The organism is Achromobacter sp. NPDC058515, assembly GCF_042721735.1.
Taxonomy (GTDB): domain Bacteria; phylum Pseudomonadota; class Gammaproteobacteria; order Burkholderiales; family Burkholderiaceae_B; genus Achromobacter.
The window spans coordinates 57,672-156,163 of record NZ_JBHXNI010000012.1; the positions used below are offsets into that span (position 1 = coordinate 57,672).

A 98,492-nucleotide genomic window follows, 5' to 3' on the forward strand; every position below is an offset into this window, starting at 1 on the left:
ATATCGCTGGCCGATCTGGCGCTGCCCTCCGCGCTGCATGTCGATACCCAGGTGGCAGGCGCCCTGCAGCGCCTGCGGCCCGCTTTCGCCTCGATGGCCCTGTCGCCGCCCGCGCCCATGCAGCCGCGCACGCAGGCCCCTGCGCAAGCGAACGCCGCGCGAACCGGCGCCGCGCCGGCGGACCTGCCCATCGTCAGGCGGCGGGCCCTGACCATGCACGGGCCCTTGCGGTCCATGGCGCTCCTGCCGGGCCCCATCCCGGCGGCCCGCTGGTCCCGTCTTGTGGTGGACGTCCAGCCGCAGCTGCGGCCCAGCCTGGCCGCCAGCACGCTCGTTGCCGAATTGCAGGGAGATCTCTATGAACAGGAATAGGCTGAACAGGAACAGGCATGGCGCAAGGCGTCGCTCGATCATCGGACGACTTTGCCTTGGTCTCGCGCTGGCTGCCGGCGCGGCCCCGGCATCCCAAGCCCAGGCCGACGCGCCGCAAGCGCAGGAGCCCCAGCCGTGGCCCGAAGCCGAGACCGTGCTCACCTTGCTGCGGGCGGATGCAGCGGCCGCCTTGGCGGATTGCAGGGTGCCGGGCATTTGCGCGCCCGGCGCCGGACCCACCGCGCCGATCGTGCCGTCTTCGCGCGGGCGCGACGATATCCGGGTAGCTGCGATATTCGGCACGGCCAGGAGGCTGAGCGTCGACGTCGTCGTCAATGGTTCGCTGCTGCGCTATCAGGCGGGCCGCGCCGATCCGGTCGCGGGTACGGCCGTGATGGACGCCTACCGCTTGCTGACCATCGACGGGGCCTGCGTGCGGCTGCACCGAGACGGCCACGACCATACCGCCTGCCTGGACGCGGAGGGCGCCCGGCCATGAACTCGCAACCGCTGCCCGCGGCCGTGGCCGCGGCTCCGCCGGAACTCCTGTCCCCTGAAGACATCGCGCGCCTGGACCCGGCATTTGTCCGTGCGCTGGGCCGCGAGTTCGACCTGGCGGCCCTGGCCGGCCGCCTGTGTCCGGTGCTGCTGGAAGGCGGCGAGGCCGCCGTCTTTGCCGTGAAGGAGTACACGGTGGGAGACCAGATCGACGAGGTCGAGCGCATGGTGCGGGCAGCGGGCTACCGGCAGGCGCAACCCTCGCGCTATGTGCTGCCCGCGCCGCTGCTGCTCATGGTCGCCCGAGACCAACTCGTGGCTCCGGGCCTGGGGCGATGGGGCAGGGTGCGGCAGGCGGAACGCGCTTCGGCGCTGGCCGCGCTCTTCCTGGATATCGTGCGTTGGGGGGTGGCCCAAAGCGCAAGCGACGTCCACATCAACGTGGACCAGCGGCGCGACGCCGCCGATATCCGCTACACCATCCATGGCGAGTACGTCGGCACCGGCCGGTTCTCGGGCTTGTCCAGCGCCACGCTGCTGGAGGTCCTGGCGGTGGCATGGATGGATGTGCGCGGGGGCAACGGCGCGGTGTTCGACCCCGCGCTCGAACAGCAGGGGCGCATCGCGCTCGAGGTGGACGCCGTTCCCATCGTGCTGCGCTGGGCGTCGCTGGCCACCGATGCGGGGCCCTCCGTCTGCCTGCGCATCCTGCGCCTGGACGCGACCGTCGACGGCGACCTGCTTGCGTTGGGCTATCTGCCGCAGCAGGCCGCAACCCTGCTGCGGGCCCGCGAGCGCGAAGGCGGCGCCATCGTGCTCGCGGGCGTCGTGGGCTCGGGAAAATCCACCACCATCGCGGCCCTGATGCGCGGTATCGCGCCCACCCGCAAGGTCATCACGCTGGAAGACCCGGTGGAATACCACATCGGCAATGCGCTGCAGAACACGCTGGGCGGGGCGCTGGCCGCCTCCGCCTGGCCGGCGTTCGACGCCAAGCTCAAGACCATCAAGCGGTCTGCGATGAACGACTTGCTGATCGGCGAGATCCGCGATACCGATACCGGGCGCGCCTTCATGGATCTGGCCAGCTCGGGGGTCAGCCTGTACTCCACCACGCACGCGGGATCGGCCGCGATGATTCCCGAGCGCCTGGCCTCTGATGCGATCGGCGTGTCGCGAGAATTCCTGGCCTCGCCCGGCATCCTGAAGCTGCTTGTCTACCAGACCTTGCTACCCCGCCTGTGCAATGCGTGCTCGCTGCCGGTGGACAGCCTGTGGGGAGGCGGCCAACGGCATCAGGCGTCCGGCGCCGGGCACGATTGGCGGTCATGGGTGCGCGAAATACAAAGCGTGTTCCTGCTGGACGCCGGCGCGCTCAAGGTCAGGAACGCGGCGGGATGCCCGGAGTGCCGGCGCGCGCAATTGCCCGAACTCAACGGCACGGCGGGCCGCAGCGTCGTCGCCGAGATGCTGGAGCCCGAACGCATGGACGGATTCCTGGAGCGGGTGCTCAGGCGCGACAACCTGGGGCTGAAGGAGCAGGCCCAGGCGGGCGGCCCGGCTGCGTGGCGCGACGCGGCCACCCGTGGCGCAAGCGCACTGGACTGCGCGCTGTACAAGGTCAGCCAGGGCGAGGTCGACCCCCGCTCCCTGCTGCGCAGATTCGACCTGCCCATGACGCCGCATGCCGCGGGTGTCGATCCGGCCCGAGGCGAACATGGCTGATCCTGCGCTGCGCACATCCCCATGGTTGCGGATCGCGGGCGGCGCCTGCCAGTTGCGGCTGGACGCATTGCGCTTTCGCTCCCAGCGCGCGGATTACTACGAGTACCTGGCCGACCTCGTCGAAGGCACGCAAGGGCGCAAGAGCCTGCGCGACATCTTCGAAGACGATGCGCGTCGCTACGGACTGGCCACCGAGCGCGGCCGCCTGTGCCGGCACTGGGCAACTGCCTACCTGGAGGCTGGGGGCGACCTGGGCGTTGCATGGGCGGACACGCTGCCGTCCAGCGAATGCCAATTGCTCAGTTGCGTGCAGGATGAGGGCGGCGACCTGCCGGCGGCGTTGCGCGACCTGGCGCGCGCAGTCAGGCTGGCATCCGACGCATGGCTGGCGCTGGTCTCGGCCGCCGCGACCGGCGTGGTGGCGGCAATCGTGGCTTTCGCCCTGCTGTGCGCCATCCCTTTCTTCACCGTGCCGCGGCTGCAGCAGGTGTTCCAGGCCGTGCCGCCCGAGGACTACGCGCCTTTGACGCGCGCGCTGTTCGCGCTGGCCCGCGGCTTGAGGCAATGGCTCGCGCTTTGGGTGGTCCTGATTTTCGGGCTTGCCTTGCTCAGCTTGTGGTCGCTGGCGAACTTCACCGCAGGCGTCAGGGCCACGCTTGACCGCTGGCTTATCTGGCGGCTGTACCGGGATTTTCAGGCGATCCGCTTTCTTTCGTTGCTGGCCGTGCTCATCAGGCAGCACGGAGCGGCCGACACCCGGTTGCGGCACGCATTGTCCGTGCAGGCCCGCGATGCGCAACCCTGGCTGCACGGGCATCTGCAAGCCATGCTGAACCGCATCGACGCGGGCGCAAGCGGCCCCGAGATATTCAGCACAGGGCTGCTGGAGCCGGAAACGTGGTGGTACCTGGCCGACATGATGGACGCCTTGGGCGTGGAGGCCGGGCTGGCGCGCGTACGCCAGCGGATCGAACTCCGCTTGCTGTCGCGGGTGCGGCGCCAGGCGCTGGTGTTGCGCTGGTCGCTCCTGATCTCGTCCCTGGCGACCGTGCTGGGCATCACGCTGTGGCATTACGGGGTCATCGACGAGCTGCGCCGGGCCCTGACCAACTTCTACGCCAGCCAATAGAAAGCGGGCGACAACGGCGCAGCCGCGCTGCGCGCTTCATTCAGAGAGGATAGCGATGCAAGGTTTTCAGACGTTCCGATCCGGCGCGGTGCGCCAACAGGGGTTTTCATTGATGGAGGTGTCCATCGTCACCGCCATTGTCTTGCTGATCGCCATCGTCGGCATCCCGGCAATCGGCGGCTATGTGATCGAAAACAAGGTGCCCAAGGTGGGCGAAGAGCTGCAGCGCTTCATCGCCAGCATGAAAATCAACGCGCAAGGCGGCGGCGTCATGCCCTACACGGGCCTGGATACCGGCGCCCTGGCCAATGCGCTGCGCGACTCCACCGTGCTGGCCGTGCAAGGCTCGGGCGCGGCGGCGAGCGTCGCGCACGGATTGGGAGGCAGCGGGACGGGCGGCAGCGGCGTGGTCGAGGTCGAGGCCGCCGCCGTTGATGGCGCGGGCATGGGCTCCGCGTTCACCCTCACGCTGACCAGCGTCAGCCACGCGGCCTGTCCCGCGCTGGCATCCGTCCTGCAGCGGGTGTCGGAGATCATTTCCATCACGGGAAGCAGCGGAGCCAAGGTCGTCAAGGACACGATCGCCAGACCCGGCGTGCCCTACCGGGCCGCGCAGGCCCAGGCCCAATGCAGCCAGGGCGACGTCAACACCTTTGTGTTTACCGCAAGATGAGCCGGCCTTCCCGCGCTTTGAACCCTCCGCGCCGCGCGCCCGGTTCCCGGCGGCGCCAGGCGGGCTTCTCGCTGGCGGCAATGGCGCTGGCGCTCGCCATCACCACCGCGGTCGCCATCTGGGCGTCCAACGAAGTCGTGCATGGCATAGAAGCCGCCGCGGCGCGGTCCACGGGGGTATGGATGACCCAGGTCCGCCTCGCGGTGTCGGGGGTGCTGGCCCGCCATTTCGACGCCTTGGCCAAGGGCGAGAGACCCGTGAACAGCCAAGGCCTCCCCTTGTTTGCGGACGCATTCCGGCCCACCTTGGCCGAACTGCGCGGCCACGGGCACCTGCCCGCCGACTTTCCCGACCAGTCGGTCATGGGCTTCGGCGCGGAAATAAGGATTTCGCGGGTGCCGGCGTGTCCGGGCGAGGCTTGCCGGATCGACGGCGTGGTCTATGCCGACAAGCCGTTGCTAAAAAAGGGGACGCAATTTCCCGATCAAATTGCCATGGCCTCCATCATCGAGGCTGCGGGCGGTTACGGCGGGGCGGTGTGGCCAGAGGCGCCAGCCCAATTGCGCGGGGCCGCGTACAGCTTTCCCAATCCATTGGCCCCGGGCGCGCCGACCTATGCGCCGGGTACCCTGGCGCTGTGGGCAGGGGCAGGGGCCGGCAGCGGGCAACCGGATCTGAGCGCCTACGTCAAAATGCGCGATACGCGAGACCCTGGCCTCCAGGGGCCGCTCTCGGTGGCGGGCAGCGTCCATGCAGGAGCTTACGTGACCGTGGGCGCACGAGAGACTCCGGGCTATTTCTGCGGTGTGGCATCGGGCGCCCTGGCCAGTTCCGATCAGGGGGAGCTGCTCGCTTGCCAGTCCGGTGTCTGGAAGCAGGCAAGCGGCGGTTTTGGCGGCGCGTACAGCATGAATTACCCGCTAGGATGCGTCCATTACACGGGTGTTTCCACGGCGAACCCCCGCACGGGCGAGTGTTCCTGCCCTGAAGGATACGCGGAGGTCATCGTCTCCGCGGGCGGGAAATGGACCGAAACCGAAGGGTGGACCACCGGCTACGTCTGCGTCCGGTAAACCCCGGTGGGCCCCGGGCGCCCCCCAGGGCCCACCCCGTTCCCGCGCATTTCCGCCAACCCTCTATAATCAACGATTCGCCTAAATCCTGCTTCATCCACGATGAAATCCTCCGAGATTCGCCAGCAGTTTCTGCAATTCTTCAAGTCCAAGGGACACACCATTGTTCCCTCGTCGTCGCTCGTCCCCGGCAACGACCCGACCTTGCTCTTCACCAATTCGGGCATGGTCCAGTTCAAGGACGTCTTCACGGGCAAGGAATCGCGGTCGTACACGCGTGCCACCTCGTCGCAGCGCAGCGTGCGCGCCGGGGGCAAGCACAATGACCTGGAGAACGTGGGCTACACCGCCCGCCACCATACGTTCTTCGAAATGCTGGGCAACTTCAGCTTTGGCGACTACTTCAAGCGCGACGCCATCCAGTACGCCTGGGAACTGCTGACGCAGGTCTACAAGCTGCCCGCCGAGAAGCTCTGGGTCACCGTCTACCAGGAAGACGACGAGGCCTACGACATCTGGGCCAAGGAAGTCGGCGTGCCGGCCGAGCGCATCATCCGCATCGGCGACAACAAGGGCGCGCGCTACGCTTCCGACAACTTCTGGCAGATGGCCGACACCGGCCCGTGCGGTCCGTGCTCGGAAATCTTCTTCGACCACGGCCCCGAGATCTGGGGCGGCCCCCCGGGATCGCCCGAAGAAGACGGCGACCGCTACATCGAGATCTGGAACCTGGTGTTCATGCAGTTCGAACGCGATGCCGCCGGCAACATGCCGCGCCTGCCGCGTCCCTGTGTCGATACCGGCATGGGCCTGGAGCGCATCGCCGCTGTCTTGCAAGGCGTGCATTCCAACTACGAGATCGATCTCTTCCAGCACCTGATCGCCGCCGCCGCGCGCGAAACCGGCATCAAGGACCTCGAAGACAACTCGCTCAAGGTCATCGCGGACCACATCCGCGCCTGCTCGTTCCTGATCGTCGACGGCGTGATTCCCAGCAACGAAGGCCGCGGCTACGTGCTGCGCCGCATTGTCCGCCGCGCGCTGCGCCACGGCTACAAGCTGGGCCAGACCAAGCCGTTCTTCCATCGCCTGGTGCCGGATCTCGTCGCCGAAATGGGCGAGGCCTACCCGGAACTGGCGGCCACGGCCGACCGCGTCGCCCAGGTGCTCAAGCAGGAAGAAGAGCGCTTCGGCGAAACCCTGGAACACGGCATGCGCATCCTGGACACGGCCTTGGCCAATGTGCCCAAGGGCGGCGTGCTGGACGGCACCACGCTGTTCACGCTGTATGACACCTACGGCTTCCCCGTGGACCTGACCGCCGACATCTGCCGCGAACGCGAAGTCGAAGTCGACATGGCCGGTTTCGAGGTCGCCATGGAGCGCCAGCGCGACCAGGCCCGCGCCGCCGGCAAGTTCAAGATGGCCGAAGGCTTGAGCTACGAAGGCGCCGAAACGCGCTTCGAAGGCTATGAAAAGCTGGAGCTGGACAACGTCAAGGTCACGGCGCTGTACGTGGATGGCACCCAGGTCCAGGAAGTGAAGACCGGCCAAAGCGCCGTCGTCGTGCTGGACGCCACCCCGTTCTACGCGGAATCGGGCGGCCAGGTGGGCGACACCGGGCTGCTGGAAGCCGACGGCTTGCGTTTCGCCGTCGCAGACACCCTGAAGATCCAGGCCGGCGTGTTCGGCCACCACGGCGTGCTGGAATCCGGCTCGCTGTCGGTCGGCGCCACGCTGCTGGCCCGCGTGGACGCGGTCCGCCGCGCCCGCACGGTCCGCAACCACTCGGCCACCCACCTCATGCACAAGGCCTTGCGCCAGGTGCTGGGCGCGCACGTGCAGCAGCGCGGCTCGCTGGTGGACCCCGACAAGACCCGTTTCGACTTCGCGCAGGATGCGCCGCTGACCGCTGAGCAGATCGCCCGGGTCGAAGCCATCGTCAACGCGGAAGTCCTGGCCAACCAGCCCACCGTGGCCCAGGTCATGGCCTACGACGACGCCGTCAAAGGCGGCGCGATGGCGCTGTTCGGCGAAAAGTACGGCGACACGGTCCGGGTGCTGGATATCGGCTTCTCGCGCGAACTCTGCGGCGGCACTCATGTCAGCCGCACGGGCGACATCGGCCTGTTCAAGATCGTTTCCGAAGGCGGGGTGGCCGCGGGCGTGCGCCGCATCGAAGCCATCACCGGCGACAACGCGCTTGCCTGGGTGCAGAACCAGAACGCCTTGCTGACCCAGGTCGCAGGCATGCTGCGCAGCACGCCGGCCGATTTGCCGGTGCGCATCGCGCAGGTGCAGGACCAGGTCAAGGCGCTCGAGAAGGAACTGGAGCAATCGCGCAACAAGCTGGCCGCCAGCGCGGGCAACGATCTGGCTTCCAGCGCCGCGGTCGACGTCAAGGGCATCAAGGTCCTCGCCGCCAGCATCGGCGACGTGGATCCCAAGGCGCTGCGCGGCATGGTCGACAACCTGAAGGACCGCCTGAAGCCGGCTGTCGTGCTGCTTGCCACCGGCTCGGCCGACGGCAAGATCAGCGTGGTGGGCGGCGTGACCGCCGACCTGACCGACCGCATCAAGGCCGGCGACCTGGTGGGCTTCGTCGCCAGCCAGGTGGGCGGCAAGGGCGGCGGCCGTCCCGACATGGCAATGGGCGGCGGCACAGACATCGCGGCCTTGCCGGCGGCGATCGCCGGCGTGCGCAAGTGGGTGGACGAGCGCCTCTGATGAACGACGTTGATCCCAGCCTCGATGCCGGCGCCGAGGCGCCGGCCTTCGAGCAAGAGGTCGACGCAAGCGGCCTGACCTGCCCCTTGCCCATCCTGCGCGCCAAGAAGGCATTGGCGCAGATGGAAAGCGGGCAGGTGTTGCGCGTCATCACCACGGACCGCAACGCGATCCGCGACTTCCAGGCCTTCGCGCGCCAGACCGGCAATGTGCTGGTCGCACAGCGGGAAACCGACGGGCGTGGCGTGCATTTCCTGCGCCGGCGCTAGCCACCTGCGTCCGGTAAAAGCCAGTAAAAAACCGGCAAAAGCAAAAGGCCCGCATCTAGCGGGCCTTTTTTCATGCGTGCGGTTCCGCCTACCTGCGGATAGCCGCGGCAACCGCCTGCGTAATGGTGAAGTCCACCAGATCGCCTTCCTTCAGTTGTTGAAGCTTCTCTCGCAGGGCGGGGTCCTGCACCTGGATGGTGCGCCTGCCGCCTTGCGGTCCCTTCAGGATCACCAGGTTCGCGCTTCTGTTGATGTGCCAGATCTCGGCGGTGATCGTGGTCTGGCGGCCGATGGCGCCGCCTGGCTGGGCGCCCTTCGCGCTGCGCGTCGCCGCGGTTTCGGTGACCACTTCGGGCGCGCCCGAGCCGGCGGGGCGCACATCGACCGCGACGGACTCGTAATAATCAAGCGTCAGCGTATCGCCGGGCTTGATCTGCTGGAAGTTGCGGACGTCCGGTCCCGCTACGACGTCGACGGTGTTGCCGTTGGCGCCCTGCAATGTGATGGTCCGGGTGGCCGGATCCACGGCGGTGACCTGCCCCGAGGCGGTCGTCAACGCGGCCCCAAGCACTCGGGCGGAGGCGGCGATAGGCATCGCCAGCGTGCCCGCCAGCAAGCCCGCCAAAGCCAGGCGCGCGACAGGAGCGAGGACTGATTTTTGGTTCTTCATGGTGTTGCACCCTCCAGTTAGAGGAAGTTTTTGGGGGAAAACGCAGGAAAAAGCGGGGACGCGGTCGCGAGCGGCGAGGGATCCGCGCTCAGGACGGGGAGGCTTGAGGAAGTGTGGTGACGGCGCCGTTGCGGTGCGGTCTGGCGGAGCAAGACGCAGGGTATTGCGTAGAACGACATAAAACCGATCTCTCCAATCGGGTTATTCTTCAAACGCACCGGTTGCTCAAACGCATTAAAAATAGGCACTGGGCAGGCGCAAGTGCGGCTGGGCGGCTACACTTCACGCTGCGGCGGGCCAAGGCCCGTGTTTGTAGAATACCCGGATGTGGTGTTTTAGGATACAAATCGCGCCGCATTGCAGATTTCAGCACTCCCATTTGCCAGCAGGCTTCTTTAAGTGCTAGAATTTCCCGTTTTTCACAACTAATTCAAGGGATTACCTATGGTGGTGATTCGCCTGGCCCGCGGTGGGTCCAAGAAGCGTCCGTTTTACAACCTGGTGGCCACCGATTCGCGTAACCGTCGCGACGGCCGCTTCATCGAGCGCGTGGGTTTCTACAACCCCGTAGCTAGCGAAGGCACGGAAAACCTGCGCATTGCGCTGGATCGCGTGCAATACTGGACCGGCACCGGCGCCCAACTGTCGCCCGCTGTCGAACGTCTGGTCAAAGACTACTCGGCCAAGGTTTCCGCCGCGGCTTGATTGCCCGTGTCGCAAAACCTGAGCTGCTAGTTTTACTACGCTTAAAAGCTACCATTCATAGCTGCTTCATAGCTAACGAGAGCACGATACATGTCTGATGCCGCAACCTCCAACGCGGCGCCTACGGATTTGATCGAGCTGGGCCGCATCACTGCAGCCTACGGTGTGAAAGGCTGGGTTAAGGTGCAGCCACATTCGGCCAATGCCGAAGTGCTGCTCTCAGCATCTCAATGGTGGTTGACTCGCCCTGTGCCTGAATTGGCGCGGGGCGCTGTCGCGTCTGCGCCTGTCGCATTCAAGATCGTGCAAGTCCGTTCGCAGGGCGCCACCGTGGTGGCGCAGCTAAAGGGCATTGCGGATCGCGATCAGGCCGAAGCGCTGCGCGGTTATTCCGTGCAGGCGCCGCGCGGTTCCTTTCCCGCGCCTGAGGAAGACGAATACTACTGGGTCGATCTTATCGGTTGCGCGCTGTATACCAGCGCCAACGGAGAACCCGCGCTGATAGGCGTGGTTGGCGAGGTCCTCGATAACGGCGCTCATGCCGTCTTGAAGGTCTTGTGCCAGAAAGCAGGGGCCGAAGGTCCCGAGCCTCTTCTGGACGCCAAAGGCCGACCCGCCGAAATGCTCGTTCCGTTCGTGCGCGCGCACATCCACGCCGTCGATCTGGCTGCTCGCCGCATCGACAGCGACTGGCCCGCGGATCTTTGATGCGATTTGACGTCGTTACGCTCTTTCCCGAAATGTTCGGGGTGGTGCGCGACCTGGGCGTCACCGGCCGGGCTCACGCCCAGGGCCGGTGGTCCCTGCATGCCTGGAATCCCCGCGATTTCACGCAGGACGTGCATCGCACGGTGGACGACCGCCCCTACGGCGGCGGTCCCGGAATGGTGATGATGGCGGCTCCCCTGGAAGCCGCCGTCGCTGCCGCGCAGGAAGCGCGCGCCGTGCAAGGCCTGGGCCGCGCGCCCGTGGCGCTGCTGGCGCCCGTGGGCCGGCGCTACGATCAGGCCGGCGCCGAAGCGCTGGCCGCAAGCGAAGGCCTCATCCTCATTTGCGGCCGCTACGAAGGCGTGGACCAGCGCTTCATCGAACGCTGCGTCACGCATGAAATCTCGCTGGGCGACTTTGTGTTGTCCGGCGGTGAAATCGCCGCGCTGGCGGTGATAGACGCCGCCGTGCGCCTCTTGCCCGGCGTGCTCAACGACGGCGATTCCGCCCTGCAGGATTCGTTCAACGACACCTTGTCCGGCTTGCTGGACAGCCCGCACTACACGCGCCCCGAGGTGTACGAAGGCGAAGCGGTGCCGGCTCCCTTGCTCAGCGGGCATCACGCGAATATCGCCCGCTGGCGGCGTGAGCGCTCGCTGGCGCTGACCGCGGCGCGGCGGCCCGAACTGCTCGAAACCGCCCGCGCCAAGGGGTGGCTGAGCAAACTGGACGAGCGCTACCTGGCGGAACTGTCCGGAACCCCCATGCCGGCCGGCAATGCCTCCCGCAAGCGCCGTCCCTCCGGGAAAGTCCCCTCGGACGCAGCGCCTTCGGCCGCGCCCGACGCTCCCAAGACGCCCGACGCGTCCTGACGCTTCCCAACGATTCATCCGTCCGCAGACGCTAGGGATCTTCCTAGGTTGTGGGCGTTTCGGCGGCTTCTTAGTATTGAAAATTACATGCAAATGAAATTTTCATATGAGCCGAGCTGCCTCCGAACGTCGTGCCCATGCATTGCCGCCATCGCCCCTTGCGCTGGCCGGCCGTCCCGAGTCTGCCGTCGATCTCTGGCTGGGTCAGCAATTGCGTCAGCTGCGCAAGCAGCAGGGGAGATCGCTTGCCGACGTGGCCCGCTCCTGCGGCATGTCGCTCGGCCTGCTCAGCCAGATCGAGCGGGGCCTGAGTTCCGCCTCCGTGAAGGTCCTGCACCTGTTGGCGCGCGAATTCCGCGTGTCGGTCAATTCGCTGCTGCGCAACGCGGAACATACCGAGGGCGAGGATGACGGGCGCGTGGCCCGCGCGGGCACGCACCGGTACATCGACCTGAAGGAAAAAGGCATCAGCAAAGAGATGTACACGCCGCCGGCGTGCCGCAGCATGGATCTGTGCAGGGCCTCCATCGAGCCTGGCGGTTCAACCGGCAATGAGCTTTTCGTCACCGGGCAGGGCGAGCAGATCGGCGTCGTGCTCAAGGGCTCGCTAGAGCTATGGGTAGGCGATCGCGTCATCCTTCTCAACGAAGGCGACAGTTTTTGCTATGCCAGCAGCACGCCGCGCCGCTGGCGCAATCCCGGGTCTCAGACGACGGAGGTCATCTGGGCCATATCCAACATCAATCAAGCCTCGGGGGACGACACGCAACAAGCGCCATGAGCGCGCAGCACCCAATGCGGCGGGATGACACTGGGGATCATTTCGCCACCGGGCGCGCAAGGCGCCGCCCGGATTTCTTTGCCACGATGAGGATATGTCATGAAATTCAAGACTCTTGTTGTCTCTGTATTCGCAGCATTGTCCATGGCCGCGGGCGCGCAGGCCCAAACGGTGCTGAAAGTAGGGTCCACGCCCACAGGCAGTCCGTTCACGTTTCTCGACACCAAGACCAACAGCATTGAAGGCGTGATGGTCGACATCGTGAAGGCGGTTGGCAAAGAAGCCGGATTCGAGGTGCAGATCGAGCCCATGGCGTTTTCGGCGCTGATCGGCTCGTTGACCTCCAAGCGCATCGATATCGTGTCGGCGGCCATGTTCATCACCCCGCAACGCCAGCAGGTGGTGAGCTTTTCCGACCCGGTCTACCGCTACGGCGAGGGCTTGATGGTGCTCAAGACCGACAACAAGGAATACAAGTCGTTCGCGGACATGAAAGGCATGACGGTAGGGGTGCAGGTTGGCACCGCATTCGTCGAGCCCATCCAGAAGAGCGGCGTCTTCAAGGAAGTGAAGCTCTACGACAATCCGCCGGACATGATGCGCGACGCCAATGCCGGCCGCATCCAGGGCGGCTTCATGGACTTTCCCATTGCGGCCTACATCCTGACGCAGGGGAACTATCCCAACCTGAAGATGGCGCAGTCCTATCAGCCGACCATCATGGGCAGCCTGGGCCTGGCCACGCGCAAGGAAGACACGGAACTGCTGGGGCGCATCAACAAGGCGCTGGCCAAGCTGAAGGCCGACGGCGCCATCGACGCCATCCTGAAGAAGTGGGGCTTGGGCGGCGGCGCATGACGCAGCCTTGACCGCGCGTTAACCACGCAATTGCACAAACTCCGCCGGCGCGCTTGCGCGCTGGCGGACGGGGCGCATCCGGCGTTCCCGCGGGCTGTCTTGTCGGGGTGGGTTGAGTCATGATGGAATTTTTCAAAGACGCGGCAGAGTTCATGCCGATATTGCTGGAAGGCGCAAAGCTCACGATCCTCGTGACGCTGGGCTCGCTTGCGCTGTCGACGGTGCTGGGGCTGGTGTGGGCGCTGATGCGGGTTTCGGGCAACAAGTACCTGTCCGGCTTCAGCGGCGGCGTGATCAACCTGCTGCGCGGCATACCCATCATCGTGCTGCTGTTCTACATCTACTTCGTGATGCCCGACATCGGGGTGTCGCTGAGCGCGGTGCAGGCCGCGATCATCGGCCTGGGCGTGGCGTATTCCGCCTATCAGGCGGAGAACTTCCGCGCGGGCATACAGGCCATCGACCGCGGGCAGATCGAGGCGGCCATGGCCATGGGCATGAGCTGGAGCCTGACCATGCGGCGCGTGGTGCTGCCGCAGGCAGTGAAGATCGTGCTGCCGCCATACGGCAACATCATGATCATGATGCTCAAGGACTCCTCGCAGGCGTCCACGATCACCGTGGCCGAGCTGGCTCTGCAGGGCAAGCTGATTGCCGTCTCCACGTTCAAGAACGCCACGGTGTTCTCGCTGGTGGCGCTGATGTACCTGGTGATGTGCGTGCCGCTGATTCTGCTGGTCCGGCATCTGGAAAAAAGGAGCGCCACCAAATGATCGAACTCCAGGGAGTCCGCAAGAGCTTCGGCTCGCTCGAGGTGCTCAAGGGCATCGACGCCAAGGTCACCCAGGGCGAAGTGGTGTGCGTGGTCGGTCCGTCCGGTTCGGGCAAGTCCACCATCCTGCGGTGCATCAACGGGCTGGAGCGCTACAACGCCGGCCGCATCACCGTGGATGGAGAACTCGTGGATTGCGACGCGCCCTCCATCGTGTCGATCCGCACGCAGGTCGCGATGGTGTTCCAGCGCTTCAATCTGTTCCCGCATCGCACCGCGCTGGAGAACGTGATCGAAGGGCCGATCTTCGTGAAGAAGGAGCCGCGGGCTCAGGCGCTGGAGCGTGGCCGCGAACTCCTGGCCAGCGTGGGCCTGGCGGACAAGGAAGATGCGCACCCGAACCAGCTTTCCGGCGGCCAGCAGCAGCGCGTGGCCATTGCGCGCGCGCTGGCGATGCGGCCCAAGGCCATTCTGTTTGACGAACCGACCTCCGCGCTGGATCCGGAGCTGGTCGGCGACGTGCTGGGCGTCATGCGCAAGCTGGCCGAGGCAGGCATGACGATGGTCGTCGTGACGCACGAAATGAGCTTCGCGCGCGAGGTCGCCGACCGCGTCATGTTCTTTGACGGCGGCGTCATGGTGGAGCAGGGCGCCGCCCGTGAAGTGCTGAATCATCCGCAGCATCCCCGTACGCAGGATTTCCTGCGCCGCGTGCTGCATCCCATGTAAGGAACCATCATGCAGCAAGCGCCGTTTCCTCTTTCCCCTTCATTGTGGGCAGCGACCGCGGCGGCGCCTCCGCCCACCGAGCCGCTGGCCGCATCCACGCAGGCGGACGTCCTGGTGATCGGCGGCGGCTACGCCGGGCTGAGCACCGCGCTGCATCTCGCGGAGCGCGGCGTCAAGGCCGTGCTGCTGGAGGCGCGGGAGATCGGCTTTGGCGGGTCGGGCCGCAACGGCGGCCAGGTCATTCCGGGCCTGAAGTATGACCCCGATGCCTTGCTCTCCATGTTCGGCCCCGAGCGCGGCGAGAGGCTGCTGCGGTTCGCCGGCGCCACCGCGGATTCCGTGTTCGACCTGATCGAGCGCCACGCCATGGACGTGCCGCATGTGCGCAATGGCTGGATCCAGGGCGCGCATAACGCCGAGGCCTTGCGCGTGGCGTACGACCGCGCCGCGCAGTGGACGCGCCATGGCGTGGATGCCCAACCGCTGGACCGCGCGCAGGTGGCCCGCCTGATCGGCGCGGACAAGTACCTGGGAGGCTGGATCGACAAGCGGGCGGGCGCCGTGCAGCCCCTGAGCTACGCGCGCGGCCTGGCGCGCGCCGCATTGAATGCGGGCGCCGTTCTGCATACGGACACGCCCGTTACCGGGCTGAAGCGCGAGGGCGGCAAATGGACGGCTTCCACTGCCGGCGGCCCCACGGTCACGGCCGACCGCGTCGTGATGTGCACGAACGCCTACGGCGGCGACCTGTGGCCGGGGCTGAAGCCGTCGATCATTGACGCCAATACGTTCCAGGTCGCGACCACGCCCCTGCCGGAGAGCATCCGGGCAGGAATATTCCCGGAAGGTCACGTCTCGTCCGACACCCGCAATCTGCTGCTGTATTTCCGCCTGGACCACCAGGGCCGGCTGCTGATGGGCGGCCGCGGTCCGTTTCGCGAGCCCAAGGGGCCAGAGGACTGGGCGCATCTGGAGCGCGTGATGGTGAAGATGTTCCCGCAGGTCGCCGGGACGCCTTTCGAATTCCGCTGGTGCGGCCGCGTCGCCATCACGCGCGATTATCTGCCTCATCTGCACGAGCCGGAGCCGGGGCTGCTGGTGGACATCGGCTGCCAGGGGCGCGGCGTCGGCCTGCAGACCAGCATGGGGCGCGCCATGGCGCAATATGTGGCGACGGGCGATGCCAATGCGCTGCCCGTGCCCTTGTCGCCCGTGGTGCCGTTCCCGCTGTATGGCCTGCGGCGGCTCTACGTCAATGCCGTTGTGACCTGGTATCGGATGACCGACGGCGGCGTCTGAGCGGCGCGGCTGCGTCCAAGAAAAAACCCCGAACCATGTCCGGGGTTTTTTCTTTCAGCGGATTGACGCCGCGGTTCAGTCGCCCAGCTTGGCGCGCTGTTCCCGCACCTTTTGCAGGGTTTCGCCGAACTGCGCCATGCGCGCCTTCTCTTGCTCGACCACGGCCGCCGGAGCGCGTTCGACGAAGCTGGCGTTCGCCAGCTTGCCGTTGGCCTTGGCGATTTCACCCGCCAGCCGCGCGATTTCCTTGTCCAGGCGCACGCGTTCCGCGGCCACGTCGATCTCGACGTGCAGCATCAGGCGGCTGGCGCCCACGACCTGGACCGGCGCGCCGGCGTCGGGCAGGGCGTCCAGCACCTCGACCTGGCTCAGCTTGGCCAGCGCGGCCAGGTAGGGGGCATTGCGGGTCAGCGTAGGCGCGTCGCCCTGGGCGCACAGCGGCACCTTCTGGGCGGGCGACAGGCTCATTTCCCCGCGCAGCGCGCGCACGGCTTCGATCTGCGCCTTCAGTTCGGCCACGTCGGCTTCGGCCGCGGTATCCACGGCCGCCGGGTTGGCTTGCGGGAAGGGCTGGACGCTGACGCTGTCCGCAACCCCTTCCTTGCGCTTGCCGGCCACCACCGAGACCTTCTGCCAGAGTTCTTCCGTGATGAACGGAATGATCGGATGCGCCAGGCGCAGCACGCATTCCAGGACGCGGATCAGCGTGCGGCGGGTGCCGAGTTGCTGGGCCGGCGTGCCGGTCTGGATCTGCACCTTGGCCAGTTCCAGGTACCAGTCGCAGTATTCGTCCCACACATAGCGGTAGAGGGCATTGGCGATGTTGTCGAAGCGGTAGTCGGCAAAGCCGCGCGCGACGTCGGCTTCCAGCGCCTGCATCTGGCTGACGATCCAGCGGTCCACGAAGGACAGCTCGCCGGCATCCGGGCCGGTCAGGTCGTGGCCTTCGGTGTTCATCAGCACGAAGCGCGTGGCGTTCCATAGCTTGTTGCAGAAATTGCGATAGCCCTCGCAACGCTTCAGGTCGAAGTTGATGTTGCGGCCCAGGGTCGCGTAGGCGGCCATCGTGAAGCGCAGCGCGTCGGTGCCGAACGCGGGGATGCCGTCCGGATACTGGCGGCGGGTCGCCTTTTCGATGGCGCCGGCTTGCTTCGGGTTCATCAGGCCATAGGTGCGCTTGACGACCAGGCCGTCCAGGTCGATGCCGTCGATCAGGTCGACCGGGTCCAGGGTGTTGCCCTTGGATTTGCTCATCTTCTGGCCGTCCGCGTCGCGGATGAGACCGTGCACGTAGACGTGCTTGAACGGGATCTGGCCGGTCAGGTGCGTGGTCAGCATGACCATGCGCGCCACCCAGAAGAAAATGATGTCAAAGCCCGTGACCAGCACGCTGGAGGGCAGGTAGCGCTGCAGGTCCGGCGTGTTTTCCGGCCAGCCCAGCGTCGTAAAGGGCACCAGGCCCGACGAGAACCAGGTATCCAGCACGTCCGGATCGCGCTTGAGCTCGCCCGTCACGCCGGCGGCGCGCGCCTGCTCGATCGCGCCTGCTTCGTCGTGCGCCACGAAGACCTGGCCGTCTTCCGAGTACCAGGCCGGGATCTGGTGGCCCCACCAGAGCTGGCGCGAGATGCACCAGTCCTGGATGTTGTTCAGCCACTGGTTGTAGATGGTGGTCCAGTTGTCGGGGTAGAACTGGATGCGGCCGTCGGCCACGACTTCCAGCGCCACCTCGGTGATGCTCTTGCCCGGGTTCAGCGTGCCTTCCGGGGCGGGCTTGCTCATGGCCACGAACCACTGGTCGGTCAGCATGGGCTCGAGGACGACGCCGGTGCGGTCGCCCTTGGGCTGCATCATCTTGTGCGGCTCGACCTTGACCAGATAGCCTTCGGCTTCCAGCTGGGCGACGACCGCCTTGCGGGCCTCGTAGCGTTCCATGCCCTGGAATTGCTTGGGGCCGTTCTCGTTGATGTGCGCATCCAGCGTGAAGATCACGATCAGGGGCAGATCGTGGCGCATCGCGCAGGCGTAGTCGTTGAAGTCGTGGGCGCCCGTGATCTTCACGCAGCCCGTGCCGAATTCAGGATCGACGAAATCGTCCGCGATGATGGGGATGTTGCGGTCGCACAGCGGCAGCTCCACCTCCTTGCCGACCAGGTGCTTGTAGCGGGGATCGTCGGGGTGCACGCACAGCGCGCCGTCGGCCAGCATGGTTTCCGGGCGGGTCGTGGCGATGGTCAGGCCGCGCAGGGTGACCGTCTGGCCATCCTTGTCGACGATGGTCTGCGGTCCGTCGACGAAGGGGTAGAGGATGTGCCACATGTGGCCATCGGTCTCTTCGGACTGGACTTCCAGGTCGGACACGGCCGTGAGCAGCTTGGGATCCCAGTTGACCAGGCGCTTGCCGCGGTAGATCAGTTCCTGTTTGTGCAGGCGCACGAAGGTCTCCACCACGCCGCGCGACATGCGGTCGTCCATGGTGAAGTACTCGCGCGGCCAGTCGGCCGAAGCGCCCAGGCGGCGCACCTGCCCGGTGATGGCGCTGCCGGACTTTTCCTTCCATTCCCACACCTTTTCCACGAATTTCTCGCGGCCCAGGTCGTGGCGGGAAACCTTCTGGGCGTCCAGCTGTCTTTCAACGACGATCTGCGTGGCGATGCCGGCGTGGTCGGTGCCGGGAATGAACACGGTGTCGTCGCCCGACATCCGGTGGTAGCGGATCAGGCCGTCCATGATGGTCTGGTTGAACGCGTGGCCCATGTGCAGCGTGCCGGTCACGTTGGGCGGCGGGAACTGGATGACATAGGGCTGGCTTTCCGTCCCCGTTTTTACGTGCTGGCCGGCCGTGAAATACCCGCGCTTGTCCCACTCGGCATACCAGCGGGACTCCAGTTCGGAGGGTTCGAAGCTCTTGGAGAGTTCCGGGATGTCGCTCGCGGGGTTCGCGGCGTTCGGGGGAGCAGCTTGAGTCATTACAGGGTTCCGGCAGACAGGGCGCCCGGGATAGGGATACGGGCAGCAAACCGCTCATTTTAAGATGTAATGCGGTCTTCTCAGCGTGTTAGAATACCGGGTTACTGTAAACCTTTTAGAAGTCCCTGAATTCATTGAGGATTCCTCCTGAAATGCGCATGCAAAAGCGCGCATTCGGAATCCCGCGGAAAATCGGGGGCGCGTCCGACAGGTGGGCAGTGTCGAATCCCTGCCTTGGCCATGTGGTTCAGGACGGCCCGAAACATTCATCCGTTTCGGACCGCCTGTGCGCCAACAGCGCGATGACGCTTCAAGGGTGACACCGACAAGCGCAGAGCCACGCCAGGCAATTAACTAGAAACCAGTCAGAAATCAGTTTTTGGAGTCCTTATGTCCATTCAACGCACCCTCTCGATCATCAAGCCCGACGCCGTCGCCAAGAACGTGATCGGCCAGATCGTCGGCCGTTTCGAGCAAGCCGGCCTGAAGGTCATCGCCGCCCGCCTGGCCCAGCTGTCGCGCGCCGACGCCGAGCGCTTCTACGCCGTGCACAAGGAACGCCCCTTCTTCAAGGACCTGGTCGATTTCATGATCTCGGGCCCGGTCTTCGTGCAAGTGCTGGAAGGTGAAGACGCCATCCTGAAGAACCGCGACCTGATGGGCGCCACGGACCCGAAGAAGGCCGCTCCCGGCACCATTCGCGCCGACTTCGCCGACAGCATCGACGCCAACGCCGTCCACGGCTCCGACGCTCCGGAAACGGCTGCTGTCGAAGTCGCTTTCTTCTTCCCCGAAATCAACATCCACAGCCGTTGATTTTCGCGGAACAATTGTTCAAAGCTTTTTAGTTTTACCCAGGTCATGGAATCCGTCGAACGAATCAATCTGCTGGGGCTGGATGGCTCCGCTCTGTCCGAACTTGTCGGACAGTGGGGCGGCAAGCCTTTTCGCGCCCGTCAGCTGCAGCGCTGGATGCACCAGCGCGGCGCTGATTCGTTCGACGCCATGACCGACCTGGCCCGCGAATTCCGCGGCCAGCTTGCGACGCACTGCCGCATCGAGGCATTGCCCGTCAACATCGAGCAGCGCTCGACCGACGGCACGCGCAAGTGGCTGTTCGACGTGGGGCAGGGCAATGCCATCGAGACCGTCTTCATTCCCGAAGACGACCGCGGCACGCTGTGCATTTCCAGCCAGGCCGGATGCGTGGTGAACTGCCGCTTCTGCTCGACCGGGCACCAGGGCTTCAACCGCAACCTGAAGACCAGCGAAATCATCGGCCAGCTGTGGTGGGCCAAGCGCGTGCTGGAGGCCGATATCGGCACCGCCCGCCTGGAAAGCGCCCGCGCCACCGAAGACACGCGCGTCATCAGCAACGTCGTCATGATGGGCATGGGCGAACCCCTGCTCAACTACGACCAGGTCCTGCCGGCCTTGCGCCTGATGCTGGACGACAACGCCTATGGCCTGTCGCGCCGCCGCGTCACGGTGTCCACGTCCGGCGTGGTTCCCATGATGGACCGCCTGTCGCAGGACTGTCCCGTGGCGCTGGCCGTTTCGCTGCACGCGCCGAACGACGCGCTGCGCGACGAGCTGGTGCCGCTGAACAAGAAGTACCCGCTGAAGGAGTTGCTGGCTGCTTGCGAACGCTATCTGGCGTTCGCCCCGCGCGACTTCATCACGTTTGAATACTGCATGCTGGACGGCATCAACGATACCGACCAGCACGCCAAGGAACTGATCCAAATTGCACGCCAGTTGCGCTGCAAGCTCAATCTGATCCCGTTCAATCCCTTCCCCGAGTCCGGCCTGAAGCGCTCGAATTCGGCGCGCGTGAAAGTGTTTGCCCAGCGTCTGATGGACGCCGGCATCATCACGACCGTCCGCAAGACCCGGGGTGACGATATCGATGCGGCTTGTGGTCAACTGGCCGGAGAGGTGCGGGACCGTACTCGGATCACCGAGCGCAATGCCGCACAGCGCCAGACCATACCAATTAAACAGGTGCATGCATGACGCAGGATTTCGCTTCTGCAGTTTCTGACACGTCCGCCGGCGCTGCGGCCAGCGTGGGCTCGGCATTGCGCGCGTTGCGCCAGTCCAAGGGCTGGTCGCTCGACGAGGTGTCCAGCCGCATCAAGTTTTCCACGAAGCAGATCGAAGCCCTTGAAGACGAACGATGGGCCGATCTGCCCACGGGCGTTTCGCTGCGCGGGCTGGTTCGCAACTATGCGCGCCTGCTGGGCGCGGACTCGCAATCCATCGTCGATTCGCTGGACCCCAAGGCTCGCGTCACCGGTCCGGTGAAGCTCAGCCCGGGCGCCCTGCATTCGGCGCATTCCATCCCGCAGTCCAGTGCGGACGACGAGCGTTCGTCCTCGACGTCTTGGGGATGGCTCATCGCCATCGTGCTGGTGCTGGCCGCCGGCGTGGCGTATGCCTTCTGGCAAGGCTGGTTGCCGCAGCAATGGCTGCCGTCTGACTGGCTGCCGAAGCCGACCAAGTAACCCGGTTCCACCCGATGGAAGATTCTTCTCTGCCTTGCCAGGATGCGCCGCCTCCCTCCGTGGGGGCCGCAGCACGCCGCGCCACGCGTTCGGTGGCGGTGAAGTGGGGCGACCGTGTCGTGACGGTGGGCGGAGACGCCCCGGTCGTGGTCCAGTCCATGACCAACACCGACACCGCCGACGCCATCGCCACGGCGATTCAGGTCAAGGAGCTGGCGCAGGCCGGCTCCGAGCTTGTGCGGATCACGGTGAACACGCCCGAGGCGGCCCGCGAGGTCGTCGCCATCCGCGAACAGCTCGACCGCATGGGCGTCAACGTGCCGCTGGTGGGCGACTTCCACTACAACGGCCACAAGCTGCTGACGCAGTTCCCCGAGTGCGCCCAGGCGCTGTCCAAGTACCGGATCAATCCGGGCAACATGGGCGGCGGCAAGCGCCGCGACGATAATTTCGCGCAGATGATCGAAGTGGCCTGCCGCTACGACAAGCCGGTGCGCATAGGCGTGAACTGGGGCAGCCTGGACCACGAACTGATGGCGCGCAAAATGGACGAAAACAGCCGCCGCGCGCAGCCTTGGGAAGCCCAGGCCGTGATGCGCGACGCGCTCGTCGTTTCCGCCATCACCAACGCGCAGCGCGCCGAAGAGCTCGGCCTGCGGCGCGACGCCATCATCCTGTCGTGCAAGGTCAGCCATGTGCAGGACCTGATCGCCGTCTACCGCGACCTGTCCACCCGTTGCGACTATCCCTTGCACCTCGGGCTTACCGAAGCCGGCATGGGCAGCAAGGGCATCGTGGCGTCCACCGCCGCGCTGGCCGTGCTGCTGCAGCAGGGCATCGGCGACACCATCCGCATCTCGCTCACCCCGGAACCCGGCGGCGACCGCAGCCGCGAAGCCATCGTCGCGCAGGAAATCCTGCAGACGATGGGCCTGCGCGCATTCACGCCCATGGTCGTCGCCTGCCCCGGCTGCGGCCGCACCAGCAGCACGTTCTTCCAGGAACTGGCCGATAGCATCCAGTCCTACCTGCGGCGGCAGATGCCGGTCTGGCGGGCGCAGTATCCCGGCGTGGAAAGCATGAACGTCGCTGTCATGGGCTGTGTGGTCAATGGGCCGGGCGAAAGCCGTCATGCCGACATCGGCATCAGCCTGCCGGGCACCGGCGAGGTGCCGGCCGCTCCGGTGTTTGTCGACGGCGAGCGTACGGTGACGCTCAAGGGCGACCATATTGCCGAAGAGTTCCAGGCCATCGTTGAAGACTACGTTGCGCGCCGCTATGGCGCGCTCGCCTCTCATTAAAGTAAGGGTGTAGCCGCTAGCGCGCTTGCCGGCGCGCGACGCGGCATGATCAAGATGACTCAAGCTTTCCAGAAAGTCGCCGCCATACGCGGCATGAATGACCTGTTGCCGGGGGCAAGCGCCCGCTGGGAGCAATTCGAGGAAATCGTGCGCGGCTGGCTGCGCGGCTACGGCTATCGCAATATGCGTACGCCCGTGCTTGAGCATACGCGCCTGTTCGCGCGCGGCATCGGGGAAGTGACCGACATCGTCGAGAAGGAGATGTACACCTTCACCGATGCGCTCAACGGCGAATCGCTGACGATGCGGCCTGAAATGACCGCCGGCATCGTGCGCGCCTCCATCGAGCACAACCTGCTCTATGACCGTCCGCAACGCGTCTATTCGATCGGTCCGGTGTTCCGCCACGAGCGCCCGCAACGCGGCCGCTACCGCCAGTTCCACCAGATCGACGTCGAGGCCCTGGGCTTTGCCGGCCCCGACGTGGATGCGGAACTGATCGTCATGCTGGCCCGCCTCTGGAAGCTACTGGGCCTGAAGGATGTGCGCCTGGAGCTGAACTCGCTGGGCCAGCCCGCCGAGCGCGCGGCGCACCGCGCCGCCCTGATCGAGCACCTGGAAAAGCATCGCGACATTCTCGACGAAGACGGTCAGCGCCGCCTGTACAGCAACCCCTTGCGCGTGCTGGACACCAAGAATCCCGCCATGCAGGAAATGGCCGACAGCGCCCCGCGCCTGTTCGATTTCCTGGGCGACGAGTCCCGCGCGCACTTTGACGGCGTATGTCAGCGCCTGGCCGACGCCGGCATCGAATACCGCCTGAACCCGCGCCTGGTGCGCGGGCTGGACTACTACAACCTGACCGTGTTCGAGTGGGTAACGGACCGCCTCGGTTCCCAGGGCACCGTCTGCGGCGGCGGCCGCTACGACGGACTGGTCGAGCTGCTGGGCGGCAAGCCCGCGCCCGCCGTGGGCTTTGCCATCGGCATGGAGCGCCTGCTGGACTTGTGGGAGCAGAGCGTTGAAGTCGAGGCTCCGGCGGAATGCGACGTCTATGTCGTGCACCAGGGCGAAGACGCGCAGCGCCTTGCCGCCCGGGTCGGCGAAGACCTGCGCGACGCGGGCCTGTCGGTCATCGTGCATGCGGGTTCGGCCGGATTCAAATCTCAGTTCAAGCGCGCGGATGCCAGCGGCGCTCGGGTTGCGGTTATTCTTGGCGCCGATGAAGTGGCCTCGCAGACCGCCAGCGTCAAATTCCTGCGTGCGGCAGAGCAGGGCGAAGCCGCGCAGCAGCAGGTTCCGTTGGCGGAATTGGCCGACGCATTGAATATCAAGGGTTAAGGCATGGCATACGATCTGGAAGAACAGGAAAAACTCGACGCGATCAAGGCGTGGTGGGCCCGTTACGGCACCCTGGTGTTCACGCTGGTGGCGGTCGTCGCCCTGGCTTGGGGCGGCTGGTGGGGCTGGAAGGCCTACGAGTCGCACCGCGCCAACCAGGCCATGGGCTACTTCGAAGCGCTGGAAGACGCGGCTCGTCTGGGCGGCGCCGATTCGGCGGTGCGCATCAAGACCGCCGCGGCGACGCTGCGCGAGCAGTATCCGGCCACGGGCTACGCCACGCGCGGCGCGCTGGTGGCCGCCCAGGCGCTGCAAGCCCAGAAGGATGAGGCCGGCGCCCGCGAACAGCTGGAATGGCTGGCCGCGCAGGGCAAGAATCCCGCCATGCAGGCCGTGGCGCGACTGCGCCTGGCGGGCATGCTGCTGGACCAGAAGCAATACGATGCCGCCTTGGCGCAGCTGAACAATCCGCCGGCCGCCTTTGCCGCCTTGTTCGCGGACCGCCGCGGCGATATCCTCGCCGCGCAAGGCAAGCGCGAGGAAGCGCGTGCGGCATGGCAAAGCGCCATCGATGGCCTGGGTACGGCAAACCCCCTGACCCAGGTTGTGCAGCTGAAATTGGATGCCCTGAGCGGAGCGTGACTGTAATGCGTAAATTTGCACCTGGCCGTACGTGGCGCGGCGCCGTTTTCCTGGCAAGCTTGCTTGCGCTGGGCGGATGCGGCATGTTTTCCCATGACGACGGCCGTTACGACCCCGCGCCCCTGACCGAGTACAAGGCCGGCATGTCCGTGCGCCAAGTCTGGTCCACGTCGATCGGCAGCGGCTCCGGCTTGGGCTTTGCGCCCACGGTGCTGGGCGATGCCGTCTACGCGGCCACGCCCGACGGCTCGGTCGGCAAGTTCGACCTGCAAAGCGGTCGCGCCATCTGGAAGGCCAAGACCGACGGCAAGCTGTCCGCCGGCGCGGGCAGCGATGGCACGACGACCGCCGTGGCTTCGCCCGACGGCGACGTGATCGCCTTCGACGACACCGGCAAGGTGAAGTGGAAGGTCCGCGCCACCAGCGACGTCAACGTCCCGCCCGCCGTGGGCTATGGCATCGTCGTGGTCCGCAGCGGCGACTACCGCATCCAGGCCTTCGACGCGAACAACGGCGAACGCGTCTGGAACGTGCAGCGCCCCGGCCCTTCGCTGGCCCTGCGCAGCGTGTCGCAGATGGTCCTGGCCGAAGGCCTGGTCATTACCGGCCTGCCCGGCGGCAAGCTGATGGCGATCGCCTCCAATAGTGGTAACGTGCAGTGGGAAGGAACCGTGGCGACGCCGCGCGGCGCCAGCGATCTGGAACGCCTGACCGACGTGGTCGGCGTGCCTCGCATCGCGGGCAACCTCCTGTGCGCGGTCGCATACCAGGGACGTATCGTCTGCTTTGATGTGACGGCCGGCGGGCGCCCGATCTGGGCCAAGGACTTCTCCAGCGTCAGCGGAATGTCCCTCGACGAGCGCTTTGCCTATTCCGCGGACCAGAACAGCGTGGTGAACGCGTTTGCGCTGGATAATGGCGGCAATGTCTGGAAGCAGGCGGCGCTGAAGAACCGCCAGCTCACCGCACCGGCTATGCTGGGTGGCGCGCTGGCCGTGGGCGACCTGGAAGGCTACGTGCACTTCCTGTCGCGCAGTGACGGCAGCCTGATGGCGCGGCTGTCCGTGGGTGGAGGCGCCGTCGTTTCGCCGCTGCAAACCACTCCCCAAGGAGTGCTGGTCCAGACGGGCAATGGCAATCTCGTCATGATCGGCACCAACTAAAACCTATAGAACAAAGCCTTACACCGTGTCTTTCAAGCCTGTCGTTGCCCTGGTCGGTCGCCCCAATGTGGGGAAGTCGACCCTTTTCAACCGCCTGACGCGATCGCGCGCCGCGCTGGTGGCCGATTATTCCGGCCTGACCCGCGATCGCCACTATGGCGAGGGCAGGGTAGGCGAGATTCCCTTCATCGCTATCGATACCGGTGGTTTCGAGCCCGTCGCCAAGGACGGCATCCTGCTGGAGATGGCCCGCCAGACCCGCCAGGCCATCGCCGAGGCCGACGTGGTGGTGTTTCTGGTGGATGCCCGCGCGGGCATCAACGCCCATGACCACGAGATCGCCCAGCTGCTGCGCAAGTCGGGCCAGCAGCGCGTGCTGCTGGCCGTGAACAAGGCGGAAGGCATGGGCCTGGGCGCCGCCATCTCCGAGTTCCATGAGCTGGGCCTGGGTCAGCCCTATCCCATTTCGGCGGCGCACGGCGACGGCATCGTCGACCTGATCGAGCTCGCGCTCAAGGACCTGGCCGAGCCGCCCTCCGAAGAGGAGCCGGGCGAGGAAGGCGAACACGATCACCGCATCAAGCTGGCGATCGTGGGCCGCCCCAACGTGGGCAAGTCCACGCTCATCAACACCCTCATGGGCGAAGAGCGCGTGATCGCGTTCGACATGCCCGGCACGACGCGCGACGCCATCGAGATCGATTTCGATCGCGACGGCCGTCGTTACACGCTGATCGACACCGCCGGCCTGCGCAAGCGCGGCAAGGTGTTCGAGGCGGTCGAGAAATTCTCCGTCATCAAGACCTTGCAGGCGATCGAAGCCAGCAACGTCGTGCTGCTGATGCTGGATGCGCAAACCGAAATTTCCGAACAGGACGCGCACATCGCCGGCTTCGTTCTGGAGACGGGCCGCGCGGTGGTGGTGGCCATCAACAAATGGGATGGCCTGGACGGCGAGGAAAAAGAACGCATCGAGCGCGAGTTCCAGCGCAAGCTGCGCTTCCTGTCGTTCGCGCGCATGCACACGATTTCCGCATTGCGCGGGCAGGGCATCAAGCCTTTGCTCAAGTCGATCAATTCCGCGCACGCCGCCGCCTTCGCCAAGCTGTCCACGCCCAAGCTGACGCGCGAGCTGCAAGCCGCCATCGAGCAGCAGCAGCCTCCGCGCAAGGGCATCTTCCGTCCCAAGATGCGCTATGCGCACCAGGGCGGACAGAACCCGCCGCTGGTCGTCATCCATGGCAACGCGCTCGACGCCATCCCCGACTCGTACCGGCGCTACCTCGAAACGCGTTTCCGCAATGCGTTCGACCTGGCCGGCACGCCGCTGCGCATCGAGTTCAAGTCTTCGCACAACCCCTACGCGCAGGAAAGCTGATCCATGAGCCGTTTCTGGAGTCCCGTTGTCGGGACGCTCAGTCCGTATGTTCCGGGCGAGCAGCCCAAGCTTCAGAACCTGGTCAAGCTGAACACCAACGAGCATCCCTACGGCCCGTCGCCCAAGGTGCTCGATGCGATCCGCGGGGCCTGCGACGATTCGCTCAAGCTCTATCCCGAACCCTCGTCCGACCGCCTGCGCCAGGCGATCGCCTCGGCCGTGGGCGTGCAGCCAGGCCAGGTGTTCGTGGGAAACGGTTCCGACGAAGTGCTGGCGCACGCGTTCCTGGCGCTGCTCAAGCATGAGCGTCCGCTGCGTTTTCCGGACATCACCTATAGCTTCTATCCGGTCTATTGCGGCCTGTACGGCATCAAGTACGAGACCATGCCGCTGACGGCCGACTTCCGCATCGACGTCGAGGACTACCTGCCCGGACGCAACGGCCAGGCGGGCGCCATCATCTTCCCGAATCCCAACGCGCCCACCGGCCGCGCGCTAGGCGCCGCGGAAGTCGAGCGCATCGTGGCCGGCAATCCCGACACGGTCGTCGTGGTGGATGAGGCCTATGTGGATTTTGGCGGAGAATCGGTCATCCCCCTGGTCGCGCGCTACGACAACCTGCTCGTCGTGCAGACGCTGTCGAAGTCGCGCTCGCTGGCGGGCCTGCGCGTCGGGTTCGCCGTCGGCAGCGCCGCGCTGATCGACGGGCTCGAACGCGTAAAGAACAGTTTCAACTCCTACCCCATTGATCGCCTGGCATCGGCCGGCGCAGTGGCGGCCTTGGAAGATACAGAGTACTTTGAGAAGACTCGCCGAGCCGTGATCGAAACCCGGTCGCGGATGACGGCGGGCCTGGAGTCGTTGGGGTTCGAGGTGCTGCCTTCGGCCGCGAATTTCGTGTTCGTCCGGCACCCCTCGAAAGACGCCTCGGGCCTGGCCGCCGCCTTGCGCGAGCGCAGCATCATCGTGCGCCATTTCCGCCATGCGCGCATTGATCAGTTCTTGCGCATTACCGTGGGCACCGAAGCGCAGTGCGAACTGCTTCTGAGTGCGCTTGCGGAGGTCCTGCAAGCGTGACCTTCAGGGGCTTTTCAGCCGGAAAACTCTGGTGTCATTTTTGCTTCCCGGTCAAGTAGCACGGGCCGGGAAAACCCTGTAGAGTACGTGTTTCGGCGTACACCACCAGTACAAAAAGTACGCCACCACTCAATAACAAACAAATGGAGCCTGGCCAATGAGCAATAAAGGGCAAACTCTGCAAGATCCGTTCCTGAACACGCTGCGCAAGGATCATGTGCCCGTGTCGATTTACTTGGTGAACGGTATCAAGCTTCAAGGGCAAATCGAATCTTTTGACCAGTACGTGGTGCTGCTGCGCAATACGGTCACGCAAATGGTCTACAAGCACGCCATTTCCACCGTCGTTCCCGCGCGCGCCGTGAATTTCCAGGTGGAAGTCCCTGCTGAGTAATCTCGCTCCAGCTTTACCTTTTATTGCCCGCCGGACGGTTTACGTCGGCGGGCATTTTCGCTTTGGCTCCAATATGGTGCATGTATGCGCGCTCTGATTATCAGCGTGGATCTGGGCGACCCAGACTTCACGGCCCATGCCGAGGAATTCGCCATGCTGGCCAAGGGCGCGGGCGCGGAAATCGTCGGCACTCTGACCGCCCGGCGCGACCGCCCCGACGCCAAGTTCTTCATCGGTTCGGGCAAGGCCGAGGAAGGCGTCGCGATGGCGCAGGCGCTGCTGGCCGATATCGTCCTGTTCGACCAGCCCTTGTCGCCCGCCCAGCAACGCAACCTGGAACGCGCGTTCAACCTGCGCGTGGTCGACCGTGTTGCGCTCATCCTGGACATCTTTGCGCTGCGCGCAAAGAGCCATGAGGGCAAGCTGCAGGTCGAGCTGGCGCAGCTGCAGCATCTGGCCACGCGCCTGACGCGCATGTGGAGCCACCTGGAGCGTCAACGCGGCGGTATCGGGATGCGCGGGCCCGGCGAATCCCAGCTTGAAATGGACCGCCGCATGATCGGCGCCAAGGTCAAGACGCTGCGCGAACGCCTGGACCGGGTCGAGCGCCAGCGCGTGACGCAACGCCGGGCGCGCGCCCGGGGCGGCGCGCTGTCGGTGTCGCTGGTGGGCTACACCAACGCCGGCAAGTCCACCTTGTTCAATGCGCTGACCCGGGCCGACGCCTACGCCGCCGATCAGCTGTTTGCGACCCTGGACACGACCACGCGCCGCATCTGGATCGAAGGGGCGGGGTCGGTGGTGGTGTCCGACACCGTCGGCTTCATCCGCGACCTGCCTCACGGTCTGATCGCCGCGTTCCGGGCCACGTTGGAAGAAACCGTGCACGCGGACCTGCTGCTGCACGTCGTGGATGCCGCCAGCCCGCAAAGGGATGAGCAGATTTTCGAAGTCAACAAGGTCCTCGCCGAAATCGGCGCTGCCGCGATTCCAACCATTCTGGTATACAACAAGATAGACCGGGCTGGCCTGGAACCCCGGATGGAGCGCGATGCACATGGTACGATTGCGCGAGTATTTGTAAGCGCCACCGAGCGCGCCGGTCTGGATGCGTTGCGCGGGGCAATTGCGGAGGCCGGACAGATTGTGGGAAACAATGCCGCGAATTATCAAACTCTTCAATCTGAATGACCCCGGTTGGGGTCGTGGGAACAACAATGGCTCCGAGCCGCCGCCGAAGCGGCCTCAAGGCAATGGAGACGGCCCTCCCGACCTGGACGAGGTCTGGCGCGATTTCAATAATCGCATCGGATCCCTCTTCGGTCGCAAGGGCGGGGGCGGCAATAACCGCCCTGGAAACCGTGGCGGCATGACGCCGCCTTCGCCGCGCGGCGCCCGCATCGGCCTGGGCGTCATTGCCCTGGTCGCGGCCGGCATCTGGCTGGCGAGCGGCTTCTACATCGTGCAGGAAGGCCAGGTCGCGGTCGTGACCCAGTTCGGCAAATACAAGAGCACGTCGCAAGCCGGTTTCCAATGGCGCCTGCCGTATCCCATCCAAAGCCACGAGATCGTCAACGTGTCGCAGCTGCGCACGTTCGAAGTCGGTTTCCGCGGCGGTTCGCGCAACAAGGTTCTGCCTGAGTCGCTGATGCTTACGACGGACGAGAACATCGTCGACATGCAGTTCGTCGTCCAGTATCGCCTGCGCGCCGACGGCGCACCCGACTACCTCTTCATGACGCGCGATCCTGACGAATCCGTCCGCCAGGCATCTGAAACCGCCATGCGCGAAGTCGTGGGCAAGCAGTCGATGGACTTCGTGCTGTACGAAGGCCGCACCACGGTCGCCTCGCAAGTCCAGGCGCTGATGCAGCAGATCCTGGACCGCTACCAGACGGGCGTGCAGGTCAGCACCGTCGCCATCCAGAACGTGCAGCCGCCCGAGCAGGTGCAGGCTGCGTTCGACGACGCCGTCAAGGCGGGTCAGGACCGCGAGCGCCAGATCAACGAAGGCCAGGCTTATGCCAATCAGGTCGTGCCGCTGGCCAGTGGCCAGGCGTCGCGCATGACGGAGCAGGCCGAAGGCTACAAGGCCAAGGTCGTGGGCGATGCGCAGGGTAATACTTCGCGCTTCACCAGCATTCTTGGCGAATACGAGAAGTCGCCCCTGGTCATGCGTCAGCGCATGTACCTGGAAAGCATGCAGGACATCTTCACGCGCGCCAGCAAGGTCATGGTCGACACCAAGAGCAACAACAACATGTTGTACCTGCCCTTGGACAAGATCATGCATCTGGCTGCCCAGGACGGCGGCAAGTCCAGCGTCGGCAATCCTGGTTCTCCCGCTCTGGTCAGCCCGCCCGTCCAGCCGCCGTTGCGCGGCAGCGCCGTGCCGGTGCCCCAGCCCTCCGGCAGCAGCAATAGCAACACGCTGCCCCGCGACCGTACGTCGCGCTAACCCGGAGGAGTCCTGATCATGCAACGTCTTATGCCTATCCTGGTCGGCCTGCTCATTGTGCTCGCCGTCCTTTCTTCCAGCGTGTTCGTCGTCCGCGAACGCGACTACGCGCTGGTGTTCTCGCTTGGTGAAGTGCGCAAGGTCATCAGCGAACCCGGCCTGTATTTCAAGGCCCCGCCGCCGTTCCAGAATGTCGTCACGCTCGACAAGCGCATTCTGACCATCGAAACCAACGAAGCCGAACGCATCCAGACTTCTGAAAAGAAGAACCTGCTGATCGATTCCTACGTCAAGTGGCGCATCGCGGACCCCCGCCTGTTCTACGTGACGTTTGGCGGCAACGAGCGCGCGGCTCAAGAGCGCCTGCAAGCCCAGATCCGCGACGCGCTGAACGCATCGGTCAACGTGCGCACGGTGCGCGACGTGGTTTCCACCGAACGCGACAAGATCATGGCCGAAATCCTGACCAACGTTGCGAAGCGCGCCGAGCCTCTGGGCGTGCAGATCGTCGACGTGCGTCTGCGCCGGATCGAGTTCGCGCCGGAAATCTCGGAATCGGTGTACCGCCGCATGGAAGCGGAGCGTACGCGCGTCGCCAACGAGCTGCGTTCCATCGGCGCCGCCGAAGGCGAAAAGATCCGCGCCGAGGCTGACCGCCAGCGTGAAGTCATCGTGGCCCAGGCGTATGCCAAGGCCCAGGGCATCATGGGCGAGGGCGATGCCGCCGCGGCATCGATCTACGCGCAGGCCTATGGCAAGAATCCGGATTTCTACACGTACTACAAGAGCCTGGAAGCCTACCGGGCTTCGTTCTCGAAGCCGGGCGACGTGCTGGTGGTCGACCCCAGCTCCAGCTTCTTCCAGTTCATGAAGGATCCGGCCGGCGCCGCTCTGGCCCCGGTTACCGTGCCGGCCAAGTGATGCGGCAGCGGTAGCAGGAAAGACAAGCCCCTTGGTAATCCAAGGGGCTTTTTCGCATCTGGGCGCGTGGGAATGGCCTTCCCGGCCGTATTGGGGACAGTCTCGTGCACGGGCTTTGGCGGCTGGCGCTGGCCGCTGAACCATGTACAATACCGCGTAAGCTAGAAAACATTCCGCAGCGGCTGAGCGGGCTTACGCCCCCTCAGCCGCTTTTTCGTTTGGGCGACGCCCACGCATCACTTGGCGTTATTCAGGTAAACATTCATGGGTAACTGGTTGCTGCCCGAGAGCCTTGCCGACGTACTTCCGGCAGAGGCCCGGCGCATCGAGGAATTGCGCCGCGAACTTCTCGATTTGTACCGTACTTACGGCTTCGAGCTGGTCGCGCCGCCCCTGGTCGAGTACATCGATTCATTGCTGTCCGGCACCGGTAGCGATCTGGATCTGCGCACCTGCAAGTTGATCGACCAACTGTCGGGTCGCACGCTGGGCGTACGCGCGGACATGACTCCTCAGGTGACGCGCATCGATGCGCACTTGTTGAATCGTGCCGGCGTTACCCGCCTGTGCTACTGCGGCAACGTGCTGCATGCCCGTCCGGCGGACTTGCTGTCCAGCCGCGAGCTGCTGCAAATCGGCGCCGAGATCTACGGTCATGCCGGCTTCGAAGCCGATCTGGAGATCATCCAGCTCGTGCTGGAAACCGTCGCGATCGCCGGCGTGCGCAATCCCCGCCTGGACTTGTGCCATCCGGGCGTGCTGCGCGCCATCCTGGAGTCGGATCCGGCGGCCGCGGCCTTGTCGCAGGACGTGATCCGCCTGATGCGCGACAAGGATGTACCCGGGTTGGGCGAGCTGGCGGCGCGTGCGCCCGGCATGCGTCCCGATACCTTGAAGGCGCTGCAGTTGTTGCCCAATTTGTATGGCGGCCAGGAAGTACTGGAAGAAGCGCGTCGGGATTTGCCTTCGCTGCCCGGCGTCGTCGCGTCGCTTGATGCATTGCAGGTCGTGGTTGACGCCATGCCGAATGTCTCGTTCAGCGTCGACCTGGCCGATGTCGCCGGCTATGGCTACCATTCCGGCGTGAAGTTCGCGCTGTATGCGGAAGGCTGGCGCGATGCGCTGGTCAGCGGCGGCCGCTATGACGATGTCAGCCGTGCGTTTGGCCGGGCGCGTCCGGCCACCGGCTTCAGTCTTGATTTACGCAAACTGGCGGCGGGTTTGCCGCCAGCGGAACGGGCGCGAGCGGTTCGCGCGCCCTGGGGGCAGGCCCCCGCCTTGACCGAGGCGGTTCGCCGTCTGCGCCGGTCAGGGGAGATTGTCGTTCAGGTATTGCCCGGTCACGAGCAGGATCAGGACGAATTCGTTTGCGATCGCGAGCTGGCGCTGCAGGATGGCGCCTGGACGGTCAGAACGCTGTGACTAACTCCCTCTCGGAAACGAGAGGGCCGCGGGGAGATTTCCGGATTTCCCGAGAAACTCGATATTGATTCGTAACATGAGCAAGAACGTAGTCGTAATCGGCACCCAATGGGGTGACGAGGGCAAGGGCAAGATCGTCGACTGGCTGGCGGAATCCGTCCAGGGCGTGGTCCGCTTCCAAGGCGGTCACAATGCCGGCCATACGCTGTGGATCAACGGCAAGAAGACGATTCTTCGCCTGATCCCGTCGGGCATCATGCATCCCGGTGTCACCTGCTTCATCGGCAATGGCGTCGTGCTGTCCCCGGAAGCCCTGCTCAAGGAAATCGAAGAGCTTGAGGCCGCCGGTCTGGACGTGCGTTCGCGCCTGCAGATTTCTGAAATCTGCCCGCTGATCCTGCCCTACCACGTCGCCATCGACAAGGCGCGCGAGGCGCGCAAGGGCGAAGGCAAGATCGGCACGACCGGTCGCGGCATCGGCCCGGCGTACGAAGACAAGGTGGCCCGCCGCGCGCTGCGCGTGCAGGATCTGTTCAATCCCGCGCTGTTCGACGAAAAGCTCGCCGAAGTGCTGGATTACCACAACTTCGTGCTGACCAAGTACCTAGGCGCCGAGGCGGTTTCCGCCAATGAAGTGCGCGACCAGGCCATGGCGCTGGCTCCGGCCATCGCCCCGATGGTCAAGGACGTGTCGAGCAATCTGTACGCCATGCAGCAGGAAGGCAAGCGCATCCTGTTTGAAGGCGCGCAAGGCGCGTTGCTGGATGTCGACCACGGCACCTACCCCTTCGTGACCAGCAGCAACTGCGTTGCGGGCGCAGCCTCGGCCGGCGCCGGCGTGGGTCCGCAGCAGCTGGACTACGTCCTGGGCATCACCAAGGCCTACACCACCCGTGTTGGTTCGGGTCCGTTCCCCACGGAACTGGTCGACGAGATCGGCACGCGCCTGGCCACGATCGGCAAGGAATTCGGCTCGGTCACCGGCCGTCCGCGTCGCTGCGGCTGGTTCGATGGCGCCGCGCTGAAGCGCTCGGTCCGCCTGAATGGCATTTCCGGCCTGTGCATCACCAAGCTGGACGTGCTGGACGGCCTGGAAACCATCCAGCTGGGCGTCGGCTACCGCGTCAACGGTGAATTCCGCGACGTGCTGCCTTACGGCGCGCACGCCGTGGCCCAGGCGCAGCCGGTGCTGGAAGAGCTGCCGGGCTGGTCGGAATCGACCGTCGGCATCACCGAGTACGACAAGCTGCCCGCCGCCGCCCGTCGTTACCTGGAGCGTGTCGCCGAAGTCTGCGGCGTGCCGGTGGACCTCGTGTCGACCGGTCCGGACCGCAACGAAACCATTGTCCTGCGTCATCCCCTGAAGGGCTGACATCGGGTTATCATTCCAAAGGCCGCCGCCGGTCTCATACCGGCGGCGGCCTTTTCGTATCTTTAAGCAGGAGATGCTTGCCTATGAGCACGCCGACCAATGATGACAGCCATCTGTGGGTGACGTGGGACGATTACAACCGCTTGATCGAGCGCCTTACCCTGCAGGTGCATCAATCGGGCTGGAAGTTCGACAAGATTCTGTGCCTGGCGCGCGGCGGCATGCGTGTCGGCGATGTCATGTCCCGTATTTTCGACGTGCCGCTGGGTATCCTGGCCACGAGCAGCTACCGCGAAGCGGCCGGCACGAAGCAGGGCGATATGGACATCGCCCAGTTCATCACCATCACGCGCGGCACGCTGTCCGGGCGGGTGTTGCTGGTGGACGACATGGTGGATACCGGCAAGACGTTCAATAAGGTCTACGACCACCTGAAGCGCCAGTTCGCCGATATCACCGAACTGCGCAGCGCCGTGCTGTGGTGGAAGGGGCATTCCCAGGCAACGCCCGACTACTATGTCGACAAGTTGCCCACGAATCCATGGATTCACCAGCCTTTCGAGGACTACGACAGCCTGCGCCCGCATCAGCTGGAAGCCTGGATCCGCAAGGGCTCCCAGAGCTGAGCATGCATGTCCGAAGGACGGGAGCCTGTCGGCCTACCGTCCTCCTAGTAGTCAAAATGGTGATGACCATGCTAGAATCGCTGGTTATCGCTAAACCGAACTTGGCTTGTTACTCTTTGGGTAGTCTTTGGGTAACGGAAACAGCTAGCTTTAAGCCTGAGAGAATCACTTGGGCTGCGCTTTGGAGCGTTGCTGGTAAGCAAGCCAGGTTTGTCATCAACTTTTGTTACCCTACAAGCAGGCCAATTACTTTATGCCTATCGTTCGACTGAAGGAAAACGAACCGTTTGAAGCCGCTCTGCGCCGCTTCAAGCGCACCATCGAAAAGACCGGTTTGCTCACCGAGCTGCGTTCGCGCGAGTTCTATGAGAAGCCCACGGCTGAGCGCAAGCGCAAGCATGCTGCCGCCGTGAAGCGCCACTACAAGCGCATCCGTAGCCAACAACTGCCCCCGCGCCTGTATTGATTTTTGATTCCCGAATCTATTGATTCCAGAATCATTCATCCAGGATCTACTCGCCCGAGTCGACGTCGTCGACATAGTCGGGCGATATGTGCAGTTGCGAAAGGGTGGGGCCAATTTGCTTGGCCTGTGTCCCTTTCATAACGAAAAAAGCCCGTCGTTCACTGTCAGCCCCACCAAGCAGTTCTATCACTGCTTCGGCTGTGGAGCACATGGCAGCGCCATCACATTCCTGATGGAGCATACGGGCACCAGTTTCCCCGAAGCCGTGCGTACGCTCGCGGCTTCGGCGGGAATGACGGTCCCCGAAGAAAACCGCAGTCCACGCCAGCAACAGGAATCCGCCCGCCGCAAGGCCGAGGAGTCCCGCCACACGCAGGTGCTGGATGCCGCCCAGGCGCATTATCTGAAGCAGTTGCGCGCATCGCCCGCGGCGATCCGTTATCTGAAGCAGCGCGGCCTGACCGGCGAAATCGCGGCGCATTTTGGCCTGGGTTGGTCTGGCACTGACCGCCATGGCCTGTCGCAGGTGTTTCCGAATTACGAAGACCCCACTCTTGTGGAGTCCGGACTGGTCATCGAGTCCGAGGACGGACGCCGCTACGACCGTTTTCGCGAACGCATCATGTTCCCGATCCGCAATGTGCGGGGCAGCTTGATCGGGTTCGGCGGCCGCATTATCGGCAAGGGCGAGCCCAAGTACCTGAACTCCCCCGAAACCCCCTTGTTCTCGAAGGGCCAGGAGCTCTACGGACTTTGGGAGGCGAGGCAGGCCATCCGCCAGGAAGGGCAGGTCATCGTCGTCGAAGGCTACATGGACGTGGTCGGACTGGCGCAGCAGGGCATTGCCAATGCCGTCGCGACGCTGGGCACCGCCACCACGCCGGATCACGTGAAGAAGCTTTTGCGCGCAAGCGATAAAGTGATCTTCAGTTTTGACGGGGACGGAGCAGGACGGCGAGCCGCCTGGCGCGCGCTGCAGGCTTGCCTGCCGGTGCTCAGGGACGATATCGCAATCCGCTTCCTGTTCCTGCCGTCCGAGCATGACCCCGATTCGTATGTCCGAGAGCTGGGCGCCGAGGCGTTCCGGGCCTGCCTGGGCGATGCCGTCGCCTTGTCGCGATTCCTGCTGGACGAGCTGGCATCGCGGCACAACATGACCGAGGCCGAAGGGCGGGCCAGTTGCCTGCACGAAGCCAAGCCGCTGTTGGCTGCGATTCCCGAATGCGCGCTGCGCGTACAGATCGAGCGGGAAATGGCCAAGCTGGTGCAGTTGACGCCCGAGGAAATGGCGCAAGTGCTGGCGCAGCAGCCTGCCAAGCCTTTCGCCCCGGCGCCCAAACCGGGCGCGGGGGCGGGCGAGGCGGCCGCGCTTGCCGGGGCGGCGCATGACCATGACGGGGGGCTCCCTGACATGGGCTATGACTTCGCCGGGCATGATTTCCATGACATTCCCGCCGACGAGCCGGATTACGCCGACTATGGCCACTTCCCATCGCAGGGCGGCGAGCCGTCCGGCGCAAGTGGCCAGCGCGGCGGCAAGCAGGAATGGAAGGGCAAGAGCGACTGGAAGGGGAAAGGCGACTGGAAGGGCGGCAAGGGCAACTGGAAGGGCCGTCGCGACAACGACGTCGGCGGCTTCGAGGGGCGCCGCACCATGCCGTCGCTGGCCAAGCGCCTGCTGGGATTGTTGCTGGCCCATCCCGAACTGGTGGACTCCATGGGAGATCAGCAGCTTGAAGTCATCGACCACGGCCCCCATCTAGGTTTGGTCAGGGATTTGATCATGCTGGCCCAATCGAGCGGCGCGCGTCATGTCGGCGCGTTGTTGGAGGCTGCCGAGCCGGATTCCGACCTGGCGACCGTGCTGAAAGGGTTGCGGGCTGACATCTTGTCCCAAGAGGACCTGCCGGATCCGCAGACTGAATGGGATGATGCGCTTCGTCGCATCGAGTTCGATTCGGCCAAGGTCGAAATGGCCAAGCTGGCCGCCACCGGCCTGACGACGGACGAGGCGCGCAAACGCTACCTGGAGCTGTCCAGCCGCATGGCGGTGCTGAAAGGTGCCGGGATACGGTAAATGCGCTAAAATCGAAGGTTGTCCGCTGGCAGAGGCGTCAATTTCTGCGGGCGGGAGGGAAGGAAATCAGGAAAAAGTCCGGAAACGTTCGGACGAGTCCAAAGTGAAGCCCGAAGTGATGTGCGGTTCGTTGCAGTCGATTGTTGCTTGATTGAAGTCGAATTTCGTTTGAATATTGGCTGAAATTTGAGGGCATTTCTGATGCAGCAGCGCGGAGGGAAAAATGTAGCGCGGCAGGCGGAATCTATTCCGGCTGCCGGAATCTAATTGTTGTACGAGTTTGACGCGAGGGCTTTGTCCCCGGGTGCGGGTTTTTACGCATCCCAAGAAAAAAAGCGGACGCGCGCGTCAAATTTGTTACATAGTTAATTAATATAGCTGAGCGGTGAATTACGCAGTTCGGCGGCGGTTATTTCCGCGTGGCGTTAGTGGTTTGGGTGCTGTGTACACATAAGCTGCTTGGGGCAATGGCCCGATAAGCAAGCAAAGCCTTTTATAGGCAGGCAGCCCCCCCGACGTCCGGAATCCACCGACGAATGAGGTCATGCACGCCAGGCGCCAGGACGGTATTGCACCGCATCGGCGTCAAGCGGGCTCGCAAGAGCTGGCGCTGCGAACAACGCAGCCGCGTGATCTCCGCCGATTCACCAGTTTTACCCGTATGCACGCCGCGTTGGGCCACCGTCCAGGGCGGCTTTATGCGGTGCAACATGCCCAAACGGGTTGCGACGACCACGGAAGCGACTATGACCAAATCCACCGGCAAATCCTCCTCTGCAATTGAAGCGGCCGAAACCAAGGCCCTGACGGCCAAGCGCGCCGTCAGCATGGCGGCGGAAAAAGCGCCCGCCAAGACGGCGGTGAAGGTCGCCAAGCCCGCTGCCAAGACGGCTGCCAAAAAGGCTACCAAGACGGCTGCCGCGGCTGACAAGCCCGAAAAGGTGACGAAGGCCCGCGCCAAGAAGGCTGAAGACAAGCTCGCCGACCTGGTCGGCAGCGCGCGCCCCGTCGTGCCGAGCGGCCGCCGCCCGGGCCGCCCCGCCAAGAATGCGAACAATGATTCCGACGGCTTCGACGACACGATGGACGGCGAGGGCGAAGTCCTGCCCGACCTGAAGCCGCCCAAGCGCGGCGGCAAGCGCGGCAAGGCCGATCCCAAGGATCTGATTGCCCGCGGCCCCGTGACGCCGGAAGAATACGAAGCCCGCCGCAACCGCCTGAAGCAGCTGATCAAGCTGGGCAAGGACCGCGGCTACCTGACGTACGGCGAAATCAACGACCATCTGCCTGATGACCTGGTCGACGCCGAAGCCATCGACGGCATCATCAGCACGTTCAGCGACATGGGCATCGCGGTCTACGACCAGGCGCCCGACGCAGAAACGCTGCTGATGAGCGAAAACGCGCCGGTCGCGTCCAACGACGACGACGTCGAAGACGAAGCCGAAGCCGCGCTGACCACCGTGGATTCCGACTTCGGCCGCACCACCGACCCCGTGCGCATGTACATGCGCGAAATGGGTTCGGTCGAACTGCTGACCCGCGAAGGCGAAATCGAAATCGCCAAGCGCATCGAAGACGGCCTGAAGCACATGGTCATGGCCATCTCGGCCTGCCCGACCACGATCAACGAGATCCTGGCCCACATCCTGCGCGTGCGGGAAGGCCAGGCGCAGATCGACGAAGTCGTCGACGGCCTCGTTGATCCGGAAGACGGCGAAGAATACGCCGGCGCCGGCGTCACCGCGGATGAAGACGAAAGCGATGACGGCCCCGCGGGCGGCATGTCCAGCAAGCAGCTGGAAGACCTGCGCGTGAAGGCCCTGGCCAAGTTCGACGAGGTCAGCAAGCAGTTCGACAAGATGCGCCTGTCGTACGAGAAGGACGGCTACAAGTCGGACATCTACGTGCGCGCCCAGGAATCCATCCAGAACGAACTGATGGGCATCCGCTTCACCGCCAAGATGGTGGAAAAGCTGGCCGATACGCTGCGCAACCAGGTAGAGGAAGTGCGCCAGCTTGAGCGCGCCGTTCTGCACACGTGTGTGGACCGTGCCGGCATGCCGCGCCTGCACTTCATCAAGGTGTTCCCGGGCAATGAAACGAACCTGCAATGGGTCGTCGACGAAGTCGCCGCGGGCCATCCGTACGCCGAGACGCTGGAGCGCCAGATCCCGGCCGTGCAGGAATTGCAGCAAAAGCTGATCGACCTGCAAACGCGCGTCGTGCTGCCGCTGAAGGACCTGAAGGACGTCAACAAGCGCATGGCCACCGGCGAAGCCAAGGCTCGCAAGGCCAAGCGCGAAATGACCGAGGCCAACCTGCGCCTGGTGATCTCGATCGCCAAGAAGTACACGAACCGCGGCCTGCAGTTCCTGGATCTGATCCAGGAAGGCAACATCGGCCTGATGAAGGCCGTGGACAAGTTCGAATACCGTCGCGGCTACAAGTTCTCGACCTACGCCACGTGGTGGATCCGGCAGGCCATCACGCGTTCCATCGCCGACCAGGCGCGCACCATCCGTATCCCGGTTCACATGATCGAAACGATCAACAAGATGAACCGGATCAGCCGTCAGATCCTGCAGGAAACCGGCGCCGAGCCGGATCCCGCGACCCTGGCGCAGAAGATGGACATGCCCGAGGACAAGATCCGCAAGATCCTGAAGATCGCCAAAGAGCCGATCTCCATGGAAACGCCGATCGGCGACGACGACGATTCGCACCTGGGCGATTTCATCGAGGACACGTCCACGCTGGCGCCTTCCGACGCGGCGCTGCACGGTTCCATGCGCGATGTGGTCAAGGAAGTGCTAGACTCTCTCACCCCGCGTGAAGCCAAGGTCCTGCGTATGCGTTTCGGCATCGAAATGAGCACCGACCAGACCCTGGAAGAAGTGGGCAAGCAATTCGACGTCACGCGTGAGCGCATCCGCCAAATAGAGGCTAAAGCGCTGCGCAAGCTGCGTCACCCGAGCCGGGCCGATAAGCTGAAGAGCTTCCTGGAAGGGCAGTAACTTTTTCCTGGGCCTCTAGCTCATGCCTGGTTAGAGCAGCGGACTCATAATCCGTTGGTGCCGAGTTCGACTCTCGGGGGGCCTACCAAGAAAATCCTGAGAAATCAGGTACCTACAGCCGCCAGCAATGGCGGCTGTTTCGTTTTCGGCGTCTGCTGTGACCAAAATGCGACCGCTTCCGCATCGGCTGCGAGGTGGGGCGGTGCCAAGTGGGGGCATACTTCTGGACCATTTCGGCGGTGAAGCATTCAGCGTAAATGATGGCAAACCGTCTGGCTAAGGCTTGCGAATGACGAAGTGCAGCAGGCTCCTGGTGAACGCTCTGTGTGCTGGAATCTTGTAGTGATCGAACGCGATTCGCATCAGTCCATCGTCGATCTTGTCCGGGTACATGGCAAGCAAGGATGGCTCATACCCGTCCAGGACAATGTTGTCGTGGATGGATTGCCCGATTGCCAGTTCGAAGTCATGGTAGGAAATGCCAGCCCCCCATCGAGCCAACGTCTCCGTCATCATTTCCGAGGCAGTCTGCTGAATGGAATTTCTGAAGTCGGCCCGAGGGGAGCAAGGAGAGTAGTCCCGTTGAATCCACGGCGGGAGCGCGGAATAGTACGGGAGCAAGCTGGTGTGGTCGTCGTAAACGGCAAACCGATTAGGGGTGTCGGCAACGACTAATAATCCACCCGACTTCAAGGTGGACCAGGCGGCTTGCAGAGTATCGCGCCGCTCGTCTTCGGTCATGTGCTCAAGAACCGCGCAGAGCACAACGAGATCGACGTTCTCGCCTGTTTTGTAGAACTCGGAAGACGCGTTGAACTGCCCGTCATGAAACTCGACGTTGCTGAACCCGAAGGACCGAAGGCGGGATCGGGCGGCGTCGGTGGCCTTCGTGTCAATCTCAAAGCTGATGAGCCTGGAAACTTTCCGAGCAAAGGCGAGGGTACTGGAACCCGTTCCAGATCCGACTTCCAGCGCAGTCAGCGTCGACATATCCGGAGCGACCGTTTCGAGCCACGTAGCAATCCAGCGCTCAAAGACTCGGTATCGATGTTCGGTGTGTGCGGACAGGTCTCGCTCGAACACTTCGGTGTTCGATATGTCAATCAGTGGATTGTCGCGGTAGAAGGTCTGCAGCATGACCTCTCTGAACTCGGCTTGAAACGACTCCGGGATGAACAGCGTATCCCAATGGGGCTGAAAAGAGGCGTCGTTAGCGAGCAGGGTCCCAGCGGAGAGAATCGTGTACTTGCTTTCGAGATCCGTGGCGGTCTGCTGGGATGAGCGCAGTTGCAATTCCAATTGATCAGCGACCGCAGTTGCAGCCTGCAATTGAGTCTGGAGTTGCGCATTCGCTTCCCGGGCACAGTCTCGTTCGTGAATAACCCTGCGGATTGCTGGAAAGGAAAGCAGTATCTTTTTCGCCAGTTGCCGAACCATCTGAGTCCCTGTATCGGATGCTATTTGAAGTGCCATGGGTGTCGCCCGCGGATTGTAAGCTTCAACGACGCGAGCCGCCCGCCAATTCTGAGCCGGCGGTGCTCGCCGGCAGCGGACGCAACGCTCTCGAGTGTCTGCTATAAGGGTTGCTATAGCATCTCAGTAGGGCGAAGGAAAATGTCAATTCAAACGTTGAGCCGTTGCGGTGTAGCGCTGTTTCTCGTCGCACTTGGCTCTGGGTGCTCCTGGGTCGGTCTCGGGGATTCGGGCCGTAGCGGAGAGTGCAAGTGGTACCGCAGCAGCTGCCTTTATGAAGGGGCGTATGAGTCGGGAGAGGAGGACTATGCGGAAGAGGAAGCGAAGCGCCTGAACAAGGCGTCATCCGACAGGCTGCGCCGCAGCTCTGGCGATTGATCTGGGTTCGCGCGGCGATCTGTGCGGCGCAATCAAAAAGCCTTCCGTCTTGCTGACCGGAGGGCTTTTTGTTTTTAGCTATTCGCTGACGTGATTGATCTTGAGCGAGTCCGGATCTATCCCGCCATGGCGGAGCCGGGCATCGATGTCCTCGCGTTCTCCGGATGTGGGGCCCACGGCGGGCAGGTCAAGCTTGTTAGCCAGTTCTCTCTTGGCCTGGAGGATGCTGGACGCATCGCCGTCCAGCAGGGCGACGCCATCCGAGCCGTCGGTCTTCTTGAAGCTGATCTGGGTCTTCATCTCGCCTCCTGTTGAGCGGGTTATCCGCCTACGTGCCTGCCTGGTTTTTCTCTACCAGTCCCTTGAGCACCTGCCCAAGTTCGGTAGGGAAGGGGAACACTATGGTCGAGTTGTTCTGCGTGCCTATCATGGCCAGTGTGCTCAGATAGCGCAACTGCATTGCTTCAGGCTGCTGCGCGAGGGTGCGCGCGGCGTTCAGCAGCATCTGGGCCGCCTGTTCCTCCCCTTCGGCATGGATGATCTTGGCGCGCCTTTCGCGTTCTGCCTCGGCCTGGCGGGCGATGACGCGGATCATGCTTTCGTTCAGGTCTATGTGCTTGATCTCCACGTTCGCTACCTTGATGCCCCACGCATCGGTTTGCGAATCGAGGATCTCCTGCACGTCGTTGTTCAGCTTGTCGCGCTCCGAGAGCATTTCGTCCAGGTCGTGCTTGCCCAAAACCGAGCGCAGCGTCGTCTGCGCCAGTTCGCTCGTCGCCTGCCGGAAGTTCTCCACCTGGATCACGGAGCGTTCCGGATCGATGACGCGGAAGTAGATGACGGCATTCACTTTGACCGACACGTTGTCGCGCGAGATCACATCCTGGCTGGGAACGTCGAATACGCTCATGCGCTGGTCCACGCGCACCATTTGCTGGACGACCGGAATCATCAGGATCAGCCCCGGGCCTTTGACGCCGGTGAAGCGTCCCAGCGTGAAAATCACGCCGCGCTCGTATTCGCGCAAGATGCGGACGGCCAATGCAAACAGCCCGACAATCAGGATAAAAATGGGACCGTAGATAGCGAGTTGCATCAACATGGCAGGCTCCGGAAGTTAAGGGGTCGATGTTGCGTAGGGCGCCTCAACGTCTCGGGGGCGCGGCTGGCGCAGGCGGACTTGTGTCCGCCCGGACATGCAAGGTCACGCCTTGCACGGCGGCGATCACTACCGTGTCGCCCGGCGCCAGGCCTGTCGGACCGACCGCCCGCCAGCGTTCTCCGGCCGCGGATACATGGCCTTGCTCTCCTTGCCAGCTCAGCACCCTGATGCGCTGGCCGATCAGCGCCTCGGCCCCGCTGACGATAGGCGCCCGGCGTGATCGCAGCGCCAGCCGGCCGATCAGGAACGTCATCCCCAGGCTCACGATCGCCACGCCAGCGATGAACGGAAGCGATACCTCGAAGGCCGGGGAATCCGTGTCGATGAGCAGGAGGGAGCCCAGGACGAAGGAAATGGCGCCTCCTATTCCCAGGATTCCGACCGACGGCGTGAATATCTCCGCCACCATGAGCACGGCTCCCAGCAAGGCCAGCGCAAGTCCGGCATAGGTCAGCGGCAGCGCGGACAATGCATAGAGGCCGACCAGCAGACAGATCGAGCCGATGACGCCCGGATAAAGGGAGCCGGGGCTCATGAACTCGAAGATCAGTCCGTACACGCCCACCATCAAGAGCAGCAGCGCCAGGTTGGGGTTCGTAATGACGCTCAGCGCGCGGGTGCGCCAATCGGGTTCTCGATGGTCGAGCCGCAGCCCCTTGCTGTGCAGGACCGTCTCGCTGTTGCCGACCCTGACGGTTCGCCCGTCCACCTGGTCCAGCAGATCCGGTATGTCGTCGGCGATCAGGTCGATCACCTTCTGCGCGCGCGCCTCGCCGGCCGACAGGCTGGCCGCGGAACGGACCGCCTGTTCCGCCCAGTCGGCATTGCGGCCGCGCAGGGCGGCCAGGGACCGGATATAGGCGACCGCGTCATTGATCGCCTTGGCTTCGCTCGCGTCCTTGGGGGCTGCTGTACGCGGGTTACCGTCAGCCCGCTCCGGCGCTTGTTTGTCGCCGGGCTTGTCTGTGGGGCCTGGCTCCTTGTCGGCCGGCCGGGGAAAGCCGCCGCCGATCGAGATCGGGGTGGCGGCTCCCAGATTCGTCGCGGGCGCCATTGCCGCGATATGGCTCGCGTAAAGGATGTAGGTGCCGGCGCTGGCCGCGCGCGACCCGTTGGGGCTTACGTATGAAATCACGGGAACAGGCGAGGCGAGGATCGCGCGGATGATGTCGCGCATCGAAGTGTCGAGCCCGCCGGGTGTATCTATGCGCAGCACCACTAGCGCTGCGTTCTGCTCGCGCGCGGCAGCCAAGCCGCGGATCAGGTAATCCGCCGTGGCGGGACCGACGATTCCGTCCAGGGACAGCACGACGGCGGATCGCTGGGGGGAGGCGTCTCGGGCGGTTTCGCCCCAAGCGTTGACGATTGCCAATGCCCATAGCAAAGCGATAACGCACACCGTACGGAGCGTTGAACGCGGTCCGGTCGTACGGCTCTGGAGTCTGAGGATGACCATGAGCAGGGTCCCTCCGGAGGCATTTCAGGGCGGCAGCGACGCCCCTTGTTCAACTGTACACACAACTCGCCTTACGGTCGATCAGCGACGCATAGCCGCCACCCCATGGCGGCCTGCTGCGTTTACGGTGTGACGCTTTTGCCAATCCCCATACCTTGACACTGGTGGATTCCACCGCCACTATGGAGCACTGGATTCTCTTTCACGAGTGCGTCCCTTATAAGCCCGCCAATGAAAATTGAGCGGGCTTTCGTGCCTTCAACGTATGAAATGAGGTACGAAAATGTCGAATCGAGCAGTACGGCGCGCGCATGTGGCACGTTTGAAAAAGGCCCGGCGGTTTTGGTGGGGGTATGAGCTAAGCCCTAAAGAGCTGGGACGCGTGGCGCGAACGCCCAAGCCTTGCAGTTGCTGGATGTGCGGAAACCCTCGCCGGGTCGGTGAAGAACATGTCAGCGTTCTGCGATTGCGTCAGCGCAAACTCTACGGCGAGTGAGCCCGCCGAGGCTGCCTTCCTCCCGCCCGGACGCGGCGCTATGATGAACTTACATTGGCAGGAGGGCGCTATGTGGACCTGTACACAATGTGGTTGCAAGGTGGGGCAGCTGGACGTGCCGATTGAAACGGACGCGCACGAAGGCTGCTATTTCGAGTGCCCTGCGTGCAAGGCGCACAATCCCTTGCTGAGCGTGGGCGGGAACGGGCCGGACGATGCAATAGAGCTGGTCCAGCCCCCGTCGGCTGCTCGCGAGAAGGGCCCTTGAGTCAGGACAGCCTGACGCCGCTACGAGACAAACCCTGCCGGCAATTCTCCGCCGGCAACTTCAAACGCAAAGGCCACGTCCGAGGTCGGGAACCAGTACGTCCGGGTTTCTGATCCCTGCGTAGCCGCCCGGCTCGTCGGGGCGGGCACCCGGACGACGCGCGCGTGAAATCCGGACAGGTCCAAGGCGGTGCAGTAGAGCGCCACGCGGCTTCCTGCCTTGGCGTCGTGGTCGTCGCCAAAGATGACTTCGGTCTCGGAGCCTTTTCTCAAGACAACGACATATTTGATCGATTCGGTCATGGCTGCCCCCCTCCATGCCGGGGCGAGACTATTGTGCGCTGGCAACCATTCTAAGGGGCCGCCACGCCGGATGCTGGTATAACGCTTTCGGACCGTCCCCTATTCATCCCAGTAAAGGAAAGCTGTGTCGACCAAGCTATCGGCAAGTCGCCTAATCGCGCTGACTGCATGCGCCCTCAAGCAGCAGGGCGCGCGGCTGATGACCAGCGCGCCGTGGTCGTTGGCCGTTTTCGTGCTGTCGCTGCCAATCGTGCTGCTCGCGCCCAGGTTGATCGAATTGGCGCATCCGGGGCTGGTCGCCCTTGTTGCCGTCGTCAATCTGCTGGCGCTGGTGCGCGTGTCGATGTCGTGGCACAGGCTGATCGCCCTGAGCGGGCCGGCGGAGGGGCCGGCCTGGCGCCTGGGCAGGGCGGGGTGGAAGTACCTGGGGCTGGTGGTGGTGTTCGCCGTTGTCGCGGCGGCACTTGTATCCGCGAACGACGTGATGCCGTTCCTTGTGTACGTCGCCTTGAACAATGTCGGCGGCGACGTGCTGTTCTTTGGCAGTGTGCTTGCGGCCTGGGCAGTGATGTGGGGAGGCGTGCCGTATGTGCTCGGCACTTTTGCGTTAAGCCTGCCTCGCGTGGCGGTATCGGGAAAATATGACTTCCTGCGGATGCGCAAGTTGAGGGCCAGCATCTGGCCGCTGGTCGGTGTGCAGCTGATGCTGATCGGCTCGGCCGCCCTGGCTCGCGACACGTTGAGCCGTGCGATGTTCGCGAGGTCCGGCGGCTCGTTTGCATTCGGCTCCCTGGGCATCCTGTTTTGCGCCGCGTCGGTCCTGATGGCGACGGCGATGTGCGCGGTCGCATATCGGGAACTGGCGCGCGGCGCCGGCGATGGCGCCGCGTGATCGTCCGGCCTGATCGCGCCGCGCGGCGTGGATCGTGGCTGTAAGGACTTAGGCTCTCGTCGGCCGCGCAAGCTCGGGTGCCGGGCTGATGTCAGCGGCCAGTCGGCATGTGCGGAGTACGATTTACGCCATGCCGAAAACCTCATCACACCAAGCCCTGCTCTGGGTCGTCGCGGCGTGCTTTTTCATGCAGACGCTGGATACCACGATCGTCAACACCGCGTTGCCGGCCATGGCCCGCAGCCTGGGCGAGGATGTGCTGGCGTTAAAGCCCGTGGTGGTGGCGTATACCTTGACGATGGCCATGCTGACCCCGGCTTCGGGCTGGCTGGCGGACCGCTATGGCACGCGGCGCGTATATCTGGCCGCGATCCTGATCTTCGCGGTGGGCTCAATTTTTTGCGCTGCAGCACAAACGCTGACTCAGCTTACGATCGCCCGCGTGGTCCAGGGCGTGGGCGGGTCCATGCTGTTGCCCATTGGAAGGCTCGCGGTGTTGCGCACGGTGCCGGGCGATCAGTACATATCGGCTTTGGCTTTCGTGTCGATCGCGGGCCAGATCGGCCCTATTTTTGGGCCTACGCTGGGCGGCTTGCTGGTGCAGGTGTCAAGCTGGCACTGGATCTTCGTGATCAACGTGCCGATCGGGATAGCGGGCCTGCTGGCAGTGCGGCGCTACCTGCCCGAGGACGCGTTGACCGACGTCGCGCCATTCGACGTGCTGGGCTGCGGCTTGCTGTCCCTGTGCATGGTGTCCTTTTCGCTGGGGCTGGATCTGCCCGCCGGCGATGGCCGCATGGCATGGTCGACGGCCTTGTTCGTCGTGAGCGCGCTGGCGGTGCTGCTTTACGTGCTGCATGCGCGGCGGCGTGAAAATCCATTGTTCCAGCTGCGCTTGTTCGGCGAGCCCAATTTCAGCGTGGGCCTGATCGGCAACCTGGTGTGCCGGATCGGGTGCAGCGCGGTGCCGTTCCTGCTGCCATTGTTGTTCCAGTTGCAGTTGGGCTTTACCCCATTGCAGTCCGGCTTGATGATGCTGCCCGCGGCTATCGCCGGCACCGTGTCCAAACCCTGGATTGCCCCCTTGGTGCGGCGCTTTGGCTATGAGGCATTCTTGCTGGTGAACACGGTGCTGGTGGGGGCATCGATCATGTCGTTCGCGGCGATTTCTCCCGGATGGCCGCTTGCGCTGCAGATGGCGCAGCTCGCTTTGTTTGGCGCCACCAATTCCATGCAATTCGCGGCGATGAACAGCGTCACGCTCAAGGGCCTGAGCAAACGGGATGCCGCCAGCGGCAACAGCCTTTTCTCGATGATCCAGATGCTGGCGATCGGCCTGGGCGTCACGATCGGAGGCGGCCTGGTGGGGCTGTTTTCCAGCGAAGGCAACGCCGCTCTCGGCAGGGCGTTTGCCCTGAGCTTTCTTTGCGTGGGCGCGATCACGCTGCTGTCGGCGTGGGTGTTCCGGCGGCTGGATATGACGGGTGTGGGCGGTGCGCAAGCCAACCGCGGCGCCGCGGGGTGAAGGCGGGTGCGGCAAGAGGCGCCGACGACAAGAAACAGAATTTTCATGGCTAGAAATGGAAGAGCGCCCCAGCTCAAAGATGAGTCTGAGGCGCTCCTGCCGGGCTTCGCACGCGATGGGTGTCAGACAGCCCAGCAACTCCAATCTACTGCTGGCCCGATAGGTCGGCAATAGGGGAAACCCGCAGCCAAAATGGGGCTGGTTTGCTGCGGTTGTTACATTGCGCCTCCGTCAATGGGGCGGCTCGTTTTTGTCCGCCTCGGCATCCACGAATTGCCGCTGCGAGGCCTGATGGCGACGCTGGGCTCCACATTCACTGCACGGGAGAGCAGACATGTTGGGGCATCGAAAGCGTCAATTGGGACAGGGCATGACCGAATACATTGTGGTCGTGGCCTTGGTGGCCGTGGCCGCCATCGCGGTGTATCAATACTTCGGCCAGGTGGTGCGTTCGCAAACGGCGGCCATGGCGCGCGAACTCGCCGGCGAGGACGGCGGAACGCAAACGCGCGCCGCCCAGCAGGCCGCGCAAAAGGCGGCGGCGCAGACCAAGGCGCGTTCGCTTAAGTCCTTTACCGGCAACGCCGCGGACGCGAATTGACTACCCATCCGCTCATGGCGCCCATCCATCAGCAAGGCCAGGCTCTGGTCCTGGGCACGCTGGTGGTGGCGGTGGCCGCGACTTCCCTGGTCGTCCTGTACAACTTTGGCCAAACGGCGGAGGCGCGGGGCCGCCTGACCCATGCGGCGGATGCGGCAGCCTTTAGCGGCGCGCTCGAGCAGGCGCGCGCGCTCAATGCCATCGCCTACATCAACCGCACGCAGATAGCCCATCAGGTCGCGATGGCGCATCTGGTCACGCTCGGCGCGTCCGCGCAGTACATCCAGGCCCTGCAGTCGCAGCGTAGCCGTGGCAACCCGCCAGCCAGCCTGATCGCCATGCTGTTCGGCCCCGACATGGGGCTGGCCTATCAGGCCGCGCAGGCGCCGTCCGACGCCGGATCGCGGCTGGCTCGCGCCTTCGGCCAGCACGACCGGATCGTGCATCAGGTGCTGGAAGCTGCCGCGCGCGAGGCCGTCGCGGACCTGAGCGCGTCGCGCGAGCGCATCATGCGTAAAGTGCTGGCCGCCAACTTTCCTTCCGGGGCGCAGTCGTCTTCGGTGAAACTCCGCCTGTTGGCGGATGGGTGGCCCGGCTACGTAGAGCGCAGCGTTTCCACGCGCAAGGCCGGCTTGCGCCCCGCGACGGAAGCGGCGGTCGGGCGTTACGGATTCCTGGACAGTCGCAGCCAGACCCGGCGCAATGCCTGGATGGTGGACCCCCGCTGTCCCTTGCACCGCCATGAATTGCGGCGGCGGGGTTCCACATGGCTCGGGCCCGACGGGCGATGGGGCGCGCTGGACACCCAGTCGTACCATGCGCTGCGGTCAAACCGCTGGATCGGCTGCTACTTTCGCGAATATGCGATGGGCTGGGGAACCGCCCAGGGCGAGAAGAGCAAGGCGCCCGAGGGGCTGGAATATGTGGACGAACCGCCCGCGGACTTCTCGCAAGAGGATTTCTGGAGATGGGTCGAGCTCTCCACGTCCTGGGATATTTTCAGCGGCGCCACCAACCCCATGGCCAATTCCTACGCGATGGCGTCGGCGCAACGCTGGCCGGGCGGCGGCTTGCCGGCCTATCGCGAGGTGGCGCTGGCGCGCAGCCGCGATCCACTGCGCTTTGCGGTGGCGGTCAGCCTGGAGGGGGCGGCGCTGAAGACGACGGACGCGGACAGCGCCGTGGCGGCGCCGGTCGGCCTGTTCCGCTATGCCGCGTTGGGGCGGACCGGCGCTGTCAGGGTGAGCAGCGCCGCCGAGACCTACTTTTCTCGCCCGGAGCGCCCTGCGGACGGCCGCCATGAGATCGCCACGCTGTTTCGTCCTTACTGGCAAGCGCGCCTGTCGGCGGTCACGCCGCAGGAAGCCCAGCAAGCAAGGAGGGCGCCATGACGCGGCCCGCAAAGCGCCAGCAGGGACAGGCGGTGATCGAGGCGCTGCTGATGTTGCCCCTCATGTCTTTGCTGCTATGGGCGGTGGCCGGGATCGGCAGCCTGCAGTTTTCGGCGCAGCAGACGACGCAGGCCAGCCGCAAGGCAGTCATGTCGGGAGCATTGGGGCAGCCTTTGCAAACGCTGCGCGCGCCCGCGGGCATGGGCTTGTCGAGCGATGCAATGGCATTGCCCGGCGTGGCCGCGCCCCGCGTCTCGGCGTTGCAGGACGAATGGTTCGGCGCAGGGTTGCGGATGCTGTCCGTGGAGGTCCGGGCACAGGCACAGCCGCGGGGTCCGTCGGCATGGCCGCCAATTGCGCGTCGCCTCAGCGTGGCAAGCGGCGCGGGCCATGCGCATGGCGATGCCGATGCGCAGCGCCGCGTGGGAAGCGCCCGTGCGGCCTGGCATCAGGCCGCGCAGAGTTCGTTGTCGGAGGCCGCCCGGATGGCGCGTCCCGTAGCTCGGGTGGACGCGCCATGGGGCCGACCGGCACTGTCGCTGGATTGGCTGTCCGCCTGGGCGGATGTGGCGCCGGCGGACCGGCTGGGCAATCGTAGGGAGCAAAGCAGATGAGTGCGTTCTTTTTCGTGTCGAAACCATCCGGCGGTCATTCCCGCGCCGTTGCGCGGGTGTACCGCCTGGCGGTATGCGCCGCGCTGGTCACAATGGCCGCGCGCGCAGGCGCGGCCGCCGGCATCACTACGCTGGAACGCCTGCGTTTTCCCGCAGGGTCCACGCACGAGCTCCTGGCGGATCGCCTGTGGCTGCATGGCATGCCGGCGCAGGTGCTGGTGTTTGATGTGCCCAAGAGCCCGCCGGACCTTGCTCGCGCTCTGTCTGGCCAGCAGCCCGCCCTGGCGGACTTGCATGTGCTGCCCGGGCAACTGATCCTGTCCGGCCGGGTCGGCCAGGATTGGTGGGTGGCGCAGATGGAAGGCGCCGGCAGGGGGCGCACGGTGGGCAGCATTTCGTCGGTCAGCACCCTGACCGTCCCCGCAACGCCGCAACCCGCCTGGCTGCCGGAAGGCGCGCGCCTCAGGCTGGATGTTGCAGTAATGGACGACGGCGTCAAGGTGTCCGAACGCATCTGGCAGCACGCCATGCCTCCCGCGCAAATGGCGCCGCTCCTGGAGACGAGTCTGCGGCGCGACGGCTGGACGCGCGAGCCCGAATCGGGCGCCGCGCAATGGTGGACGCGCGAGCGCGAGCGCATGAAGCTGCTGCTGGTTCCCTTGGATGCCGGCACCGGACTCCGGGTAAACGGGTGGGCGCCATGAAGGCCTGGATCGTTCATGGCGCTCTGCGCCTGCGCCGGACGGGCGTATATGCCCTTGCCTTGCTTGCAGGCCTGGTGTCCGCCTGGGCGGTGCGAGAGCACGTTCAGCAACGCGTCCTGGCGCTGGAGGCCGAAGCCCGCACTCCCCTGGTCAGCCGCCTGGTCGCGGCCTACGACCTGCCTGCGGGCACGCTGCTGGAAGAGGTGCACGTTGCCGTGCGCGAGATCCCGCAACCCTGGGCGCCCATCTCCAGCCTGGATCCGCTGGAGCTTGGCAGCCTGCTCGGCGCCACGCTGCTCGCGGACGTCGCCCATGGCGAGCCGTTGCTGCGGGGATATCTGACCTTCAATGCGCCGGCTCCCGCATTGGCGTCCCGGCTGCGAGCCGGGCAGCGGGCGCTTACCGTGGCGGGGGCCGATCTGGGCGGCCTCGCGGACATGCTGCGCGCGGGCGACGCAATCGACATCTATGTGACTTTCTCCCACCACCAGCGGGATCTCACCGTGCCCGTGCTGCAAGGCATGCGTGTGCTGACCGTGAGCGGCAATGCCGAAGGGCCCGGCAATATCACCCTGGCCGCGACGCCGGACGAAGCGATGCGCTTCATCGCGGCGCGGCAGGCCGGCGCCTTGACCGCCATGTTGCGTCATCGCGATGACGCGGCAGCGGTCAGTGCGCCCGCGCACAGCGACCTTGCCTCGCTCATCGGATTGGACCCCGAGCCGCGGCGCGCGCCTGGCGTGGCCATACTCTATGGCGACCGCCTGGACACGCAGGCCGGCTTTGACTCGGAGCGGCCATGATCCGGATCGTCGGCGTTCTGGCCTTGGCGTGCCTGTGCCTGGCATCCAAGTCCGCATGGGCCGCGACCGAAGCGCTCGAGCTTCAGGTCGGTGAAACACGCGTCTTGCCGCATCCCGGCGTCAGGCGGGTCGCTATCGGCAATGGCCAGGTGCTCAGCGCGGTGGCGGCGGAAGGGCGCGAGGTGGTCGTCTTTGCCCGCGCGGAAGGCGTGTCGTCGGTGCATGTCTGGACTGCCGGCGACCGGATCACCGCCTATGAATTGCGGGTGGTTCCGGCGGGCACGCCACGCCTGCGCGCCGAAGTCGAGAGCCTGCTCTCCCGCATTCCGGGGGCTCGCAGCTCGAATGTGGGCGGGCGCATTCTGATCGAGGGCGATGACCTGTCCGACGATGACCGCTCCCGCATCGCCGCGTTGGCGGACCGCTATCCCGACGTGCTGGATTTCACGGGGCAGGTCGGTTGGGACCGAATGGTGCTGCTGGATGTCCAGGTGGTCGAGATTCCCACGTCAAGGCTGCGGGAGTTCGGCGTGCGCTGGGACGGGGTGACGCAAGGCGGGGTCAATGCGGGGCTGGCGTGGGATGCCGGGTCCCGCGGGCGCATGGTCCGGCCCGGCGAGCAGATAATCGAAACGCCGGGTCCGGCCTCGCCGGCCGCGGGCTACTTTGGCGTCAATGCTCTGCTGTCGGCCCGCATCGCGGCCCTGGCCCAAACGGGGGAAGCGGTCATGCTGGCGCAACCCCAGTTGCTTGCGCGCAGCGGCGCCAGCGCCACCTTCCTGGCGGGCGGCGAGGTGCCTTATGTCTCCACCGATTCGCGCGGCAACCCGACAACCCTGTTCAAGCCTTATGGCGTTTCGCTGAACATTACGCCCCGGATAGACCGCAACGGGGTCATCCGGTCCTTGATCGAGGTGGAAGCCAGTTCGGTGGATACCTCGTTGAGCCTGCCCGGGGGGCCGGCGTTGCGTACCCGCCGGGCGTCCACCGAATTCAATGTGCGTTCCGGGAACACACTGGTCATCGGTGGATTCCTGTCGCGCGAGCAGGGCAGCGAAGTCAGCGGCCTGCCCTGGCTGAAGGACATCCCCATTCTGGGCGCGCTGTTTTCGTCGAGCCGCTATCAGCGGCGCGAGACCGAACTGGCGATTTTCGTGACGCCGAAGATCGTGTCGCAGGGTGAGCCGGCCATGGCGGACCGAGTGCGGCGAGGACGCGAAACGCTGGAGGCCGCTTTTCCCGAGCCTCCCCGGCTGGGAACCGCGGCGCCCGCTGGCTCCAGCGGCTGGGACCCTTATTCGGGCTCGGGCTCCCAGTGGACCGCGCCGGCGGACGGCGCCCGCGCGCCTATCCAGGATTGACCGCATGCTCGAAATAGAAATGACCTTCGAAGATGCGGCCACGCGCAATATGGCCGTCGCGGCGCCTGTGCTGATAGGGCGGGGCGCGCATTGCGGTCTGCGCATCGTGAACTGGCGGGTCGGGCGCCAGCACGCCCGCCTGTTGCGCGAAGAGGCCGCCATCGTTCTCGAGGACCTGGGCACGCTGGCAGGCACCATGGTGAACGGCGTGAGGGTGGTGCGCCATGCGCCCGTGCTGCCCGATGACGAGATCCTGATCGGGCCGTGCCGCCTGCGGGTCTCGTCGGCGGGGCCGGAAGCCGCGTTCCCGGACGAGGTCGGCGCTGCTGCCTTGCCGGCGCCCAGGGCGGATGAACGGCCGGCCGCCGTGGGCCCGCCGTCCTCTGTCCCGCATCCCGTGGCGCCGCAGCATCGCCTGCATGAACGCCGCCGCCTGCATGCGGCTTTGCTGGACGCGTTGGACTTGCGCAGGCGCGACGTGGCCGGCATGAGCGACGGCATGCTGCGCGCGGAAGCCGAGCGGCTGCTGACGCATATCGTGGCTACGGATGCCGATTTGCCCGCGGATGCGGATAGGGCGGCGCTCTGCCGCGAGGTGCTGGATGAAGCGGTCGGCCTGGGTCCCCTGGAGCCCTTGCTGGCGGCAACCGACATCACGGAGATCATGGTGAACCGCTACGACGAAATCTACGTCGAGCGCGGCGGGCGTCTCTGGCGCCATCAGGCCGCATTCACCAGCGAACAGTCCGTGCGCTGGGTCATCGAGCGCATCGTGACGCCTTTGGGCCGGCGCATAGACGAAAGCTCGCCCATGGTCGACGGGCGTCTGCCGGACGGGTCGCGCGTGCACGCCATCATCCCGCCCGTGGCGATGAAGGGCGCGAGCCTGACCATACGCAAGTTCCCGCAGAGGCGTCCGCAGATGCCGGACCTGATCGCGCTGGGGGCGCTGAGCGGCGCCATGGCGCAGTTTCTGGCGCTATGCGTCAGGATGCGCAAGAACCTGGTGGTTTCGGGAGGCACGGGGTCTGGCAAGACGACGCTGTTGAACATCCTGTCCAACGAGATTCCGGACGGTGAGCGTGTCGTCACGATCGAGGATGCGGCGGAGCTGCGCCTGAATCACGACCATCTGGTGGCGCTGGAGGCGCGCCCGGCAAACCAGGAAGGCAGGGGACGCATCGATATCCGCGAACTCGTGCGCAATGCCCTGCGCATGCGGCCCGACCGGATCGTCGTGGGCGAATGCCGCGGACCCGAGGCGTTCGACATGCTGACGGCCATGAACACAGGCCACGAAGGGTCGCTAACGACATTGCACGCCAATTCGCCGCGCGATGCGCTGGCGCGCCTTGAGGCCATGATACTGATGGCGGGCCTGGACCTGCCCCTGCCCGCCGTACGCGAGCATATCGCCGCCAGCGTCGACATCGTCGTGCAGCAGGCGAGGCTGGCGGACGGGAGGCGCATCGTGACATCGATCGTCGAAGTCGCCGGCATGGAAAGCGGCCGCATTCAATTGCAGGACCTGTTCCGATATGACCGCGCCCAGGGGTTCCTGGGATGCGGCGGCCTGCCCAGCTTTGCGCAGGAATGGACGGAGGCGGGGGCGGCCTTGGAGGCCGCCTGGTTCTCCGACACGGCCGGGCGCGGGCCGCAAGCCGCGGCGTTTCCGCAAGGCTTGCCATGATCTGGCTTGCGGCGGGAGCCGCCATGTTTTGCGCGGTGCTGGTGGTCTGGCGTGTTCAGAACTGGTTCGCGCCCGCGCTTCGGCGCTATCGGGAGGTCTATACCCAGGAGGCGGGCTTGCGGCTGAGCGAAGTGTTCCTGTTCATTGATCCGGCGCAGTTGTGGGCCGGCGCCGTGGGCTGCGCCGCGGTGGCCGGGGTACTGGCCTTTTCGGCGACCGGCAGCGGCCTGGTTTCCGCCATGGTTGCCGCGCTGGCGTCTCGCGCGCCCCGGACGGTGGTCGACGGCTTGCGTCGTCGGCGCGCGCGGCGCTTTGAAGCGCAGTTGCCGATGGCCCTGCTGATGCTGGCATCTTCCTTGCGCGCGGGCGTCGCGTTGACCACCGGCCTGCGTCATGTCGTTGAGCATAGCGGCGCGCCGCTGGCGCAGGAGTTCGGCCTGATGCTGCGCGAGCAACGCCTGGGCGTGCCATGGGATGCCGCGCTCGAAAACCTGCATGGCAGGATGCCGGCCGATTCGACTTCGCTTGTCGTCGCGGCCATGCGCATCGCGGCGCAGACGGGCGGCAACCTGGCGGAGGCGCTGGAGAGCATTGCCCAGACCTTGCGCGTCAGGCTGCAACTGCAAGCCAAGCTCCTGGCGCTGACGTCCCAGGGGAGGCTGCAGGCCTGGATCGTCGGTGCATTGCCGTTGCTGCTGCTGGCGGTGCTGGACAGGCTGGAGCCGGAAATCATGGGGTTGCTGTGGCATACGCCGATGGGGTGGGGCGTGCTGGCGATCGTGGCGGTGCTGGAAACCGCGGGGGTGTTGCTGATCCGGCGCATCATGCGGATCGATATCTGACCGGAGGTCGCGATGTGGCTGTATCTGGGCATGTTGACCGCGGCGGTCGGGACCGCCTGGCTTGCGTGGGTCGTCCTGAGGCCGTTGCTGTGCGAGGACCAGGAGGCCTCGGCGGCCATGCCATGGTGGTGGCGGGCGGCTTGGCCATGGATTTCGGCGGTGGCGCCGCTGGCCGGGCCGCTGTGCACCTGGCGCTGGCGCATCCGGCTGGCGCGCGCGATTGAACAAGCCGCCTTGCCCGCGGACGTGGGTTATGCCCACCTGGCGGCGCTCTGCGGGAGCGCGGCGATGGCCGCGGGGGGGCTGGCGGCTGGCGCCGCCATCGCCGCCCTCCCGGCCGGATCGCTGGCCTGGGCGCCATGGGCGGCGGCAGCGGCCCTGGCCGCCGGGATTGCCCCTGGCCTGTGGCTCAGGCGCCTGGGCGTCAAACGGCGGCGCGACATCGAACGGGACCTGCCGTTCGTGTTCGACATGATGACGCTGTGCGTGGAGGCGGGGTTGAGCGTGCAGGGAGCCCTTCAGCTGGCGGCGCAGAGCGGGCCGCGCGGGGTGTTGCGAGATGCACTGGCGGACGCCCTGGCCGAGATGCGGGCGGGCGTGTCAAGAGTCGCGGCGATCAAGGCGCTGGCGGAACGCAGCAATAGTCCGCTTGCCCGCAACTGGGCGGCCGCCCTGGCGCAAGCGGAGGCCTTGGGCGTCAGCCTGGGGCCGGTGTTGCGCGCCCAGGCCGCGCAGTGCCGCAGCGACCGCCACATGCGCGCCGAACAATTGGCGATGCAGGCGCCAGTGAAGATGCTGCTGCCCCTGATCGGCTGCATCTTCCCCTGCACGTTCATCGTGCTGGCGTTTCCGATCGCGGTCCAGCTGCTGCAGAGCGTGCAATGACTCGGGCCGCCCCATTGCCGGCAGGCCGTCTTCGCTTGCTGAGAGTCAAGGGCTGGCGCGGCCGGCTGCGCGGCTTGCTTGGCCGCCGCCCGCCCGGGCCCAGGTCTGGCATCCTGCTGATGCCGTGCGCCGCGGTGCATACCTTCGGCATGCGCTACGCGATCGATGTGGCGTTTGTGGCGCGCAATGGGCGGGTGGTGGGGGTGCGCAGGGCGCTTGCGCCCTGCCGCGTGGCGTTATGCCTGGGCGCCGTCGCTGTTGTCGAGATGCGTGCTGGCGCTATTGATGCCGAACACGGAGGTATAGGCCGGATAGAAGCTGCAATACAGGATGCCGCCCGCCGCGATGTTGAACGGGATTTGCAGCGTGCCGGCCAACTGCGGCGACAGGCCGACGGCGACCAGCAGTCCGGCGCAGAGGTCGATGAACAGAAACACCAGGATCCAGCTTGCGCCATAAACCAGGAACGGCAGCTTATTGCGCCAGCAGGCGATGCCCGAGAAGAACAAGGCCTGCATCAGGCGCAGCCCGTGCCAGGCCACCAGGACGGGCGCATGCCAGAACAGCGCCGCGATCACCACGTAGATGATCGCGAACAGGGTCAGCGGCACGGCCATCGCCGACAGGATGGGCTCCATGCTTTTCTCGACGGAGGCGATGCGCATGCCCTCCATCATGGCGTCGGTGAAAGGCAGGAAGATGAGCAGGCCGGTCGCCATGCAGAGCGCCGCATAGAGCAGGCCCATCAGGAACAGTTTCCTGAATACGCCGGGCTGCTTGAGTGGCTTGCCCCACATGGAGGGCAGCATGACGCGGTCGGCCTCCACATGCTTGCAGGCCGACAGCGTCATCAGGGTGATGATGGGCATCAGGGCCACGACCAGGATCGGTCCGACCGGCGGGGTCGCGGTCGCAAAGATGACCAACAGGCTGATCGCCATGGCCCAGGTGAACATGGCCAGCGGCTGCTTGCGGAACAGACGGAAACCGTCTCGTACCCAATACCAGCCGGACGTCGCGGGTAGAAATGCTGCTTGCATGGCTCTCTAAGGGGGAATCTCTCACAAAGGGACGCGCTATCCCCAATTATGGGGGGCATAACGGTTACGGCAATATCGGCAGACCCGGGCGGTGGCGCGCTAGCAACACTCTTTCGAAGTGGCGGGGATCGTGCGGCTTGAGGGTTTGGGCCGGCCGGGGCAGGAAAAAGTCGTACAGGCGGGACACCCAGAAGCGCAAGGCCGCCGCGCGCAGCATAAGGGGCCAGACTTCGCGCTCGGCGTCGGTGAAGGGGCGCACGCTGGCGTAGGCGGCGAGCCAGGACTGCACCAGTTCTGGGATGAATTCGCCGGTGTCCCGTTCGATGCACCAGTCATTGACGCTGACGGCAACGTCGAACAGCCAGGTGTCGCAGCCCGCGAAATAGAAATCGATGATGCCGCCCATGAGCGGGTCCTCGAAGGTGCCGGCGAACAGGACGTTGTCGCGGAACAGGTCGCAGTGGGCCGGACCCGCCTGCAGCGCTTGCCAGGCGGGCGAGGCGGTGGCGGCTTGCTGGGCGGCCAGTTCCGAGGCAAGCAGCTGGGCTTGGGCCGGGTCCAGGAACGGCATGACCTTGGGGGCCGTTTCCAGCCACCAGGACAGGCCGCGCAGGTTGGGCTGGTGGATCGGGAAGTCCTGGGCGGCCAAGTGGGCGCGGGCCAGCGTGGCGCCGGCCAGGGCGCAATGGGCGGCGCCCGGGGCGGGTTCGTAGCCGCCGGGCAGGCGCGAAACGATGGCGCAGGGCTTGCCGTGCAGGGTGGTCAGCCGGGTGCCGTCAAGCAGGTTCTGGGGCTGGGGCACCGGGATGCCGCGCTCGGCCAGGTAGTACATCAGCTCGATGTAGAAGGGCAACTGGGCGTGCGTCAGGACCTCGAACAGCGTCAGGACGTATTCGCCCCGGGTCGTATGCAGGAAATAGTTGGTGTTTTCGATACCCGCCGTAATTCCTCGAAGCGAGATGAACTCGCCCAGATCGAAATGCGCCAGGAGGGCGCGCGCGTCGTCGTCGGATACGGGAGTGAATACGGCCATTGATGTTCGGGAGTGAGGGGTTAACGGACGCTCGGACATGCCTGTACGGCGGCGGCGGCGCAATTTTAGACCACATGGCGGGCAGGCCCGGCGGCCGTTCGGGGGGCGGACGAATGGGCCCGCCGGGCATAATGCCGCCAAGCACCGTAAAATACCGCATCCCCTTGTTTTGTAGAGTGATTCTTGGACTCCCCCGACTGGCGGCTTTGCGTCGCCCCGATGATTGACGTAACCGACCGCCACTGCCGCTATTTTCACCGGCTGCTGGCCCCGCGCGCACGCCTGTACACGGAAATGATCACGACGGGCGCGCTGCTGCACGGCAATGTCGCGCGCCATCTGGACTTTGACGAGGCCGAGCACCCCGTGGCGCTGCAGCTGGGCGGCAGCGAGCCGGACGCCTTGGCGCAATCGGCCAGGCTCGGCCGTCAGTGGGGCTACGACGAAATCAACCTGAATTGCGGCTGCCCGTCGGAGCGCGTGCAGAAGGGCGCGTTTGGCGCCTGCCTGATGGCCGAGCCGGCCCTGGTGGCGGATTGCATGAAAGCCATGCAGGACGCGGTGGACATTCCGGTCACGGTGAAGCATCGCCTGGGCCTGGATTATGAGGAATCGTACGACTTCGTCCGTGATTTTGTCGGCAAGATCTATGACACCGGCTGCCGGGTATTTATTGCCCATGCGCGCAATGCGGTGCTCAAGGGCTTGTCGCCCAAGGACAACCGCGAGATCCCGCCGCTGCGCTATGACGTGGTCGCGCAGCTCAAGCGCGACTTTCCGGATTGCACCTTCGTGCTCAACGGCGGCCTGGCGGATGCCGGCCAGTCCGTGCGCGCCGCGGAGAACTTCGACGGCGTGATGCTGGGGCGAGCCGCCTGGCATACGCCGAGGGTGCTGTCCGAGGTCTCCTTGCAGCTGTGGCCGTCTGTCAGGTTGCCCAGCGATGCGCAGGTCGTGGATGCCATGACTGGGTACGCCGCGAGGCAGGTCGCCAAGGGGGTGCCGCTGCGCGTGATGACGCGCCCCATGCTGGGGCTGGTGAACGGGCAGTCGGGGGCGCGCCGCTGGCGCCGCATGCTGTCGGATCCGGCCTTGCTGGCCGCCAATAATCCCGAGCTGATCTACGACGCCTGGCGCAGCCAGCGGCATGCGCCGGATGTGCGCGGCGCCGCGTTTGAAGCGGCGCCGGCAGGGGTGTAAACCCGCGGCAGGCGCCGCGGGCGGGTTTTGGGCTCAGGGCTTGGCCGGTTCGGCGCTTTCCGTGGGCCAGTCCCGGATGTAGGCTTTCAACATGTTGTTTTCGAACTGTTGGGCCGCGACGATGGCCTGGGCCATGTCGTAGAAGGAAATCACGCCCATCAGAGTCGGGCCGTCCATGACAGGGATGTACCGCGCGTGCTTTTCCAGCATGAGCCGCTGCACTTCGTCGGCGCTGGTGTTGGGGGACACGCTGACCGGGGCATCGTCCATGATCGAGCGTATGGTCGTTTCGCCGGCTCCGCCATGCGCATGCATGTGGCGGATGATCTCGCGGAACGTGAGCATGCCGGTGAGGGTGCCGAATTCCATGATCACGAGTGAGCCGATATCCTGCTCGCTCATGGTTTGCACGGCCTGGGACACAGGCATGTCCGGCGACGCCGTATAGAGCGTATCGCCCTTGACGCGCAAAATCTCGCTGACCTTCAACATCGGTTTCTCCTGGGCGGACTACGCCCGAATGCTTTTGCTATTTCTTGTTCGCTTCCAATTGCAGTATTGGAGCGATTCCATTTTCAGTATTCTGCGCTTCTCCGCAGAGTTCTTCCAGCGTCGGCGTATTTTGCTGGGAAATCACGGACGAAGCGACTCGCAATATGCCCGGGTCGTTGCGAACCCGGGGCTGGTTGCGGTCCAGCAGGAAACGGTCCACCACGGGCGCCATCGATGTTTCGCGGGCATCGCAGGTGAGCGTCCAGTTGTCCTCGGGGCTGCGGGTCACCAATCCCATGGCGCTCAGCGATTCCAGCACTTCGTTCAGTTCGTCCTGGTGCAGCCGCAATTTCGACGCCAGCACGTTTGCCGGAAGGCCCGGCGGCGTGGAAGCCTGCGCCTTGCGAAGCGCCCGCAGGGCGTCCAGGGCGTCCACGAACGGCGCGCCGGGGTAGCGGTTGATCTCCCAGCGGCCCAGCCGGATCAGCGGGGCGCTGGACGCCAGCGTCGCGCCCAGCAGTACCGCCAGCCAGGACAGGTAGATCCAGAGCAGGAAAATGGGCAGGGTTGCAAATGCGCCGTAGATGACCGTATAGGTGGGGAACCGCGTCAGGTAGTACGCAAACCCCGACTTCATGATTTCCAGCACGATGGCCGTGACGCAGCCGCCGACCAGCGCGTCTCGCCAGAGTACGTCGCGGTTCGGCACCACCACGAACAGCGCCGCGAAACCCAGGCCCGTCAAGACCAGGGGAATGAAGGAAATGGCGACGCTGACGGCCTCGGGCACGTCCTGGACCAGTCCCAGCGACTCGCGGGCGACGAACGATGTCGCCCAGAGGCTGGCGCCGGCAAGGACCGGCCCCAGCGTGATGATGGCCCAGTAGACCAGCGCCCGCTGCGGCAAGGGCCGCTGGCGCGAGACGCGCCAGATGTCGTTGAAAGCCTGGTCGATCGTCATGATCAGCAGCAGCGAAGTGACCAGCAGGAACGCGCCGCCGATGGCGGTCAGGCGCGATGCCTGGCGCGCGAACTGGTTCAGGTATTCCATGATGTTGTCCGAGACGGACGGCGGCATCAGGCTGTTGGTCAGGAAGTCCTCGAGGGCGACCCGGAATTCCTGAAAGACGGGAAATGCGGTGAAAAGCGACAGCACCACGGCCAGCATGGGGACTATTGCCAGGACAGTGGTGAAGGTCAGGCTGGATGCGACCTGAAGCAGCTTTTCTTCGTTGGCGCGTTGAGCGGTGAAACGAAAGACACGTCCGGCCCTCGCAACCCATGAAGAGCGCGAGGTCGAGGGCTTGGTGGCCGCCGGCGTAGCGGCGGGGGGCTCGGCGGGGCGATTCATCAGGCGATAATAGCAGCATGAACCCTGAACTCAACCCCCGCTTGCGCCTGCTGGCCTCGGTTTCATTGTTTGCCCTGATCGTGCTTTGCGTCGCCTGGGAAACCGTGGTGGCGCCCGTGCGGCCGGGAGGTTCCTGGATGATGCTGAAGGCCTTGCCGCTGGCGTTTCCGCTGCGCGGCATCGTGCGCGGCAATCTCTACACGTATCAATGGGCGGCCATGCTGTCGCTGCTGTATCTGATGGAGGGCGTGGTGCGCGCCATGTCCGATCCCGCGCCGTTGTCGGTGCTGATGGCCTGGGGCGAGATCCTGCTGTCGGCGACCTTTTTCCTTAGCGCCATTTTCTACGTGCGGCCCGCCAAGCGCGCTGCCAGGAGCCAACGCGCATGAGCGTCCATTCCCTGACTGAACTGCAAGCCGTCAATTCGTTCGCGGCCCTGCCGGCGGCGTTCTACACCCGTCTGGCGCCCCAGGGCCTGAATAATCCGCGGCTGCTGCACGCCAATGCCGACGCGGCGGCGCTGATCGGCCTGGATCCCGCCGCCTTGTCCACGCCCGAATTCCTCGGCGTATTCTCCGGCGCCCAACCGCTGCCCGGCGGCGATACCCTGGCCGCCGTCTATAGCGGGCACCAGTTCGGCATCTGGGCGGGCCAGCTTGGCGACGGCCGCGCCCATCTGCTGGGCGAAGTCCAGGGGCCGCGGGGCGGATGGGAACTGCAGCTCAAGGGCTCAGGCATGACGCCATACTCTCGCATGGGCGACGGCCGGGCCGTGTTGCGCTCGTCCGTGCGCGAGTACCTGGCCAGCGAGGCCATGCATGGGCTGGGCGTGCCGACGACGCGCGCGCTGGCGCTGGTGGTGTCCGACGACCCCGTCATGCGGGAAACGGTCGAGACCGCCGCTATCGTGACGCGCATGTCGCCCAGTTTCGTGCGTTTTGGCTCGTTTGAGCACTGGTCGTCGCGGCGCCAGCCCGATATGCTCAAGACGCTGGCCGATTATGTGATTGACCGCTACTACCCGGAATGCAGGGAAGCGCCCGCCGGCGAATCCCTGAATGACAATGCGCCGTATATAAATCTGCTGCGCGCGGTGACGCGCCGCACGGCGCTGCTGATGGCGGATTGGCAGGCGGTGGGTTTTTGCCATGGCGTGATGAATACGGACAATATGTCCATCCTGGGCCTGACGCTGGATTACGGTCCTTATGGATTCATGGACGGTTTCCGGCTGGGGCATGTCTGCAACCATTCGGATTCCGAAGGGCGTTATTCGTGGAACCGCCAACCTTCGGTGGCGCTCTGGAATCTTTACCGTTTGGGCGGCAGCCTGCATATGCTGGTTCAGGACGTCGAAGGCCTGCGCGCGGTGCTGGACGAATTCGAAGCCATCTTCACGCGGGCCTTCCATGACAAAATGGGCGCCAAGCTGGGCCTGGCGGCGTGGCGGCCGGTGGATGAAGCTTTGCTGGATGACCTGCTCAAGCTGATGGACGCCAACCAGGCCGATTTCACGCTGGCGTGGCGGCGGCTGGCGGACGCGCTGCAAGGGCAACGCCGCGCCTTCGAGGATCTCTTTATCGATCGTCCGGCCGCGGGCGCCTGGCTGGACAGGCTTCTGGCGCGCCATGCGCAGGATGGGCGGCCCGTGCAGGAAGTGATGGCGGGCATGAACCGCGTCAATCCGCTGTACGTGTTGCGCAATCATTTGGCGGAAGAGGCGATCCGTGCCGCGAAAACCGGCGACGCCAGTGAAATCGATACGCTGATGAAGCTATTGCGAAATCCCTATGTTGCGCAGGAAGGCTACGAGCGCTATGCGGGATTGCCGCCGGATTGGGCGGGTGGAATCGAAGTCAGTTGTTCGTCCTGATGGCGATTTACCGCAGGCCGGAAGATAGATAATCGACGCTTATCAGCGGTTTATAGAAAAAAACCCGGTCAAAATGTGAAATATCGCGGTTTTTTTCACTGCAATCATTCGTTTCCATTGTAAAAGTCGTAAGATTGCCGGCTAGCGGCACCCTCGGAATGGCTTGCGGTCTCCCCTGGGGGCATTTGTCGACAATTTTCAATATAAAGCACTCTGAATATGCCTGGCGCAGATGGTTTGCTATGTATCGGCCTGCTTGAGGATGATGCCGACTTCCGGGAGGAGTTGGCATTAGGCCTGGGCGGCTATGGTTTCCGAGTGGCGTTTGCCTGTGACAATGCAGTGGCGTTTTATCGCCGATTGCAGGAGCAGCCGTGCGACATCGTCATATTGGATGCCCATCTTCCCGGCGAAGACGGATTTTCCGTGGCGACCCGCCTGCGCGCCTTGAGCCCGGTGGGCATCGTCATGCTGACGGGCCGCAGCGCGCTGGAAGACCGCGTGCGCGGGCTGGAGGGCGGCGCCGATGTCTACATGACCAAGCCCGTGGATCTGCTTGAGCTCAGTTCGGTCATTCGCAGCCTGGCCCGCCGGATGCGTCTGGCCAAGGCGCCGCGGCCCGTCGACGCGGAGACGCGCGCCGCCGCGGACACCAATTGGTCCCTGCAGGACGGCGGCTGGATCCTGGTCGCTCCTGACGGCGCCTCGCTGCATCTAAGCGCGCAGGAACGGACGTTCCTGGTGGCCCTGATGGATGCGGCCGGCAGCGCGGTCAGCCGCCAGGCCCTGGCGGAACTGTTCCTGCCCGACAGCCCGGGCGGTTTTGAATTGCGTCGCATCGATGTGCTGGTGAGCCGTTTGCGCGCCAAGGCGCAAAGCGCAGGCCTCAAGCTGCCGGTACTGTCGGTGCGCGGCCAGGGCTACGTGTTCGCGGCCTGAGCCCCGCCTGGCCCGCGTGCCAGGCGGCGATCACGCCGCCGGCCCGGCAGCGGGCAGGGTGACGACAAAGCGCGTACCCACCCCAACCTTGCTTTGCATGGTCAGCGAGCCGCCCTGGTTCTGGCAGATGCGCCGGGCCAGGTACAGGCCGATACCCATGCCCTGGGTTTCCCGATGCGCGGAGCGCCGGAAATGCGGCTCGAAGATCCGCGATTGCTCTTCTTCGGCGATTCCCGGGCCGCGGTCAATGACGGCCATCCACGCCATCGGCACATCTTCGATGCGGGTATGCCCCGTTTCAATCCGGACCGGCTCATTGGCCGGCGAATACTTGATGGCGTTGTGGATCAGGTTGCGCACCACCACGCTGGTCAGCGGGTGGTCGCAAAATACCGGCAGGGGACCATGGGCCTGCAGCACCAGCGCGTGCGCGGTGTCGGGCTGCATGGCCGTCACGACATCGCGCACAAGCCCGGCCATATCGGTTTGTTCGCCGCGCGGCGTCCATGCCTGTTCGCCCAGCCTGTCCTGGTTCAGCAGCTGATCCATCAGTTCGGTCATGCGGGTGACTGACCTGTGGATGCGCGCAAGGCGGTTGTCGACGGTTTCGCCGCTGTCGGAAAGAATCATGTCCAGGGACTGGGCTGCCGCGCTGATGGTGGCAAGCGGCGCGCGCAGTTCGTGCGAAATGAGCGCGTTCACCTGGCGTTGCGTATCCAGCGCGCCGGCCAGTTCGGACAGCCGCAACTCTCCCTGGGCCAGATGCTCGGCGTCGGTGTGGTCAACGGCATTGCGGCCCGGGAGTGCGCGCACGCGCGCTGGCGTATCTAGCGCCAGCCAGAGCAGGGTGCCCGATACCAGCATCAACCGCAGCAGTTCGGAAGCCGTGCCAGTGGCCTCGGTGCCGTTGGAATTCCAGGCGTCCTGCCACAGCATCCAGGCCGAGATGACGTAGATCAGCGCCAGCGCCACGGATGTCGCGCGCCCGGGCGCCTGTCTTGCCGCCCGCGTCAGAAACCACGCGGCCAGCGGCAAGCTGACGACGGCGCAGATGCCCGCAATGGCGGCGGGCAGCCTGCCGTTCTCGGTCTCATAGACGAAGATCAGCGCCAGGGCCGCGACGCCGGCCAGCGCGATGCTGCTCCAGCGGCACGCCGCCGCCAGCCTGGCGGCGTTGCGCGACTCTCCCAGGAGCGGGGCGGTCAACGCCAGCAGGGCCGCATAGGACCCCGCCTGCAGCGCGCCCGGCGGCATCAGCGCAGGCAATGAGCGGAACAGGCCCTCGAGAAGGACAAAGGCCAGGCCCGCCGCAAACATGGTGTTCCGGGTACAGGCCCAGGCGACGCCGCAAGCCAGGCCGCAAGCCATCGCGACGCCCGCGGTCAGGCCGGTTTGGATGCTCTGGTAATCGGCATCCAGGCCGTAGGCCATGACATAGCCCGGCCAGAGCAAGGCACACAGCAGCAGCCCCATTCGCGGCCAGGGGGATTGCCGGGTGGAGCTTGCTCGGCCGGCGCGGCGATGGCGGAAACGCCAGCGGGTGCGAAGAAACAATCCTTCCGTCAACTAGGAACCCATTGGTGATCATGCGCGAGATCTTGCGCGTGGGCGAAGTTTACGACAGCCCCGCGTATCGCACGGACACCCATTTCCTCGAGGATGTACTGCGTGGCCGTGTCGGGGACGTCCGCGGCATAGACCGCCATGTCCAGCGTCGTGGCGGTGGCGACCACGGTGGCGGCCAGATGCTGGCTGCCGGGGCTGTGCAGCAGTCCGGTGATGAAGCTGCCGCAGAGCGTCAGATAGGACACGGGAAACTCATGCAAGTGTTCCATGGCGCCGAATTGCTGCGACAGCCGCGACACGCCGACGCGGGCGCCCGCGCCGGTGACGATGTCGCAGAGCTGGCGCAGGTCGGCTCCCTGTTCCACGAGCCCCGCGGCGTCGACCTCGACGATCAGGCGCATCGTCAGGGCGGGCCGGTCGGCAAGCATGCGCTCCAGCCTGGACAGAAAGGAACCCTGCGCGAGCGAAGCCAGGGAAACCGGCACGGTCAACGCGCCATCGTGGGTGAACAGCCAGTCCAGCCCCAGGCGGATTGCCTGGATGTCGCATTCGGCCGACAGGCCAAGGCGCACGGCGGGGGGCATGAAGATGGAGGCCGGCACCGGATCGGCGCCGGAGGTGTCGTGCAGGGTCAGGCTGGCCTCGTGATGCAGCAGCGCGCCGGAGACTTCATGCAAGGGCAGGGCCGACAGCGAGAACCGGTGCTGCTCCAGGGCAGTGACCAGGGCGTCATGCCAACTGTATTCGCCGATGCGCGTGCTGTCGGCAGCCTGGCTGGCCGGCGCGATCTGATCGTCGTCGGCGCTTTCCGCGCACATCAGGGCGTGATCCAGGCGCGCCAGGGTGTCGCTCATGTTGTCGCCCGGGGCGAAGGCCGCCATGGCCAGGGCCCAGCGGCACCACCCGTATTTGTCCATGGGCACGCGCAGCGAACGCAGCTCGCGCCGCACACGCTCGGCCAGCAGGCTGGCCTGGGGCGCGGAGGTGCGCGGAAGCAGCAGCGCGAAGTCCGATCCGCTGATGCGCGCGATCTGCGTGTCCGGCCCCCCGAATTCCGCCACCAGCTTGCGCAGCCGGTCGGATGAAGAGCGCAGCCATTGGTCGGTGAACGCGCGCGACAGGTGCCGGTTGATCTGCGCCAGGTCGCGCTGGCGGAACATCAGCAGGTGCCCCCCCGCGTCGGCGGTCTTGTCCGCCAGCGCCTGCCTGAACTGGTCCACGAAATATTTGCGGTTGGGCAGGCGGGTGATGGGGTCCCGATAGATCTCGCTCTGCAGGGATTCGATCCTGGCGTTCTGTTCCTGCACCGTGGCGGCCACCCGGCGTTGCGCGTCGACGAGGGCCTGGTCCACCCCCGCCAGTTCGCACGATCCGGTCAATTCCGCATGGTTGCCCGGGGCCAGGGCGCGCACGCGTTCGCAGATGTCGCGCGAAGTCCGGGATTCTATCCAGCGCACGAGGTTCACGGCGAACAGTGCCCAGAAGACGCCGGCGGCCAACACCAGGCCCAGCACCCTCATGCCGCCTTGCCATAGCGTGTCGCGCGCCAGCCGCGCGTCCGCCTGCACCGTTACCGTGCCTTTCGTCCGGCCGTCCGCCGAAGCGAAAGTCCGCGATACCGCCGGCGCCTCCATGTCGAGCCACGCGTCGCGCCAGTCCCGATCCCGCCCGGCGCCGTCCGGGCGCTTGCGCCGCTCGACGCTGACGGCGTTCCCTTCGTTCGTGATGCGCACCAGGGCATAGAGGCCCTGCCCGAACAGCTCATCCGCCAGTTCCGCCTGGTCGTCCGTGCTGACCGGGCCATGGGACAAGGCCCATGTGAGCGCGCTGACGCCCGCTTCGCTTTGCTGCGCCAGTTGCGAGTTCAGGTAGCGGTGAGCCGCCAGCATCCCCAACGCCTGGGCGCCGAGCAGGATGAAACCGATCAGGAGGGCAGTGCAGAGAAGTAGCCGGCGTAGTGTGGGCATGTATATGAGGTTCCCTTTTTGGGCTGCACCGTTGCCTGAGTCGTTGAGCGCTCGGCTGCCGGTTAAAGGGGGGCATCAGGCGGCGAAGGCGCCTGACAGGGAAAAAACCTGGATAAGAAACGTGACACACGTTACTAATACCTCGTTGGCACCGCTTACACTGTAATTCGGTGTGTCATAGAACGCACAGAATATTACGAAATCCGCCGCGAGATCAGACAACCTATGCAATTATTTCGTTCGTGATAATTGCCCGCCTGAGAACTATTGAGACACTGCGTATTAATTTTTGGGGTTCGGCTGTCGTAGTAAGGGCAAGGCATGGCGAACAGGACCGGCCAGCGACCGCTATTCCAGGACCCGTCATGACCCGCCGCGAGCAACTAGATATCCGAAGGAACCCGGAAAAGAGGGGTGCGTTGCCTCTGAAATGTGGCGTTTTTTTGCAAAAACAATGCATAATTTAAAAGATGTTACAGCCCTTGGGTCCGTCTGCGGACCACAACGCCAGGGGCTTATAGATAGGGGGCTCCGTGCGTGAGAGTTACCTGCTCGCACTGTGCCTGACGCTCGCAGGCGCACTTGCAGCGATAAGTCTGTTTTTCGTCCGCCGGGAACGCATGTTGCGCCGCCGCCTGACGCGAGATGAACTGACCGGTCTCCTTAGCCAGCAGGAGCTGTATCGTCGTGCGCGCGCGTGGCTGAACAAGTCCGAAGGGACCCCGCGCCGGGGCGCCTTCTTCCTGGTCAGCTTTGAACACTACGCCCAGATCAGCGCCATGCTTCGCGCCGGCGAAGACCAGGCGCTGCTGGTGCTGGTGGCGGACAGGCTCAGCCTTCTTTCCCGGACCTTGGGAGGCATGGCCGCGCGTACCGGCACAGACGCGTTCACCGTCTGCGTGCCCGAAGTGGACGAAGAGGGCGCGGCGCAGGTGTCGGCCAAGCTGCTGGAATATCTGAGCGTCCCCTACGAATTGGGGGGGCGTCCCCTAATTGCGGTTTTTCGGATCGGGGCCGCGCTCTATCCCGAGCATGGCCGCAGCGTGGAGGAATTGCAGCGCTGCGTGCAGGTGGCCCTGGTTCCCCTGAAGGAACGTGGCGGCCCGGGCTGGAATCTGTTCGATTTCCGCCTGCTGGCGCGCCAGCGGGACCAGCAGGGGCTGGAAAACGACTTGCGGCTGGCGTTGACCACGCCGGCGATGGACCAGTTTGAGCTGTATTACCAGCCGGTCTGCGACAGCGGCACCGGCATGGTGCAGGGATGCGAAGCGCTGTTGCGCTGGCATCATCCGGTCCTGGGCAGCGTGTCGCCCGCGGTGACCATCGAACTGGCCGAGCGCAGCGGCCTGATCGTGCCGCTGGGCGCCTGGATCCTGGAACGCGCCTGCTCGCAAGCCGCGCTGTGGCCGTCCGCCTGGCGCGTGCATGTGAACCTGTCGGTCAAGCAGATGAACGAGGACAGCCTGGTCCAGCTGGTTTCCGATGTGCTGGCGGCGACGCGCCTGGCTCCCCACAAGCTGGTGCTGGAGATCACCGAGTCCATCTTCATCCTGCACTACGATCGGCACGTGAAAATCCTGAACACCTTGCGCGCCAAGGGCATCGGGGTGGCGCTGGACGACTTCGGCTGCGGCTATTCCAGCCTGAATCACTTGCGCCACCTGCCCATCGACTGGGTCAAGATCGACCGCAGTTTCATTTCCGCGCTGGAATCGGACGCGGGCAGCCGCGAGGTCGTGTCCGCCTTGTTCGGCCTTTGCCAGGCGATGCACCTGCCTGTGGTGGCCGAGGGCGTCGAGACCGAAGGCCAGCGCGAAATCCTGAAGTCCCTGGGTTGCCGGGTCATGCAGGGTTTCCTGCTGGGACGGCCGGCGCCGGCGTCTGAAATCCAGGCTTTGGCCTCGGCGGTGTCATAATCGGGGTTGCTCGCAAACCCGACCTGTTGATTCCCTATGCCCGGCAACACCCTAGGTACCCTCTTTACCGTCACGAATTTCGGCGAATCCCACGGGCCGGCCATCGGTTGCGTCGTGGATGGCTGCCCTCCCGGGCTCGCGCTCGACGCGTCCGACATCCAGCTCGAACTGGACCGCCGCCGTCCCGGCACGTCGCGCCATGTCACGCAGCGCCAGGAAGCCGACCAGGTAGAGATCCTGTCCGGCGTCTATGAAGGGCTCACTACCGGTACGCCGATCGCGCTTCTGATCCGCAATACCGATGCGCGCAGCAAGGACTACTCCAATATTGCCGACACCTTCCGTCCGGGTCACGCCGACTACGCCTATTGGCGCAAATTCGGCATGCGCGACCCGCGCGGCGGAGGCCGTTCGTCGGCGCGGCTGACGGCGCCAACCGTGGCGGCCGGCGCGATTGCCAAGAAATGGCTGTCCGAGGAGCACGGCGTCAAGGTGCGCGGCTACATGAGCCAGCTTGGCCCCATCGCGATTCCCTTCGTCTCGTGGGACGAAGTGTCCAACAACCCCTTCTATGCGCCCAATGCCGAGATCGTCGCGGAACTGGAGGCCTATATGGACCAGTTGCGTCGCGACGGGGACTCCGTGGGCGCGCGCATCGAGGTCGTGGCCGAGAACGTGCCCGCAGGCTGGGGCGAGCCCATCTACGACCGTCTCGATGCCGATATCGCGCACGTCATGATGGGCCTGAACGCGGTCAAGGGCGTGTCCATCGGGGCGGGCTTTGACTGCATCGCGCAGCGCGGTTCGGAGCACGGCGACGAAATCACGCCCGACGGATTCCTCACCAACCATGCGGGCGGGGTGCTGGGCGGGATATCCAGCGGCCAGCCCGTCACCGTATCCTTGGCGATCAAACCCACGTCCAGCATCCGCGTCGAGCGCCGCTCGGTCAACCGCGCCAATGAGCCGGTCATGGTGCAGACGCTGGGCCGCCATGATCCTTGCGTCGGCATCCGGGCAACCCCGATCGCCGAAGCCATGCTTGCGCTCGTGCTGATCGACCACGCCCTGCGTCATCGCGGGCAGTGCGGCTCGACGGTCTGATACGCTTCTCGCTGTTGAAATGGCTTGGAGGCCGACATGAACCGGAAACCTAACTTTCTGCGCAATGCCGGGGCCGTGCTGTCGCTGGCCGTCCTGGCGGGCTGCACGGGCATGAACACCACGCAGTCCGGCGCCGTTGGCGTCAACCGCACCCAATATATGTCCAGCATGGTGCCGTCGCAGGCGCTGGACCAGGAGGCGGCCCAGCAGTACACCGACATCCTCAAGCAGGCCCAGTCCAAAGGCTTGCTGGATCGGGATGCCCAGCAGCTGGCGCGGGTGCGCGCCATCTCCCAGCGCCTGATCGATCAGGCGGACGTGTTCCGCCCCGACGCGGCCGGCTGGAAATGGGAAGTGCATGTGCTGTCCAGCGACGAGGTCAACGCCTGGTGCATGCCGGGAGGCAAGATCGCGGTCTACACGGGGCTGATCGCAAAGATCAAGCCCTCCGACGACGAACTGGCCGCGGTGCTGGGCCACGAGATCTCCCATGCGCTGCGCGAACATGCGCGCGAACGGGTGTCCCAGCAGATGGCAACCGATCTGGGCTTGTCGGTGCTGTCCATCGCCACGGGCTCATCCGTGGCTTCCGACCTGGGCGGGGAATTGACCAGCGTGATGTTCACCCTGCCCAACAGCCGCACGCATGAGACCGAGGCGGACCGGATGGGCGTGGAGTTGGCGGCCAGGGCAGGCTATGACCCGCGCGCCGCCGTGACGTTGTGGCAGAAGATGGGCTCGGCCGCCCAGGGCAATTCACCGCCCGAGATCCTCTCCACCCATCCTTCGGCGGCCTCGCGCATCAGCGACCTGCAAGCCGCCGCGCAGAAAGTGATGCCGCTGTACGAGCAATCCAAAGGCACAGCCGCCCGTTGAACGGGCGGCCGGGCGCGGGGCGGCTTATGCCCCGCTTGCCGCGGTCTTGACCCCCGGACCCCGCATGATGCCGATGCCCAGGCTGGCCAGGATGCGCTGGGTTTCGGCGTCCGGCACGTCTTCCGCATAGACCGCGATGTGCAAGGCCCGCGCCGTTTCCAGCACGGACGCCGTCAATTGCTGGCTGCCGGGGCTTTGCGACATGCCGCCCACGAAACCTCCGCCCAATTTCACGTAGGCCAGGGGAAGCGTGTGCAATTGCGCCACGGCGCCGAATTGCTGCGCCAGCCGGCGCACGCCGATATGGGCGCCAAATTCCGAGGCGACGCGCGCCAGCGCGGCAATCTGCTCGTGGCATTCGACCAGGCCGTGCGCATCGATTTCCAGGAACAGGCGGCGCGCCAGCGGCCGGCGCTCGGTCAGCAGCAGGGCCAGTTGCCGCAAGAACTTCTGGCCACGCAACGAGGGCAGGGCCACGCGCACCGCCAGCTCGCCCTCGTGGGAGGCCAGCCAGTCCAGCCCCAGGCGGACGGATTCCAGGTCGCAATCGGCCACCAGGTCCAGGCGCACGGCGGGCGGGATGAACAGCGTGGCCGGGATCGGCACCTGGTCGGCGGCGGTGCGCAGCATCAGCATCGCCTCGGTCCGCACCGTGCGCCCGTCCAGCGCCAGCAGGGGCTCGGTCGCCAGTTCGAAACGGCGGTCTTCCAGTGCGGACAGGATGGCGTCCTTCCAGGCGCGCTCTCCGGATTCCGAAGGCGACTGCATATCGGTCGCGCCCGCGATCACGACTTGGTCGTTGCCGGCGCTTTCGGCGCGCATCAGCCCGAAATCCAGCCGCGCGAGCACCGGGCCGGCCTGGCTGCCGTGCCCGTAGTCGGTCATGGCCTGCGCCCAGCGGCACAAATGGCCTTCGCCGACGGGAATGCGCGAGGCGTGCAGGTCGGCCCGCAGCTGTTCCGCGACCATCATTGCCTGCGGCGCCGCGCAGCCGGGCAGCAGCAACGCGAAGTCCGATCCGTTCAGGCGGGCCAGCAGGGGCGCGGCCACATGCATGCTCTTTAGCGTGCCGCGGATGCGTTCGCATGCCGTGCGCAGCCATTGGTCGATGAATTCGCGGGGCATATAGCGGTTCAGGTCGGCCAGGTCGCGTTGACGGAACACCAGCACGTGGCCGCCGTCGACGCCGCGCGCCGCCGCCGTCGCCGGCTTCGTTTCCAGCGCGCGACGGAACTCGTTGACGAAGTATTTGCGGTTTGGCAGGCCGGTCACCGGATCCTGGTTCAATTCCAGCTCAAGCGATTCGATCTTGGCGTTCTGCTCTTCGACGCTGGCATGCACGCGCTCGCGCGTCTGGTTCAGGGCTTGGACGACGCCGGACAGTTCGGGCACGCGCGCCTCCATCTGCTCGGGCGGGGCGTCGCGGCCGATGCTGCGGACGTGGTCGCTGATCTCGCGCAGCAGGCGGTTCTTGATCCAGCCTACCAGCACAAAGGCGAAAACCGCCCAGAGAATGCCCGCGCCCACCACCAGCGCGATCATTTTCAGGCTGCTGCGCCATAGCGCTTCCCAAGCATAGGCGTCATTGGCGATCAGCGTGACCTCGCCGATCTGCCGCCATCCGTCGCTGACGGCATGCGTGGCCGCCTGCGCATCCAGCGGCGCCAGCGTCCGGAACCAAACTGGCACCGAAGCCGCGCTGGCCGTGGACTTGCGCTCGATCAGGACCCGGCCTTCCGGGTCAGTCAGCCGCACCAGCGAAAAATGCCCGCCGTCATACAGCGCCGACACCAGCAGTTCCTGGACCACGGGATCATTGTTCGCGGGTTGCGACAAGGACAGCGCCAGCGACACCGCGGCATCGGTGCTTTGCACCTGGAGCTGGCCGGACAGGTATTCGCGCGCGGAGTTGATGCTGAGCGCCAGTGTGCCCAGCAGGATCACGCTGATGGCAAGGGTCACGCTGAGCAGTAGCTGACGAAGTATGGACATAGTCTTGTTTCCGGACATCAGGGGCGGATGCCTTCCCGTTCCATGCGTTGAAGTAGATCACGCCAGCGGCTGAGGCGGTCAACGGGGGCGGCGGCTTTTCCGTCCACGTAGACGCCGTCGGCGTTGAAACTGAATACCGGCGTCAGGTCGCGCCGCTGCGTGGCCGGCAGGATGGTTGAGATCAGGCTGTCCAGCACCAGCGGGACCGCATTCGGCGTTTCGTAATAGCCCAGGACCATGTGGGCTATCTGGCTGCTGCTGGCTGGTCCGCCGACGCGCGCGCGGACATAGATGAAGCGCAGCTTGTTGGCCGGGACGCCAAGCGCCAGCAAGGTGAAGTACTTGCCGATGACATAGTCTTCGCAATCGCCCGCGCCTCTGCCCAGCGATTCCAGCGGCGTCGCCCAATAGTCCGCCTGCTTCCAAATGAGGGAGTCTTCGCCAGAGAGCAGGGCGCGGTTCCAGAAATCGTTCGCCACCGTCAGCCTGTCCTTTTCGGGGGCGGGCGCGGGATCGCGCATCAGCTGCAGCCAGGTCGAGACCGACTTGGAGCCCTTGGCGCCGTAGCGGCTGGCCGACAGGCTTTGCAGCCGGTCGGAATTGACTTCCAGAGCGGAACTGCCGCCCCAGCCGCAAGCCAGGCATAGCAAAGCCAATCGGCACAGAGTCAGCGCGCTTCGGTAACGGCGGGTCGATGGCATGAAACGGATTTTCACATTTTTCCGGGCATCTTAGATGCGCCCTTGGAAAAAATGCGCCATGCGGGCGGGGCAGGCCGCTGCCGGCCAGCCCCTTGTCGCGGTTTAGTGGTCGACGTTCAGCTTCCCCTTCTGCAGCAGGTCATTGATGATGGCCTGGTTGCTCATGAGCTGACCGTGGGCGTCATGCGTGAGATCGACGTTCTCCAGCACGATCTTCTGGTCGGCGCCCTGGCTGATCTGGCCCTTGGTGTTGATTTCGACAACCGTGTTGTTGGCGTTGGCCGGATCCTGCTTGAAGTTCAGGTACTGCGTCAGGGTGCCGTCCTTTTCGCCGATGAGCAGATCCTTCAGGTCCAGCACATCTCCGCCGTCGGCCGGCTTGGCCAGGGAGAAGTCCTTGATCCGGTCGACTGCCGGACCGGCGGTCGTTCCCTGGTCATTGAACTCCCAGCGGAAGGTGTCGGCGCCGTCGCCGCCGATAAGGGTGTCGTTGCCCTTGCCGCCGACCAGCACGTCATTGCCCTTGCCGCCGTCGAGCGTATCGTTGCCGTCGCCCGCCAGCAGGATCTCGGCCTTGTTGGTGCCGACCAGATGGCCTCCCGCCTGATACTCCACCGAAACATTGGCGCTGTCGTTGTGGCCATCCGCCGTATGGATCGTGTAAGAGCCATTGGCCACGTTGTCCGTCGTGGGAGCCGCGCGGGAGTAGTCGACGGTCATCGTGAGCAGGTAGTCTTCCTCGCCGGTACCGCCCCAGCCCGAGCCGTTGTCGTCGATGTTGACGATGTGGATTTCGTAGCTGGCACCCGTCGTGGTGCTGATGGTTTCGCCGTTCTCCAGCAATTTGTAGCTGTCGGAACTTCCTGCCAGGCGATATTCCATACGGATCCAGCCGGCCTGCAGGTCATGGCTCAGCGTGAGAACTTCACCGGCCAACAGGGCAATAGTGATGGTGTCCTGATCATTGCTGCGGTTCGCGCCGACGGAAGCGAGATAACCGTCCACCTTGATCTGCGCGCGATCCTGGCCGATCTTCGCGAAATCGCCGCGGTTGACCGTCAAGAATTTGTTCGCATTGTTGCTGCTGCCGGTGCCGTCGAAATCAAGCTTGGCGACGTTGCGGGCCGTGAAATCGCCTCCCTTGTCCTTCCAGCCGGTGTTCACCGTCAGCGGCCCCATCGTCAGCGAGCCCGTGCCGCGCACGTCGTTGGCGAGCAGCGATCCGGCCTGCACTGTCAGTTGTGCACCCAGGATGTTGGTGATGATGCTGTCATTCACCGCGTCCGGCGCCTGGTAGACCGGCGCCGTCACCGTCAGCGTGAGGCTGGAGCTTGCCGTGTCGCCGTCGCCGTCCCTGACCGTGTACTGGATGGTGTCGGTGCCGGCGCTTTGCGGCTGATAGCGATAATCGCCCAGGTTTTCGCCCGCCAGGTCGATGGTGAACTTTCCATGCGACGTCGTCACCGTCAGTTCGGATTTGGCCGAATCGAAGGTGTAGGTCGCGCCGGAGCTGGCTGTTACCTTGTTGGTCGCGGCGTCGTAGTTGTACGTCTTGCCGTCGATCACCAGCTGCGTGATGCGCGCGCCGTTCAGGTCGGCGCCCAGCGTGCCACCCGTGGAGATGTCGCCGGTGATGGGCGGCGCGATGGTGTCCGCGATCGCCGTATCCAGGCCATTCAGGTTCTTTACGATGATCGTGTTGCTATCCGCCGGCTTGTTCGGGTTGTAGGAAACCGGATCAATGTACGTGCCGGTGGCGCTGGTGCCCAGGCCGATGCCGTAAGAATTGATATGGTTGTCCGCGAGGAACTTCTCCCATATTGCCTGCTGTTCGGCGTAGACGGGACCATTCTCCGGATTCCCATCGGTGAAGAAGTAGGAGATGTTCTGGACATTGGCGCCTTCCAGCTTGCCCGTGCCAGAGTTGTTCCATGCGTTCATCGCGGCGTTCAGCGCGGCCTCGTAGTTGGTGCCACCGCCATAGCTCAGCCCGTCGACGAGCGCCTTGGCGTCCGCCAGCGACATCCAGCCGCCTCCCTTCTGGCCGGCGGACGAGTTGAACTCTACGATCATGATGCGCACGTCGCCGGCCTCGCCGTACTGGTCGAGCAGCTTGCCAACCGAGGACTTCAGCACCTCCAGGCGCGAGAGTTCACGCCAGCCGCTGTAGACGCCGCTTCCGTAGTTCATGCTGCCGGAAGTATCCAGCGTGAGCATGATGTTGGTGCCGTGCGACGCCAGCGCCGAGCTTTCGGCAATTGGCGCGAGTTTGGGCGCCGTGTCGGTGACCAGCACGCCCAGGTCGCCCGTGGCCTTGCCGCCGAACTTGTCCTCGACCGTGATCGTGAAGTGGTCCTGGACGTTGGTGTCGTCGCCGGTGTGTTGCTGCGGGCCGCTGGTCTGGTAGGTGTAGGTCACCTTGCCGGTCGCAGCGTCATAGCCCGTGAGCGTGAGCGTGCCCTTGCTGGTGGTCAGCGTGACCGGGTTGTTCGCCAGGTCGGCCAGGCGGTCCAAGGTAAGCGTCGCATCCGCATTGCCCGTGCCGTCGAGGGTTATCGATTTCAGTCCGGCCTGAGCAGTGATGGTGAAAGAACCGCTTCCGGTTGCCTGCGCTTCCGACACGCTCAGCGCGCCCGGCGCGCCGGCGTTGTTGTCTTCGATGGCCAGGCTCGGCCCGGTCGGCTCCACGCCGCCGACCTGGAACTGGCCATTGGCATAGTCGCCATCGGCGTCCGTGACGCGGTACGTGAAGTCGATCAAGTCATTGGCGGTGCCGTTCATGGGCTGATACTGGAAGAACTCCCACTTGCCGGTGGCTGGCGTCAGACGGATCTCGAACACCAGATTGCCGGAGGCGTCCAGTCCCTGGATCAGGTTGCCGTTGGCGGCCACATTGGTCGTGATGGCGCCGCCATCGCGCGTGGTCAGGCCGCTTTCAACGCCCGTCAGCTGCAGCTTGCCGGCGCCGTCCGCGCCGTAGGCATACTGCAGGTTGCCGTCGGCATAGGCAATGGCCTGGACGTCCTGGCTGCCCAGGAACGTCACGCCCGTGACCGTGAAGTCGCTGTTGTCGCTCGACGAGTTCTTGTGATTGTCGGTGGCAGAAACCACGATCGTGTCAAAGCCGCCTTCCTCGACCCGGAAGTTCGCTGCGTAGTCGCCGCCATTCTTGTCGGAGGTAAAGGTGCGTTCGGCGATCAGCACGCCGTCGCGGTAGAAGCGCGCGATGCCGCTTTCCACTTCGCCACCGTACATGGATGCAAAGTCGATGGTCGCGCCGTAGGCGACTTTTCCGCCGGTAAGACGAATCGTCAATTCTTCCGAGGCGCCCTTGCCGTTCAGTTCGCGGTAATCCACCTCGTTGGCGATGTTGTGGTAGGGGGAATCCGTACTCGCCACACCCAGGCCGGATGTGCTCTGGTTCACCTTGGCATTGGTGAGTGTGAGGTCAGAGCTGGAGGTGAAGCCCTTGGCCGAAACTTCCACGGCGCCGTTGCCGAACGTGAATTTCCATTGGTTATCGCTGCCGGAGTCGCCCGCGAAGGAGACCTTGCCGGTATAGACGTCGGGAATGCCGGTGGATTCCACGTTGACAGGCGCGTTCTGGCGGACCACGGGCGAATCGTCTTCGATCGTCACGTTCAGGGTCGTGGAAACGGGCGAATTGACGCCGTCTGCCACCTTGACAGTCACGGACAGGCCGAGTGTGTCTTCGCGAGTCGTGTCCTGATGGTCAACCGGCGCGAGCATTTGCACCGTGTACGCACCGGTATTGTCGATCTTGATAACGATCGCGTCGGTGGCGCCGGCGCGGCCGGTCAGGGTTTGGCCATTGTCCGACAGCGTCCAGACGATGGGCACGCCGTCGGAACTGAGATTGCCATTGGCCGGCGCCACCAGCGTGATGGTGTAGGCAGCGTCGCTATTTTCATCGGTGATGTTCAGTTGACCGCTGGCGCGCGCCGAGTCGGTCGTGTCCGATGTGCCATTGTTGTCTTTGATGCCGCCGCTCAACCCCTCCTCTGACACCGAGGTGGACGAGCTGCCGACAACCGGCGGCTTGTTGATGTCGACGATGGCAGCATTGCCGCTGTCCGAGATGCCGGCGGGCAAGGCCGTACCGCTGGCAGTCTGGCCGGAAAGCGTGGCCTCGAGCGTCATGCTCTCGGCGCCTTCATAGATTCCGTCGGCGGTGGTGGGCACTTGGATCACGATGCCGCCGGTGGTGCCGGCGGGAACCTTGACGCTGTAGGAGCCGTCGGCGTTGGCCGAGACAATCACGGACTGTCCGCCGATCGTCGCCGTGGGCACGCCGTGGTCGGCAGCGCTGATCTGGCCGCCCAGCGTGAAGGTGAGCGTGGTGTCGGCGTCGACGGACTGGCTAAGCGAAACGTTGAAGCTCGCGGTACTGCCTTCAGCCACGTTGCCGGCGTCGGAAACGCTGAGCGTGGGCACATCCTCGCCGCTGCCCTGCGTATCGACAATCACGGCGTTGCCCGTGTCGGTGATGTTGCCGGGCAGGGCGACGCCGCTGGCGGAGTTGCCGCTCAGCGTGGCTTCGAGGGTCAGGTTCTCGCGGCCCTCGAAGGTGGCGTCATCGGTCGTGGGCACGGTGACGACGATGCCGCCCGTGGTGCCGGCGGGCACCGTGATGCTGTAGGAGCCATCCGGGTTGGCCTTGACCGTGGCGGGCTGGCCGCCAATGGTGACGGTGGGGGTGCCCACGTCGCCCGCCTCGATCTGGCCGCCCAGTGTGAAGGTGAGCGTGGTGTCGGCGTCGACCGACTTGGTCAGCGCGACGTTGAAGACGGCATCGCTGCCTTCGTTGACGTCGCCCGCATCAGACACGGTGAGCGACGGCACGTCGGCGCCCGGGTTCGGGTTGGAAGGATCGGTGCTTTCCGTATCGACAATCGTGGCGCTGCCGCTGTCGGTGATGTTGCCAGGCAGGGCAACGCCGCTAGCGGAGCTGCCGCTCAGGGTGGCTTCGAGGGTCAGGTTCTCACGGCCCTCGAAGGTGGAATCATCGGTGGTCGGGACAGTGACGACGATGCCGCCGGTGGTGCCGGCGGGCACGGTGATGCTGTACGAGCCGTCCGGATTGACCTTGACCGTGGCGGGCTGGCCGCCAATGGTGACGGTGGGGGTGCCCACGTCGCCCGCCTCGATCTGGCCGTCCAGCGTGAAGGTGAGCGTGGTGTCGGCGTCGACCGGCTTGGTCAAGGCGACATTGAAGACGGCGTCGCTGCCTTCGTTGACGTCGCCCGCATCGGAAACCGTGAGCGACGGCACGTCGGCGCCCGGGTTCGGGTTGGACGGATCGGTGCTTTCCGTATCGACAATGGTGGCGCTGCCGGTGTCGCTGATGTTGCCGGGCAGGGCAACGCCGCTGGCCGAGTTGCCCGTCAGAGTGGCTTCGAGGGTGAGGTTCTCGCGACCTTCGAAGGTGACATCGTCGGTCGTGGGCACGGTGACGACGATGCCGCCCGTCGTGCCGGCGGGCACGGTGATGCTGTACGAGCCATCCGGGTTGGCCTTGACGGTGGCCGGCTGACCGCCAATGGTGACCGTGGGTACGCCCACGTCACCTGTCTCGATCTGGCCACCCAACGTGAAAGTCAGCGTGGTGTCGGCGTCAACCGGCTTGGTCAGCGCGACGTTGAAGACGGCATCGCTGCCTTCGTTGACATCGCCCGCATCAGACACGGTGAGCGACGGCACGTCCGCGCCCGGGTTCGGGTTGGACGGATCGGTGCTTTCCGTATCGACAATCGTGGCGCTGCCAGTGTCGGTGATGTTGCCAGGCAGGGCCACACCGCTGGCGGAGTTGCCGCTCAGGGTGGCTTCGAGGGCCAGATTCTCGCGGCCTTCGAAGGTGACGTCATCGGTCGTGGGCACGGTGACGACGATGCCGCCCGTGGTGCCGGCGGGCACCGTGATGCTGTACGAGCCATCCGGGTTGGCCTTGACCGTGGCGGGCTGGCCGCCAATGGTGACGGTGGGTACGCCCACGTCACCTGTCTCGATCTGGCCGCCCAGTGTGAAGGTCAGCGTGGTGTCGGCGTCGACCGGCTTGCTCAGCGCGACATTGAAGACGGCGTTGCTGCCTTCGTTGACATCGCCCGCATCGGACACGGTGAGAGACGGCACGTCTGCGCCCGGGTTCGGGTTGGACGGATCGGTGCTTTCCGTATCGACAATGGTGGCGCTGCCGGTGTCGCTGATGTTGCCGGGCAGGGCGACGCCGCTGGCGGAGTTGCCGCTCAGGGTGGCTTCGAGGGTCAGGTTCTCGCGGCCTTCGAAGGTGGAATCATCGGTGGTCGGGACAGTGACGACGATGCCGCCGGTGGTGCCCGCGGGCACCGTGATGCTGTACGAGCCATCCGGGTTGGCCTTGACGGTGGCGGGCTGGCCGCCAATGGTGACGGTGGGTACGCCCAGGTCACCTGTCTCGATCTGGCCGCCCAGTGTGAAGGTCAGCGTGGTGTCGGCGTCGACCGGCTTGGTCAGCGCGACGTTGAAGACGGCGTTGCTGCCTTCGTTGACATCGCCCGCATCGGACACGTTGAGCGACGGCACGTCGGCGCCCGGGTTCGGGTTGGACGGGTCAGTGCTTTCCGTATCGACAATGGTGGCGCTGCCGGTATCGGTGATGTTGCCAGGCAGCGCAACACCGCTGGCGGACTTGCCGCTCAGGGTGGCTTCGAGGGTCAGGTTCTCGCGGCCTTCGAAGGTGGAATCATCAGTGGTCGGGACAGTGACGACGATGCCGCCGGTGGTGCCGGCGGGCACCGTGATGCTGTAGGAGCCGTCCGGATTGACCTTGACCGTGGCGGGCTGGCCGCCAATGGTGACGGTGGGGGTGCCCACGTCGCCCGCTTCGATCTGGCCGCCCAGCGTGAAGGTGAGCGTGGTGTCGGCGTCGACCGGCTTGGTCAAGGCGACATTGAAGACGGCATCGCTGCCTTCGTTGACGTCGCCCGCATCGGAAACCGTGAGCGACGGCACGTCCGCGCCCGGGTTCGGGTTGGACGGATCGGTGCTTTCGGTATCGACAATCGTGGCGCTGCCGGTGTCGGTGATGTTGCCGGGCAGGGCGACGCCGCTGGCCGAGTTGCCCGTCAGAGCGGCTTCGAGGGTCAGGTTTTCACGGCCCTCGAAGGTGACGTCATCGGTGGTCGGGACAGTGACAACGATGCCGCCCGTGGTGCCGGCGGGCACCGTGATGCTGTAGGAGCCATCCGGATTGACCTTGACGGTGGCAGGCTGACCGCCAATGGTGACGGTGGGTACGCCCACGTCACCTGTCTCGATCTGGCCGCCCAGCGTGAAGGTGAGCGTCGTGTCGGCGTCAACCGGCTTGGTCAGCGCGACATTGAAGACGGCGTCGCTGCCTTCGTTGACGTCGCCCGCGTCGGAAACCGTGAGCGACGGTGCGTCAGCGCCCGGGCCGTGGTCGTCCACGATTACGGCGCTTCCAGTGTCGGTGATGTTGCCAGGCAAGGCGATGCCGCTGGCGGACTTGCCGCTCAGGGTGGCTTCCAGGGTCAGGTTCTCGCGGCCTTCGAAGGTGGAATCATCAGTGGTCGGGACAGTGACGACGATGCCGCCCGTGGTGCCCGCGGGCACGGTGATGCTGTACGAGCCATCCGGATTGACCTTGACCGTGGCGGGCTGGCCGCCAATGGTGACTGTGGGGATGCCCACGTCGCCCGCTCCAATCTGGCCGCCCAGCGTGAAGGTCAGCGTGGTGTCGGCGTCGACCGGTTTGGTCAGCGCGACATTGAAGACGGCATCGCTGCCTTCGTTGACATCGCCCGCGTCGGAGACCGTGAGGGCCGGTGCGTCAGCGCCCGGGCCGTGGTCGTCCACGATTACGGCGTTGCCGGTGTCGGTGATGTTGCCAGGCAGGGCGGTGCCGCTGGCGGAGTTGCCCGTCAGGGTGGCTTCCAGGGTGAGGTTCTCGCGGCCCTCGAAGGTGGCGTCATCGGTGGTCGGGACAGTGACAACGATGCCGCCCGTGGTGCCGGCGGGCACCGTGATGCTGTAGGAGCCATCCGGATTGACCTTGACGGTGGCAGGCTGACCGCCAATGGTGACGGTGGGGGTGCCCACGTCGCCCGCTTCGATCTGGCCGCCCAGCGTGAAGGTCAGCGTGGTGTCGGCGTCGACAGGCTTGGTCAAGGCGACATTGAAGACGGCGTCGCTGCCTTCGTTGACGTCGCCCGCGTCGGAAACCGTGAGCGACGGTGCGTCAGCGCCCGGACCGTGGTCGTCCACGATTACGGCGCTGCCGGTGTCGGTGATGTTGCCGGGCAAGGCGATGCCGCTGGCGGAGTTGCCGCTCAGCGTGGCTTCGAGGGTCAGGTTCTCGCGGCCTTCGAAGGTGGAATCATCAGTGGTCGGGACAGTGACGACGATGCCGCCGGTGGTGCCGGCGGGCACCGTGATGCTGTAGGAGCCATCCGGATTGACCTTGACGGTGGCGGGCTGGCCGCCAATGGTGACGGTGGGCAGGCCCACGTCGCCCGTTTCGATCTGGCCGCCCAGCGTGAAGGTCAGCGTGGTGTCGGCGTCGACCGGCTTGCTCAGCGCGACATTGAAGACGGCATCGCTGCCTTCGTTGACATCGCCCGCATCGGAAACCGTGAGCGACGGCACGTCCGCGCCCGGGTTCGGGTTGGACGGGTCAGTGCTTTCCGTATCGACAATGGTGGCGCTGCCGCTGTCGGTAATGTTGCCGGGCAGGGCAACCCCGCTGGCGGAGTTGCCGCTCAGGGTGGCTTCGAGGGTCAGGTTCTCGCGGCCCTCGAAGGTGACGTCATCGGTCGTGGGCACGGTGACGACGATGCCGCCCGTCGTGCCGGCGGGCACGGTGATGCTGTACGAGCCGTCCGGATTGACCTTGACCGTGGCAGGCTGACCGCCAATGGTGACGGTGGGGACGCCCACGTCGCCCGCCTCGATTTGGCCACCCAGTGTGAAGGTGAGCGTGGTGTCGGCGTCGACCGGCTTGGTCAAGGCGACATTGAAGACGGCATCGCTGCCTTCGTTGACGTCGCCCGCATCAGAAACCGTGAGCGACGGCACATCGGCACCCGGGTTCGGGTTGGACGGATCGGTGCTTTCGGTATCGACAATCGTGGCGCTGCCGGTATCGCTGATGTTGCCAGGCAGGGACACACCGCTGGCGGAATTGCCGCTCAGGGTGGCTTCGAGGGTGAGGTTCTCGCGGCCTTCGAAGGTGACGTCATCGGTCGTGGGCACGGTGACGACGATGCCGCCGGTGGTGCCGGCGGGGACGGTGACGCTGTACGAACCATCCAGATTGACCTTGACCGTGGCGGGCTGGCCGCCAATGGTGACGGTGGGGACGCCCACGTCGCCCGCCTCGATTTGGCCGCCCAGTGTGAAGGTGAGCGTGGTGTCGGCGTCGACCGGCTTGGTCAAGGCGACATTGAAGACGGCATCGCTGCCTTCGTTGACGTCGCCCGCATCGGAAACCGTGAGCGACGGCACGTCCGCGCCCGGGTTCGGGTTCGAGGGATCGGTGCTTTCCGTATCGACAATCGTGGCGCTGCCGGTATCGGTAATGTTGCCGGGCAGGGCGACGCCGCTGGCCGAGTTGCCCGTCAGGGTTGCTTCGAGGGTGAGGTTTTCACGGCCCTCGAAGGTGGCGTCATCGGTGGTCGGGACAGTGACAACGATGCCGCCCGTGGTGCCGGCGGGCACCGTGATGCTGTAGGAGCCGTCCGGATTGACCTTGACCGTGGCGGGCTGGCCGCCAATGGTGACGGTGGGGGTGCCCACGTCGCCCGCTTCGATCTGGCCGCCCAGCGTGAAGGTGAGCGTGGTGTCGGCATCGACCGGCTTGGTCAAGGCGACATTGAAGACGGCGTTGCTGCCTTCGTTGACGTCGCCCGCATCGGAAACCGTGAGCGACGGCACGTCCGCGCCCGGGTTCGGGTTGGACGGATCGATGCTTTCCGTATCGACAATGGTGGCATTGCCCGTGTCTGAGATGCCGGGCGGCAGCTGGGCGCCATTGGCGGCCTGGCCGCTGAGGGTGGCTTCCAGGGTCAGGCTCTCGCGGCCTTCAAAGGTATTGTCGTCGGTCGTGGGCACAGCCACTACGATGCCGCCCGTCACGCCGGCGGGAAGCTGGAAGCTGTAGGTGCCGTCTGCATTGGCGGTCACAGCGACGGCTACGCCACCGATGGTGACGACGGGAACGCCGACGTCGCCGGCCTCCACCTGGCCGCCGATTTTCAGCGTGATGGTGGTTTCACGATCCAGATCGATCGTGTTGCCCAGGCTGATGTTGAAAGTTGCGGTTCCGCCTTCGTTCAGCGTGCCGGCATCGGAAACCGAAATCGTCGGCAGGTCGAGCACGCCGGTAATGGTGACCGCGACCGTCGCCGTGGAAGTGGCGCCCGACGGGTCGGTAATGGTGTAAGAAATGGTGGAGGTCGCGGTTTCGCCTTCTCCCAGCGCCGTGTAATCGCCATTGGGGTTGAAGATGTAGGATCCATCGGGAAATACGGTGAACACCCCGCCATTCGACCCCGGGACGGTAAGCCCGGCGTTAGTCATCGGCCGGCCATTGACGGAAGCCAGCGTCAGCGCGTCGCCATCGGCATCGGTGTCGTTGGCAAGCAGATTGCCGCGGATCGGATTGTCTTGACGGGTGGAGATGGCGTCGTTCAGGGCCAGCGGGGGAGTATTCCCCTGTCCAACCACTGCGCCGCCATCGTCGTCTCCGTCTACTCCCGCGCCGGACACTCGGGGCAGGGTATCGTCGCCGCGGGCGGGATTGGGGTAGGCCAGGTCCAGCGGGCTGGTGGTTTCAAGGATGCGGGCCAGGCGGACAAAGCTGCTGCCGCCGGCTTCGCCGCCGCCGGCCACAACGGCGGCGGTGGGGTCCAGTTCGTCGAACGGGTCGCGGCCTGCCTGCAGGGCGGCCAGCAGGCGGTCCGAATCGGTGCCCGAGGGCGGCGCGACGGCGGCTTCCGACGGGTCGGCCAAGGGGCCGGCCATGTCGCCGTTGACCGCCACCTCGCGGCCTTCGCCGATGACGATCGGCATGCCGTTTTCAACCTGAAGCGAAACCGTGGCGCCCGAGGCAGTGACGACGTCGCTGCCCGCCGGGACTTTGCTGCCTTGATGCAGTTCGGTCAGGGACCCGTCGCTATTGCGTATCCACGCGCGACCGGTGATTTCGTTGACGACTGCGGGTGAGGTGTTGGCCATGTTGGTTCCGTTTCAGGGAGTTATCCAAGATGGCCAGATACTAGAGGGCGCCGATGCAGGCGGATATTGTCCTCAAGGACAGGTTCAGGAGGTAATTTTGCTCCGCGCTTGCGCGGGCGCGGAAATGCCATGGACGAGCAGGGCAAGCTGCAGGCGGTCCGTGACCCCGAGCTTCTCGAAAACGGCCGACAGGTGAGCCTTGACCGTACGCTCGGTAATGCCCAGCGCTTCCGCAATCCCGGCATTGGCCTGGCCGCTGGCGGCATAGCGGGCCACCGTGAGTTCACGCTCGGTCAGCAGGCCGCCATCCCAGTCGTAGGCGTCCTGGGCGCGTTCGCTGACCAGCCGGAGCAGGCGGGAAACCAGGGACCGTCCCATCCAGATGCCGCCGGAGGCGACGACGTCCAGGGACTGCGCCAGCGACGCGGCGGGCGCATGGCTGTGGCAGTAGCCGTGGGCGCCGGCGCCCAGCGCCTGGGTGCCCTGTTCGTCGTTCGGGCTGGGGCTGGCAACCACGACATGCAGTCCCGAGAAGGTTGCGGCCCAGATGGGATCCTGCCAGGAGGGCAGGCGAGGCACGTCGGCATCCAGCACCGCCAGGGTCCGGCCCTGCTCGCGCCAGCGTTGCAGGTCGGCCAGGCCTCGCCCGCGGGCGGCCATCCAGCGCGCCGGGTCAAGCGCGCGCCAGTGCTGCCAGAGCAGGTCATCGTGCGTAATCAACAGGACGGGAACGGGTTTCATAAGGCCTTGAAGCTCTCCATTAACGTTCGGTGAAGGCGTTCGCCTTGGCCCGCAAGATGGGCTTGAGCAGGTACTGGAGCACCGTGCGCTTGCCTGTCAGGATGTGAACCTCCGCCACCATGCCGGGGATGATGGGCAGCAGCTTGTCGCCTACCGTGCTGCGGTCCGTGCGGACGCGCACCACGTAGTAGGAATTGCCTTTCTCGTCGGTCACGGTATCCGCGCCGATCTGTTCCACCCTGCCTTCCAGGCCGCCGTACACGGCGAAGTCGTAGGCCGTGAACTTCACTTCCGCCTTCTGGTCCGCGTGCAGGAAACCGATGTCGCGCGGCTGGATGCGCACTTCGAGCAGCAGGGTGTCGTCCTTGGGGACGATCTCGATGATGTCCTTGCCCGGCTGCACCACGCCGCCCACGGTGTTGTTGAACAGCGTCTTGACGGTGCCGCGCACGGGCGCGCGGACTTCGGCCAGCTTGACGCGGTCGGCCAGCGCCAGCTTGCCCTGGCGCAGGGTCGACAGCTTGGTGTTGGTTTCCGACAGCTCGCTGCGGGCCTGGTTGCGGATGTTCAGCTCGGATTCCTCAAGCTTGCTTTGGGCTTCCTTGATCGACGCCTGGAAGCGGTCGATCTGCGCTTCCGCCCCTTTTTGTTCACCGCAGTAGCGGGCCACGTCGCGCTGCAGGCGCAGCAGATCGACCTCGGACACGGCGCCGCTCTTGAGCAGCGGACGGGTCACTTGCAGCTCGCGCGAGGTCAGGCCGCAACTGGCCGACGCCTGGTCGCGCTTGGCGATCGTTTCGCGCAGGTCTTCCTGCCGTTGCTTGAGCTGTTCGCGGGCCACGTTGATCGTGGCGTTCAGTTCCGTATTGCGCGCCTGCCACGCGTTGCGCTCCATTTCCACCAGCCCGGGAGCCTGCGTCAGGACTTCCTCCGGCGCCACGAAGGGCTCGCCGGTGGCCAGCGCCTTCAGGCGGGCCGACCTGGCCAGCAGCGACAGGTATTCCGCGTTGTTTTCGCCCAGCGACGAGGCAAAGCGCGTGGAATCGATCTTCAGCAGGATTTCGCCGGCTTCCACTTCCTGGCCGGGACGGACCAGGATTTCCTCGACGATGCCGCCGTCCAGGCTCTGGATGATCTGGACCTGGCGCGAAGGCACGACCTTGCCCTCGCCGCGGACGACCTCATCGATGAGTCCGGTGCCTGCCCAGAACAGCAGCGCCATCGTGGCCAGCAGGCCTACCCACAGCAGGATGCGCGAACCGCGGGCCTGAGATTCATGGATGACCCATTCCGCGTTGCCGACGTAGTCGGAGCGCTGCTTGGGCTTGCCCTTGTCCGCGCCGTCCAGCAGCCGGTCAAAGAAAAATACGAAGATGTTGCGCGGTGCGCGCCACAAGCTGCCAAACAGGCCGTGCTTGGTTTCGCCAGGATTATTCAGCATGGCTCTCTCAGCTTCCGCGTCCAACGCGTCCTTGACGCAGGGCTTCGACAACTTGCTCCTTGGGACCGTCGGCCACGATATGGCCGTTGTCGATCACGATGAGCCGGTCGACCAGGTCCAGCAGGGCGGTGCGGTGCGTGACCAGCAGGATCGTCTTGGTCGCGCTGGCCTCGCCCAGCCGCTTGCGCAATTGGGCCTCGCTCTGGTGATCCATGTTGCTGCTGGGCTCGTCCAGCAGCAGGATAGGCGGATCGTTGATCAGGGCGCGGGCCACGGCCACCGACTGGCGCTGGCCGCCGGACAGCGATTCGCCGCGTTCGCCGATGAGCATGTCGAACCCGTTCGGGTGCAGGTTGGCGAATTCGGTGACGCCGGCCAGGTTGGCGGCCGCCAGGATGCTGGCGTCGTCGGCGTAGGGCGCGCCCATGGCCAGGTTGTGCTTCAGGCTGCCGTAGAACAGCAGCGGGTCCTGCGGCACGTGGCCGATGGCCCGGCGGACGTCGGCCGGGTCGATCTGGCGGACGTCCACGCCGTCCAGCAGCACGGCGCCTTCGGTGGGCTGATACAAGGCCAGCGCCAGCTTTTCCAGCGTCGTCTTGCCCGAGCCGATGCGGCCGATGACGCCGACCTTTTCGCCGGGCTTGAGCTTGAACGAGACCTTCTTGAGCACCGGCTGCGTGCTGCCGGGATAGGCGAAAGTCACATCGCGGAACTCGATGCCGCCATGAAACACGGGGCGATGCAGGAATTCGGCTTCGGCCGGGCGCTCGATCGGCAGGTTCATGTAGCTGTCGATGGACCCGAGCGAGGTGCGCGCGTTCTGGTACTGCATCAGCAGGCCGGCGACCTGCCCCAGGGGAGCCAGGCAGCGGCCCGCGATCATGGACGCGGCGATGATGCCGCCCATGGACATGGCGGACTCCTGGGCCTGGTACACGCCGATGATCACGACGGCGATGGACACCAGCTGCTGCACGGCCTGCACGAAGCCGACCGTGGACGACGAGATCAGCTTGAGCTTGCCGCCGGTCTGCGCAATGAACTCCGTGGCGCGTTCCCAGTTGCGCTGGATTGCGCCCTGGGCGTTCAGGGTCTTGACGGCTTCCAGGCCGGTCAGCGCTTCCACGAGCGTCGCGTTGCGTTGCGAGGAGGCCTGGAACGAGGACATGGTCAGCGCTTCCATGCGCGCCTGCGCGGCCAGCGACACCAGCAGGATCAGCACGATCGCGACCAGCGGCGGCAGTATCATCCACGGCGATATCCAGGCCAGCGCGGCCAGGAACAGCAGGATGAAGGGCAGGTCGACCAGCGTGGTGATGGTGGCCGAGGCGATGAAGTCGCGTATGGATTCGAACGAACGCAGATTGGCGGCGAAAGATCCGACCGACACCGGACGGCCTTCGAGGCGCAGGTCCAGCACGCGTTCCATGATCTGCGCGGACAGGCGCACATCGACCCGCTTGCTGGCGCTGTCCACCACATGCGCGCGCGCCGTGCTCAGGATCATGTTGAAGATAACCACGAGCGTGATGCCGATCGCCAGCACCCAGAGCGTTTCGACCGCGTTGTTGGGCACCACGCGGTCATACACGTTCATGGTGAACAACGGCATCGCCATGGCGAAGATGTTGATCAGCAGGGCGGCGACGAGCGCGTCGCGGTACAGGCGGCGGTTCTCCAGGATGGCGGCCCAGAACCAATGGCGCTCGCGCACCTTGGCGACTTCCGGCGCGCGGGCGTCGAAGCGGAATTGAGGGCGCACAAAGCACACCAGGCCCGTGTACTGCACGGCCAGGTCGTCCGGCTCCATCTCGATGGAGCTGCCGCCCAGCTCGGGATGGCTGACGACGTACTTGCCGCCGTCCTTCTTGAGCAGCAGGCAGGCGCGTTCGCCGTTCAGCAGCAAAATGGCGGGCAGCAGGTCTTGCGAAATGCTGTCCAGCGTGCGCTTGACGACCCGCGCGGAAAGCTGCGCCCGCGCGGCGGCGCGGGGCAGCAGGGCGGGCGTCAGGCGGTGCTCTTCCAGCGGCAGGCCGGATGACAGGGCCTGGGCGGTCGCCGTCACCCCATGCAGGCGGGTGATTTCAACCAGGCAGTCCAACAGAGGGTCATCGTGCGCGGCGCGAGCGTCCGCGCGCCACTCCCGGGCCGCCAGATCAGATAACTTGTCCATCTTCGTCATCCAACAGGTCCAGATGTTCCGAGAGCCGCGCGCGCTGCTGCTTGCGCTGGGTGAGCTTTTGCTGCGCCTGGATAGGCAGATCCGTCATGCGCAAGGTGCCATTGGCGATCAACGCGTCAATCAAGTCTTCCAGGACGCGGACAAAGTCCGCGTCCAGTTGCGAGAAGTTATTGCCCTGGTTTGCCATTCGGCCTCCTTGCGTCCCCCGCCGTTCAGGGCTTGGCGTTGGGCGCGTTCATCGGCACGAGCGTGGGTGGCAGCGTGCCTTCGTTGTAATGCACGCGCACCGGAGCCAGGCGGGCGGAGTCCGGAACCGTCGAATTGCAGAGCTTGATCACTTCGTCCGACACTTCCAGCTTGCCGTTTTCCTCGGGCATCTCATTGCGCGCGGGTTGCAGCGACAGCGCGGGCAGCAGCGCGTGAGACAGCGCCAGCCAGCGATATTGCGCGAGCCTGAGATCATAGATGCCGTTGGTCAGGGCGCGGCGCGATTCGAACAGCTCATTTTCGGTATCCAGCAGGTCCAGCAGCGAGCGCTGGCCAATCTGGAACTGCTGGGCGTAGGCGTCGCGCACCTTCGTGGTGGCCACTTCGTGGTCGCGCAGGAAGGGCAGCTTCTCGCTCAGGCTGGCGATGTTGTTCCAGGCCACGGCCAGATCCTGCTGCACATTGCGGCAGGTGTAGTCGCGGATGTCGCGCGCGGCGTAGGACTGCGCGGCGGTCTGGCGCACACGCGCGGAATCGGCGCCGCCGCGGTAGAGGTTATAGCTCATTACGACCTGGACGCTGGAGCTCTGGATGTCGCGGCTCTGGGGCGTGGGATCGTTCTGGTCGCGGCCGGTATTGGCGACGAATTCGAATTTCGGCGAGAACGCGCCCTTGGAGGACGCCACGCCGGCTTGCGCGGCCTGAAGGGCGGCCTGCTTGGACAGGAAGCTGGGATTTCGCCGCAGGGAGTCATTGAAGCTTCCGGGCTTGACCGGCAGCTTGTCCCCGATATCGGGAGGCGGCTGCATGGCTTCGGGGGGGAAGGCGCCCGTCACGCGCTGGAAGCGCTGCTGCACATCCAGCAGGTTGGCCGTCTCGGTCATCAGGTTGGTCTGGGCCAGCGACAGGCGGCCGCCCGCCTGTTCCAGGTCGACCCGGCGGCCCACGCCGGACTCGGTGCGCTCGCCGATCTGCTTGAGCGTTTGCTCATGCAGGGAATAGTTCTGGCGCGCCAGCAGTTCCATGTCGCGGTAGCGCTGCAGGTCGATATAGGCCTGCACGGCGGAAAAAGCGGTCGTGTCGCTGGTGGCCAGCACGTCATAGAAGCGCGCCAGCTTGTCGAAGCCGGCCTGCTTGACGTCGTTGCTCGTGCGGAAACCGTCGAATATCAGCTGGCGCAGTTCCACGCTGTAGCCGGGGCGACTCCAGCTCTCGGACCCGACGCCCGGCACGTTGCTGCGGTATTCGCGGCCCAGATAGCCTTGCGCATTGATTTGCGGGAAGAAGGCGGCGCGGGCGACGGACTGTCCTTCCAGCGAGGCCTGGAAATCGTGGTACTTGGCCTGGATTTCCGGGTTGCTGAGCAGTGTCTGCTCGACGATCTGGTTCAAGGTCACCGCGGGTTGACCGGCGGCCGGTGCTGCAGACTGGGCAAATGCGGCAGGAACGAATGCCAGCGCAAGGACCGAAGTCGTGCTTTTGAGCAAAAACGAAGCCATAGTGATTATTCGCGAGTCGAGTCGAGTTGAGATTGAATGGCCGCCATATTGTGTGGAAATGTCAGTTTTGGCGAGTCAAGATTTGTTAATTGTTGATTAGTTTTACAGGCGGCCGATAGTGGTTCGTCGCGCAACATCTATTAACTTCATTTAATTTGCACGAACTTCGTTTTGGTATAAATACTATATTTCTATTAATACGGTTTATTGCGCATTATTTCGAAAAACACGTTGCCAAAGCGAAACGCGATTATATCGTTTTGAGAAAGTTGTATCTATTTTGTTGGGCCGAAATTGTATTTGTGAGAATTTGTCGGCAGTTGGCGGCGTGTTTGAAACGAGGGTGATACATCTGTCCCCGGCGGGGCCGTTTCATAGCCATCATGGTAGTGGTAGTACTGGTATATATGGTGTGCTTGTACTAGGTTCAGAGCCTGTGCATAATTCCCTCATGCCGCAGCAGCCGGCGCGGGAGCGATTTGCTTTTCAACCGCGCGAGGCTCAAGCCGGATTGTCTAATTGCAGAGCGCATCCATGGCCCAAACCCTTTACGACAAACTCTGGGACGCCCACATCGTCCACCAGGAATCAGACGGCACCTGTCTGCTCTATATCGATCGCCACCTGGTGCACGAAGTCACCAGCCCGCAGGCGTTCGAGGGCTTGGCGATCGCCGGCCGCAAGCCGTGGCGCACGGGCGCCAACCTGGCGGTCGCGGATCACAACGTGCCGACGCTGAACCGCGCCCAGGGCATCGACGACCCCGTCTCGCGCCTGCAAGTCGATACGCTGGACGCCAACTGCGAAAAGTACGGCATCACCGAATTCCGCATGAACGACCTGCGCCAGGGCATCGTCCACGTGATCGGCCCGGAGCAGGGCGCGACCCTGCCCGGCATGACGGTCGTCTGTGGCGACTCGCACACCAGCACGCACGGCGCGCTGGGCGCGCTGGCCTTCGGCATCGGCACCTCCGAGGTCGAGCACGTGCTGGCCACGCAGACGCTGCTCATGAAGAAAGCCAAGAGCATGCTGATCAAGGTTGAAGGCGACTTGCCCTTCGGCTGTACGGCCAAGGACGTGGTGCTGCACATTATCGGCATCATCGGCACGGCCGGCGGCACCGGCCACGCCATCGAGTTCGCCGGCAGCACGATCCGCGCGCTCTCCGTCGAAGGCCGCATGACGGTCTGCAATATGGCGATTGAAGCCGGCGCGCGTTCCGGCATGGTGGCGGTGGACGACAAGACCATCGAATACTTCCGCGGCCGTCCCTTCGCGCCCGCCGGCGTGGTCTGGGACCAGGCGGTCAAGTACTGGCGCACCCTGCGCACGGACGAGGGCGCCAAGTTCGATACCGTGGTGGAAGTCAACGCGCGCGACATCAAGCCCCAGGTCACGTGGGGCACGTCCCCGGAAATGGTGCTGCCGGTGGATTCCCGCGTGCCGGACCCGGACCGCGAAAAGGACGACGTGCGCCGCAGCGGCATGGAGCGCGCCCTGCAATACATGGGCCTGAAGCCCAACACGCCGCTTACCGACATCCGCGTGGACCGTGTGTTCATCGGGTCCTGCACCAACTCGCGCATCGAAGACCTGCGCGCCGCGGCCGTCGTGGCGCGTGGCAAGCATGTGGCCTCCAATGTGCGCCAGGCCATGGTGGTGCCGGGGTCCGGCCTGGTCAAGCAGCAGGCTGAACGCGAAGGGCTGGACAAGATCTTCATTGAAGCCGGCTTTGAATGGCGCGAGCCCGGCTGCTCGATGTGCCTGGCCATGAACGCCGACCGCCTCGAACCGGGCGAGCGCTGCGCCTCCACGTCGAACCGCAATTTCGAGGGCCGGCAGGGGCAGGGCGGACGCACGCACCTGGTCAGCCCGGCCATGGCCGCCGCCGCGGCCGTTGCCGGCCATTTCGTCGACGTCCGCACGTTCCGTTAAGCGTCACGCACTGAGTAGACATCATGCAAGCATTTACCACTCACGAAGGCCTGGTGGCTCCGCTCGATCGCGAAAACGTCGACACGGACCTCATCATCCCCAAGCAATTCCTCAAGTCCATCCAGCGCACGGGCTTCGGACCGAACCTCTTCGACGAACTCCGCTACCTGGATCATGGCGAACCGGGCATGGACAACAGCAAGCGTCCGCTGAACCCGGATTTCGTGCTGAACCAGCCGCGCTACCAGGGCGCCTCGGTGCTGCTGGCCCGCAAGAACTTCGGCTGCGGCTCCAGCCGCGAGCACGCGCCCTGGGCGCTGACGCAGTTTGGCTTTCGCGCCATCATCGCGCCGTCCTATGCGGACATCTTCTTTAACAACAGCTTCAAGAACGGCCTGCTGCCTATCGTGCTGTCCGAACTGGAAGTGTCGAGGCTGTTCGACGAAGTGAAGGCATTCCCCGGCTACAAGCTGCACATCGACCTGGACCGCCAGGTCGTGGTCGCGGCGGACGGGCGCGCAATGGGTTTTGACATCGAACCCTTCCGCAAATATTGCCTGCTCAACGGATTCGACGACATCGGCCTGACCTTGCGCCATTCCGACAAGATCCGCGCCTTCGAGGCCGAGCGCCTGGCCCGCCATCCCTGGCTCGAAAGCCGTCCCATCGCCTGATCATCATCCTGACTACTGGATCGCTTCTTAAATGACTCACAACATCGCAGTCTTGCCGGGTGACGGCATCGGCCCCGAAATCGTCGAACAGGCCGTGCGCGTCCTGCAGGCGCTGGACGTTCCCTTCGATATCAAGCAGGCTCCGGTGGGCGGCGCGGCGTTCGACCAGTTCGAGCATCCCCTGCCGCCGGCCACGCTGAACCTCGCCAAGGAGTCGGACGCCGTGCTGTTCGGCGCAGTGGGCGACTGGAAGTACGACAGCCTGCCGCGCGAATTCCGTCCCGAACAGGCCATCCTGGGCTTGCGCAAGGCGCTGGGCCTGTTCGCCAACCTGCGCCCCGCCATCCTGTATCCGGAACTGGCAAGCGCCTCGTCGCTCAAGCCCGAGATCGTCTCCGGCCTGGATATCCTGATCATCCGCGAGCTGACCGGCGACATCTATTTCGGAACGCCGCGCGGCGTGCGCTCCTCGCCCGACGGCGCCTTCGCCGGCGAGCGCGAGGGCTACGACACCATGCGCTACGCCGAATCCGAAATCCGCCGCATCGCGCGCATCGGTTTTGAATCGGCCCGCAAGCGCAGCAAGAAGCTGTGCAGCGTGGACAAGGCCAACGTGCTGGAGACCTCGCAGTTCTGGCGCGACATCGTCATTGAAGTGGCGCGCGAGTATCCCGACGTGGAACTGTCGCACATGTATGTCGACAACGCCGCGATGCAGCTGGTGCGCAATCCGCGCCAGTTCGACGTCATCGTCACCGGCAACCTGTTCGGCGACATCCTGTCCGACGAGGCCGCCATGCTGACCGGTTCGATCGGCATGCTGCCTTCGGCGTCGCTGAACGCCGGCGGCCAGGGCCTCTACGAGCCCAGCCACGGGTCGGCGCCCGACATCGCGGGCCAGGGCATCGCCAATCCCCTGGCGACCATCCTGTCGGCCGCCATGCTGTTGCGCTATTCGCTGAACCTGGCGCCCCAGGCCGACCGCATCGAGGCCGCCGTGCGCGGCGTGCTGGCCAGCGGCCTGCGCACCGCCGACATTTTCGAGCCGGGCACGACGAAAGTCAGCACGGCGGGTATGGGCGACGCGGTTCTGAAAGCCCTGGCCTGATCCTTGGCAAGGGGACGCGCCCTTGCGGCGCGGCCCCTTCGCTTATCGGGGCCGCCCGCCGGGCGGCCCTTTGTTTTGTTGCCGATGCGCAGCGAATGGCGTCCCGGCCGTATTGTGGCCCCGTTTTTTTCAAGCTGCGCCGCAACATCGCCGCGTGCATTCTGATAAATTGTTGAATTGCACGTAATTTTCCCTCCCCCGGACCTTGTCTCCACCTTTAAAGAGCGATTGAAATGAATCAAGCAGTAGGCCTTGTCGGCTGGCGCGGTATGGTCGGCTCGGTGCTCATGCAGCGCATGCGCGACGAGAACGACTTCGCACTGATCGAACCGGTGTTCTTCTCCACCAGCAACGCTGGCGGCGCCGCGCCCACTTGGGCCAATGGCGCGGGTCCGCTGCAAGACGCCTACAACATTGATGCTCTGAAAAAACTGCCGATCATTCTCACGGCGCAAGGCGGGGACTACACGTCCGAGGTCTACCCGAAGCTGCGCGGCGCGGGCTGGAACGGCATCTGGATCGATGCGGCCAGCACCCTGCGCATGGCTGACGACGCCATCATCGTGCTGGATCCGGTCAACCGTCCGGTGATCGACGCAGCGCTCAAGCGCGGCGTGCGCAACTTCATCGGCGGCAATTGCACCGTCAGCTGCATGCTGATGGGCCTGGCCGGCCTGTTCAACAACGACCTGGTGGAATGGATGACCTCCATGACGTACCAGGCGGCTTCGGGCGGCGGCGCGCAGCACATGCGCGAACTGCTGACCCAGTTCGGCGAGATCAACCAGTCGGTCAAGCCCCTGCTGGACGACCCCGCATCGGCCATTCTGGAAATCGACCGCGGGGTGTTGGCCAAGCAAAAAGACCCGGCGCTGCCCCACGAGCACTTCGGCGTGCCGCTGGGCGGCAACCTGATTCCCTGGATCGACAAGGACCTCGGCGAGGGCATGTCCAAGGAAGAGTGGAAGGCCGAAGTCGAAACCAACAAGATCCTGGGCCGCGGCGCCGCCTTCGGCACGCCCGCCACCCCGATCGACGGCCTGTGCGTGCGCATTGGCGCAATGCGCTGCCACAGTCAGGCGCTGACCATCAAGCTCAAGCGCGATGTCCCTCTCGATGAAATCGAATCGCTGATCGCGCAGGGCACGCAATGGGCCAAGGTCGTTCCCAACACCAAGGAAGCCACCGTCGCCGCATTGACCCCGGTCGCCGTCACCGGCACGCTGGACATTCCGGTGGGCCGCCTGCGCAAGCTGTCGATGGGCTCGCAATACCTGGGCGCCTTCACGGTCGGCGACCAGCTGTTGTGGGGCGCCGCCGAGCCGCTGCGCCGCATGCTGCGCATTGCGCTGGCCGAAGCCTGATGCCGTTTCGGGCGGCGCGCGTCGCCGCCCGATCATGCGGAACAGGCTGGCAAGGGCACCTTCGGGTGCCCTTGTCGTTTACGCAGCGCTGGCGGGGGGGGGGGGGGGTTGGGGGCCCCCCCCCCCCCCCCCCCCCCCAACAGGTTGTTATAATGGTTTTAGAAGAAAAAAAATATAGGTTTTTTTTTTGAGTTTGAGCAGAT

General features: G+C 65.0%; 79 protein-coding genes, 1 tRNA gene and 1 pseudogene (1 of these 81 only partly in view). 60 read left to right on the plus strand and 21 right to left on the minus strand.

Going from position 1 to position 98,492, the window contains the following annotated elements; genetic code table 11:
- The 8 genes from ACFWP0_RS20250 to ACFWP0_RS20285 form a co-directional block, all read left to right on the plus strand.
- Positions 1–372 carry the 3' portion of a hypothetical protein gene (locus ACFWP0_RS20250; RefSeq protein ID WP_377845027.1) on the plus strand. 966 nt of this gene lie to the left of the window's left edge, so 372 of the gene's 1,338 nt are visible here — the last part of the coding sequence; its start codon lies beyond the left edge, outside the window; its stop codon occupies positions 370–372.
- Positions 359–871 (plus strand): hypothetical protein, encoded by a 513-nt coding sequence (locus ACFWP0_RS20255; protein ID WP_377845029.1) that lies wholly within the window; start codon positions 359–361, stop codon positions 869–871. Before ACFWP0_RS20250 ends, ACFWP0_RS20255 begins: the two co-directional genes overlap by 14 nt.
- Positions 868–2,595, plus strand: coding sequence for an ATPase, T2SS/T4P/T4SS family (locus ACFWP0_RS20260; RefSeq protein WP_377845031.1), 1,728 nt, complete (start codon positions 868–870; stop codon positions 2,593–2,595). Before ACFWP0_RS20255 ends, ACFWP0_RS20260 begins: the two co-directional genes overlap by 4 nt.
- Positions 2,588–3,724, plus strand: coding sequence for a hypothetical protein (locus tag ACFWP0_RS20265; protein ID WP_377845033.1), 1,137 nt, complete (start codon positions 2,588–2,590; stop codon positions 3,722–3,724). The genes ACFWP0_RS20260 and ACFWP0_RS20265 overlap by 8 nt, the downstream gene beginning before the upstream one ends.
- 55 nt (positions 3,725–3,779) lie before the next feature.
- On the plus strand, positions 3,780–4,397 hold the full coding sequence (locus tag ACFWP0_RS20270) for a type 4 pilus major pilin (protein ID WP_377845034.1): 618 nt from the start codon (positions 3,780–3,782) through the stop codon (positions 4,395–4,397).
- Between the two features lie 80 nt (positions 4,398–4,477).
- Complete coding sequence (locus tag ACFWP0_RS20275; protein WP_377845036.1) at positions 4,478–5,470, plus strand: prepilin; 993 nt, start codon at positions 4,478–4,480, stop codon at positions 5,468–5,470.
- A gap of 102 nt (positions 5,471–5,572) precedes the next feature.
- On the plus strand, positions 5,573–8,197 hold the full coding sequence (gene alaS, locus ACFWP0_RS20280; RefSeq protein ID WP_377845037.1) for an alanine--tRNA ligase: 2,625 nt from the start codon (positions 5,573–5,575) through the stop codon (positions 8,195–8,197).
- Complete coding sequence (locus tag ACFWP0_RS20285) at positions 8,197–8,466, plus strand: sulfurtransferase TusA family protein (protein WP_377845039.1); 270 nt, start codon at positions 8,197–8,199, stop codon at positions 8,464–8,466. Before alaS ends, ACFWP0_RS20285 begins: the two co-directional genes overlap by 1 nt.
- An 88-nt stretch (positions 8,467–8,554) precedes the next feature.
- Here ACFWP0_RS20285 and ACFWP0_RS20290 read toward each other — a convergent pair whose 3' ends face one another.
- Positions 8,555–9,136, minus strand: a complete 582-nt coding sequence (locus ACFWP0_RS20290; protein ID WP_377845041.1) for a hypothetical protein — start codon at positions 9,134–9,136, stop codon at positions 8,555–8,557.
- Positions 9,137–9,580: 444 nt separating this feature from the next.
- Between ACFWP0_RS20290 and rpsP the strand changes: the two genes are divergently transcribed.
- The 8 genes from rpsP to ACFWP0_RS20330 all read left to right on the plus strand — a co-directional run bounded on the left by rpsP (position 9,581) and on the right by ACFWP0_RS20330 (position 15,860).
- Positions 9,581–9,841, plus strand: coding sequence for a 30S ribosomal protein S16 (gene rpsP, locus ACFWP0_RS20295; protein ID WP_006224007.1), 261 nt, complete (start codon positions 9,581–9,583; stop codon positions 9,839–9,841).
- 90 nt (positions 9,842–9,931) lie between these two features.
- Positions 9,932–10,549, plus strand: a complete 618-nt coding sequence (gene rimM, locus ACFWP0_RS20300) for a ribosome maturation factor RimM (RefSeq protein ID WP_377845043.1) — start codon at positions 9,932–9,934, stop codon at positions 10,547–10,549.
- Positions 10,549–11,421, plus strand: a complete 873-nt coding sequence (trmD, locus tag ACFWP0_RS20305; RefSeq protein ID WP_377845045.1) for a tRNA (guanosine(37)-N1)-methyltransferase TrmD — start codon at positions 10,549–10,551, stop codon at positions 11,419–11,421. Before rimM ends, trmD begins: the two co-directional genes overlap by 1 nt.
- Positions 11,422–11,527: 106 nt before the next feature.
- The gene (locus tag ACFWP0_RS20310; protein WP_377845047.1) at positions 11,528–12,202 is read left to right on the plus strand and encodes a cupin domain-containing protein; all 675 of its coding nucleotides are present in this window, start codon (positions 11,528–11,530) and stop codon (positions 12,200–12,202) included.
- A 99-nt stretch (positions 12,203–12,301) separates the two neighbouring features.
- Complete coding sequence (locus ACFWP0_RS20315) at positions 12,302–13,060, plus strand: ABC transporter substrate-binding protein (RefSeq protein WP_377845048.1); 759 nt, start codon at positions 12,302–12,304, stop codon at positions 13,058–13,060.
- 119 nt (positions 13,061–13,179) lie between these two features.
- Positions 13,180–13,833 carry an amino acid ABC transporter permease gene (locus tag ACFWP0_RS20320; protein WP_377845050.1) on the plus strand — a complete coding sequence of 218 codons (654 nt, stop codon included), beginning with the start codon at positions 13,180–13,182 and terminating at the stop codon, positions 13,831–13,833.
- The gene (locus ACFWP0_RS20325; RefSeq protein ID WP_377845051.1) at positions 13,830–14,561 is read left to right on the plus strand and encodes an amino acid ABC transporter ATP-binding protein; all 732 of its coding nucleotides are present in this window, start codon (positions 13,830–13,832) and stop codon (positions 14,559–14,561) included. Before ACFWP0_RS20320 ends, ACFWP0_RS20325 begins: the two co-directional genes overlap by 4 nt.
- 9 nt (positions 14,562–14,570) lie before the next feature.
- Positions 14,571–15,860, plus strand: coding sequence for an NAD(P)/FAD-dependent oxidoreductase (locus ACFWP0_RS20330; RefSeq protein WP_377845053.1), 1,290 nt, complete (start codon positions 14,571–14,573; stop codon positions 15,858–15,860).
- 75 nt (positions 15,861–15,935) lie between these two features.
- Here the strand turns inward: ACFWP0_RS20330 and ACFWP0_RS20335 are convergent, their stop codons facing one another.
- Positions 15,936–18,830, minus strand: coding sequence for a valine--tRNA ligase (locus ACFWP0_RS20335; RefSeq protein ID WP_377845055.1), 2,895 nt, complete (start codon positions 18,828–18,830; stop codon positions 15,936–15,938).
- Between the two features lie 390 nt (positions 18,831–19,220).
- Between ACFWP0_RS20335 and ndk the strand changes: the two genes are divergently transcribed.
- The 20 genes from ndk to ACFWP0_RS20435 all read left to right on the plus strand — a co-directional run bounded on the left by ndk (position 19,221) and on the right by ACFWP0_RS20435 (position 41,080).
- Positions 19,221–19,646 carry a nucleoside-diphosphate kinase gene (ndk, locus tag ACFWP0_RS20340; RefSeq protein WP_006393972.1) on the plus strand — a complete coding sequence of 142 codons (426 nt, stop codon included), beginning with the start codon at positions 19,221–19,223 and terminating at the stop codon, positions 19,644–19,646.
- A 45-nt stretch (positions 19,647–19,691) separates the two neighbouring features.
- Positions 19,692–20,846: a 23S rRNA (adenine(2503)-C(2))-methyltransferase RlmN gene (gene rlmN / locus ACFWP0_RS20345; RefSeq protein WP_377845057.1), complete on the plus strand. Its 1,155-nt coding sequence runs from the start codon at positions 19,692–19,694 to the stop codon at positions 20,844–20,846.
- Positions 20,843–21,337 carry a helix-turn-helix domain-containing protein gene (locus tag ACFWP0_RS20350; RefSeq protein ID WP_377845058.1) on the plus strand — a complete coding sequence of 165 codons (495 nt, stop codon included), beginning with the start codon at positions 20,843–20,845 and terminating at the stop codon, positions 21,335–21,337. Before rlmN ends, ACFWP0_RS20350 begins: the two co-directional genes overlap by 4 nt.
- A 14-nt stretch (positions 21,338–21,351) precedes the next feature.
- Complete coding sequence (gene ispG, locus ACFWP0_RS20355) at positions 21,352–22,638, plus strand: flavodoxin-dependent (E)-4-hydroxy-3-methylbut-2-enyl-diphosphate synthase (protein WP_377845060.1); 1,287 nt, start codon at positions 21,352–21,354, stop codon at positions 22,636–22,638.
- A gap of 54 nt (positions 22,639–22,692) precedes the next feature.
- The gene (hisS, locus tag ACFWP0_RS20360; protein ID WP_377845062.1) at positions 22,693–23,979 is read left to right on the plus strand and encodes a histidine--tRNA ligase; all 1,287 of its coding nucleotides are present in this window, start codon (positions 22,693–22,695) and stop codon (positions 23,977–23,979) included.
- A gap of 3 nt (positions 23,980–23,982) precedes the next feature.
- Entirely contained in the window at positions 23,983–24,621 is a 639-nt protein-coding gene (locus tag ACFWP0_RS20365; RefSeq protein WP_377845064.1) for a YfgM family protein, read from the plus strand.
- Between the two features lie 5 nt (positions 24,622–24,626).
- Positions 24,627–25,784, plus strand: coding sequence for an outer membrane protein assembly factor BamB (bamB, locus tag ACFWP0_RS20370; RefSeq protein WP_377845066.1), 1,158 nt, complete (start codon positions 24,627–24,629; stop codon positions 25,782–25,784).
- 25 nt (positions 25,785–25,809) lie between these two features.
- Positions 25,810–27,162, plus strand: coding sequence for a ribosome biogenesis GTPase Der (gene der, locus ACFWP0_RS20375; protein WP_377845067.1), 1,353 nt, complete (start codon positions 25,810–25,812; stop codon positions 27,160–27,162).
- A 3-nt stretch (positions 27,163–27,165) separates the two neighbouring features.
- Complete coding sequence (gene hisC, locus ACFWP0_RS20380; protein ID WP_377845069.1) at positions 27,166–28,239, plus strand: histidinol-phosphate transaminase; 1,074 nt, start codon at positions 27,166–27,168, stop codon at positions 28,237–28,239.
- Positions 28,240–28,396: 157 nt separating this feature from the next.
- Entirely contained in the window at positions 28,397–28,633 is a 237-nt protein-coding gene (hfq, locus tag ACFWP0_RS20385) for an RNA chaperone Hfq (RefSeq protein ID WP_006218585.1), read from the plus strand.
- Positions 28,634–28,717: 84 nt separating this feature from the next.
- Complete coding sequence (hflX, locus tag ACFWP0_RS20390) at positions 28,718–29,824, plus strand: GTPase HflX (protein WP_377845070.1); 1,107 nt, start codon at positions 28,718–28,720, stop codon at positions 29,822–29,824.
- Entirely contained in the window at positions 29,790–31,091 is a 1,302-nt protein-coding gene (gene hflK, locus ACFWP0_RS20395; RefSeq protein ID WP_377845072.1) for an FtsH protease activity modulator HflK, read from the plus strand. The genes hflX and hflK overlap by 35 nt, the downstream gene beginning before the upstream one ends.
- Positions 31,092–31,109: 18 nt before the next feature.
- Entirely contained in the window at positions 31,110–32,012 is a 903-nt protein-coding gene (gene hflC, locus ACFWP0_RS20400; protein WP_171664074.1) for a protease modulator HflC, read from the plus strand.
- A 264-nt stretch (positions 32,013–32,276) separates the two neighbouring features.
- Positions 32,277–33,434 (plus strand): ATP phosphoribosyltransferase regulatory subunit, encoded by a 1,158-nt coding sequence (locus tag ACFWP0_RS20405; protein WP_377845074.1) that lies wholly within the window; start codon positions 32,277–32,279, stop codon positions 33,432–33,434.
- 76 nt (positions 33,435–33,510) lie between these two features.
- On the plus strand, positions 33,511–34,806 hold the full coding sequence (locus tag ACFWP0_RS20410; protein ID WP_377845076.1) for an adenylosuccinate synthase: 1,296 nt from the start codon (positions 33,511–33,513) through the stop codon (positions 34,804–34,806).
- A gap of 83 nt (positions 34,807–34,889) precedes the next feature.
- On the plus strand, positions 34,890–35,432 hold the full coding sequence (locus ACFWP0_RS20415) for a phosphoribosyltransferase (RefSeq protein ID WP_057283744.1): 543 nt from the start codon (positions 34,890–34,892) through the stop codon (positions 35,430–35,432).
- Between the two features lie 253 nt (positions 35,433–35,685).
- Entirely contained in the window at positions 35,686–35,898 is a 213-nt protein-coding gene (rpsU, locus tag ACFWP0_RS20420; RefSeq protein WP_006218592.1) for a 30S ribosomal protein S21, read from the plus strand.
- Between the two features lie 19 nt (positions 35,899–35,917).
- Positions 35,918–37,975 carry a DNA primase gene (gene dnaG, locus ACFWP0_RS20425; protein WP_377845078.1) on the plus strand — a complete coding sequence of 686 codons (2,058 nt, stop codon included), beginning with the start codon at positions 35,918–35,920 and terminating at the stop codon, positions 37,973–37,975.
- A gap of 746 nt (positions 37,976–38,721) precedes the next feature.
- Entirely contained in the window at positions 38,722–40,992 is a 2,271-nt protein-coding gene (rpoD, locus tag ACFWP0_RS20430; RefSeq protein ID WP_377845080.1) for an RNA polymerase sigma factor RpoD, read from the plus strand.
- A gap of 9 nt (positions 40,993–41,001) precedes the next feature.
- Positions 41,002–41,080, plus strand: a tRNA-Ile gene (locus ACFWP0_RS20435).
- A gap of 188 nt (positions 41,081–41,268) precedes the next feature.
- On the opposite strand, the gene ACFWP0_RS20440 is transcribed toward ACFWP0_RS20435, so the two are convergent.
- Positions 41,269–42,429, minus strand: a complete 1,161-nt coding sequence (locus tag ACFWP0_RS20440; RefSeq protein WP_377845082.1) for a class I SAM-dependent methyltransferase — start codon at positions 42,427–42,429, stop codon at positions 41,269–41,271.
- Between the two features lie 177 nt (positions 42,430–42,606).
- On the opposite strand from ACFWP0_RS20440, the gene ACFWP0_RS20445 reads away from it, so the two are divergent.
- Positions 42,607–42,843 carry a hypothetical protein gene (locus ACFWP0_RS20445; protein WP_377845084.1) on the plus strand — a complete coding sequence of 79 codons (237 nt, stop codon included), beginning with the start codon at positions 42,607–42,609 and terminating at the stop codon, positions 42,841–42,843.
- A gap of 78 nt (positions 42,844–42,921) precedes the next feature.
- Here the strand turns inward: ACFWP0_RS20445 and ACFWP0_RS20450 are convergent, their stop codons facing one another.
- From ACFWP0_RS20450 to ACFWP0_RS20465, 4 genes are all read right to left on the minus strand, one after another.
- Positions 42,922–43,143 (minus strand): hypothetical protein, encoded by a 222-nt coding sequence (locus tag ACFWP0_RS20450; RefSeq protein ID WP_377845086.1) that lies wholly within the window; start codon positions 43,141–43,143, stop codon positions 42,922–42,924.
- Positions 43,144–43,171: 28 nt separating this feature from the next.
- Positions 43,172–43,945 (minus strand): slipin family protein, encoded by a 774-nt coding sequence (locus ACFWP0_RS20455; protein ID WP_377845088.1) that lies wholly within the window; start codon positions 43,943–43,945, stop codon positions 43,172–43,174.
- Between the two features lie 43 nt (positions 43,946–43,988).
- On the minus strand, positions 43,989–45,461 hold the full coding sequence (locus ACFWP0_RS20460) for a nodulation protein NfeD (protein WP_377845089.1): 1,473 nt from the start codon (positions 45,459–45,461) through the stop codon (positions 43,989–43,991).
- Between the two features lie 784 nt (positions 45,462–46,245).
- Positions 46,246–46,527: a hypothetical protein gene (locus tag ACFWP0_RS20465; RefSeq protein WP_377845090.1), complete on the minus strand. Its 282-nt coding sequence runs from the start codon at positions 46,525–46,527 to the stop codon at positions 46,246–46,248.
- 124 nt (positions 46,528–46,651) lie between these two features.
- On the opposite strand from ACFWP0_RS20465, the gene ACFWP0_RS20470 reads away from it, so the two are divergent.
- The 12 genes and pseudogenes from ACFWP0_RS20470 to ACFWP0_RS20525 form a co-directional block, all read left to right on the plus strand.
- Positions 46,652–47,419 (plus strand): hypothetical protein, encoded by a 768-nt coding sequence (locus ACFWP0_RS20470; protein ID WP_377845092.1) that lies wholly within the window; start codon positions 46,652–46,654, stop codon positions 47,417–47,419.
- 130 nt (positions 47,420–47,549) lie between these two features.
- The gene (mdtD, locus tag ACFWP0_RS20475) at positions 47,550–48,944 is read left to right on the plus strand and encodes a multidrug transporter subunit MdtD (protein ID WP_377845094.1); all 1,395 of its coding nucleotides are present in this window, start codon (positions 47,550–47,552) and stop codon (positions 48,942–48,944) included.
- Positions 48,945–49,278: 334 nt separating this feature from the next.
- Complete coding sequence (locus tag ACFWP0_RS20480; RefSeq protein ID WP_377845095.1) at positions 49,279–49,545, plus strand: hypothetical protein; 267 nt, start codon at positions 49,279–49,281, stop codon at positions 49,543–49,545.
- Positions 49,542–50,936 carry a hypothetical protein gene (locus tag ACFWP0_RS20485; protein WP_377845097.1) on the plus strand — a complete coding sequence of 465 codons (1,395 nt, stop codon included), beginning with the start codon at positions 49,542–49,544 and terminating at the stop codon, positions 50,934–50,936. The genes ACFWP0_RS20480 and ACFWP0_RS20485 overlap by 4 nt, the downstream gene beginning before the upstream one ends.
- Positions 50,933–51,550, plus strand: a complete 618-nt coding sequence (locus tag ACFWP0_RS20490) for a pilus assembly protein (protein WP_377845099.1) — start codon at positions 50,933–50,935, stop codon at positions 51,548–51,550. Before ACFWP0_RS20485 ends, ACFWP0_RS20490 begins: the two co-directional genes overlap by 4 nt.
- On the plus strand, positions 51,547–52,254 hold the full coding sequence (locus ACFWP0_RS20495) for a hypothetical protein (protein WP_377845101.1): 708 nt from the start codon (positions 51,547–51,549) through the stop codon (positions 52,252–52,254). The genes ACFWP0_RS20490 and ACFWP0_RS20495 overlap by 4 nt, the downstream gene beginning before the upstream one ends.
- The gene (gene cpaB / locus ACFWP0_RS20500) at positions 52,251–53,057 is read left to right on the plus strand and encodes a Flp pilus assembly protein CpaB (RefSeq protein ID WP_377845103.1); all 807 of its coding nucleotides are present in this window, start codon (positions 52,251–52,253) and stop codon (positions 53,055–53,057) included. Before ACFWP0_RS20495 ends, cpaB begins: the two co-directional genes overlap by 4 nt.
- The gene (locus ACFWP0_RS20505) at positions 53,054–54,418 is read left to right on the plus strand and encodes a type II and III secretion system protein family protein (RefSeq protein WP_377845104.1); all 1,365 of its coding nucleotides are present in this window, start codon (positions 53,054–53,056) and stop codon (positions 54,416–54,418) included. Before cpaB ends, ACFWP0_RS20505 begins: the two co-directional genes overlap by 4 nt.
- Positions 54,419–54,422: 4 nt before the next feature.
- On the plus strand, positions 54,423–56,108 hold the full coding sequence (locus ACFWP0_RS20510) for an ATPase, T2SS/T4P/T4SS family (protein ID WP_377845106.1): 1,686 nt from the start codon (positions 54,423–54,425) through the stop codon (positions 56,106–56,108).
- Positions 56,105–56,950 carry a type II secretion system F family protein gene (locus ACFWP0_RS20515; RefSeq protein ID WP_377845108.1) on the plus strand — a complete coding sequence of 282 codons (846 nt, stop codon included), beginning with the start codon at positions 56,105–56,107 and terminating at the stop codon, positions 56,948–56,950. The genes ACFWP0_RS20510 and ACFWP0_RS20515 overlap by 4 nt, the downstream gene beginning before the upstream one ends.
- Before the next feature lie 12 nt (positions 56,951–56,962).
- Positions 56,963–57,835 (plus strand): type II secretion system F family protein, encoded by an 873-nt coding sequence (locus ACFWP0_RS20520; RefSeq protein ID WP_377845110.1) that lies wholly within the window; start codon positions 56,963–56,965, stop codon positions 57,833–57,835.
- 119 nt (positions 57,836–57,954) lie between these two features.
- Positions 57,955–58,065 (plus strand): annotated as a pseudogene (locus ACFWP0_RS20525) (DUF192 domain-containing protein); the annotation flags it as partial.
- Between the two features lie 6 nt (positions 58,066–58,071).
- Here ACFWP0_RS20525 and ACFWP0_RS20530 read toward each other — a convergent pair.
- Together ACFWP0_RS20530 and ACFWP0_RS20535 are read right to left on the minus strand one after the other, a co-directional pair.
- On the minus strand, positions 58,072–58,875 hold the full coding sequence (locus ACFWP0_RS20530; protein WP_377845111.1) for a BPSS1780 family membrane protein: 804 nt from the start codon (positions 58,873–58,875) through the stop codon (positions 58,072–58,074).
- Positions 58,876–58,939: 64 nt separating this feature from the next.
- Positions 58,940–59,908: a homoserine kinase gene (locus tag ACFWP0_RS20535; RefSeq protein WP_377845113.1), complete on the minus strand. Its 969-nt coding sequence runs from the start codon at positions 59,906–59,908 to the stop codon at positions 58,940–58,942.
- Positions 59,909–60,091: 183 nt separating this feature from the next.
- Here ACFWP0_RS20535 and dusA point away from each other — a divergent pair, with 183 nt between their 5' ends.
- Entirely contained in the window at positions 60,092–61,108 is a 1,017-nt protein-coding gene (gene dusA, locus ACFWP0_RS20540) for a tRNA dihydrouridine(20/20a) synthase DusA (protein ID WP_377845115.1), read from the plus strand.
- Positions 61,109–61,141: 33 nt separating this feature from the next.
- On the opposite strand, the gene ACFWP0_RS20545 is transcribed toward dusA, so the two are convergent.
- Both ACFWP0_RS20545 and ACFWP0_RS20550 read right to left on the minus strand, forming a co-directional pair.
- Entirely contained in the window at positions 61,142–61,600 is a 459-nt protein-coding gene (locus ACFWP0_RS20545; protein WP_377845117.1) for a CBS domain-containing protein, read from the minus strand.
- A 37-nt stretch (positions 61,601–61,637) separates the two neighbouring features.
- A complete protein-coding gene (locus ACFWP0_RS20550; protein WP_377845119.1) occupies positions 61,638–62,951 on the minus strand; it encodes a YihY family inner membrane protein in 1,314 nt (437 codons plus the stop codon).
- A gap of 17 nt (positions 62,952–62,968) precedes the next feature.
- Between ACFWP0_RS20550 and ACFWP0_RS20555 the strand changes: the two genes are divergently transcribed.
- The 3 genes from ACFWP0_RS20555 (at position 62,969) to ACFWP0_RS20565 (ending at position 65,763) form a co-directional block, all read left to right on the plus strand.
- Positions 62,969–63,340: a DUF2069 domain-containing protein gene (locus tag ACFWP0_RS20555; RefSeq protein WP_377845121.1), complete on the plus strand. Its 372-nt coding sequence runs from the start codon at positions 62,969–62,971 to the stop codon at positions 63,338–63,340.
- The gene (locus tag ACFWP0_RS20560) at positions 63,337–64,824 is read left to right on the plus strand and encodes a YdiU family protein (protein ID WP_377845123.1); all 1,488 of its coding nucleotides are present in this window, start codon (positions 63,337–63,339) and stop codon (positions 64,822–64,824) included. Before ACFWP0_RS20555 ends, ACFWP0_RS20560 begins: the two co-directional genes overlap by 4 nt.
- Before the next feature lie 219 nt (positions 64,825–65,043).
- Positions 65,044–65,763, plus strand: a complete 720-nt coding sequence (locus ACFWP0_RS20565) for a response regulator transcription factor (RefSeq protein WP_377845124.1) — start codon at positions 65,044–65,046, stop codon at positions 65,761–65,763.
- Positions 65,764–65,793: 30 nt separating this feature from the next.
- On the opposite strand, the gene ACFWP0_RS20570 is transcribed toward ACFWP0_RS20565, so the two are convergent.
- Together ACFWP0_RS20570 and ACFWP0_RS20575 are read right to left on the minus strand one after the other, a co-directional pair.
- Positions 65,794–67,236: a sensor histidine kinase gene (locus tag ACFWP0_RS20570; protein WP_377845126.1), complete on the minus strand. Its 1,443-nt coding sequence runs from the start codon at positions 67,234–67,236 to the stop codon at positions 65,794–65,796.
- Positions 67,237–67,325: 89 nt separating this feature from the next.
- Positions 67,326–69,296: an EAL domain-containing protein gene (locus tag ACFWP0_RS20575; protein WP_377845128.1), complete on the minus strand. Its 1,971-nt coding sequence runs from the start codon at positions 69,294–69,296 to the stop codon at positions 67,326–67,328.
- Positions 69,297–69,916: 620 nt separating this feature from the next.
- On the opposite strand from ACFWP0_RS20575, the gene ACFWP0_RS20580 reads away from it, so the two are divergent.
- From ACFWP0_RS20580 to ACFWP0_RS20590, 3 genes are read left to right on the plus strand one after another with little or no spacing between them, the layout of a single operon-like run.
- On the plus strand, positions 69,917–71,212 hold the full coding sequence (locus ACFWP0_RS20580) for a putative bifunctional diguanylate cyclase/phosphodiesterase (RefSeq protein WP_377845129.1): 1,296 nt from the start codon (positions 69,917–69,919) through the stop codon (positions 71,210–71,212).
- 36 nt (positions 71,213–71,248) lie between these two features.
- On the plus strand, positions 71,249–72,316 hold the full coding sequence (aroC, locus tag ACFWP0_RS20585; protein WP_377845131.1) for a chorismate synthase: 1,068 nt from the start codon (positions 71,249–71,251) through the stop codon (positions 72,314–72,316).
- A gap of 36 nt (positions 72,317–72,352) precedes the next feature.
- Positions 72,353–73,192 (plus strand): M48 family metallopeptidase, encoded by an 840-nt coding sequence (locus tag ACFWP0_RS20590; RefSeq protein WP_377845133.1) that lies wholly within the window; start codon positions 72,353–72,355, stop codon positions 73,190–73,192.
- A 24-nt stretch (positions 73,193–73,216) separates the two neighbouring features.
- On the opposite strand, the gene ACFWP0_RS20595 is transcribed toward ACFWP0_RS20590, so the two are convergent.
- The 8 genes from ACFWP0_RS20595 to ACFWP0_RS20630 form a co-directional block, all read right to left on the minus strand.
- The gene (locus tag ACFWP0_RS20595) at positions 73,217–75,184 is read right to left on the minus strand and encodes a LapD/MoxY N-terminal periplasmic domain-containing protein (protein WP_377845134.1); all 1,968 of its coding nucleotides are present in this window, start codon (positions 75,182–75,184) and stop codon (positions 73,217–73,219) included.
- A gap of 17 nt (positions 75,185–75,201) precedes the next feature.
- Complete coding sequence (locus tag ACFWP0_RS20600; protein WP_377845136.1) at positions 75,202–75,885, minus strand: transglutaminase-like cysteine peptidase; 684 nt, start codon at positions 75,883–75,885, stop codon at positions 75,202–75,204.
- Positions 75,886–75,987: 102 nt separating this feature from the next.
- A complete protein-coding gene (locus tag ACFWP0_RS20605; RefSeq protein WP_377845137.1) occupies positions 75,988–87,135 on the minus strand; it encodes a retention module-containing protein in 11,148 nt (3,715 codons plus the stop codon).
- 84 nt (positions 87,136–87,219) lie between these two features.
- The gene (locus ACFWP0_RS20610; protein WP_377845139.1) at positions 87,220–87,876 is read right to left on the minus strand and encodes a LuxR C-terminal-related transcriptional regulator; all 657 of its coding nucleotides are present in this window, start codon (positions 87,874–87,876) and stop codon (positions 87,220–87,222) included.
- Between the two features lie 19 nt (positions 87,877–87,895).
- Positions 87,896–89,317, minus strand: coding sequence for an HlyD family type I secretion periplasmic adaptor subunit (locus tag ACFWP0_RS20615; protein ID WP_377845141.1), 1,422 nt, complete (start codon positions 89,315–89,317; stop codon positions 87,896–87,898).
- Between the two features lie 7 nt (positions 89,318–89,324).
- Positions 89,325–91,490, minus strand: coding sequence for a type I secretion system permease/ATPase (locus ACFWP0_RS20620; protein ID WP_377845143.1), 2,166 nt, complete (start codon positions 91,488–91,490; stop codon positions 89,325–89,327).
- Entirely contained in the window at positions 91,474–91,686 is a 213-nt protein-coding gene (locus ACFWP0_RS20625; RefSeq protein WP_377845144.1) for a hypothetical protein, read from the minus strand. The genes ACFWP0_RS20620 and ACFWP0_RS20625 overlap by 17 nt, the downstream gene beginning before the upstream one ends.
- 25 nt (positions 91,687–91,711) lie before the next feature.
- Positions 91,712–93,205: a TolC family outer membrane protein gene (locus ACFWP0_RS20630; protein ID WP_377845146.1), complete on the minus strand. Its 1,494-nt coding sequence runs from the start codon at positions 93,203–93,205 to the stop codon at positions 91,712–91,714.
- A 534-nt stretch (positions 93,206–93,739) separates the two neighbouring features.
- Between ACFWP0_RS20630 and leuC the strand changes: the two genes are divergently transcribed.
- The 4 genes from leuC to asd all read left to right on the plus strand — a co-directional run bounded on the left by leuC (position 93,740) and on the right by asd (position 98,289).
- A complete protein-coding gene (leuC, locus tag ACFWP0_RS20635) occupies positions 93,740–95,143 on the plus strand; it encodes a 3-isopropylmalate dehydratase large subunit (RefSeq protein WP_377845148.1) in 1,404 nt (467 codons plus the stop codon).
- A 23-nt stretch (positions 95,144–95,166) separates the two neighbouring features.
- Positions 95,167–95,817: a 3-isopropylmalate dehydratase small subunit gene (leuD, locus tag ACFWP0_RS20640; RefSeq protein WP_377845149.1), complete on the plus strand. Its 651-nt coding sequence runs from the start codon at positions 95,167–95,169 to the stop codon at positions 95,815–95,817.
- A 31-nt stretch (positions 95,818–95,848) separates the two neighbouring features.
- Complete coding sequence (leuB, locus tag ACFWP0_RS20645; protein WP_377845151.1) at positions 95,849–96,925, plus strand: 3-isopropylmalate dehydrogenase; 1,077 nt, start codon at positions 95,849–95,851, stop codon at positions 96,923–96,925.
- Positions 96,926–97,158: 233 nt separating this feature from the next.
- Positions 97,159–98,289 carry an aspartate-semialdehyde dehydrogenase gene (gene asd / locus ACFWP0_RS20650; protein WP_377845153.1) on the plus strand — a complete coding sequence of 377 codons (1,131 nt, stop codon included), beginning with the start codon at positions 97,159–97,161 and terminating at the stop codon, positions 98,287–98,289.
- The last annotated feature ends 203 nt before the right edge of the window (positions 98,290–98,492 follow it).

Excerpts from the sequence above, each read along its gene's own strand:
- ACFWP0_RS20620 (WP_377845143.1), bottom strand. The coding sequence starts at position 91,490 with ATGGACAAGTTATCTGATCTGGCGGCCCGGGAGTGGCGCGCGGACGCT.
- ACFWP0_RS20605 (WP_377845137.1), bottom strand. The coding sequence starts at position 87,135 with ATGGCCAACACCTCACCCGCAGTCGTCAACGAAATCACCGGTCGCGCG.
- leuD (WP_377845149.1), top strand. The coding sequence starts at position 95,167 with ATGCAAGCATTTACCACTCACGAAGGCCTGGTGGCTCCGCTCGATCGC.
- trmD (WP_377845045.1), top strand. The coding sequence starts at position 10,549 with ATGCGATTTGACGTCGTTACGCTCTTTCCCGAAATGTTCGGGGTGGTG.
- hflK (WP_377845072.1), top strand. The coding sequence starts at position 29,790 with ATGCCGCGAATTATCAAACTCTTCAATCTGAATGACCCCGGTTGGGGT.
- ACFWP0_RS20440 (WP_377845082.1), bottom strand. The coding sequence starts at position 42,429 with ATGGTTCGGCAACTGGCGAAAAAGATACTGCTTTCCTTTCCAGCAATC.
- ACFWP0_RS20465 (WP_377845090.1), bottom strand. The coding sequence starts at position 46,527 with ATGACCGAATCGATCAAATATGTCGTTGTCTTGAGAAAAGGCTCCGAG.
- ACFWP0_RS20460 (WP_377845089.1), bottom strand. The coding sequence starts at position 45,461 with ATGGTCATCCTCAGACTCCAGAGCCGTACGACCGGACCGCGTTCAACG.
- hflC (WP_171664074.1), top strand. The coding sequence starts at position 31,110 with ATGCAACGTCTTATGCCTATCCTGGTCGGCCTGCTCATTGTGCTCGCC.
- leuC (WP_377845148.1), top strand. The coding sequence starts at position 93,740 with ATGGCCCAAACCCTTTACGACAAACTCTGGGACGCCCACATCGTCCAC.
- rpoD (WP_377845080.1), top strand. The coding sequence starts at position 38,722 with ATGACCAAATCCACCGGCAAATCCTCCTCTGCAATTGAAGCGGCCGAA.
- hflX (WP_377845070.1), top strand. The coding sequence starts at position 28,718 with ATGCGCGCTCTGATTATCAGCGTGGATCTGGGCGACCCAGACTTCACG.
- ACFWP0_RS20365 (WP_377845064.1), top strand. The coding sequence starts at position 23,983 with ATGGCATACGATCTGGAAGAACAGGAAAAACTCGACGCGATCAAGGCG.
- hfq (WP_006218585.1), top strand. The coding sequence starts at position 28,397 with ATGAGCAATAAAGGGCAAACTCTGCAAGATCCGTTCCTGAACACGCTG.
- mdtD (WP_377845094.1), top strand. The coding sequence starts at position 47,550 with ATGCCGAAAACCTCATCACACCAAGCCCTGCTCTGGGTCGTCGCGGCG.
- ACFWP0_RS20495 (WP_377845101.1), top strand. The coding sequence starts at position 51,547 with ATGAGTGCGTTCTTTTTCGTGTCGAAACCATCCGGCGGTCATTCCCGC.
- ACFWP0_RS20555 (WP_377845121.1), top strand. The coding sequence starts at position 62,969 with ATGAACCCTGAACTCAACCCCCGCTTGCGCCTGCTGGCCTCGGTTTCA.
- ndk (WP_006393972.1), top strand. The coding sequence starts at position 19,221 with ATGTCCATTCAACGCACCCTCTCGATCATCAAGCCCGACGCCGTCGCC.
- ACFWP0_RS20630 (WP_377845146.1), bottom strand. The coding sequence starts at position 93,205 with ATGGCTTCGTTTTTGCTCAAAAGCACGACTTCGGTCCTTGCGCTGGCA.
- aroC (WP_377845131.1), top strand. The coding sequence starts at position 71,249 with ATGCCCGGCAACACCCTAGGTACCCTCTTTACCGTCACGAATTTCGGC.
- ACFWP0_RS20535 (WP_377845113.1), bottom strand. The coding sequence starts at position 59,908 with ATGGCCGTATTCACTCCCGTATCCGACGACGACGCGCGCGCCCTCCTG.
- ACFWP0_RS20560 (WP_377845123.1), top strand. The coding sequence starts at position 63,337 with ATGAGCGTCCATTCCCTGACTGAACTGCAAGCCGTCAATTCGTTCGCG.
- ACFWP0_RS20320 (WP_377845050.1), top strand. The coding sequence starts at position 13,180 with ATGATGGAATTTTTCAAAGACGCGGCAGAGTTCATGCCGATATTGCTG.
- ACFWP0_RS20510 (WP_377845106.1), top strand. The coding sequence starts at position 54,423 with ATGCTCGAAATAGAAATGACCTTCGAAGATGCGGCCACGCGCAATATG.
- ACFWP0_RS20600 (WP_377845136.1), bottom strand. The coding sequence starts at position 75,885 with ATGCCATCGACCCGCCGTTACCGAAGCGCGCTGACTCTGTGCCGATTG.
- ACFWP0_RS20445 (WP_377845084.1), top strand. The coding sequence starts at position 42,607 with ATGTCAATTCAAACGTTGAGCCGTTGCGGTGTAGCGCTGTTTCTCGTC.
- ACFWP0_RS20410 (WP_377845076.1), top strand. The coding sequence starts at position 33,511 with ATGAGCAAGAACGTAGTCGTAATCGGCACCCAATGGGGTGACGAGGGC.
- ACFWP0_RS20590 (WP_377845133.1), top strand. The coding sequence starts at position 72,353 with ATGAACCGGAAACCTAACTTTCTGCGCAATGCCGGGGCCGTGCTGTCG.
- ACFWP0_RS20260 (WP_377845031.1), top strand. The coding sequence starts at position 868 with ATGAACTCGCAACCGCTGCCCGCGGCCGTGGCCGCGGCTCCGCCGGAA.
- ACFWP0_RS20455 (WP_377845088.1), bottom strand. The coding sequence starts at position 43,945 with ATGTTGATGCAACTCGCTATCTACGGTCCCATTTTTATCCTGATTGTC.
- ACFWP0_RS20275 (WP_377845036.1), top strand. The coding sequence starts at position 4,478 with ATGGCGCTGGCGCTCGCCATCACCACCGCGGTCGCCATCTGGGCGTCC.
- ACFWP0_RS20580 (WP_377845129.1), top strand. The coding sequence starts at position 69,917 with ATGTTGCGCCGCCGCCTGACGCGAGATGAACTGACCGGTCTCCTTAGC.
- ACFWP0_RS20255 (WP_377845029.1), top strand. The coding sequence starts at position 359 with ATGAACAGGAATAGGCTGAACAGGAACAGGCATGGCGCAAGGCGTCGC.
- asd (WP_377845153.1), top strand. The coding sequence starts at position 97,159 with ATGAATCAAGCAGTAGGCCTTGTCGGCTGGCGCGGTATGGTCGGCTCG.
- rimM (WP_377845043.1), top strand. The coding sequence starts at position 9,932 with ATGTCTGATGCCGCAACCTCCAACGCGGCGCCTACGGATTTGATCGAG.
- alaS (WP_377845037.1), top strand. The coding sequence starts at position 5,573 with ATGAAATCCTCCGAGATTCGCCAGCAGTTTCTGCAATTCTTCAAGTCC.
- ispG (WP_377845060.1), top strand. The coding sequence starts at position 21,352 with ATGGAAGATTCTTCTCTGCCTTGCCAGGATGCGCCGCCTCCCTCCGTG.
- ACFWP0_RS20490 (WP_377845099.1), top strand. The coding sequence starts at position 50,933 with ATGACGCGGCCCGCAAAGCGCCAGCAGGGACAGGCGGTGATCGAGGCG.
- ACFWP0_RS20570 (WP_377845126.1), bottom strand. The coding sequence starts at position 67,236 with ATGGGGCTGCTGCTGTGTGCCTTGCTCTGGCCGGGCTATGTCATGGCC.
- ACFWP0_RS20265 (WP_377845033.1), top strand. The coding sequence starts at position 2,588 with ATGGCTGATCCTGCGCTGCGCACATCCCCATGGTTGCGGATCGCGGGC.
- hisC (WP_377845069.1), top strand. The coding sequence starts at position 27,166 with ATGAGCCGTTTCTGGAGTCCCGTTGTCGGGACGCTCAGTCCGTATGTT.
- ACFWP0_RS20615 (WP_377845141.1), bottom strand. The coding sequence starts at position 89,317 with ATGCTGAATAATCCTGGCGAAACCAAGCACGGCCTGTTTGGCAGCTTG.
- ACFWP0_RS20625 (WP_377845144.1), bottom strand. The coding sequence starts at position 91,686 with ATGGCAAACCAGGGCAATAACTTCTCGCAACTGGACGCGGACTTTGTC.
- ACFWP0_RS20310 (WP_377845047.1), top strand. The coding sequence starts at position 11,528 with ATGAGCCGAGCTGCCTCCGAACGTCGTGCCCATGCATTGCCGCCATCG.
- ACFWP0_RS20325 (WP_377845051.1), top strand. The coding sequence starts at position 13,830 with ATGATCGAACTCCAGGGAGTCCGCAAGAGCTTCGGCTCGCTCGAGGTG.
- ACFWP0_RS20350 (WP_377845058.1), top strand. The coding sequence starts at position 20,843 with ATGACGCAGGATTTCGCTTCTGCAGTTTCTGACACGTCCGCCGGCGCT.
- ACFWP0_RS20315 (WP_377845048.1), top strand. The coding sequence starts at position 12,302 with ATGAAATTCAAGACTCTTGTTGTCTCTGTATTCGCAGCATTGTCCATG.
- ACFWP0_RS20405 (WP_377845074.1), top strand. The coding sequence starts at position 32,277 with ATGGGTAACTGGTTGCTGCCCGAGAGCCTTGCCGACGTACTTCCGGCA.
- ACFWP0_RS20270 (WP_377845034.1), top strand. The coding sequence starts at position 3,780 with ATGCAAGGTTTTCAGACGTTCCGATCCGGCGCGGTGCGCCAACAGGGG.
- ACFWP0_RS20290 (WP_377845041.1), bottom strand. The coding sequence starts at position 9,136 with ATGAAGAACCAAAAATCAGTCCTCGCTCCTGTCGCGCGCCTGGCTTTG.
- bamB (WP_377845066.1), top strand. The coding sequence starts at position 24,627 with ATGCGTAAATTTGCACCTGGCCGTACGTGGCGCGGCGCCGTTTTCCTG.
- ACFWP0_RS20480 (WP_377845095.1), top strand. The coding sequence starts at position 49,279 with ATGTTGGGGCATCGAAAGCGTCAATTGGGACAGGGCATGACCGAATAC.
- ACFWP0_RS20285 (WP_377845039.1), top strand. The coding sequence starts at position 8,197 with ATGAACGACGTTGATCCCAGCCTCGATGCCGGCGCCGAGGCGCCGGCC.
- ACFWP0_RS20415 (WP_057283744.1), top strand. The coding sequence starts at position 34,890 with ATGAGCACGCCGACCAATGATGACAGCCATCTGTGGGTGACGTGGGAC.
- ACFWP0_RS20595 (WP_377845134.1), bottom strand. The coding sequence starts at position 75,184 with ATGTCCATACTTCGTCAGCTACTGCTCAGCGTGACCCTTGCCATCAGC.
- ACFWP0_RS20505 (WP_377845104.1), top strand. The coding sequence starts at position 53,054 with ATGATCCGGATCGTCGGCGTTCTGGCCTTGGCGTGCCTGTGCCTGGCA.
- ACFWP0_RS20335 (WP_377845055.1), bottom strand. The coding sequence starts at position 18,830 with ATGACTCAAGCTGCTCCCCCGAACGCCGCGAACCCCGCGAGCGACATC.
- hisS (WP_377845062.1), top strand. The coding sequence starts at position 22,693 with ATGACTCAAGCTTTCCAGAAAGTCGCCGCCATACGCGGCATGAATGAC.
- rpsP (WP_006224007.1), top strand. The coding sequence starts at position 9,581 with ATGGTGGTGATTCGCCTGGCCCGCGGTGGGTCCAAGAAGCGTCCGTTT.
- rlmN (WP_377845057.1), top strand. The coding sequence starts at position 19,692 with ATGGAATCCGTCGAACGAATCAATCTGCTGGGGCTGGATGGCTCCGCT.
- ACFWP0_RS20610 (WP_377845139.1), bottom strand. The coding sequence starts at position 87,876 with ATGAAACCCGTTCCCGTCCTGTTGATTACGCACGATGACCTGCTCTGG.
- ACFWP0_RS20575 (WP_377845128.1), bottom strand. The coding sequence starts at position 69,296 with ATGCCCACACTACGCCGGCTACTTCTCTGCACTGCCCTCCTGATCGGT.
- ACFWP0_RS20565 (WP_377845124.1), top strand. The coding sequence starts at position 65,044 with ATGCCTGGCGCAGATGGTTTGCTATGTATCGGCCTGCTTGAGGATGAT.
- leuB (WP_377845151.1), top strand. The coding sequence starts at position 95,849 with ATGACTCACAACATCGCAGTCTTGCCGGGTGACGGCATCGGCCCCGAA.
- ACFWP0_RS20450 (WP_377845086.1), bottom strand. The coding sequence starts at position 43,143 with ATGAAGACCCAGATCAGCTTCAAGAAGACCGACGGCTCGGATGGCGTC.
- ACFWP0_RS20545 (WP_377845117.1), bottom strand. The coding sequence starts at position 61,600 with ATGTTGAAGGTCAGCGAGATTTTGCGCGTCAAGGGCGATACGCTCTAT.
- ACFWP0_RS20515 (WP_377845108.1), top strand. The coding sequence starts at position 56,105 with ATGATCTGGCTTGCGGCGGGAGCCGCCATGTTTTGCGCGGTGCTGGTG.
- rpsU (WP_006218592.1), top strand. The coding sequence starts at position 35,686 with ATGCCTATCGTTCGACTGAAGGAAAACGAACCGTTTGAAGCCGCTCTG.
- cpaB (WP_377845103.1), top strand. The coding sequence starts at position 52,251 with ATGAAGGCCTGGATCGTTCATGGCGCTCTGCGCCTGCGCCGGACGGGC.
- ACFWP0_RS20530 (WP_377845111.1), bottom strand. The coding sequence starts at position 58,875 with ATGCAAGCAGCATTTCTACCCGCGACGTCCGGCTGGTATTGGGTACGA.
- ACFWP0_RS20550 (WP_377845119.1), bottom strand. The coding sequence starts at position 62,951 with ATGAATCGCCCCGCCGAGCCCCCCGCCGCTACGCCGGCGGCCACCAAG.
- ACFWP0_RS20330 (WP_377845053.1), top strand. The coding sequence starts at position 14,571 with ATGCAGCAAGCGCCGTTTCCTCTTTCCCCTTCATTGTGGGCAGCGACC.
- ACFWP0_RS20520 (WP_377845110.1), top strand. The coding sequence starts at position 56,963 with ATGTGGCTGTATCTGGGCATGTTGACCGCGGCGGTCGGGACCGCCTGG.